The following is a 115,343-nucleotide window of genomic DNA, read 5'->3' on the forward strand; positions in this document are numbered from 1 at the left end:
ACAATAATTTAGATCCGACTACATGTCGATACGGAGTTGTATCGGGGAAAAGTGATTTCCACGTGGATATTTCGAAATTCCCACGTGGAGAATAAAAAATTCTTCGGAGGAATGAAATGAAACTTCGGAGGAATGAAATGAAACTTCGGAAGAAATGAATCACGCCCACGTGGAAAATAAAAAATATCCACGTGGAGATTTGAGATTCCCCACGTGGATGTTCGAGAAAGGAGGGTGTCGGACGAATTTCCCCGTAAAGATATGTAAATAGAGATTAGAGGTTAGAGGTTAGAAGTTAGAGGTTAGAGAGCGGAGCCTCGGGATTGACGGGAAGCTGGCTGGTGGGTCGGGACAGGTTTTTGGCGGGAACGTGCGATATCCATGTTGTGATTCCTCCGAAGTGACAAGAGACAAAAAAGCACCGCCTGCGTAGGAGTGACCTTCGCGGGCGGTGCTTTAGTTATGTAGCCTACAGATCGAGGTGGCTTACTGCTTCTTGTCGAGCAGGTTGCGGATCTCGGTCAGCAGTTTGACCTCGTCAGAGGGCTCGGGAGCGGGCTCGGGAGCTGCTGGCTCCTCATGCTTTTTCCTCAGACTATTGATCGCACGGATCATCATGAAGATGACAAGTGCGATGATGAGGAAGTCGACGACGTTCTGAATGAAGAGACCATAGTTGAGCGTCGTGGCTGCAACGATCTCCTCGCCAGCAGCATTGAACTCAGCAGGCTTGATGACCCACTTTAGGTCGGTGAAGTTGATCCCTCCCGTAAAGAGTCCGACGATAGGCATCAGGATATCATCAACGAGCGAGGAGACAATCTTGCCAAAGGCACCACCGATGATGATACCGACGGCCATGTCCATGACGTTGCCACGGAGGGCAAACTCCTTAAATTCTTGCTTAAAACTAGCCATAGGACTGCTTATTTACTCAGTTCATCGATGATCTCTGGTGTACAGGCACAAAAAGCTGGGATCAGGTTGCGGTCGCCAAAGCCGTTGTCTATGCGAGCCACATTGACCCAAAACTTATTGTCCTCAAGGTAGGGCAGAGCAAAAGCAGCCTGCTGACGTGTGTAAGCGTGATGCCACTCGTCGGCACAGACCTCGTACTGGGGGTGCGGAGCGTTCTTGATGACGTTGTCCTCTGCGTCAGCCTTGCCCGAGGCAATGTCCTGAGCCTCCTGGTAGATCTGATTCATCACAGCGACAAAGCGGTCTAGCTCAGCCTTGCTCTCGCTCTCGGTCGGCTCGATCATGAGCGTGCCGTGCACGGGGAAGGAAACCGTCGGAGCGTGATAGCCGAAGTCCATCAGACGCTTAGAGATGTCGCCCTCGTCGACGCCTGCCTGAGCCTTGACACCACGGCAGTCGAGGATCATCTCGTGTCCGACGAAGCCACGGTCGCCCGTGTAGACAACGCCGTAGTTGTCGTGGAAGAGTGCCTTCAGATAGTTAGCATTGAGGATCGCCATAGCAGTAGCCTGACGCAAGCCTTCGTAGCCTAGGAGGCGAATGTAAGCGTAGGTGATGACGAAGACACCAGCACTACCGAAGGGTGCTGCCGACACTTGGTTCGTAGCGTCAGACCAGCGCTCCACATGCTTGGGTAGATGGGGTACTAGGTGCTCAGCGACACAGATTGGGCCGACACCAGGACCGCCACCACCGTGCGGGATCGCAAAGGTCTTGTGCAGGTTCAGGTGGCAGACGTCAGCTCCCATATAGCCAGGGTTGGTCCAGCCTACCTGTGCATTGAGGTTGGCACCGTCCATATAGACCTGTCCGCCGATCTCGTGGATGCGGTCGATGATGGTGCGGATATTGCTCTCGAAGATACCGTGCGTACTGGGGTAGGTAATCATGATGGCTGCGATACGATCCTTGTACTGCTCGGTGAGCTCCATAAAGTGATCCATATCGATATCGCCGTTGTCTGCCGTGCGGACGGTGATGGTGTCAAAGCCTGCCTGTACAGCACTGGCGGGGTTGGTACCGTGTGCAGAGGCGGGTAGGATGATGAGGTCACGAGCACCCTGGCCAGTAGCCTGTAGATAGCTACGTATGACACGCAGACCAGTGTACTCACCAGCAGCACCTGAGTTGGGCTGGAGCGAAGCACCCTTCATACCAGTGATCTCACATAGGAGAGCGGACAGATTGCGTATCATCTCTAGGTAGCCCTCGACTTGGTCATCAGGAGCGTAGGGGTGGATATTGGCAAACTGTGGGTTGCTCAGCTGTGCTACCTCCGAAGCGGCATTGAGCTTCATGGTACAAGAGCCTAGCGAGATCATAGACTGAGCCAGTGAGATGTCCTTGCGGTCTAGTCGCTTGATGTAGCGCATCAGCTCGGTTTCGGAGTGATACTTCTGGAAAGTATCATACTGCAGGAAGTCACTCTGACGAGCGAACTTCTTGTCGAAATAAACTTTCGTCTCATTGACCTCAACGCCCTCGATGTCGCCCTCTTTGCCCTGGAGCTGTGCGAAGATGTAGAGGAGTACTGAGAGGTCGCTCTCGAGCGTAGTCTCATCGATGCTGATGCCGACGTGACGACCATCCTCGTAGTAGCGTAGGTTGACCTGGCAGTCGAGGGCGATCTCACGGAGCTTCTCAGTAGTGAGTCCCTCGGGGAGCTCGATGTATAGGGTGTCGAAGAAGTTGTCGTTGAGCTGCTTGTAGCCCATCGCCTCAAGCTGCTCTGCTAGATAGCCTGCATAAGCGTGGATGCGGTGAGCGATGTGGCGCAGACCCTCGGGGCCGTGGTAGACAGCGTAGAAGCCGCTCATCGTAGCGAGCAGAGCCTGTGCTGTACAGATATTGCTGGTGGCACGCTCACGCTTGATGTGCTGCTCGCGTGTCTGCAGCGCTAGACGGTAAGCGGGACGACCGTAGGTATCCTTGGAGATACCGATGATACGCCCAGGGATGGTGCGCTTATAGTCCATCGTAGAGGCTAGATAGCCTGCGCTAGGACCGCCGAAGTACATGGGGATACCGAAGCGCTGTGCCGAACCGAAGACGATGTCTGCACCCCACTCGCCTGGAGGTGTGAGGAGCACGAGACTCATCAGGTCGGCGGCTACGGCTACACGTACACCTGCAGCCTTAGCACGCTCCATAAAGTCATGGTAGCAGTGGATGCTGCCCTTTTCGTCTGGGTACTGAATGATAGCTCCAAAGACTTTGTCTGTAAAGTCAAAGGTCTCGTAGTCGCCTACGACGATCTCCATACCTTGCTGGGGAACGCGTGTCTGGATGACTGCCTGCGTAGAGGCGAAGACGCGCTTGTCGATGAAGAGCTGGTTGGCACCGGCCTTCTTCTGCTCTCTAGACCGCTCGTTGTAGAGCATGAGGGCAGCCTCAGCGCCTGCGGTAGCTTCGTCAAGTAGCGAGCAGTTGGTCAGAGGCAGTCCTGTCAGATCTGTAATGACGGTCTGGAAGTTAAAGAGAGCCTCGAGACGACCCTGTGATACCTCAGCCTGGTAAGGTGTGTAGCTGGTGTACCATACAGGATTCTCTAGGACATTGCGGATGATAGGCTGTGGGGTTACGGTATCGTACCAGCCCATACCGATGTATGAGGTGAAGATACGATTGCGAGATCCTAGCTCGAAGAGATGCTCGCTGAGCTCACGCTCAGTCATTGGCTCTGGTAGGTCGAGAGGCTTCTCGAGGAAGATGCCCTCGGGGTATACCTTGTGCATTAGCGCATCTACGCTGTCTACGCCGACGACCTGGAGCATCTCAGGCAGGTCAGCCTCGGAGATACCTATGTGACGATAGGCAAAGTTTCTTGTATCCATCTATTTTAGTTGATATAAGGGTTATTACTTTTTTCGTTGTATATGGTTGTGTGTGGTCCATGCCCTGGGTAGACGATGGTGTCGTCGGGCAGGGGACGCAGTTGGGTCTTGATACTGTGGAGGAGCGTCTGGTAGTCTCCGCCTGGTAGGTCACTACGGCCTATGTCGCCTCGGAAGAGGACGTCGCCCGTGAAGACAATCCGCTCGCTCGGTAGGTAGTAAGCGACATGGCCTGCTGTATGTCCTGGCACGAAGAGGTCGTAGATAGGTAGCTCGCCCAGTCGTAGCGGCTGATCGCTCGGCAGTGGATGGATCTGAGAAAGATCGAAGGCCCCTTCTGGTACCTCAAAGCCCCAAGCGCGCATCTGCGCCTCGGGAGAGACCGCTTGCGCTAGCTCGACAGGGTGTGCATACGCCTTTGCCTCGGGGAAGGCCTGGAGTGCCCAGGGCAAGCCCCAGAGATGGTCGAAGTGCAGGTGTGTGAAGAGGAGTAGGTCTACGCTTAGCCCCCACTGCTTGATGCGCTGTGCAAGACGCTCCTGCTCGCTTGCGGTGGCGCATCCGCAGTCGATGATGGCTGCGTGACCGTCGCTGGTCGAGAGGAGGTAAGTATTTTCCTGTATGACGTTACATACGAATGTAGATACTTCGCAGTTCATAGTTCTTTTCCGTTAGTTAGTTTGTCCTGCTTGGCGACATAGACGATCCATTTGTCCTGATAGTAGTCGGGGTAGTCGGCCAGTGTACTGATCGCGGTGAGCTGTGCGGGTACTCCTGCTTGCGCTATCTCCTCGCTGAGGTCGCCACCCTTGAGACAGTAGATGCCAGAGCGGGGAGCTTGTGAGCCTTGGAGTAGATGCTGCGTGTACTCATAGAGCCGTCCCAGAGGCATGGCCGCGCGTGATACGACGTAGTCGCAGTGGAGACCGCTGCTCTCGACACGGGTGTGGTGCGTAGAGACATTGGTTAGGCCTATCTCGTCAGCGATGGACCGGGCTACGTGGAGCTTCTTGGCAATGCTGTCGATCAGCAGGAACTGATATTGAGGATATAGGATAGCTAGCGGGATGCTGGGGAAGCCACCGCCACAGCCCACGTCAGCAATGGTGTAGCTGGTCGGCTCGTGGGGCAGAAGCCACGCGAGTGCCAGTGAGTGCATCACGTGGTGCAGGTAGAGATTGTCTATGTCTCGTCGGGAGATGACGTTGATGCGTGCGTTCCACTCTTTGTAGAGCGGATAGAGTGCGGTCAACTGCTGCTGGGCAGTTGGGGAGAGCGCAGGAAACTGCCTCAGGAGCCTATCCAATTGCTCCGTGGGGGTAGTGCTTGGTGTGGTGGGCATCTCTACAAACGCACAATTAATAGGGGGAGAAGCGTTATATCTCCCCACAAATGTACGAAAAAAGAGCACAACCCACGGTGTAGTGAGTTGTGCTCTTGATCTTTTCGTGCTGCTCTTCTACTAGAAGCCGCAGCAAAGTGTAGGGTACAGTCTAGTCCCTTTAGAGACTATTGCATAAAGGCGAATCGCTGTGTTGCTTTCGGGATTCGGCTTCGGTTACATACGGATGTATGCTCCCTTCAGACCTCACCCTCAGCGCCTTGCGCTTCATCCTTTCTGCAAAGTCTAGACAATCTTGCAAGCAAGATTGTGAGACTGTTGACTTTTGCAACAGTCTCCTTTAGTCTAGTTAGTCTACGAAGGTGAGCTGCTTGTCAGCCCCTACGTCTAGCGTGATAGGCTTCGTGCGCTCTACGGTGCCAGCCAGGAGTGCCTTCGAGAGCTCGTTGAGGACGAGGCGCTGTATGACACGCTTGACAGGACGTGCGCCAAACTCGGGATCGTAGCCCCGCTCGGCTAGCAGGTCGATGGCGGCATCGCTGTAGTGGAGCGTTACGCCGTTCTCCTTGAGTGTACGAGCTACCTTGTCGAGCTGTAGACGTACGATCTGAGCGATCTGAGGCTTGGTCAGTGGCGTGAAGACGATGGTCTCGTCGATACGGTTGACAAACTCAGGACGGATCGTCTGCTTGAGTAGCGTCTTGACCTCTTCCTCGGTGCGCTCGATGACCTCTTCGCGGTTCTGCTCGTCGATATGCTCGAAGTTGCGACGGATCAGGTCGGAGCCTAGGTTGCTGGTCATGATGATGATCGTGTTCTTGAAGTTGACCACGTGACCCTTGTTGTCCGTAAGCCTACCATCGTCCAGTACTTGGAGGAGTAGGTTGAAGACGTCGGGGTGTGCCTTCTCAATCTCATCAAAGAGTACGACCGAGTAGGGCTTACGCCTGATAGCCTCAGTGAGCTGACCGCCCTCGTCGTAACCTACGTAGCCAGGAGGCGCTCCGATGAGTCGAGTCGCGCTAAACTTCTCCTGATACTCGCTCATATCGATACGAGTCATCATGTGCTCATCATCAAAGAGACACTCAGCCAAAGCTCTGGCCACCTCTGTCTTACCGACACCTGTCGTGCCGAGGAAGATAAAGGAGCCGATTGGCCTATTGGGATCTTGCAAGCCTGCACGGCTACGACGCACCGCATCGGCAATAGCGGTGATCGCCTCCTCCTGACCGACGACACGCTTGTGTAGCTCGGCCTCTAGGTTGAGCAGCTTGTCGCGCTCGCTCATGAGCATACGGCTTACGGGGATGCCAGTCCAGCGAGCTACGATGTCAGCGATGTCTTCAGCCGTCACCTCCTCGGTGATCAGTGCGGTGCCAGAGGCACGCTGCTCGGCAAGCTTCTGATTGATCTGAGCGATCTGATCGTCTATCTCCTTGAGTCGTCCGTAGCGTAGCTCAGCCACACGACCGTAGTCGCCTAGTCGCTCCGCTTTGTCTGCCTCGATAGAGGTTTGTTCACGCTCTACCTTCAGCTGCTGCGCCTCATTGACCAGGTCTTTCTCGCCATGCCACTGAGCGGCCAGCGCATTGCGCTCCTCCTCTAGATCGGCTATCTGCTTGGAGAGAGCCGTCAGCTTAGGCTCGTCGTGCTCACGCTTGATCGCCTCACGCTCTATCTCTAGCTGCTTGATACGACGCTCCAGCTCGTCTAGCTCTTCGGGCATCGAGTCTATCTGGATGCGTAGTCGTGCAGCAGCCTCGTCCACAAGGTCGATAGCCTTGTCAGGAAGGAAGCGGTCGGTGATGTATCGCTCGCTCAGCTGTACAGCCGCTAGGATAGCATCGTCTTGGATACGTACCTTGTGGTGGTTCTCGTACCGCTCCTTCAGACCTCTCAGGATAGAGATACTGCTCATCTCGTCAGGCTCGTCGACCATCACCATCTGGAAGCGGCGCTCGAGTGCCTTGTCCTTCTCAAAGTATTTGCGGTACTCATCGAGGGTGGTGGCTCCGATAGCCCGTAGCTCACCACGAGCGAGAGCCGGCTTAAGGATGTTTGCCGCATCCATAGCACCTTGCGAAGCTCCCGCCCCGACGAGTGTGTGGATCTCATCGATGAAAAGGATAACCTGTCCGTCGGAAGCGGTCACCTCGTTGACTACAGACTTAAGACGTTCCTCAAACTCTCCCTGATACTTCGCTCCTGCTATGAGAGCACCCATATCGAGTGAATAGATGAGCTTGTCCTTGAGGTTCTCAGGCACGTCACCACGTATGACACGGTGCGCCAAGCCCTCGGCGATAGCTGTCTTACCGACACCAGGCTCACCGACGAGGATAGGATTATTCTTCGTACGGCGAGAGAGTATCTGTAGGACACGACGTATCTCCTCGTCACGACCTATGACCGGGTCTAGCTTGCCCTCACGAGCACGCTCGCAAAGGTTGATAGCATACTTGCCAAGGGCGTTGTACTGCTGATCACTCGTTGCGGAGTCTACCTTGCGTCCCTTGCGCAGCTCCCGAATAGCCGCCTCAGCGTCAGCGTAGGTCAAGCCCGCGTCGAGGAGTAGCTGACGCGCATCGTTGGTCACCTTGAGAAGGGCTAGGAAGATATGCTCCACAGCTATGTATTGGTCACCCATCTCACTAGCTATCTGCTCGGACTGGGTGAGTACTTGGTTCGTCTGGTCAGAGAGGTAAGGCTCTCCGCCAGATACGTGAGGCAGACGCTTCAGTTGCTCTGCTACCGACTGCTCTATCTGGTGCATGTAAGCCCCTGCCTTGGTAGCGACATACTCGACGACGTCACGTCCCTCACGTAGTAGCGCATCTAGGAGGCATATAGGCTCTAGAGCCTGATGCTCCTGCTGGCGCGCTTGGGCGATCATCGTTTGGATCACCCGCTGCGATTTGATGGTGTACTTATCTATGTTCATGTGTTTAAGGTTTGATTTTGACTACCTCAAGCAACTGATGTGCCAAAGGACAAAATGTCACACACTAGCATCTTTAGTTCATACAAAAGAAGAGAAGGCAAGCACACATTGCTCACCTTCTCTTACTATTATATAAGGGTGTCTTGATTGGCAGCTTACTTCTTTGGTACCGTAGACGTGGCAATCTGTAGTCTCAGACCGAAGCCAGCCCCATCGGTAGCAGGCACAGACTGGATGCAAAGCCATAAGTCCCCCTCGGGGTATCGGTCTCTGCAGTAAGCATAAAAGAGTGGCCCTTTTCTTTCATCCTTTGTCATCCTAAAGTCGTCGGTAAAGCCGTACCCCTGAGCGATACTCTTGAGTAGGTCGTAAGCCTCGCTGTCTTTTTGGTACGCTTTGATGAGGATGTCTTCATGGGATAGATAGGCGGTGAAGAGTAGCAGGAAAGATCGATCCGTACGTCCAGGAGTGTATCTGTAAGCGATGCGCTTGATGTAGCGCATGTCGGTATAATTGTCTCCTTGACTCGGGGCGATAAAGGAGAGTGCGTAGGAAGAGCCTCCAGGTACCTTACGATCACTTTCCAAGAGCCAATCTTTAGCTTCGTTTGCCATCTGTATCTCATCCTTGCGCTGCTCAATCTCCGCAAGGATTGGTATGTAGATTGGGACAAATCGTCTGTCGGGGTCATCAGCTCCTATATATCTCTTGGCATCAACCTGGACGGCGGGCAAGACTTGGACAGAAACGGAGACCTGAGCTTCGCCAGCAGCGATAGTTATGGTACAGTGCCCCTCCGCCACGGCGGTTACTAAGCCTTGGCTGCTGACGGTGGCGACAGCCTCATTTGTTGACTGGTAGGTGTATCGCAGTGTTGCATCAGCGGGTGTCGCTGAGACGCTCAGCTGTGCACGCTTCCCTACCCGTAGTGAGAGCCTCTCGGGTGAGACGGAGAGCGTCGTGTGAGTAGGCTCCGTGGGTGGCTTCGGCGTTGTGGGTGGCTCCTTGTGACAAGCTATGAGCGAGAGCGTCAGAGCTAGGAGTAAAACGTTTAATGGTAGTGTCTTGAAGAACATATGGTTAGATATTAGGGGGGGGAGAGTCTTTTTGTCTAAGTGGTACAAAGGTAGAAAAAACATGCCACTTGTCGCACTGTGTTCTTTGGTGGGCATGAGCTTAATACAAAAGGAGACCTACACACTCTATGGTATAGGTCTCCTTCGGTATGATTAGACTGCTATTGCTATTGACTAGCTATAGGCAGACTGGAGTTGTACTACTAGTAGATGACGTCCATGTCTACGCGGCGTGCATCGGTGCGCTTAGCTGGTGTCGTGTCGACACCATTGTCGTAACGCTTGATAGCAGCTGCGGGTACGCCTGCCTCTTGGAGTGCCTTGATGACACTAGCAGCACGCTTAGCTGCGAGCTTGTTGTTGAAGTCTACTGGACCATCGATACTAGCATAGCCGTATACGAGTACGAGGGCGCGTGGATCGTTGATGACAAAGTCAGCAACGTTGCGCACAGCCTCGCGACCCTCTGCATTGAGGACGTCCGAGTTGACCTTAAAGAATACGCTACGACTGAGCTGCACGTTGTTGCGTGAGCGGTCTTGGTGGATCACCCGACGGTTGTCGTAGTTGTAGACAGGAGCCTGTGCAGGAGCCTTCTCTAGCTCATCAATCTGACTACGTAGAGCGGCTAGCTGCTGAGCTATCTGATCATCGTCACGCTGAGGGTTCTGCTGAGCTGCCTTGAGGCGAGCTAGCTCCTCTTCGAGTGCTTTGATCTTGTCCGCATCGTTAGTAGCCTGAGCCCCCTGAGCTACGACAAGATTACTCCCAGCGGGGTAGTATAGCTGTCCTCCGACGTTGATAGGCTGTCCAGGCTGTGTATAGACTGGAGTGGCCTTCATAGCGTTGAGGTTGTGATACTGTAGGAGTAGATAGAGTAGATCTCTGTCCTTATTGTTTGTGATTGTTATGTCACGTTGCTGAGGACAAGCCTTATTCATCTCATCCTCTTCGGCTGCGGTGACTATAGCATTGATGAGCGTGGCTAGCTCTTGCTTTGTCATTACCACCTCTTTCTCACGTCTGTCACGCTCGCCCTTCTCGACGCGCTCCGTGCGGTCGCGCTTCTGGCGAGGTGCCTGACGTCCATCACGCTGTGCCTCCACAGGTGTGGAGACAGCAGCTGATAGAAGGATCACGCACAGCCCGACTATAAATGATTTCTTAGTCATACTGTTGTAGTGATAATTGATTAGAAGTAGAAGCGGTATCCGAGAGATACGCTATGATTGCGTAGTGAGTGACGTAGACCGTAATCTAGGAATACAGCACTGTTGAGCTGTGGAAGCTTGTAAGAAGTACCAACGAGGAAGTTGACACCAAGCTTTGTGTCTGTAAAGCCACCGACACCAGCACCTAGATAAGGTACGAAGTCACCTAGCTCCTTGAAGTTGAAGTTGTAAACGACGTTGCCTGAGATACCGAGGGTAGTCTTCTTGCCAAAGCCGACGAAGATCTCAGGGACGAAGTCTAGGTTCGTATTGCTGATAGGCATGTAAGCGCGAGCACCGATTGCAAAAGTACCGAAGAGGTTCTCCTCCTTAGGCTTTACGAGGTTGGTACCTACGAGTAGGCCTACAGAGTTTAGCTTGAGGAGACTATTAGAGTTCTTGTCTACGGGTGTTGCATCGCTATTCATAGCTGCTGCAGAAGGTGTAGCAGGAGTCTGATAAGCAGGGTGCGTAGGAGGTGTCGTTACAACAGTCGTCGTAGAGGCGGGCTGCTGTGCACGCATCTGATTGCTCTGCTCGACCTTTCTATCAAGTGCATCGAGACGATCGAGGATCTTCTCGTTTTGCTCTGTTAGCTCAGTCGTAGTTGTCGTAGTGCTCTGAGCCTTTACCTGCTCATTAGCGAGCATCTGCTGCTGAGCGATGTACTGGGGAGAATTGCCGATGAGGGCGTGTACTAGCTCGCGCTCTAGTGGAGTAAGAGCGTCATCGTTGGGCTGACGGTTGACGTTGCCCTTCTGGCAGGAGTGACCCTTCTTGTTGGTGCGGTTGCGATCGATGATGCGCTGTGCCATATCCTCGATCTCAGATGGAGTCATGCGTACATACTCATCATTGTCACGATCCTGACCATAGTAGCGGTACTCACGATACTCGCGATACTCCTTATCTCGCATCTCGTTGACCTTATCCTGGACCTCCTCGTCTACAGTTGTGTCAAACTGGTAGTGACGAGCAGCTTTACCTAGGTTAAAGCGTACACCGAACTGATAAGCCATGTTCTTAGCAACGATCTCAGAGCTCTTTGTGACCGTCGTTGTCTTGACTCCAGGAGCTGGGTGTGCGATGAAGTTTGCACTACCGAATACGCTGACATAGCGGAAGAGGGGTACCTCTAGACCGATACCAGCCATACCGAATACGACATCATGTAGGTTAGCCTTGTCTAGCTCGGTAGCCTTCTCAGAGAGCTTAGCATCGAGGTAACCAGCACCGAGGTTGATGTAAGGTGTCACACCACGAGGTAGGTTGAGACGGCCGGTGAAGTAACCACCGTACATAGCGCACTCCTTGTCGAAGTCGAAGTTGAGCTTCTTGCCAGGCTTACCAGCTTGGTAGTAGAATCCACGTACACCGAAGGTGTTGTTGAAGTCTAGACCTACCTGACCACCGTAGAACCATGAGTCACGTGTGTTCCAGTAAGAGTTCTGATTGAAGTCCATGTATAGGAGAGAGGGCTCGATCGTGAAGACCATACCACGGAAGCCGTTTGAGAAGAAGTCTCTGTAAGCGCGGCTTACCTCATTACCACCTCTGGGGTCGTAGCCACCGAGGTAGACAGAGAGACCAGCACGAGCTGAGAAGTTGTTCATCAGAGCTAGACCATGCTTGTCGACCTTCTGACTAGCCTTTGCTAGATTGACGTATGGGTTGAGTAGATCTGTGCGGAAGCCCAGGTAGTTACCTGATAGGTTGAGGGCGATACGAGGTGCTAGATTGATCTTAAAGCCTAGTGCTCCAGAGAAGTATAGGTGATCAGTCTTCATCATCTCGATCTTCTGATCAGCGATGGGTAGCTCGTACTTCATGTTTTGGATACCACCACCGACGAGTAGGTAAGGAGCTAGGATGTAGCCATCGAGGAGGTTGAACTTCAGCTCAGCACCATAGCGCTCGATGTCGATCTTGCGATTACTCATCTGATCCTTAAAGATCGGATCTACGTTCCACTCATTGCCGTTGAGCTTAGACTTGATGCCGAAAGAGCGATCATAGACACCGCGTAGCTCTACAATTGGGCCGAAGCCGAAGCCAGCGCGTACGCCCCATAGCATAGCGTTGTCGATGTTGAGAGCATCGTCAAGGAACTCATACTGAAAGCCGCCACCGACAGTGACGCTCGCATCCTTGACCTGTGCCTTGGCCCCGTTGAAGCTCAGAAGAGCTACAAGAGCCGTACATAGTAGTAGGATTTTTTTATTCATAGTCGAACTATTAAATTGGTTGATAATGCTTAGTAAAGTTGGTGTACAAATAGAAGACCGTCTCACCTCACTCCGTTATATTGGTAGATGCTCCAAAGAAAACATCTTCTAGAGGGGAGACGAGCAGACTATCTCGCTATATCTGCTGTCACAAAGGTATGAAAAAGTATTGATACAAAGCAACTCTAAGCCTCTCTAATCTGCGAAAACCTCTATATTAAAGTCTTTTTAAGTGTGCGGGAACGGCTTTTGGAGATAAAGCAGTCATCGCATTACGATCTGATAGAGAGGCTAATAGTGCGACTACTGGGACAGACCTCTTTGGCGAAAAGAGAAGTATCCACGTGGGGATTTTCTAGATCTCCTGTGGAGATGCTGCAAAGGTCGTTGTTGCCACAAATAGATGCATAGGGGTGTCATGAAGGACGGCAGGGCTGATACATTATATATAATGAGATCGTTTACCTCTCTATTCCTCGTCTATCTTTTTGTGTGTGGCTCTTGAAAATTCGATTATGATGCGTCACCCCTGACTGGGAAAAGTTGATGCTAGCTCGCTACGATAATTTAGAACTGACTACATATCGAAACGGCGCCGTGTCGGTGAAAAGTGATTTCCACGTGGATATTCGATAAAGGAGAGAATCGGACGAATTCCCCTGTAAAGATATGTAAATGGAGATTAGAGGGTAGAAGTTAGAGATTAGAGATCCGATCACTCTGATAGCTCCGATGGTTCCGATAGCTAACAGTCAATAGCTAACAGCCAACAGCCAATCCCTGGCTGACACATTATTATGTATAGTGCACTCATCCATTTCTCGCTGGTCACTCATGTGTAGCTCCTGACAGAGTGATTATGATGCCTCAGCCCTGTGAAGGACGGAGCCTATTGACGTGAAATGAGTACATTTGCAGAGCAAGAGAAGTAGACGGATGATTGACGAACAGACCAAACAACTGATCATAGATACGGCACGCATCGATGAGGTGGTGCAGGACTTCGTGCATCTACGACGCAAGGGGTCGGCCTTTGTGGGGCTGTGTCCATTTCACAAGGATCGTCACCCCTCCTTTATCGTCACTCCGTCCAAGAATATCTGCAAGTGCTTCGCTTGTGGTGCTGGTGGCACGCCTGTATCCTTCATCATGAAGATACAGAACTGCTCCTTCGTCGAGGCACTCCGCTACCTCGCTCAGAAGTATAATATCCCAGTGCCAGAGCGGGAGATGACCGAGGAGGAGCAACAGCGTCAGAGTGAGCGTGAGGCACTTTACCTCGCTAATGAGGTGGCAGCGAAGTTCTTTACCGAGCAGCTCCTCAGCAGTGAGGAGGGGCTAGATATAGCCCTGCCTTACTTCACGCAGCGTGGCGTCCGCTCGGAGGCGATACAGACCTTTGGGCTGGGCTACTCGCCTAGTGATCGTCGTGCTTTGGCTAAGTATGTCGAGGCGCATGGCTACGACATGGAGAGCTTTGTGGCGACGGGGCTGCTCTACGCTCCGAGCGAGGGGCGTCCGAGTGCTGACCGCTATCACGAGCGGGTTATCTTCCCTATATATAATGTAGGGGGGCGGGTCGTCGGCTTCGGTGGGCGTACGATGCGCAAGGCGGACAAGATCGCCAAGTATATCAATTCGCCCGAGAGCATCATCTACGACAAGAGCCGTGAGCTATATGGTCTGTATCAGGCGAAGCGTGCCATAGCACATCTGGATCAAAGCATCATCGTCGAGGGCTATCTCGATGTGATCGCCATGCACCAGGTAGGCATAGAGAATGTAGTGGCGACCTCTGGTACGGCACTTACGGAGAGCCAAATACAGCTCTTGCGACGCTTCTCGCACAATGTGTTGGTGCTCTTCGACGGTGACGAGGCGGGGGTCAAGGCGGCACTGCGCTCGATCGATATGCTCCTCGCTGAGGGGATGCAGATCAAGCTCTTGGTACTACCCGATGGAGAGGACCCCGATGAGTTTGTCTCCAATCGTAGTCGCACAGAGGTGGAGGAGTACTTTGCAGCCCATGCGCAGGACTTCCTGACCTTCAAGTCGCAACTCTACGCTCAGCAGATGGCTAGTGACCCGCAGCTCAAGACGCAGCTGATGCGAGACATCTTGCAGAGCATTGCCACGATCCCCGACAGCCTCGAGCGGATCGTCTACATACAGCAGATGTCTCAGATGTATGGCGTGGCCGAGGATCTACTCTTGCAGCAGATCAAGCGAGAGCGCTTTAGCCGTGGGCGGGTCTATCAGTATGCCCCTCCAGAGGCAGAGACACCCGAAGAGGACGCTCCCGAGGAGACCCCGCAGGAGATCTCGCCTCTAGATGCGCCAATGAGCAATGAGGAACTGGATCTGATCCGCCTAGTAGTGCGCTACGGAGAGCGAAAGCTAAAGATCTCTGTGCAGGACGAGGAGGCTGGTGAGGGGGCTGAGCCTATGGTGATACAGGTCGCTGTGGCTAACTTCGTCTATCAGGAGCTCAAGCAAGATGACATAGTCATCGACCATCCGCTTGTCAAGCGCATTCTCAACGATAGCAACAAGATGATGCTGGAGGAGCTGAGCGTCTCGGAAGATGGTGAGTCGAAGCATCGCTGTGGCTCCTTCCTTTGCAATTCGGAGGTTCCGCAGGTGGCTGCGCTGGCGGTGGATCTCTACGCAACCCCATACAGGCTCTCTCGCAAGGCTCGCGAGGAGCTACAGATGCCAAATAACGATGATGATGACGAGGAAGTACCCGATGAGTGGGTGCGTGAGATGACCTTTAAGGTGCTATACACCTACAAGCTAGCGTACGCTGATGAGCGTTGTCAGCAGATCTCGAAGCAGATACAGACGCTACAGGAGGAGCATCCAGAGGCAGACTACGAGAGCTACCAGCCACTCCTCCAGGAGCTATCCACATGGCAAGAGATACGCAGGATGCTGGGACAGTTTAGCGGTCAGCGTGTGGTCATTTCGTGAGCTGAGGCATGTGATGAAGTACTGTTCGTTAACCCTTTTACCAATCTAGAGAAGAAAGCACAGTCATGCAGTTTGCCGATATATATGGATACCGAGCCCTCAAGCAGCAGTTCGTCCACCTGACCCAGTCTGGCCAGATGCCCCACGCTGTGCTACTGGAGATACAGGAGGGCTACCCAGGGCTTCACCTAGCGTGGGCCTGGGCGCAGTACATACAGTGTCAGTCTCCTACGGGCGAGGACTCTTGTGGCGAGTGCGCTTCCTGCAAGAAGGTCGCAGCTAGTGCTCACCCTGACGTCATCTTCGTCTATCCCGTGGTCAAAGCGGCACAAGACGAGACCCCTACGGAGCGATACTTCGACGAGTGGCGCACGCTCCTCGAGCGGTCGCCCTACATCACCGATCAGGACTGGCTCGAAGTGCTGGAGGCGGGCAATAGTCAGCCAGTTATTTACGTAAATGAGATCAATAGTCTCCTGTCACGTCTCTCTGTCACGACCACCGAAGGGGGCTGGCGCACGATCATCATCTACCAGCCTGAGCGCATGAATGATGCAGCGGCCAACAAACTTCTCAAGTCGCTCGAAGAGCCTCCCGCCGAGACGCTCTTTATCCTGGTGTCGGCACATTCGGATCGCCTCCTAGACACGATCCTGAGCCGTGTGCAGCGCTTCGAATTGCCTCCGATGACGGAGGCAGAGATGAGAGAGGCCTTGACAGCACTGCACCCTGAGCTAGCTACTGATGCCCTTGAGGCGATGATCCCCCTAGTGGACGGCAATCTGAGCGATGCCCTACGGCTACTCGATAGCTCCGCCTCGCAAGACAAACTACAAGAACTGGCGCAACAGTGGTACGATGCGACGCTACGAGCCGACATCTTGCGTCTGAAGCTGCTCAGTGAGGAGGTGGACAAAGCTGGACGTGAGGGAGCGGTCGCTTTCCTCAAACTACTGATGCAACAGGTGGGGCAGCAGTGGCACCGTGCGCTCCGTGGTGAGGCACGTGTAGGGGAGCTACGGGTCAACAATAAGGCAATGGGTGCCTGCTATCGTCTCCTCGAGGAGGCAATGCGAGAGATTCGTGGCAATGTGCTGACGAAGATGGTGCTCTTCGACACATTCCTGCGTATGCTGCTCGCCTTGCGCAACTAAGATCACTAGCGATGTCAGAGCAGACGTTACGCCATCAGGGACTTGACCTCCTGCGGCTCCTCTCGGTCGTGATGGTAATCGGCATTCACACGGCGGGAGGGTACTTTATGGAAGAGGCTTCGCTGTCAGAGCGTTGGCAGGCTGCCCCGTGGTATGCACTCTCAGTGGGAGCGGTGTCACTCTTTGTGATGATGAGCGGAGCCTTCATGCTATCGCCTGAGCGGCAGATCGGGAGCTTGGTACACTTCTACAAGCGTAGTGTGGGGCGCAAGATACTCTTGCCACTGCTTGTCTGGTCTGTGGGCTACTACTTCTGGTACTGTGCGAAGGAGCAGGCGTGGCTCGCCTTCCAGTGGTATCACTTGTGGTATCTCGTGATGCTGGCGGGACTCTACGTGGTCACCCCTATGCTACGCTGGCTCTGCGAGCGGATCGAGCGTAGCGATAGTCCTACCTATGGAGGCAATCGGGGATTACTGATCTTGACGCTCGGGAGCTATCTCGTAGCGCTTGCTGTAGACATCTACTACCGCTCGTATGGCATCCAGCAGATCTGCCTGCTCTGGTGGGTGCAGTACCTCCCTTACTACCTTGCGGGCTATCTGATCTCTCGCACCATTAGTCAGTTGCCGGGCAAAGGCTGGCTCGTGGCACTCTTCATCGGGAGTATGCTGCTACACGGAGCACTGCTCATTTACGTGCCTTACCAATTGTTAGGACGGGTGGGTGTCAACTTCTTTCCGCTGGTCGTACTCAAGGTGGTCTCGCTCTTCGCCCTCTGCTACCGATGGCGACCCACAGCACGACTCTTAGTATCGGCAAGTACGCTTTACCCCTATGTGATGGGGATCTACTTGGTACACTTTGCGGTGCTGCAGGTAGTCTTCAAGCTTTTCGTCCTTTTCCTCCCCGCACTGACCGCCTGTCCAGCTGTAAGCCTCCCGCTACGCATCCTTCTCATTGCGCTCATCTCATTAGGTGTCACCGCTTTGCTCCGCAAGGTGCCACGACTACGACCGCTAGTTTAGAGGGAAAAGCCTTTACAAGACAGCAATGATTTCGTATCTTTGCGAAGTAACTAATCAATAGAGCAAACCGAATAGATATATGTTTAGTGGAATAGTAGAAGGTATGGCGCAGGTGCGCCGCCTAACCCGCGAAGGAAGCAACCTGCACATCACACTCGCCTGCAACTTTGCCGCAGAGCTACAGATAGATCAGAGCATCGCACACAATGGCGTTTGCCTCACCGTTGTCTCGCTTGAGGAGGGGGGCTACACGGTGACAGCCGTTCAGGAGACGCTGGATCGTAGTAATCTGGGACTCCTACAGGTGGGCGACTATGTCAATGTGGAGCGCAGTATGATGCTCGGTGGCCGTCTGGACGGTCATATCGTGCAGGGGCATGTGGATCAGACGGCTCGCTGTACGGCCATTCGAGAGATGGATGGAAGCCACTACTTTACCTTCGCCTATGAGGTGGATCGTGAGATGATGCGCCAGGGATATATGACGGTCGAGAAGGGCTCCGTGACGGTCAACGGCGTGAGCCTCACCGTCTGCAATTCGCAGGAAAACTCTTTCGAGGTGGCAATCATCCCTTATACACTGGAGCATACCAACTTCAAGTACTTTAAGGAGGGAAGTGTGGTCAACCTCGAGTTTGACATCTTGGGCAAGTACATCGCTCGCCTACGTTCGTTTGACTAAACCCTTGTAATTATGAACCCTGAAGATCTATACGCTCTCTATCGGGAGCGTCAGAGCGATCGTAGATTTGCTGACCGCCCTGTACCGCAGGAGGTGCTGGAGCGCATCCTAAACAACGCCCTGCTGGCGCCCTCTGCAACCAATCAGCAGCCCTGGAGTATCGTAGCAGTCTCCGAGCCAGAGACTGCGCAGCGTGTGGGGCAGGCGGTCATCAAAGGGGTGACAAATATGAATAAGTTTGCCCTGGAGGCACCCGTACATCTACTGATCGTAGCGGAGCGGGGACGCTGGGTGGCGCGTATGGGTAGCCGCATGATGAAGGTGGACTACCGACCCATAGACCTAGGCATCCTCGTGGCACACATCGTCCTCGCAGCTCAGGCAGAGGGCGTCGGAAGCTGCATACTAGGCTGGATCAACGATACCGCCGTGCGCAAAGAACTGGGCATACCAGACAAGCGTCAGGTGGTCCTAGACATCCTCATTGGCTACTCGGAGCAACCAACTCGAGAGAAGAAGCGCAAGAGTCCCGACGAGGTGATCCACTGGAACAAGTGGTGAGTCTTACGAGACTGGAGCATAAAGGCGAATCGCTGTGTTGCTTTCGGGATTCGGCTTCGGTCACATACGGATGTATGCTCCCTTCAGGCCTCACCCTCAGTGCCTTGCGCTTCATCCTTTTTGCAAAGTCTCCTTACGGGGGGGGGGGGGCTGCCGTGAGGCGGCGTGTTAGTGCGGAGAGGCGGTGGAGCTGAGGAGCTGCTGGAGGGCGCGACGGTCGAGCTTGCCGTTGTCGTTGTGCGGTAGCTGCGCTACGCAGCGGATCTCTTTGGGGCGGTGATAGGGAGGTAGGAGCTGTTCGCACGTTTCGTCTAGCCGCTTCGCCAAAGCTTCGGGGAGGCTGTCGCTTTCTAGTACGAGTACGAGCTTTTGTCCTAGCGCAGCATCGGCTACCCAGCTGATGGCGAGCGGTACGTCTAGTGTCGCAGAGAGCTTGCGCTCGATCGGCTCGGGGCTGATCTTGACACCGCCACTATTGATCATGTTATCGGCTCGACCCTCTATGGTAAAGCCGCCATCGGGGTGTAGCTCGACGAGGTCATGGGTCGTGAGGACGGGACCTTCGGGATAGAGCAGGCGATCCTCGATGATGAGTTCGCCTTCGGAGCCTTGGGAGAGATGTACCCCCTCGAGGGGATAGAAGAGGGGAGAGGCGTGGGGGCCGTTGAGCCGTCGCAGGGCGATGTGCGAGATGGTCTCGGTCATGCCGTAGGTGGCGTAAGCTGCTACGGGTAGCGTGCTGAGCTGCGCCTCCACAGTGGGATGAATGGCTCCGCCCCCGATGATCAGTTGCTCTGCTTGGCTGAGTAGCTCACGCTCCTCAGGCACCTCCAGTGTGTGGTGTAGTTGAAGGGGTACAAGCGAGACGAAGTGCGGTGCTACGCTGAGTGTCGCCAGCGGATGACTCGAGGGAGGCACGACGATTAGCTCGGCACCGGCGAGCAATGCGCGTACCACCATCATCTTAGCACCTATGTAGCGCAGATCCATCGCTAGGAGAAGCCGTGTGCTAGCTTCGATCTGAAAGTAGCGGTTGCTCCTGAGTCCGCTCCTTCGCATAGCGCACTTCGTCAGTCTGATCCGCTTAGGGGTGCCCGTTGAGCCAGAGGTCTGGACGGTCACATACTCCTCTTCGCTCCACCACTCCCCGAGAAAGGCGAGGAGTGGCTGTAGCACGGCTCTGCGCTCGGAGGTTAGCCCCTGAGCGAACGGCTCTAAGCTCTCCGCATCTACTCGTGCGCTATCTATATATAGGTGCTCGGACATGTTGGCTGTTGGCTGTTAGCTCTTGGCTGTTGGCTGTTGTTGGCTAAAAGCTAACGGCCAAAAGCCAATTTCTAATCTCTGAAAAACATCTGGTCGCCGACGAGTCGTAGCGTGGAGGGCTTGTTGTTGAGATAGAGTGCGCCTGTGCCGAGCCCTTGCGGGCGGGCGATCGGGTACTGGCTGACCCACTGAGCGATGGCACTGAGCCCTACGTTCGACTCCAGCGCTGAGGTCGCCCACCAGCCGATGCCACGCTCCTCGGCCAGCTCGATCCACTCATCGACCCCGCTATGGAGCGACGGCTTGAGGATGATATAGTGTGGCTTGCCCTCATCTAGTAGTTGCGCTTTGCGCTCTCGGGTGTGGATCCCTATCAGCTCCTCGTCGAGTGCTATGGGGAGAGGCGACGCTGCCGTGAGCTTCGCTAGGTCGTTCCACTGATTGCTCGCAGGTATCGGTTGCTCGATCGAGTGTAGGTGAAAGTCGCTCAGTTGCTTGAGTCGCTCTAGAGCTACCTCTGGGGCAAAAGCTCCGTTGGCATCCACCCGCAGCTCCATCTCCTCGGGTGAGAAGTGCTGCCGCACGTAGCGGAGTAGCTCTAGTTCTTCGGCAAAGTCTATTCCGCCGATCTTAAGCTTCAAGCAACGGAATCCCTGCGCTAGCTTAGCTTGGATCTGTTCGTACATATAGGCTTTGTCGCCCATCCAGATCAACCCATTGATCGGGATGCCCATCTCACCACGCGTGAATGGGGTGTTGCAAAAGGGAGGTGCCGTCTCCCCCTCGACACTACGACAAGCAGCGAGGAAGCTATTGATCGCCGTGGCTAAGCCAAAAGCTATGGAAGGGTAGGGGCATAGCGAGGCTATGTCAAACTGATCGGGAGCCTGCGCCAGCTGCCCCGCCAGCTTCTCTAGCACCACCTGGTAGTCGGGCAGATCATCGCAGCTGAGCTGAGGCATCGGGGCGCACTCGCCATAACCCACATGAGCTGCCTGCTCGAGGCTCTGGAGGCGTAGGTAGTAGACCCGCTTCGTCTCATACTCGCCACGGGAGGTCTTGGCGGGTCGACGGAAGCGCAGGGTGTATGGCTCCACGCTTATGGTCACTCGCTCAGCTATCTGTGGCAGTAGCGTGGGGAGGTGGAGGATGCTCTCTTGTGGTGACATCGACTATTAGGGGAACTTAGGGTACTGCTCGAAGTTGGGCTTGCGCTTTTCGAGAAAAGCGTTCTTGCCCTCCTGTGCTTCGTCCGTGAGGTAGTAGAGCAGCGTCGCATCGCCTGCCAGCTCTTGGATACCGGCCTGACCATCCAGCTCAGCATTGAGTCCTGCCTTAATCATACGGAGTGCCAGCGGGCTCAGTAGCATCATCTCCTCGGCCCACTGTACGTACTCATCTTCTAGTTGGTCTAGAGGCACCACTTTGTTGACCAGTCCCATGTCAAGAGCCTCCTGAGCGGAGTATTGGCGGCAGAGGAACCATATCTCACGCGCCTTCTTTTGCCCCACGACACGAGCGAGGTACGAGGACCCAAAGCCAGCATCGAAGCTGCCTACACGAGGACCCGTCTGCCCGAAGATAGCATTCTCCGAAGCGATCGAGAGGTCGCACACCACGTGGAGGACATGTCCGCCACCGATAGCGTAACCATTGACCGCAGCGATGACCGGCTTGGGGATGCTACGGATCTGCTTCTGCACATCGAGGACGCTCAGACGAGGCACGCCGTCCTTGCCAATGTAGCCACCCCGCCCCTTGACGTTTTGATCTCCACCAGAGCAAAACGCCTTGTCGCCAGCACCCGTCAGGACCACCACATTGATGCTCTGATCCTCACGGCAGATGCGCAGAGCGTCGCTCATCTCGGCCGTTGTGGTCGGCGTAAAAGCGTTGCGGTAGCGCTCCCGATTGATCGTGATGCGCGCTATGCCGTTGTAGTAGTCGAAGAGGATGTCTTCGTACTCTTTGAGGGGCTTCCATACCCGTTGGTTCTTTTCACTCATAACTCTTCTCTTGGTTGTAATTGCTTGAAATAGGTCTGTAGTTCGGCGATCTCATCCTCTGAAGAGACGAAAGCCTCGAGGAGACGTGGACGATCGGCAGGACCGACGAAGTAAGCCATCGTTTCTTCTAGTTCGCTCGCCTCTTGCACCGACAGGTACTCCCAGCCACAGCTCTCCGCCCAGCCCTGCGCTCGTAGCTGATGCTCGGCAGTGATGTACCGCTGCGAGAGGCGGTCCATCTCTAAGGTCGGCAGACTCTGGAAGATGCTCCCTCTCTGGTTGTTGAGCAGTAGCACCCGCACATTGCTCCCCACCTCGGGCAGCCCTAGTGCATTGAGATCGTAGAAGAAGCTCAGGTCGCCGATGACGATGAAGTGCCGCTCCTCGGCTCTCTGGCGGGCGAAGCCTAAGGCGGTCGAGAGCGAGCCTTCTATGCCACTGGTGCCTCGGTTGCAAAGCGTGAGGAGCCGACGAGGCTTGCGAAAAAGCTCCGCATAGCGCACCGACGAACTGTTAGCCAGGTGTAGCACGCAAGGCTCTTCGGGTAGAAGGCTTAGGAGGCTCCCCACTACTTCCAGAGAACTGTATCGTGGTGTCGGAGAGGGGAGTTGATCAATACGCTCCCGCCAGTGACGTGCATAGGGCGAGCTAGCACAGCCCGCCAAGCTCTGAGCCATTGTCTCAAGAAATGGTTCAACAGGTGCTATGATTTGCTCGGTGAGACTGCAGAAGAGGTCTACCACCGAGGGATCAGGTGACAGGTGCCACGTCTCCCGTGGCGGGTAGCTGCGCAGGTACTGCTTCATCTTGTTGGAGACGATATGTCCGCCGAGGGTGATTAGCAGGTCGGGCTGTAGTGCTCGTCGATCCACCTCGCTGAGTGACGCTAGGAACGCATCGAGCGAACAGATCGATACGGGGCTATTCGATAGCGACTCTCCGATACAGAGAAATTGCTCCCGCAAGTTTTGTGGAAAGTTATCCCCCGTACTCGTCGCAGCAGACCAACTTTCCTGTCCTACTAGTATCATCTTGCGCTCGAACGTAGCGAGCCGATGTAACAATGGCTCTACCGCCTGCGCATCGATACTATATGGATAAAGTTGCTGGATCCGACGCCCTGGCTGCATCCCAATGGGTTGTCTATCGCTGGACTCAGGGTCGTGCTTTGCTGAAGTTGGCGGGAGCAAGGAGACGCCCGGGTCGCTGATTGGGACATTGATCTGCACGGGTCCAGGGAGCGGAGCCAGTGCTGCGAGGAGTGCTTCGTTGATCAGACGATTGCAGTACCACCGCTCCTCCTCGGTGTGAGGCTCTGGCAGATGCACCGCTTTGCGCACCAGTGAGCCGAAGAGTCCTGGCTGAGGCAGCGTTTGTCCAGCCCACTGTCCGATCCAACGCTCAGGTCTATCGGCCGACAGGACAATCAGCGGCACCCCTTGATAGTAAGCCTCCGCGACAGCTGGGTGAAGGTTTGCCACCGCCGTGCCAGAGGTACAGCACACCACGACCGCTCTATGCGTAGCGAGAGCCAAGCCGAGCGCATAGAAGCCCGCGCTGCGCTCATCGATGATCGAGTGGCAGGTCGCCCCCGTGAGCTGGTGGCTGAGTGCATGAACGAGCGGCGCATTGCGACTACCCGGGCATAGCACCACATCACGCACACCATGTGCCTGAAGCAGAGCAACTAGTTCGCTGATCACAGGATCTTCCATCGGTATCATCACGCTCCTCCTTTACCTTATAAGACTATGTATTGCCGAGAGCTTGTGCAGCACCTCCTGCCACTCGCTCTCTAGACTGGACCCACGCACGATGCCGCCCCCCGCATAGAGTCGCAAAGCCTGCTCTGGGAGCAACTGCAGACAGCGTATCTGGACAAAAAGATCGACGCATCGCTCAGGCTCATACCATCCTAGGAAGCCTGAATAATAAGAACGTCCCGAGGACTCCTCCTCGAGGATCACATGCTGCGCCACTCGCTGAGGCGTGCCACAGATCGCTGGCGTGGGGTGAAGACGCTCCGCCAAGGTGATCGGTGCATAGCCGTCGGGAAGCTGCAATGCAAAGCGCGCCTGGAGATGTTGTAATGCGCCAGTCGTTGTTGTCTCTACCGCAAGCGCACGGTAGGGGATCCCCTCCTGCTCTAGTATCTCTCCGATGAAGCGCTGCACGTAGCGATGCTCCCGCTTATTCTTCTCACTCCAGAGGGGCGGCTCGCCATCTCGTTGCCGAGGCATCGTCCCAGCCAGTGCTACCGTCTGCCAGCGCGTGCCATCACCTCTGAGGAGCATCTCTGGTGTGGCACAGAGCCACAGTCCCGTCTGAGGCGTGTAGCAGAGCGACACGAAGGCATGCGGATAGTGCGTCAAGGCTTTGTCAAAGGCTGCAACCACTTGTGCCGTAGCGATGCTGGGCAGCTCGACACGATGCGCCAAGACCAGCTTCTCCGTCGTCCCCTCCTCTAGATGCTCCATAAAGCGATCGAAGGTCGTACGATAACTATCGGGCAACGCTTGCGGTATCGGAGCCACAGGGGGAAAGTCTTCGAGTGTCTTCTCGTCGCACTCCGTGAGCTGCAGTACCCTCGCCTCCTGCTCCTCTTCGATCCAGAGCATCGGTGTCTCAGCCGTCACGGCGAAGGGCGCTATCAAGAAGCCAGCCAAATGTTCCCGACCCCTCAGTGCCTCAGCAGTAGTCTCCGCGGCCCGAGCTGGGTGATGAAGCCCAATCTCACGCACCGTACGCCCCTCGTCAGGTAGACGAAAGCAGGCAAAAGGGGAGCAGCGATTCATGCGCTCCTCCACTAGTGTGGTCAGTTCGTCGCCATTACAGCTACGACCTCTTTGCGCCTTATGAGATGCTATGTCATGCACTGCTCTATTTCTTCGGGGTCTAACTGTCGGTGATCGCTGTGCTGGCTACTGTTCGAGGCGCACTTGCTGCACCCCTTTGATACTTTGTAGTTGCGCTTGTAGGGCAAAGAGCGCTTGTCGCTCCCCCTCTCTAAAGGTAAAGGTGCCGTGCCAAAGCCCCCCGTCGAGCTGCTGCTCTTCGTTGAGCAGCGTGCAGTCGTCCGCTTGATGCAGCGTAGAGATGACGCGTCCTATCGCGACAGCGTCATGGAGAGCCGTCACATAGAGCGTTGCCACCACCGTAGAACTCTCCATGCCACGCCAGCGTGCTGGTAGGACGCGGTCTCCGTGACGCCCTAAGATGTCGATGGCGTTGGGGCAGTTGCGGGTATGTATCTTCAGTCCCGACTTGGAGGGATAGGCAAAGATTTCGTCGCCCATCTTAGGGTTGCAGCAGCTAGCCAGTGTGTACTCCAGCCCCTTGAAGTCTGCCGTAGAGACCACAATCTCCCGTCCGTCGGGAGCCTCTGTCGACTTGATCGCCGTCGGTGTCGGAGCCACCCGTCTGCTCTCGGCAGCACGAGCCTCCGCCTCGGCACAAAGCTCCGCATACTGATCGAGGAAGTTCGGCACATTGATCCGCTCCTCAGAGAGGTCTATGAAGAAATCCATATTCCCCTTGTACCCCATCTTGCGTAGGAGGGTGGTGAAGATAGACTCTTGGTAGACGAGATGTCTATTCTTAAAGCGTCTCTCGAGTAGTTCCTTGCCCGCTTGCAGTCCGCTCTCCTGCTGGTCACGTATTGCTTGGCGTATCTTGTTCTTAGCCTTGCGTGTGGTGACCGACTGGAGCCAGTCTACGGAGGGTCGCTGGTTCTTTGCCGTGGTGATGCTGATGACATCGCCATTCTTCAGTTTGTCTCTCAGCTTAGCGCGCTTGCCATTGACCTGTGCGCTCTGCGCCATCAGCCCCACATTAGAGTGTATCGCAAAGGCAAAGTCTAGGACCGTAGCCCCCTTCGGCAGACGTATCATCTGCCCCGTGGGGGTAAAGACAAAAATATCTCTCGACTCGACCCGGAGGGAGAGCTGTGCATTGGCCTTCTCCTTATCCCCCGCCAAGTCTTCGATCACCTGCCGCATACTGGTGAGCTGCGAGTCGAGGCTAGCCTCTCCTGTGACGCCCTTGTAGCGCCAGTGCGCAGCCATACCGCTCTCAGCGACGCGATCCATGCGGGTGGTGCGGATCTGTATCTCTACGCTCTTGCCCTCAGGCCCCTGTACGGTGATCTGTAGCGACTCATAGCCGTTTGCCTTAGGCTGCGAGATCCAGTCGCGGAGGCGCTTCGTATTGGGTGTGTATAGATCCGTCACGATCGAGTAAACGAGCCAGCACGCCTCGTACTCCTCCTCGGGCGGGGCATCGATGATGATGCGCATGGCTGAGAGGTCGTGGATCTCCTCAAAGGAGACCCCTTTGTTGCGCATCTTGTTCATAATCGAGGTAAAAGTCTTGCTCCTCGACTTGATTGTGTAGGGCCAGCGAAGGGGGAGTTCTTCAAGTTTGGCCCGAATGGGAGCTACAAACCCCTCCATATACTCTTGGCGTGCCACGATCGTCTGCCCCATCAGCCCCTTGATCTCGTAGTAATGCTCGGGGTCGGTGTACTTAAAGGTCAAGTCCTCCATCTGGCTCTTGATCTTGTAAAGCCCTAGGCGGTGAGCTGTCGGCACGAAGAGCACCTGCGCCACCTGAGCAAGCATCACTCTACTGCTCTCGTCCATGCGCTCCTTGGCATAGACCAACTTATTGAGGCACTCCACAAGAAGTATCAAGACGACACGTATATCCTCGGCGATGGTCAGGAGAAACTCCTCTCCTTGATCTGCCTGACGTAGGTCGTAGCGATGGTACAACTCATGCGTCTGTGCCAGACGCTCTATGAGGGGGAGTGTGCCAGGCGGACAAAGCTCCTCGACCTCTTGCGCCGTGATAGTCCCGCGGATGTATGGAGGCTCTAGTAGGACTGCCGAGATCGATACGACACCCAGCCCTATCTCGTCGCAGAGCAGCTGAGCCATCTCAGCTTGCTCCATAAAGGTCTCCCGATCGTCCTCTCCTGCACTAGCTCCATACTGTCCCTCACGGATGAGTCGCTCGAGTAGCTCCCGATAAGGTGCCACATAGCTCGCCACCCCCAGCTGATCTGCTGTCCGGAGGAGGTAGCGCATGAGCTCCTGATCATCTCTGTGATGGGTCGGCATGGCGGTTAGAGGTTAGAAATTAGAGGTTAGAAGTTAGAGATTAGAGGTTAGAGGGGAGAGAAGCTAGGAAGGGTTGGAACCAAAGTCTAACCTCTAATTTCTAATCTCTAACTTCTAATCTCTAATTCTACAACTCATCTAGCTCTTCTAGTCCTGCGACGACATAGGGGCGGACCATATCTTGTGGCTTGTAGACCTCATCATTCCACTCGATGATGTCTAGATCCATCGGTATGATACCCTCTTCGTCGTCATCGTGGTCACGTCCGAGCTTAGTCTCGAGCTTCTTGAGCTTAGCCTCTAGCGTCTCTCTATCTAGTTCGGTCTCAAAGAGCGCGATCAGATTGAGAAAGGCCTTAGCATCCTCGGGCATATCCATAGGCTCCGTGAGCTGAGGCGTCGAAAAGCGTATCGTGGGGAAGTGCTTCGTGAGTATCTCCATCACCTCCTTAACGTTGGCCGTGCGATGCTCATTACTGCCTATGCTGATGATCGCTTTGTTTTTCATTGCTTATTATTGGTAGTCTAGCGTCTAAAAGTTATTGTCTTCTTCATGATCCACCGCTTCTTGTCCTCGTAGGGAGTAGTCGTGGATCAGGTTGTATAGCTGCGTCGCCCAGTGCGGATCTAGTCCATACTGAGTCGCTAGCTCTATATAGTGAGCCTCTACAGCTGCTCGTTGCTCAGCTTGATAGAAGCCTAGATGGTTGGCCGTCTTATAGCGTCCTATGGTTTGCGTGAGCTTGCAGCGCTCCGCTAGTAGCTCTACGAGTGCGGCGTCTAGATCTCGCAGTTGATAGCGCATCGGACGGAGCATCGCCTCGTGGTCGTCGCTGGGGTGCTGTAGCGACTCGAGCAACTGGTGTAGTTGCTCAGGCGTGATCTGCTGACGTGCATCTGTCCAAGCGTGCTCGGGATCGCAGTGACACTCGATCATAAAGCCATCGATAGGGTAGAGCAGGCCTGTGCGGCAGACTGCCTCTAGGAGATCAGCTCGTCCTGCTATGTGACTCGGATCAAGTAAGATGGGTAGGTGTTCCTCCGCACCATAACGCTTTTGGTAGAGCGTGCGCAGCTGGGCGATCATCTCCCAGTGAGGACTATTGCGTAGCTGCTTGGTGTAGACAGGTGTACAGCCTCTCAGGATAGCCATCACCTGGGCGACGCCTCGGCTCTTGATACGCTCTAGGGCACCCATCCATAGGGGTGCGTCGGGACTGATCGGATTCTTGACCAGGACGGTCTGCGTTGCTCCCTCTAGTTGCTCGGCAATCGCCTCTACCATAAAGGGATTGCTCACCGTGCGAGCACCGATCCATACGAAGTCAACGTCCGCAGCGCGCACCGCCTCGACCTGCTCGGGTAGGCATACCTCGGTGCCCACCTTGAGACCCGTCGAGGCCTGCACCTCTTGGAGCCAAGCAAGCCCCTCCACTCCGACACCCTCGAAGGATCCCGGACGGGTACGAGGCTTCCACAAGGCAGCCCGAAAATGTGTGACACCTTGCGCCTTTAGTCCTTGAGCGACCTCAAGCAGTTGCTCGCGACTCTCTGCACTGCAGGGACCCGCTACCAGCATCTGACTCGCTGGAGGCTCCTCAAGGGTACTATGGGCGGACGAATCATCCATATCTAAGGTCGTATACTCGTTTACTCGCTACAAAGGTATTAAAACTATTCCGACTAGCGACACTCGGATCGGATACATTATTAATATAGTGTCTGGCGGGAGGGGTGTCCGTTGTAGTACAGCGACACGACTTCTGTAGGGACGCACGATCTGTGCGTCCGTTGTGTTAAAGATTACAGCATTGTTGTTTTAACGAGGACGGACGCTCAGATCGAGCGTCCCTACAGGAGTCGTAGGTGCGTGCGTCCGTTGTGTCAAAGGTTACAGCATTGTGGTTTTAACGAGGACGGACGCTCAGATCGAGCGTCCCTACAGGAGTCGTAGGTGCGTGCGTCCGTTGTGTCAAAGGTTACAGCATTGTGGTTTTAACGAGGACGGACGCTCAGATCGAGCGTCCCTACAGGAGTCGTAGGTGCGTGCGTTCGTTGTGTCAAAGGTTACTGCGTCAGGCTAGTTCGACAACGGACGCCCTCCCGCTAGACACACCCGAGCGTCCCTACAGCGTGTGATATGTCTCGCTCTGATGCGACTGTTTGACTCAAGTTGTACACTGAAGCGTTTTTCCTATTGCAGATTCAAATATTTGTACTACCTTTGCAGTGTACTATCAAAGACAAACGCTAAGCAAACAAGCTTATGAATGCTAAACCTGTCATATCGCTACGCAATCTGCACAAGACCTATCAAGGCGCGCAGCCGCTACATGTCCTCAAGGGGATCAACCTCGACATCTTCCCAGGCGAGATGGTCGCTATCATGGGAGCTTCGGGCTCGGGCAAGAGTACGCTCCTCAATATCCTCGGGCTTCTCGACAGCTATGACGAGGGGAGTTACCATCTAGGCGAGGAGCTACTGAGCAACAGCCTCTCGGAGAACCGCGCTGCCGAGATCCGTTCTAGACAAATAGGATTCGTCTTCCAGTCGTTTAACCTTATCCCCTTTAAGAATGCGCTGGACAACATTGCCCTGCCACTCTTTTATCAGGGAGTCGGTCGCAAGGAGCGCACCAAGCGTGCTGCCGAGCTACTCTCCCGCATGGGACTAGCCGACTGGGCGGAGCATCTGCCGAGCGAGATGTCGGGAGGACAGAAGCAGCGCATAGCAATCGCACGAGCCCTCATCACCACACCCTCAGTCATCCTAGCCGATGAGCCGACGGGAGCTTTGGATAGCAAGACCACCATCGAGGTGATGGAGCTACTGCGAGAGATCAATCGCGAGTCGCACCTGACGATGATTATCGTGACGCACGAGCCTGGCGTAGCTGAGATGTGTGACCGCACGATACATATCAAGGATGGACTGATCGAGGGCGGCGGTCTGACAAGCAGTCTGCCCGAGGAGGTGTTTGAGTAAAGAGGATCACACATTATGCGTATAGGACACGAATACTTCTCCGAGATCATAGACAATCTCAAGCGCAACCGCCTGCGCACCTTCTTGACAGGCTTTGCCGTAGCGTGGGGAATCATCTTTCTAGTCATCCTCCTTAGCATCGGCGTGGGGCTTAATCGTGGTATCTCTAAGAGTGCCAATGCGGGCGACACGGAGCCAAACTACGGCATATACTTTGGCGTCTGGATGACCAACCTCCCTTACCAGGGTTACCCAGCCGGTCGGTGGCTGTTCCTCGCGGAGTCGCAGTTCGCACAGTTGCAGGAGATGGTGCCAGCTATTGAGGACATCACACCCAGCCTTAGATCTTGGAATAAGATTACCCACGCATCACAGGTGACCGAGGGGGTGGTAAAGGGGATCGGCGCCAACTACTTCGGGCACTTCGAGACCCGTGTCAAGATGCTGGCGGGACGTGGCATCAATGGCAACGACGTATATAATAAGGAGAAGACGCTCCTCATCAGCTCCTCCGATGCGCTGAAGCTCTTTGGCACTGATCGGTACGAGGAGGCGGTCGGCAAGAGCGTCTCCGTCGACAATGTCTCCTTTACCGTGGTGGGAGTCTACGAAGCTGCGCAAAACCAATCGGCATCCTATATGCCGAGTAGCACCTTTACCATGATCCATCCCAATGATCAGCGTATTGATGGTGGCTATATCTATGCGCCTACGATACGGAGCAAGAAGGATTTCGAGGCTTTCAACAAGGAACTCCTCAAAGCACTCAGCTCGATACTCTCCTTCTCGCCCGATGATGATCAGGCGATGTGGGGCCACTCAAACTATGTCAACAACGAGCAGTATAATAAGGTAGTCAACTACTTCTACCTCTTCCTCTGGATCGTCGGGCTGAGCACGCTCCTCATCGGCATCGTCGGCGTGAGCAACATCATGCTGGTCACAGTGCGGGAGCGATACAAAGAGATCGGCATACGCAAGGCTCTGGGCGCTAAGCCCCGTGACATCCTAGCGATGATCATGGTCGAGAGCCTCCTCATCACGGCGGTGGCGGGCGCTATCGGGCTGGTCATTGCCGTGGGGCTCGTCGCTCTAGGCGACTACCTCGTGACAGCTTACCACATTGGCGAGATGTCCATTATGGGCGAGACGATCCACCTCTTTGACACGCCAGTCCTCTCGCCACAGATGGCGCTGGGCATCCTCGTTGTGATGATCATTGCGGGGATCGTGGCGGGCTACACGCCAGCTCGCAGAGCGATACGTATATCTGCTATCGAAGCGATGAGAGATTAGTGACACACCCTAGCGTAAAGACTGTACTATGAGACTATTTGATCGAGACATCTGGGGTGAAGCTTTTCACTCCTTACGAACGAATCGCAAGCGTTCGATCGCAACCGCCTTTGGCATCTTTTGGGGCATCCTGATGCTGGTCATCTTGATGAGCTTGAGCCAAGGTTTCTCCAACGGCATGCGCAAGCAGCTAGATGGTATCTCAAGCAATACCACTATGCTCTACTGCTCCACAACCAGTAAACCGTACAAAGGTTACCCCACCGACCGCTGGTGGTCGCTCTCAGTGAGCGATATAGCCAACCTCCAGAAGCGCTTTCCCGAGATAGAGACGATAGCTTCTATCCAGCAAGGCTCGTGGAACACACCCGTCAGCTACGGCACCAAGAGTACGACAGCACCGCTCTACTCCGCCTGGACCTCTTATGACCAGATCGTCTACTCAACCCTCCTAGCTGGGCGACGGCTCAACGAGAGCGACGAGCAGCAGCACCGTCGTAACTGCACCATCGGTGAGGAGGTGAGCCAGAAGTTCTTCGCTTCGCACGAGGAGGCTCTAGGCAAGGTTATCAATATCGACGGCTCTTACTACACCATCGTGGGAGTCCTCAAAAGCAAGTCTAAAGGGATGAATATCAATGGCTCTGAAGAGCAAAAGGTACGTATCCCCTACACGATCCTTACCGCATCGCTCGGCCAGAGCAATGAGGTCTACCAAGTTATCTACTCGCTCCATGGCGATGGTAAGGATAGCAAAGCGATCAACGACCGCATCAAAGCCTACATCCGCTCTACCCACGACATAGCACCAGACGATGAGAGCGCCATAGGTGAGTTCAACATCTCAGAGATCTTCACCGCCCAGAACTCCATGCTGTGGGGTGTCAATGTCTTCGTCTGGTTCATCGGTATCGGCACGCTCCTCTCGGGCATCATCGGCATTAGCAATATCATGCTCGTCTCAGTCAAGGAGCGCACCCGTGAGATCGGCATACGTCGTGCGCTCGGTGCGCAGCGCAAAGACATCGTACGACTCATCCTCCTAGAGAGCGGCATGCTGAGCCTCCTCGCGGGGCTACTAGGCCTCCTCCTCGGTGTGGGGATCATGTCTGTCGTCGCACAGATCACCGCCTCAATGGAAAACGAGATGCTGGTCAATCCGCTGATCCCCTTTGGCACAGCGATTGGCGCACTCCTCTTCATCGTCATCGGAGGCGTGGTGGGCGGTCTTCTGCCACTCAAGAAAGCACTCGAGATTCGCTCCATCGAAGCGATTCGTGAGGAGTAAACCAACATTCAACTTTAGGTAAAAACAAACACAACATAAAGAACTATGAAAGCTAAGCGTATCTTCAAACTTTCCCTTTGGGTTATCTTCGGCCTGCTCGTTGTCATGACCTTCGTCTTCCTCTATAAGAAGGCACAGCCCCAAGCGACCATCTACTCGGTAGAGACGGTGACCCGCGTCCCCTCTATCCAGCGGTCTATCATCCTCACTGGCAAGATAGCTCCTCGCAACGAGGTGATGATCGTGCCACAGCTCAACGGCATCATCGCCGAGATCATGAAGAAGCCCGGCGACCTCGTCAAGGCGGGCGACATCATCGCTCGTATCAAGGTGGTGCCCGAGATGGGTTCGGTCAATCAGGCAGAGTCGCAGGTCGAGATAGCAAAGATTGCTCTCGACGAGGCGCAGCAGAAGTACAAGATAGCGACCGAGCTACACCAGCAAGGGATCGTAGCCGAGGAGGAGTATGCCACAACCAAGGCTAACTACCTACAAGCTAAGGAGCGCCTTGCGAGTGCCAAGGATGCTTACAACATCGTCCTCACTGGTATGAGCCAGCGCAACGCTCAGGGCTCTACGACACTGGTGCGCAGCACGGTAGATGGGACGATACTTGACATACCGGTCAAGGAGGGTAACTCGGTCATTCAGGCCAACTCTTTCAACGCAGGTACCACCATCGCCACCATCGCTGACATGACGGAGATGATCTTCATCGGTAAGGTGGACGAGGTCGACATCGCTCGTGTCGCTACGGGACTACCTGTCACGGTGCGCATCGGAGCGATCGAGGGTTCTGCCTTCTCGGGCGTTGTCGAGTACATCTCGCCCAAGACAATCCAGCAGCAACAAGGCACGCAGTACGAGCTCAAGGCCGCCATCACCATCGACGACTACAGCCGCATACGCTCCGACATGAGTGCCAATGCGGAGCTTATCACTGACCAGGTCTCTAACGTCTTAGCTGTCCCCGAGGGCGCACTACAGTTTGAGGGTGACAAGGTCTATGTCGAGGTGGTCACCTCCGACGCTGACCCGAAGCATCTAGAGACGGAGCGCCGTGAGATCAAGACTGGCATTAGCAACGGTAGCCTCATTGAGGTCAAGAGTGGTCTCAAGGAGGGCGAAAAGGTCAAAGGCACCCCAGTAGCAGCCTAACCGACCGAAGATTATTTATAGCCCTACTTCTGTCTGGCTCGTTCGGCTAAATTGCTGAGCCGATGATGTTTTCCAAAAACTTTCCACGCTTGGAAAAATAAATTTCCAAGGGAGGAAAATAAAATTTCCAAGGGAGGAAAATAAGTTTTCCAACGGAGGAAAAGTTTCTTTCCAACGGAGGAAAGCGAAAGCTCTCCCCAGCAACCCGCCAGAACTCGGCCAACTCCGATCATCAGACAGCCGTAGCGCACGCAAATCATTTAGACAAGACAATCCTATGCTTACACTTCGTCATATCTTTCCCTTAGCCCTACTGGTCGCGGGGAGCTTTACCCTAGCAGCGCAGCAGAGCTGGACGCTGCAGCAGTGCATCGATCACGCCGTCGCTCACAGCATCACGGTCGAGGAGGCGCGACTACGCTTAGCTGGGAGTGAGCAGCAGCTCGCCACCACGCAGCACAGTTACCTGCCCTCGCTCTCGGCTAGTGCTAGCCAGAGCGTCAGCCTCGGACGTAGTGCCGACAAGACGGGCGTCATCGGCGATCAATCCTCGAGCAGCACCTCCTTTGGGGCAAATCTCTCGTGGGACGTTTTTTCTGGTATGGCTCGTCCTAAGGCTACGGAGATAGCGCGTCTCAATCTAGACGCTGCGACCGCTGGACTCTCATACGCCAAGGAGCAGATCGGGCTACAGGTGGCTGAGGGGTACTACAACTTGCTCTTCCGCCAAGAGATAATCCACGTGGCCGATGAACAGCTGAAGCTAACCCGTGAGACGCTCACGAAGACGGCGGCACTGGTCCGTGCGGGCAAATGGTCTCGTGACAAACTCGCTGAGGTGGAGGCGCAGCTCGCTAAGGACAGCGTCAACTACCTCCGCGCCTGCAGCGATACGGAGCTGGCACGTCATCAGCTGGCACTCATCATCGAGTTGCCCGACTACACAGAGCTGCAGATCACCTTGCCCGATGTCAAGAGCCTCAGTGCTACGCCCGCTCCTGAGCTGGCTTTGGCTAACGATGCGCTCCTCGAGCAAGCGCGCACGATGCGCCCCGAGATGGAGCAGGCAAGGCTACAGCTACAAATGGCGGAGCAGCAGATCGGACTGGAGCAGACGGGCTACATACCAAAGGTCTCCTTTGGCGCGGGCTACAACACGGGCTATTACTACATCCTGAATAAGGAGTTACGGCAGTTTAACCAGCCATTTGGGGATCAGATGCGCAACAACGGACGCTACTTCGTTGGGCTTTCGCTCTCTGTACCCATCTTTGATGCGATGCGCACGGCAGACAATGTGGCGCAGGCTCGTCTCCGCTACTCCGATCAGCAGATCGCTCTGCGCAAGGTGGACAAAGAGCTCACGCAGCAGCTCTACACGGCTCAGATCAACGCCCGTGCTGCTTACAGTCAGATAGCAGCTGCCCAGCGGGCGACCGAGTCGGCCGAGACGGCACTGCACTATGCGCAGATCAGCTACGAGGCGGGACGTGCCTCTTCGTACGAACTGGCCGAGGCGCAGAATCGTCACTTCGTCGCTCAGAGCGAAGAGCTCCGCGCTCGCTACGACTACCTCTACCGTGTGCTCGTACTGCACAGCTATATCTCTCCCGCAGAGGAAACTAAGTAATGTCTCCACAACACTTACGAGTAACCCTTTGCTTTCTAAGTTCATATGCAAGTAAAAAGCGAAGTTTTTTCTCGTTTCGGAAGCTCGGTCGACTTCTCTTCGGGTGAACCGCTCGGCGGGGTGGAAGCTCCCTCCGTAGGGGCGGACCTGTGTGTCCGCCCGTCCTCACCTGAGCGCAGTCTATTCTGCGGGCGGACACGTAGGTCCGCCCCTACACAAGCTACGTCAGCACGACAATTCCACTCGTCAAACGCTGTAACCCCGATCTCCGTAGGGGCGGACCTGTGTGTCCGCCCGTCCTCACCTGAACGGAGTCTATTCTGCGGGCGGACACGTAGGTCCGCCCCTACACAAGCTACGTCAGCACGACAATTCCTCTCATCAAACGTTGTAACCCCGATCTCCGTAGGGGCGGACCTGTGTGTCCGCCCGTCCTCACCTGAGCGCAGTCTATTCTGCGGGCGGACACGCAGGTCCGCCCCTACACAAGCTACGTCAGCACGACAATTCCACTCATCAAACGCTGTAACCCCGATTTCCGTAGGGACGGACACCCTCCCGATAGACACGAGCCGTGCGTCCCTACAAAGGGTTACTCGTCTCCTCCATATCACTACACAACATATAGAATAAGATCCCTAAACTTCGCAACAGTTATGTATTCGCACTCAGATACCCACCTCATCGCAGAGCCTCTCGTGCAGGCTCAGGAGGTATGCTTCTCTTATGGCCGGCACCCGCTCTTTAGGGGTGTAAGCTTTACCCTGCCCACAGGCTCTATCACAGGGCTGCTAGGCAAAAATGGTGAGGGCAAGACGACCCTCCTCAAGCTTATCTCAGGACTGCTCCTAGCTAAGGGCGGTTCGCTCACCGTACTCGGGCACTCCAGCAGAAAGCGCTCGGTGCCACTCCTCCGAGAGCTCTACTACCTTCCCGAGGAGGTGCAGCTACCCGCCACCTCTGCCGTCCAGTACCTCGACGGCGCGGGGCAGTTTTACCCAAACTATGATGCCACACTGGCTCGTCAGCTGCTGAAAGACTTTGACGTGCCCCCCACCAACAACCTGCGCCGCCTCTCGATGGGACAGAAGAAGAAGGTAGCACTCGTGCTGGCACTCTCTCTGCGGGTGCCGTTGCTGCTCCTCGACGAACCGACCAATGGACTGGACATCCCGTCGAAGAGCAAGTTTCGCCAGCTCCTCGTGCAGCACATATCTGACGAACAGACCGTGCTGATCAGCACCCACCAGGTGCGTGACCTAGAGCAAATGATAGATCGTCTGGTAGTGCTACACCAAAATCAGATCATCTGCAACGAGACGATTGCTCGTCTTGAGAGCACCTTCTACTGCGGTACCGCCGCTGAGGCTCCTCACGTAGCTCCGCTCTATAGCGAGCCCTCCGTATGGGGAGAGGTCGTAATGACGCCCCGCACGGCAGATATGACCGAGACGGGAGGCTTCTCGATGGAGCTCTTCTTCAACGCTCTGATGTACAACACCCAAGCGGTGCTACAGCACTTATCCCAACCCGCAAACGATACACTCACCCCACAATCTCCTCTCTCACTATGAACCAATCTGCTAATCTTACGACCGCTGCGCCTAAGACGGGTGACAGCTCCTTTAGCTTCAAGCGTCTCGGCCAGCTCCTGCGACTGGACTTCGCCTTTCACCATAGACAGTGGCTACAGATCCTGATCGGCGGCTTCCTCGCAGCCTCTATACCTGTGGTCGTGTCGGTACTGAGCGACTTACTCTTTGATATGGCGTGGAGGGCGGATGACTTTCGAGCTGTTTACATAGCCTGCCTATACTGTAGCTTTCTGGCGGTCTCTCTCGGGGTGATGATCAGCTACAACCAGCGTGTCAATGCCCTGCTCTCACCGCTCTACCTACAGATACCTGCTTCGGCTACGGAGAAGTATATCTCGCTCCTCCTCCTGACGCTGGTACTGCACATCATCACACCGCTCCTAGGAGCGATCGCCTGGACTGTCTACATGCTTATACAGGCACTGCTGGATGAAGGTCAAGTACTCGAATTCTACTCACAGATCCTCACAGATCCGATAGGCTATGGCAACAAATGGCAACAATATGCCTGGGCTGTCAGTATGATGATCGCTGGGCAGCTAGCGAGCTATGCCACCTACCTCTATTGTATCATCTCGGCGCGCAAACCCCTACGTGCAGTCCTGCGCTTTATGGGCATCGGCTTTGTTATTTTCATCGTCTCGATGATTGGCGTTGGTACGCTGATGCATTTACTAGACATTGGTAATATAGATGCAGATGATACAGAGAATTATCTCGTCTTCTACTTGGGCAATGGCGATGAACTCAGCATCTCGCTCCTTGCCATGAGTATACCAGTCTACCTCTACGCCTTTGCGATGATCTGGCTCGGCCTGCGCTCGCTACGACGCAAGCAGGTCACGGCGTAACCTCTCTAACCTAATGATCATGATCACATCACGTTTTAATCCGCAAGTAGTCATCTACGCTCAGATAGAGCAGCGCATCAAGGAGAAGATCCTCTCGGGCGAGTACCCCGCGGGGACGCAGATCCCGAGCGTGCGCCAGCTAGCTGCCGAGCTGGAGACCAATGCCAATACGATCTTTAGAGCTTATGAGAACCTGCAAAACGAGGGGCTCATCTATCCGAAGAAAGGGCTCGGTCTCTATGTCTCCGAAACGGCCGAGATGCTCCTACGTGATGAGGCTTATCGCGTGCTAACCGAGGAGGAGCTCCCCGAGCTCTTCGCTCAGCTCAAAGTGCTTAACATGGACATCCTAGAGGTGGTCAGACGGCACGCCGACTGGGTCAAGCAGCAGGGAGACCCTGACGCTTAGCGCGCCTGCCTCCGCTTTAATCAGCAATCTTCACTTTTTCAAAAACAGCGTTAGTTAAAACAAGAGACTGCTACTCCTAGGAGTGGCAGTCTCTTCTTATTATTACTGGCGAAAGGCTGAGAGCCTTTGCCGCTGTATGGTTGCTAACTAGAGACTATTGACTTTTGCAATAATCTCAACTAGAGCGTGTCGATCAGATCGCTGAGCGTCTTCTTGGCATCGCCGATGAGTAGCGTCACGCCCTCGCCACGGCTGTAGAGCGGGTTCTCGACACCAGCGTAGCCAGGCTTGAGATCGTAGTTGCAGATGATCACCTGCTTGGCTTGATCTACGTTGAGGACCGGCATACCATAGATAGGCGTCCCCTCGGCATTGCGTGCAGCGGGGTTGAGCACATCGTTAGCACCGATGACGATGACTGCGTCGGTATTGGCAAACTGATCGTTGATCGCCTCCATCTCGTAGAGACTATCGTAGTCCACATTAGCCTCAGCAAGGAGTACGTTCATGTGTCCTGGCATACGACCAGCCACAGGGTGGATGGCGTACTTAACATCAGCACCGCCCTTGGCGAGTTTGTCGGCTAGTTGCTTGACCTCTTGCTGCGCTTGCGCTAGTGCCATACCGTAGCCCGGCACGATGATGACGCTCTTAGCGTTGTGCAGTACCTCCGTAGCGGACTGGAGTGGCGTTGCGCTGCTGGTAGCTGAAGAAGTGGACGAAGCGGCAGAAGCTGTGGGGGTACTCTCCGCATGATCCAATCGATCCATCAGGTTGGAGAGCGTTGCCTTAGCATCGCCTAGGCAGAGCGCTACGCCCTCGCCACGGCTGTAGAGCGGGTTCTCGACACCCGCGTAACCAGGTTTGAGATCGAAGTTGCAGATGATGACCTGCTTGGCTTGATCTACGTTGAGGACTGGCATACCATAGATAGGCGTTCCCTCGGCATTGCGAGCAGCGGGGTTGAGCACGTCGTTGGCTCCGATGACGATGACTGCATCGGTATTGGCAAACTGATCGTTGATCGCCTCCATCTCGTAGAGACTATCGTAGTCCACATTAGCCTCAGCAAGGAGTACGTTCATGTGTCCCGGCATACGACCAGCCACAGGGTGGATGGCGTACTTAACATCAGCGCCGCCCTTGGTGAGCTTATCGGCCAACTGCTTGACCTCCTGCTGTGCTTGCGCTAGAGCCATACCGTAGCCTGGCACGATGATGACGCGCTTAGCACCACGGAGCATACCTGCTGCCTGTGAGATAGGATCGCTAGCTGAACTGCTGCTGCTTGTGGGCTGTGCGGTCGCTGCTGAGCTATCTAGACCAGAGAGGATCTGATCAATCGTTGCCTTAGCATCGCCTAGGCAGAGCGCTACGCCTTCGCCACGGCTGTAGAGCGGGTTCTCGACACCCGCGTAGCCAGGCTTGAGATCGAAGTTGCAGATGATGACCTGCTTCGCCTGATCTACGTTGAGGACCGGCATACCATAGATAGGTGTCCCCTCGGCATTGCGTGCGGCAGGGTTGAGCACGTCGTTGGCACCGATGACGATGACTGCATCGGTATTGGCAAACTGGTCGTTGATCGCCTCCATCTCGTAGAGACTATCGTAGTCCACATTAGCCTCAGCGAGGAGTACGTTCATGTGTCCTGGCATACGACCAGCCACAGGGTGGATCGCATACTTAACATCAGCGCCGCTCTTGGTGAGCTTATCGGCTAGCTGCTTGACCTCCTGCTGCGCTTGTGCAAGAGCCATACCGTAGCCCGGCACGATGATGACACGCTTAGCACCACGGAGCATCGCAACAGCCTGATCGATAGGAGAGCTCTCCTGCTTAGGCTGAGGTGCTGCGGGAGCTTTGGGGGCTGGTGCGTCAGGCTTGGCGGGAGCTGTTGCCTTGGCGGGAGCTTTTGCCTTGCCGTGAGGGATGAGGATGTTGACGAGCGAGCGGTTCATCGCACGGCACATGATCTGCGTGAGGAGGAGTCCCGAAGCACCAACGACACCACCGACAGCGACGAGGAAGATGTCGCCAATGGCCATACCGGCGATAGCACCAGCCACACCGCTCAGAGAGTTGAGCAAGCTGATGGTGATAGGCATGTCAGCACCGCCCACACGTATGGAGAAGTAAAGCCCGAAGAGTGCACTGAAGAGCATCGTGCCGATCATGGCGTAGATGAGAGCCGAGGGAACAACGTAGTTGAGCGTGCCGATGAGTAGGAAGAAGACGGCGACAACGAGTGTGAGTGAGGTCGCTACATTGTGAAAAGGCCATACGACTGACTTCTGTGGCAGTACTCTGTGGAGCTTGCCCGCTGCGACGAGACTCCCGACGAGCGTGAGCATACCGATGATGATAGCGAGGAAAGCGGTGACCAGCGTGAAGTAGACATTGCTCTCTGTAAGCTGGAAGAGTGTCAAAGCACCGACGAGTGCCGAGGCACCACCGCCGATACCGTTGAGCAGAGCCACCATCTGCGGCATCTGGATCATCTTGACTCGTGTGTAGAGTAGGACGCCGATGACACCACCGATGAGGATGCCTGCGATGAGCCAGGGGAAGGTGACGACCTGTAGCTTGAGTAGCGTGACGATGACGCCTAGCCCCATGGCGGTAGCACTGAGTGCGTTGCCACGAGCAGCGGTTTTGACCTTGCTCATCATAGCGATGCCTACGAGCACGAGGATGCTGAGGATCGCGCAAATGACGTAGTATACGGGATTAGAGATCTCTATGAGTGTATTCATGCCTTGCCTCCTTTCTTGTTTTTGGTAAACATACGGAGCATGCGGTTGGTCACGCCAAAGCCCCCGACGACATTGATGGTGGCTAGGATGACGGCTATAACCCCAAATATTTGCTGGAAGAGGCTACCGTCTGGAGCTATGATAGCAGTGGCAGTAGCTGCGAGCGCTCCCGTGATGGTGACGCCACTCAGGGCGTTCATCCCCGACATGAGGGGGGTGTGCAACAAGCTAGGCACATTGCTGATGAGCTTGTAGCCGACGAAGGTCGCCACAAGGAAGATGGCGACGAGGATCAGTGGGTTCATTGAGAGATTAGAGATTAGAAGTTAGAGATTAGAGAGTAGAGGTTAGAGTTTTAGAAATTAGAGGTTAGAAGTCAGAGTATGACCCCTTAGGATCATATCCTCTGACGTCTAACCTCTAACGATAGGGGGGGAAGTCAAGCTCCTGTAGTCTAGGCTACTTCTTGAGTCCCATAGCCTCGAGGGTACCCTCGTGGATGATCTCCCCAGCCTCCGTCGTGACGACGATAGAAGAGGTGATCTGATCGCTCATATCGAGGTGCATCTTGCCATCCTTGACGAGGTACTTGACGAGGTTGTACATGTTTTGTGAGAACATCCAGGTAGCGCTCTGAGGCAACATACCAGGGATATTCTTGATACCCTCGATGACCACGTGGTGCTTGACGTCACGCTCGCCTGGAGTCGTGATAGCGCAGTTACCACCCTGATCGATAGCGATATCAACGATGACAGAGCCGGGCTTCATAGACTTGACCATCTCCTCGGTGATGACCACGGGAGCGATCTTGCCTGGTACGAGTGCGCTACAGAAGATGACGTCCATGTCCTTGACATGCTCAGCTAGCACCTGACGCTCATGCTCTAGTAGCTCGGGGCTCAGGTGTAGGGCGTAGCCACCAGGAGCAACAGCCTTGTCAGCGGGGATGCCCAGATCAATAGGCTTAGCACCTAGACTGGTAGCCTGCTCAGAAGCTGCGGGACGTATATCAGCTGCGTAAGTGATACAGCCTAGACGACGAGCCGTAGCGAGTGCCTGTAGACCAGCTACACCGACACCGATGACGAGCACCTTGGCGGGGTCGATCTTGCCGACAGCGGTAAACATCTGTGGCATGAAGAAGGAGAGGTCATTGGCAGCCATCAGAATACCCTTGTAGCCTGCGCAAGTACTCATAGAGGTGAGTGCATCGAGGTTCTGCGCACGAGAGATACGAGGTACACCATCTAGGGTGAGACCTACGACGCCCTGCGCAGCCATCTTGCGTACCATATCATGGTTCACAGGAGAGGCTGGGTGGATGAAGGTGATCAGGTACTGCCCCTTGTGCATCATGTCGATCTCATGCTTGCCAAGCTGCTCGTTGAAGAGTGGCTCCTTGACCTTGATGATGATCTCCGCACGGCGGTAGATCTCCTCGGGTCCTTGTATCAGCTCAGCGCCAGCTGCCTGATAGTCCTCGTCGTGGTATGCTGCGCCTTCGCCAGCTCCACGCTCAAATAGTACAGTGTGTCCATCAGCGACATACTGCTTCACTGCCTCGGGGCTCGCTGCGACGCGAGCCTCATCGTGCATGATTTCTTTAGGTACGCCTATTATCATAGTTCAAAAGTGTAGTGAATGAATAGTCTTCTGCCTAGAAAAGGTCGCATGCGAAAACATCCGTATCGCACCTGCACCCCTTCATTTCGCAAATATACATACTTAACGCCAAAGTTACAAGAGTGCGCCCCGCGACTAGGATAGAATTACATCTCTAGTACGGAAAAGCGAAGCATGGTTGTCTACTGCTTGCTATAAGTCGTCTAGAAAACCTTGTTCAGCATTCTCTCCATTTAGGTAGTCTTCATACTCGATTCGGACATATCCTTTGTTCTCTCCAGAAATACTCATAAGATCTAAATAGACAGACCCTAGGAAGGTGCCGTTTAGAGTCCCGGCTCCATATGTACTCCAATAGTTGCAATCGCCTAAAATGAGTTTTGTCATCTTACTACTATCTCTCTCTGGAGAATAACCTTGGAATTCCTCTTTGCTTTCAATCAGCAAGTATTTTTGAGAGAGCCAATCTTTGAACTTTTTATATCTGATCTCAATTTGAGACCAACTGTCTTGTCCTGGAAAGACAACACGGACTTTATAGACATTGGCTGAGGATGGAGACTTATATATGAGTACGTTGGAGTCTGAGATCCCCGCAAATGTTCCTGTCATCCAGATAATATCGGGAGTAGAAGAGCTGTTAAGTGTAAATTCTTTACTCTTTAGCTGATTTGCAAAGGCTTCAGGAGATCCATCAATGGGGATCCCCATAAACTTCAAATGCTCTGTGGTCTTTGGCTGACTTTGGCTCTTATCTTGCTGAGCTGTAAGACCTGTGAAGGCGATTAAAGCTACAAAAAGAGTAGCTAGGATCATTCTGTAGTGCTTCATAGTACTGTTTGCTTGTATGCCCCAAAGTTAACAAAAACTAGAGAGATGATGCAAGCAGCATTCGCCACGAAAAACAAAAGCAGAGGTCTCACTCACGGGAGAGTGGGACCTCTGCTGGTTAGGTATAGGTTAGCTCGACTAGAGTTTAGGACCAGCCTCCTGGAGCTTCTTGCCGTGCTCGTTGGTAGCAAACTTCTCGAAGTTCTTGACAAAGCGCTTTGCCAGATCCTGAGCCTTCGTCTCCCACTCAGCGGGATCGGCGTAAGTATCTCGTGGATCGAGGATAGCGGGGTCTACGCCTGGCAACTCCGTCGGGATGGCGAAGTTGAAGTGGGGTAGCGTCTTCGTCGGAGCCTTATCGATCGAGCCATCGAGGATTGCGTCGATGATGCCACGAGTATCCTTAATAGAGATACGCTTGCCCGTGCCGTTCCAGCCCGTATTGACGAGGTAAGCCTTAGCGCCGACAGCCTTCATACGCTTGACTAGCTCCTGACCGTACTTGGTCGGGTGGAGTGAGAGGAAAGCTGCACCAAAGCATGCCGAGAAGGTAGGCGTAGGCTCCGTGACGCCACGCTCTGTACCAGCTAGCTTGGCCGTGAAGCCTGAGAGGAAATAGTACTGCGTCTGCTCAGGATCAAGGATCGAGACAGGAGGTAGGACACCGAAAGCATCTGCCGAGAGGAAGATCACCTTGTTGGCATGACCCGCCTTAGAGACCGGCTTGACAATGTTGTCAATGTGGTAGATAGGGTAGGAGACACGTGTATTCTCCGTGACAGACTTGTCGGAGAAGTCGATCTTACCATTGGCATCTACCGTCACATTCTCTAGAAGCGCATCACGGCGGATAGCGTTGTAGATATCAGGCTCAGACTCTTTGCTCAGGTTGATCACCTTAGCGTAGCAGCCGCCCTCGTAGTTAAAGATACCATTGTCATCCCAGCCATGCTCGTCGTCGCCGATCAGCTTGCGCTTGGGGTCGGTGCTGAGGGTCGTCTTGCCGGTGCCAGAGAGACCGAAGAAGATAGCGGTCTCTGTCTCATCCTGGTTCGTATTGGCCGAGCAGTGCATCGAGGCATTGCCACGGAGCGGGTTGAGGTAGTTCATATAGGAGAACATACCCTTCTTCATCTCACCACCATACCAAGTGTTGAGGATGAGCTGCACCTTCTCTGTTAGGTTAAAGACGACAGCCGTCTCGGAGTTCAGCCCGAGCTCCTTGTAGTTGGTCACCTTAGCCTTCGAAGCGTTCATGACGACAAAGTCGGGCTTGCCAAAGTTTGCCAGCTCCTCCTTGGAGGGGCGGATAAACATATTGGTGACGAAGTGAGCCTGCCAAGCGACTTCCATGATAAAGCGGATCTTGAGGCGCGTGTCGGGGTTAGCCCCGCAGAAGGCATCGACGACGTAGAGCTTCTTGCCCGAGAGCTCCTCGGTGGCAATCCGCTTAAGCTCCCGCCAGGTCTCCTGGCTGGTAGGCTTGTTGTCGTTGGGGTACTCGGGGGTGGTCCACCAGATGGTGTCGCGGGTTGTGTCATCGAGGACGAAGAACTTGTCCTTTGGTGAGCGGCCTGTGTAGACGCCTGTCATCACGTTGACGGCACCCAGCTCGGTCAGCTGTCCGCGGTCATAGCCTGTTAGGTCTGGTTGTAGCTCAGCCTCGTAGAGTTGATCGTACGAGGGGTTGTAAATGATCTCAGCAGGCTCTTTGATGCCATACTGGGAGAGATCAATGTTGTGCTGTGTCATAGCTATAGAGTGTTTGTTTGTAGATGCTTTATCTATTAGATATCGTCCCCTGCCCTCTTAGGAGAGGACTTAGCAAAAGTAGTAAAAAATCAGAGATGTCGCAACTTAGTTGCAGAGGAGATCTCATAAGTCTTGAGATATTTGCGCAAAGAGTGCCCAGCAGAGTGCGATGCAGACCCCTATGCAGACTAAGATCAGGAGCGCGTTGATATACTTCGCCTGAGGCTTCGAGTCTTGATGCAGGTCTAGAGCGAAGTACTCTCGGAAGAAAATGTAGAGAGCCGGTATCGCCGTGAGTACTAGGATGAAGTCCTCGGGTATCCCGAAGAACCAAGTCTTTGTCACGCCCACCATAGCCCAGTTGAGGAGGAGTAGGACGATAAAGATATTGATCCGACTTGTGAAGAGTAGCAACAACCCGATCGTATAGATAGCCACCGTACAGGGCATCACAGGCGTTGTGATATAGGGGAAGGATAGTCCCCGCATAATCGAAGCAAGGGGGTACATCAGTGGCAGTATGAGGACGAAGACCCCAAAGGGCTTGAACTTATCTCGTAGGGCAAACTGTGTATCATCCTCCACGAGATCCTTAACCCATGCCAGAGCCAGTATGCCCCAGTATATACTGAGTAGGATAGAGTAGCTACGCTCAGCACAGTAGATAGCGTAGTATGCCACAGCGATCCATACATATAGGAGTATCAGATAGGACTTAGCAATGATCGTACTGCTACGTGATGGATGCTTTACTAAGAGGTACAGGACCACAACGGCAGAGACGACTAGGAGTATCTGTATCGGCCAGGTCGCCACATTGTACTGGGCGATTGTATTCCAAAAGGTATTCATAGAGCTTAGCGCCTATTATTTCTTACGTGTTAGAGAGAAGGTCCGCTTAGGGAAGAGTAGGATAGGCAGTGTAGCCCCTGCCGCTAGGACGAAGATGACCGTGATGGCTACGATGCTATTGAAGAAAAACATCTCCATATACTTCTGCTGTCCCGCTACATTATCTAGATTTTGGAGGAACATGATCTGCGCAAAAAACATATTGTACGCATACTTCCCTGGGATCATCGGTAGGAGTGCTGGGATCGAGAGGACGGTGATCGGCGTCTGTATCCGCTTCCCCAGCCAGAGTGCTCCAAAGCCTATCGTCAGCGAGGCACAGAGAGAGCCGATAGCGATATTGATCCCACACATCGTCATCAAGACGAAGCGTAGCGCATGCCCCACGGCAGCCAGGATAGCTATACTGCGGTAAGCCTTCAGCGGAGGGTCAGAGATCGCACCAAAGCCCATCGCTGCCATCGCTGCAAAGAGCCCATCTAAGAGTATGTCGACCAGTAGCATCATAGCAAGCTACTCCTAAAGATAAAGAGCGTGATCGAAAAGCCCCACCCGATACAACCTATCAGCAAGAAAGCCTCCACAAGCCTGGAGAAGCCCGTCTGTATGTACCCCTCCACGATGTCTATCACACCATTGATGAGTGGCACTCCAGGCACTAGATAGAGTACACTCGTCGTCAGAGCGATCTCACTGTCTGTATTGAAGATCAGAGAGATACTCGTGCAGAGCGACGCCACAAAGGCTGACACCATAAAGGCTATATAGTGGTTTACATGCTCCTGGATCAACTTCTGCTTGCAGATGAACCCCACGACCGTGGCCCAAAAGACGATCCCCATAGCTGGCAGATCGCCTCCGAAGAGCCGACAAAATGAAGCGTTCGCCAGCCCTACCAAGATCAATACAAACAGCGGATGGGTACGTGGCGCAGCCAGTATCTGCTCATACCGCTCACGTAGCTCGTCTAGCGTCAGATGCTCATCGACTACCTCCCAGCTCAAGGCACTCAAGCGTGCGTTGTGCTCGAAGCTGATCGGTAGCGGAGGTATCGCCTCCTCGATAGCAAAGTGCGTATTGCTCTTAGGGTCATACAGCTTGATCAGGACCCCTTTCTGTACCATCATCGTCACAACGGTATAGCCGTAGCTCTCGCCTATGCGCTGCGTACAGCGCACGACACGAGAGGTGTGTACGCCACAGCCCATCATGTGTGTCGCATAGGCTGAGAGAAAGGTCCCGACAGCCTTCAGACTATTACCGTGAAGATCGTTTTCCATAGTCGTTCTTCTCTGAGAGTCAGGTTGGGCACTATCACCAGCAGTGCACCGGACTCCGTAATGTATGTTTTCGTTCCCCTAGTGTCACGACCCATCCACAGAGCAGGTATGACCACCTGCTGCTGAGCCTGTGCACCAGACTGCAAAGGTACGAATTTAGAGGTTAGATACCTTATGAGCGTTTGTTCTGACAGTGTGGGCAGATGCCCTTGATGACGAAGGAGATGGCATGGGCACTGTACCCCTTAGGCAGGCGTAGCGGAGGCACCTCTAGCGTCTCCATGCAGTAGGAGTGTTGGCACCGCTCGCAGTAGAAGTGTATGTGCTCATCCTCGCCGAGGCAGACGCCGTCGCTGGCGCAGAGCTCATAGTTGCACACCCCTCGCCCGTCCTCAAAGGCGTGGACGATGTCATGAGCCAGAAAGAGCGTCAGCACCCGCGATATGCTCGACTTATCCATCGGGTAGAGCGTCGTCTCCAATTCGTTGAGACTCATCGGCTGCGTCGCTGCCATCAAGGCGCGCAGCACCAAGATGCGGTTTGCCGTGGTCCGTACTCCCTTTTGCTTGAAGTACTCTGCTAGGTCATCATGTCTTGTCATCGCTTAGAAGCTCTTTTGCTGTGAAGATCTGTCGCCCCAAAGGTACGAAATTAGAGATTAGAAGTTAGGGATTAGAGGTTAGAGATTAGAGATTAGAGATCCGATCACTCTGATAGCTCCGATGGTTCCGATAGCTAACAGCCAATAGCTAACAGCCAACAGCCAATCCATGGTTGACGCATTATATAGAATGAGCGCACGGACCTTTTGTCGCTAATGAGTAGCTCCTGACAGAGCGATTATGATGCGTCAGCCCTGTATGGGCAAATTAGACGCTGGCTCGTTACAATAATTTAGAGCCGACTACATATCGATACGGTGCTGTGCCAGGGAAAACTGATTTCCACGTGGATATTTCGAAATCTCCACGTGGGAAAGAAAAAATTCTTCGGAGGAATGAAATGAAACTTCGGAGGAATGAAATGAAACTTCGGAGGAAATGATTCGCCCCTACGTGGGGAATAAAAAATATCCACGTGGAGATTTGAGTATTTCCACGTGGATATTCGAGAAAGGAGGGAATCGGACGAATTCCCCTGTAAAGATATGTAATTAGAGGTTAGAGGTTAGAAGTTAGACTCTAGACTCTAGAAGCTCTAGACCTACTAGGTGTACTAGTGCCACTAGTACCACTAGCCTCCTTCCCCCCTCTAATCTCTAACCTCTAATCTCTAATAAAACAAACGGGTGAGTCAACCATCGTTGACCCACCCGCTTGTTTAGTAAGGGGATTGGAGATTACTTGATCTCCTCAAAGTCTGCGTCAGCTACATCGCCAGCGTCGTTGCCCTTCGCAGAGGAGTTGTCATTAGGCTGTGCGTTAGCACCTGGCTGAGGACCAGCCTGCTGCTGAGCGTTAGCCTGATTGTACATCTGCTCGGTAGCTGCGTGGAAGGCTGTGTTCAGCTCCTCCATAGCCTTGTCGATAGCGGGGATATCCTCCGCCTTGTGAGCCTTGCTCAGATTCTCCAGAGCAGCCTCGATCGGTGCCTTCTTGTCAGCAGGGATCTTGTCGCCTAGCTCCTTGAGCTGCTTCTCCGTAGAGAAGATCATGCTGTCTGCCTGGTTGAGCTTGTCGATACGAGCCTTAGCCTCCTCGTCAGCCTTAGCATTTGCCTCAGCCTCCTGCTTCATACGCTTGATCTCGTCATCGCTCAGACCGCTCGAAGCCTCGATGCGGATGTTCTGCTGCTTGCCAGTAGCCTTGTCGACCGCCGTGACGTTGAGGATACCATTTGCATCAATGTCAAAGGTGACCTCGATCTGCGGCGTCTGGCGAGGTGCCGGTGCGATACCATCTAGGTTAAAGCGACCGATACTCTTATTATCCTTAGCAAGCGAACGCTCACCCTGTAGGACGTGGATCTCTACTGAAGGCTGGTTGTCCACAGCTGTGGTAAAGATCTGACTCTTCTTCGTTGGGATCGTTGTATTTGCATCGATCAGACGAGTCATTACACCACCCATCGTCTCCAGACCGAGTGACAGAGGCGTCACATCGAGGAGTAGGACATCCTTTACCTCGCCCGTTAGGACAGCACCCTGGATAGCTGCACCGCAAGCGACCACCTCATCGGGATTCACACCCTTAGAGGGCTCCTGGTTAAAGGTCTTCTTGACGATCTCCTGGATAGCGGGGATACGTGTCGAGCCACCTACGAGGATCACCTCATTGATGTCGCTCGCCGTGAGACCTGCATCCTTGAGTGCCTGCTCACAAGGAGCTACACAAGCGTGGATCAGCTTGTCTGCTAGCTGCTCAAACTTAGCACGTGTCAGCGTACGAACGAGGTGCTTAGCGATACCATCTACAGGGATCAGGTAAGGTAGGTTGATCTCTGTCGAGGTCGAGCTTGAGAGCTCTATCTTAGCACGCTCAGCAGCATCCTTGAGGCGCTGCAGTGCCATATTGTCCTTGCGGGGATCGACACCCTCGTCCTTCATAAACTCCTCAGCGAGCCAGTCGATGATCACATGGTCAAAGTCATCACCACCTAGGTGCGTATCACCATTTGTGGACTTCACCTCAAAGACCCCATCACCTAGCTCTAGGATAGAGATATCAAACGTACCACCACCGAGGTCGAAGACTGCAATCTTCATATCGGAGCCCTTCTTGTCAAGGCCGTAAGCTAGCGAAGCAGCCGTAGGCTCGTTGACGATACGGCGTACCTTGAGTCCGGCGATCTCGCCAGCCTCCTTAGTAGCCTGACGCTGTGAGTCGTTGAAGTATGCGGGTACTGTGATGACCGCCTCTGTAACCTCTGTGCCGAGGTAGTCCTCAGCTGTCTTCTTCATCTTCTGAAGGATCATCGCCGAGATCTCCTGTGGCGTGTAGAGACGTCCGTCGATGTCTACACGTGGGGTGTCGTTATCACCCTTGACTACCTTAAAGGGAACGCGCTCAGCCTCCTTCTCTATCTGCTCATAGGTTTCACCCATGAAGCGCTTGATCGAGTAGATCGTATTCGTCGGGTTCGTGATAGCCTGACGCTTAGCGGGGTCACCCACCTTGCGCTCACCGCCCTCTACGAATGCTACTACTGAGGGAGTCGTCATACGTCCCTCGCTGTTGGGGATGACCTTGCTCTCGCCACCCTCCATGACTGCTACACATGAATTTGTAGTTCCTAAGTCTATACCAATTATCTTACCCATAGTATTGTGTTGTTTGTTGATTTCTTATTTGTTAATGTCTCTGTCGGCTGACCTGGTTCGTCCGTAGGTCAGACGCTTACATCACATAGGTATCAAACATTGTGCCACAAAACTATTCCTTGCGACATTATGTCAAAGTGCCACCAAATCCAAACGAAAAATATACGAGACGTGTAGCCCTGTGTAAGGACGCACGGTCGTGTTTAGCGAGAGGGCGTCCGTTGTGTCAAAGCGATAGGAGTAACTCGTTGTAGGGGCGGACCTGCGTGTCCGCCCGCAGGTCATACTGCGCTTCAACGATAACGGGCGGACACGCAGGTCCGCCCCTACAAAGGGTCACTCGGGAGATTGCTACCTCGTCCCGTTATTCCCCAGCGAATTAGAAGCGGACGATGAGCGAGGCGTCGTACTGGCGTCCCGTCAGGTAGTTGGGTACGGCGTACTGGTTGCGGTAAGCGTCCGAGAGCCAGTAGTAAGAGCCGATGTTGGTCATGTCAAAGAGGTTGAAGACATTCACCCCGATCGAAACCTTGCTAAGTGCTTGTAGCCAGCGCCACGCACCGGGCTTTGCCTCAGCACGATCCCACAGCGTGTACTGCATACCGATGTCGACACGCTTGTAAGGCTTGCCACGGAAGAGGGGACGACCAAAGCCCTCGGCAGCATTGAGCTGAGGAAGTCCTCCCGTTAGCACGCCGCGCAAGCTGAGCGTGATACGCTTGTAGCCGGGGAAGTAGTCCTGGAAGAAGAGCGACAAGTTGTAGTCTGGCACGTGTGGTAGTGGCATCTCGCCATAACCCTCGATGGTCTGCCGGCCACGCATCAGCGAGGCGGTAAGCCACGAGTCTACGTCTGGGACAAACTCTCCAAAGAGCTTGACATCTAGCCCCACGATGTAGCCGGTGCCCAGGTTTTGACCTAGGTAACGCTGCTTGACATTGTCCACATAGTAGGGATTGATGCGAAAGAGATGCTTGTAGTAGCCCTCGGCAGTGAGGCGAAACTTGCGATCCGCCACGAGGAAGTTGTAGTCCACACCGACCAAGGCTTGTGCCGATCCTTGCGAACGCACCTGATCATTGAGCAGTACCGACTGATTGCCCATAGCGTCAGCCTCGATGATACGTATCTCCTTGTAAAAGGGACTCTGGTAGTAAAGTCCTCCAGCTGCTCTCACCAAGAGGTCGGATAGCTCCTTCGGTCGCCACGAAGCGACTAGACGAGGCGAGAAGTCCGCCTTCTTATTGAACGACCAAAAGCTTCCCCGCACGCCAGCCGTCAGGTGATAGCTTCCCGAGGGCGTCTGCCACTGCATCTCATCTTGCAGGTAGAGCGAGGCACGTGCCGAGCGTAGCGAGACGTTGGAGTAGAGATTGCTCTGCATCTTGATCAGATCGGGGTCGCGCGGCAGGTTATAGCCAGCCGAGTCGAGCTTGACCCACTCAGAGATGTAGTCCGCTATCTGCTCGCCTCGTAGCTCCGCACCCCACATGAGGCGATGCGTCTCGCTGAGACGCTGATTGCCACTATAAGCGAGAGCCGCGACTGAGTAGCGGAGTAGGTTGCGGGCATGCTCATGGTTGACACCTGTGGCGAGGAGCTCCTGCTTATCCGATCCAGTCGTTGGGTCAGCCTCCTTCTGCAGATAGTAAGCACCCGTTATGTCGTAGCTCTCCCGCTCATTGCTGTTGTAGAGGCTCAGATCTAGCCTGTGCGCGCCTCGACTGCTGGGACGCCAGTGTAGCATCAAGGCTCCAAAAAGGGTGGAGAAGCGATCCCGCTCCTGTCCGTCGAAGTAGACGGTAAAGTGCTTAGCGTTTTGCAGGGAGCCGACAGTCGTCTCACGCTGCTGCGGGCGAAAGCGGTACTGCGTCCAGGAGTAGTAGCCGATGCCCTCGATGCGCCAGCGATCATTAAAGGTGTAGGTCAGATAGGTCTGCGCATCCGCATAGAAAGGGTTGTACTCCCCGCGGGTCTCCATCTTAGAGAGCAGCTGCTGCGTGGTACGCGTGCGGATGCCTGTGACATGGGTAAAGCGCCCATGCTTGCCCCCCACGTAGAGACTATTATTCATCAATCCGAGGGTGACAGCACCCTCGAGCTTAGTGGGGCGCTTGTACTGTATGTCTAGTACTGAGGAGAGCCGGTCGCCATAGTGCGCATCGAAAGCTCCCGCCGAAAAGTAAACCCGCTCCACCAGATCGGTATTGACAAAGCTCAAACCCTCTTGCTCCGCTGAGCGCACCAGCAATGGGCGGTACACCTCGATACCGTTGACGTAGACAAGGTTCTCATCGAAGCTACCCCCACGCACATTGTACTGCGTGCTCAGCTCGTTGTGCTGCGTGACCCCCGCATAGGTCGCCACCATCGACTCGATGCTACGTGTCGGCGAAGCCTCCATGGCGAGCGTCTGAGTCGTAATCCGCTCCATACTGGGCGGACGCGCCTCGCCCCGCACTGTCACGGTACCTAAGGCTATAGCACTCTCACCCAGCATCGGGTTAAAGTGCATGTCTCGTGAGATACCCTGTGGGTACACTTGGCGCACCGTCTGATAACCGATAGAGCTGTAGGCGACCACCACGCTGTCGGTCGTCGGGGTCAGCTCCAAGCGGTAAGCACCCGTCAGGTCGCTCCAGGTGCCGATGCTCGTCCCCTCGACACGTACCGAGGCAAACTCGATCGGCTCACGGTCACGATCTAAGACGTAACCCGTGAGCGCCACGCGGCGGGGCGTCGCGACGGCCGTCGTGTCGGTCGTTGCGCCGGTCGGCTGACCTGTCGTCTGGCCGTAAAGAGCCAGCACGCTACCCTGTAGTAGGAGGCAGAGCAGTAAGACGATGTGGTAAAGTGATCTCATCGCTTACAAAGGTAGACAAAAGTCGCAAGCTATGCGCCATGAATAGGGTGTGCAAACTGTCGGGACGAAGCAATCCCTGTGGAGGGACGAAAATCTCCCAAGCGGGGTGGGACGAAAACTTCCCATCAGTTTGAAACAGCACTTCCGGGGGAAATGCGGCTCCTAGGGAGGGCATCTCCTGACATGAGACTATTGCAAAAGTCAACAGTTTCACAATCTTGCCTGCAAGATTGTCCAGACTTTGCAGAAAGGATGAAGCGCAAGGCGCTGAGGGTGAGGTCTGAAGGGAGCATACATCCGTATGTGACCGAAGCCGAATCCCGAAAGCAACACAGCGATTCGCCTTTATGCAACGGTCTCGACATATAGCAGAGGCGGTGCCACCCCGCGCTGGGGAGACACCGCCTCACTGTATCTATTTCGTGTAGCCTCGCTCGGAGACTAACGATCTAGGCGACTACTTGTCACTGAAGAGACGTACAGGGAAGAATCTATTTATCTCCCTAGTATACTTACCTCGATTAGCATCTGCATAGCCGTTGGAGTGACACTCTGCTTCACCCAGAATGGCAGTATGCACATAGCGCTTATTCCCTGGCTTTAGGTTTTTGTCTCGTGTATCATCAAAGAAAACACGTCCAAAGAAGTAGCTCAGATTGTTTACGTCCCGATACTTGTCTTGGGGGGTCGTATCGAAGTACTCATCGATAGAGCCGACTGCATAGAAGTTGCGAGTGACATCTTGCTCTGTATTGGCGTTCCAAAAGTCCTCGTTTGCGATTTCTTTTATAGTTCCATTCCAGTTAGCACCTAGATAGCGGCTTGTGACCTTGTAGTAAGAGGAGACCTTACCATTGATATTTGGCTTGAAGTCGCCTATCCACTGATATCGATATGCCATAACAAGCAGTTGCTTATATCCCTTGTTGGAAGACTTAAAGCGTAGTCCATAGGATACGTTGTTTGCTTTGTCCGTTCGATAGTCTGACTTGACAGTAACAATTGCAGCATCAGCTCCTTGCAAGGCTACAGCCCAGCAGGGCAGTGACATATACTCTACGGCATTATCTACAGGCCCTGAGTTCTTACCAACACTATATGTCGTAAGACCTGGTTTGGTATTGCGGAATGGGAATAAGCTACAAAGCTCGTAGTAATGGTAAGGAATATGATACTTCTCTCCCGCTACTGTAAGGTCAGCGTTCTTCTGAGCAAATTCTAGGGTCTTAAAGTATCCCACATTTTTGATGTCGGTCTCATCCGTGGCGAACTTAAACTCCTCGCCTTCGGTATGAGGCGCTAGGTAATGCTCGGAGACATACTCTAGAGGCATCTTAAAGCGACCATGCTTGACGGTCAAGTTCTTGATGGTAGCCCCAGAGTAGTTCTTAGCGACGAGAGGAATCTCCTCAAAGCCAGGCAGAGCGAGCTTATTCCCTTTGAGTACGGGGACATAATCGTCCATAGCTGGTATTGAGAGCTTGTAGCTGTGTGATATCTTGCCCGTCTTAGGATCTGTCGTTGGATTACCTAGATCTGTAAGTGTAGCATTGATCGTGTTGTCAAAACCCTCTGCAAAAGCTAGTGTGCCTGGCTCAATGTATCCTCCTACAGTGATGGTTACCTCACTGGCTCCTTTAGTTGTCGTGTAGACATCTTCGGGAGAGTTGATTAGGTAGGGCGTCATGTAGGGAGCATTGGAGATCTGAGCTGAGAAGTCTACGTAGAAGGGTCTGAGGATGTTGTCTTCTGAGTAGTTGATACCCAGCTCGCTGTCATTCCAGTCGACCACCTTGACGGTGTACTGGAACTGGCCAAACTTCATCGTTGGATCTTCGGGCTCGTGCGAACCGCTAATATCATGTAGCAGGATGATGTTGTAGAGGTGGTTGCGCTTGATGACGAAGTTCTCTAGACGTACCGTCTCAGGCTTAAGTTCTATACCATTGTAAGTAGCCTCAATGGTAAAGAAGGTTTCATTGCGCACGTCAGTTTCATAGCCGTAGATGGTTGCTGCGAGAGTATTCTCCTTAAAGAGTGAACCATCGTATATCTTTTCATTCTCCGTAGCCTCAATGCCGTCCATCTTGCCAACCTGAGCGAAGAGGTGAGACTGGACACGGCGCTTGCCAAAGGTTACCTTCGTAATCTTCAAGCCTTCAATATTGTTGTAGATATCAAAGCGGGCAGCGACACGAACCAGCTTGATCGGACCTAGGTTGGTAGACTCCTTTGACTTGACGGTCACGTTCTGACGCTCTGATGTCATGAGGAAGTTTGTTGCTTGATTGTTCTCACCAGGAGTCTGAGTAGCAACGAGCATCCCTAGATCATCGGGGGTAGAGGGCCCCTCCATCAGTTTGGCTACAAGTGCATCGTTAGGGTTGGCAACGAGGAAGAAGTAAAACTCGCCACTCTTCTCATTGTCAAACTCAAACTGACCTCCGCCTTTGTCTGTACACTTGATGGTCTTGTAGTGCAGACCAGAGGAAGTCCTATAGACGACCGCATAGAGGCTCTCTATCTTGCGCTCACGATCTAGTGCTGGCGTGGGACGTGTCGCATTTTCGTTACCGACAGCACGGAGTGAAGACTCAATGCTGAATCGTACGGTATTGCCTGCGCCCTCGTCCATCTTAAGTCCAGCTTCTCTACTACAAGAGATTAGGGCGAGTGATAGTGCTAGGAGGGCTACTATATAGTTTATTGTGTGTTTCATTATATTACTTCTTATATGCCGTGTTTACATAGTCCTTGTCATATACGACAGTGAGTATACACTTGATCTCTGGTGCAGCATCACTGGTTATCTCATATACCGCAGTGCGCTTGTCAAAAGATGCGCTCTCAGCCGCTTTCTCAAAGTCAACCACAAATAGTCGCTCAATGTCGAGAATGTCTTTCTTTAGCTCGTGAGGCGTGTTCTCTGCATCTGCATTAAGAGGCTTAATGGTGTATTTCGTGTGATTCTTAAAGCGATTGCTGAGCTCGAAGTCAAAATGTCTTGGCTTGCTTGTGTAGAATGTATGATTGAGATAATCATACTTGAAAAATTCACACTCAATAGTTCTAACCATCACTACATCTAAGACGGGCATATAGTGATTGAGGTGAACTGCATTCCACGGTGTATCCTCAATGGAGAAGACTAACTTGCTATCTGGCTCGAGTGGCGTGTTGTCACCGAGGATGATTCGGTAGAGATAGTTTCTCTTGATATTGACAGGCGTGTAGGTGGCACTCGTGCGAGTGAAGGGAATGAGGTACTTGACCTCTTTGCCATTGACGAGCTTGCCCTCGACAACGATTGTCGTGGCATTTGCCTTGTCAGCCTCATTCTCGGGCTGGGGACCCTCGTAGAGGTAAAAGGCTTTCTTGAGTTCCTTACCCTCAGCACCTGCGATACCAGTGAAGGGGTTGGGAAGGTCGGCAAAGCCTGCGCTCATCTTTACCTTCTGCGCATCAGCGGGAGCCTGATAGGTTGGCTCACCAGCCGCATTCTTCGTGGGGAAGGTAGTGGTGCGGTCGTAGGTGTTCTCGACGTAGATCTTGGTGATGGTTAGGTTGGGCACGTGGTTCGACACATCGACACGGGCTACGGCACGAGTCAGGACGACTGTGGTTCCCTTGTTGGTACCCGTTAGGGCGATCAGCTCGGTATTGCCTTGCTTAGCTACGCCAGACATAGGGATGGTGTAGTCGGGGTCGGTGCCTGTGAGGATGTCCTTTGAGGTACCGTTCTCATTAAGCTGCTTGGTCATCAGGAGCTTCTCAAAGTCGGCACGGCTCATGCCCTCAGTGACGCCATCTATTTCATCGTTGGCGACAAAGAGGAAGCGGCTGGTGGTACCAACCTTGTCTGGGTCGAAGTCTTTCGTATAGCTATACTCGGCATCGCCCGTCTGCTGGAGCTTTAACATGTCAATCTGGTCAATGCTGAGGAGCTTGGAGCCGTCAGCGTTGAACTGATACATGGTTAGTGACTTGACGGTCCACTCAGGCTGATCATGGATAGCTGAGCGGTAGGTGACAGGCTCTCCTTGCGGCATCTGCAGCGTGAAGGTGAGCGAGTGCTTGCCCTCTGTGAGGGTTGGCTCTTCGGCACCCGTACTCCTATTACAGCCTACGAGCAGTGTGAGCATCGAGGCGAGTAAGAGTAGAGGCACGATTGCAATTGTCTTTTTCATACTCTAGTTTGTTATTGATTTCGTTATATACTAATTGATTGTGTGCAGTTACTGCGTGACTGTGCCACCAGGCACCCAGTCTGCGATGGTTCCCTTGAAATAGGGGAATAGGGTGACGCTACCATCATCATTGATGCGTAGCAAGATGCGGTAGATCTGCTCGGGTCTCTGGTCTGGTATCCAACCAAAGGAGCGGAAGGCGCGTGTCAAGTCTATCGGCTTGGTGATTGCCTCATCGCCGTGCCACACCTGAATGGTGGGGATGCGGTCGTTGAGATAGCGTAGCGAGATGAAGCTGCCCTCTAGTGTGTGGTTAAAGAGCTTGGGCTGCTCCTCGAGCTGTATGAGCTGTGGCGCGTGTAGCGGGAAGTCGTGCGTGACCTGCATCTCAGCGTTGATCGGCAGATGGAGGTTCGACTTCGCTGGGTCGAGGCTGTACTGCTCCGTCAACTCTGAGAGGCGTACGCTGTAACCATCGGCATAGGGCGGTACAGACTCCCAGATGACACTATAGTAAAGGTGCGTATGTATGTTGGCGAGATCACAGATGTAGTGATCGTTGGCACCTGGCTGTATGTCGATCGTCTTATAGTTCCAGAAGAGCTGGTCACCCTGCGGAGCGTAGTTGCCATCAGCGAGCTTGCGCAGCGTGAGTGTCATGTCAGACAGCTTGCTTCCTCTAGCTAGAGGATCGAGTAGCGTGTGCTCCTCAGTGGCATTACCCACGGTGAGGATCGTGTAGCGACCCACAGGCAGTCCCGAGAGGGAGAGCGTCTGAGGGGTAGCGGAGCTCTGTGACACCTCTTTGAGTAGGTTGCCGTGAGCGTCATAGAGGAAGTGCCTCATCTGCTGCACCTCAGTAGGGTACTCGTCCACACTCTGACGCACGTAGCGATACTCAAGGGTGACCTTGCTACAGCAGATGTCGCGCGGGTCTTGCGGTATACAGCTGGTCAGTAGCCCCATGCAGAGGAGTAGCAGACCTAGCACGGCACTCTGGTATAGCACTCTGGAGTGTCGCTTAGCTAAGCAGAGGAAGGGGGGCTTCCCTTGCGTTATACTCATTATACTAGTCATACGCTGCATTACAGAGCGAAGGCTTCTAGATTTTGACGAGCTACTGCAGCGTCTGTCGTGGTAAGAGCTTGGCGCAGGTATTGCTCCGCCAGCTGCTCATTGCCCGAGAGCATGTAGTAGACTCCTATATTATTGTATGCGGCAGGCTCCGCTTGGAGCGGCTGTAGTATCTGCCATGCCTCCGCGAGCTTACCCTCTAGGAGTAGCCGGCGGCTGTAGTTAAGCTGTGCACCGACGTTGGTCGGGTTGCAGGTCGCTGCTATGCGGTAGACCTCGTCAGCGTTGCGTCCCTGCTGCTCGTAAGCGGCAGCTATGCGGTTCAGCTCCGAGACGGATAGATCCTTCGGTCTGGTCTTCATAATCTCGATGGACTCCTCTAGGCTAAAGGCACGCATCTCATACTCTAGGCGTAGCGTAGAGCGACGCAGGGGTGGGTAGACGTTGCGTAGCAGGTCGCCATAAGTGGATAGCTTGGCCAGCTCCTCCTGACGACGCTCCGGTGTATAGTCAGCGCTCAGGATGGATAAGACATCCTCTTGGTCTGCACGACCTGTAGAGCGCCCGATCACCTCGCGTAGCCCTGTCCAGTCAGCACCCGCACCGATCACCTGGAGATTGCCAAAGAGCGTCTCGCCATACTGCTCTATGAGGTACTGCTTGATGCTCTGAGCACGACGCTCGGAGAGTCCCTTGTTGTGTAGCTCTGGTCCCTCGGGAGAGGCGTAGCCCGTGATGCTTCCGAGGACAACCTTGTAGCTCGTCGGATCTTTCAGGATAGGAGCCAAGGCGTTGCTCAGTGCTGTCAGCTGCTCGTTGTTTTGTCTGTAGTTAGGCAAAACCTCGGAGCGATCAAAGCGGTAGTTGATCCGCAGCTCGATCTCCTCTTGACGTCTCTTCGTTGGCTCGTCTTGAGCTGCTAGGAGCGGCGAGAGATTGTCCTCAGTGATGGTGATGCGGTCAGGCTTAGCCGGTGTCAAGGCGAGGAGCCCCAGCGGGTCAGTATCGCAGCAGTCCATACCGTAGTAGCGCATCTCTAGCGCTCCAGTAGCACCCTTAGGGAGTGCCTGCGTGACCTCATAGTTGATAGTGAGCGGCTCCGCATCGTGTTGCCCCGAGAGGGTAGCGACACCATAAGGACGGGTATTCATATACTCCTCGTGACTCTGGAGAGCCACCTCGCGCTCGTAGTAAGGAGCCTGCCACTTACCATTGAGGATCAAGTGTGGCAGGAGTATCTCTTCAGCCTGAGCCGTCTTGTAGACAGGCTGTATGAGGAGTGCTTTGCTCCGAGGGGTAGCATCTTGGGGAATGACTATTTGACAAGATACTGAGAGGACTCCAGCGTGGTTACGCACCTGCAGGCTCTCATACTGTATTGCATCGGTCCGGAAGCCACTCTGCGCTGTCAGCGTCACAGACGATAGGGTAGCGACGAGTAGCAGAGAGCTGAGACAACTTATTATATAGGTCGTAAATGTCTTCATAGGGCGTGTATTACTTCAGGTAGTAGATAATGTTGAGAGCAGCCTTGGTAGGAGCAAAGGACCCTTTGCTGCCCTGAGACTGTAGGGTGCCACAGGCACCGCACTCATACTGCTTGTAGCGTGTGTAGACGTAGCCAGCACCGAGAGATAGCTCTACGCCCCATCGCTTAGCAAACGCCCACTGGTAGCCCCACGAGAGACCCACCCCCACGAGGTCACCATCATAGCGACGATCCTTCAGCTGCTCGGGGAGAGGTAGCCCACCCACGTTGTAGGTAGCATAGATCCCATGCAGGCCGATGAAGTGCCGCTCGAAGGTTTTGCAGGGCCACCACTTGACCTCGGGCATGACCAGTAGGTGCATCGCCTTAGGGTTAGCATTGACCTGAGCCCCATTGGAGAGTGTTACTTGACGGTCACTGGGGAATTGCCATGGGTTGTACCCCACGAGGATCGAACCGCTCCACTGCGAAGCGATGCGAAAGTCCACACCCGCATTGAGTGTCGAGGTGGCTAGGTATAGCGTATTGACCTTGGCACCTACTTGCTGCGCTGACAGATGACCAGCGAGCGTGAGGAGCAGGCATACGAGCAAAGTCTTATAAAGGTTTCTCATAGACAAACTGTTTTTTTCTTAGGATGCTTCAAGCGACTCGCATAGTCTCTTGAAGCCTATCAAGCCAACGGAGGTGAGAGGGGCTATGTATCTAGCTCTGGGGCTGTATAGCATTTCTCGGAGAGGGCTCGTCTCAAGCACTCTGGGCGAGAAGTGGATTCGGCTGAGAGTCGAGGGTACACATTTCTAACAACCTACGGTCGTAACGGTTTTGCGTTTCGTAAACTCTCACGTTCGCTAAGGAGTGGGGAAGAACACTGTGTATGTATTTAAAAGAGGCTACGCACTCCTCTAGTGATCTCGCAACGAAGATACGACAAATAATCGAGTAAACCAAAAATCACTGATCTAAACCATGTGAGTTCTATAACGATCGGTCCTCTAGAAAGCACGAAGCCCGCTGCAGGAGCGCACTCGTCGTGCATCCTGGCAGCGGGCTATTCAGTCTTAGGAGTGAGACGAAGCTCGGCTTACTTGACTGGTCGTAAGGCGCGCATCGCGTTGAGCACGGCGAGGACGGTCACGCCTACATCGGCGAAGACGGCCATCCACATAGTGGCTACACCGAGCAGAGCCAGGAGCAGTACCAATACCTTGATACCTATGGCAAACCAAGCGTTCTGAAGGGCAATGTTGACCGTGTGTCGTGCGATGCGTATGGCAGTAGCGATCTTGAGCGTATTGTCGTCCATGATGACCACGTCGGCCGCCTCTATGGCAGCATCAGAGCCTAGTCCACCCATGGCGATACCCACATCGGCACGCGCTAGGACAGGCGCATCGTTGATACCATCGCCTACGAAGAGAACGGTGCCTCGGGCCGGCTGCTCGAGGATCGTCACGAGGCGTGCCAGCTTGTCCGCAGGCAGCAGATCCGCGTAGTACTCGGTGATGCCCACCTGCTGTGCTACCTCACGAGCTACCTCCACGTGGTCGCCTGTGAGCATAACCAGCTGGCGGATGCCTAGACGGCTCAACTCCTCGATCGTCTGGCTAGACTCCTCCTTGATCGTGTCCGAGACGACAATATGTCCCGCATAGTTGCCGTCGATAGCCGCATGCACGATAGTACCCGCATGGTCGCAGGGTTGCCACTGAGCACCGATAGACTCCATGAGCGCTACGTTGCCCACGTGAACTACGGAGCCGTTGACACGCGCCTTGACGCCTCGCCCGGCAAGCTCCTCGACCTCCTCGATAGAGCAGTCGTCCTGCTCGTTGGGGTAGGCGTTACGCAGCGAGGCAGCGATCGGGTGTGTGGAGTGACGCTCCACGTGAGCCACCATGTGTAGCAGGTGGTTCGCCTCGCAGGCTGTCGGATGCACCGCATTGGCGGTAAAAGTGCCTTTCGTCAGGGTGCCTGTTTTGTCAAAAAGGACGGCACGTGCCTTCGCCAAAGCATCCATATAGTTGGCTCCCTTGACCAAGATACCCGCCCGTGAAGCGCCTCCGATACCGGCAAAGAAGGAGAGCGGGATGGAGATGACTAGAGCGCAGGGACAGGAGATGACTAGGAAGGTCAGTGCCCTGTAAAGCCAGGTGGCGAAGTGCTCGGTGAAGCTTCCTGTCAGGAGGGGTGGAATGAAGGCGAGCAGGAGAGCGACAATCACTACGACGGGCGTGTAGACACGGGCGAAGCGACGTATGAACGTCTCGCTCCGTGACTTATGATCGGTGGCATGCTCGACCATCTCGATGATCTTAGAGGCGGTGGAGTCGCCCGCAGTCTTGGCAACGCGGACGGTGAGCAGACCCGATAGGTTGACACAGCCAGACATAACCTCGTCCTCGACGGTGACGCTGCGGGGTACGCTCTCGCCCGTGAGTGCGACCGTGTTAAGAGCTGAGGAGCCCTCGATAACGAATCCGTCCAGTGGAACCCGCTCACCAGGCTTGATGATGATCGTCTCGCCCACGGCTACTTCCTCAGGGGCAACCGTCTGCTCGACACCGTCGCGTAGCACGTTTGCCGTGTCGGGACGTATCTCGAGGAGGTGGGAAACGGCACGACGGCTCTTGCCCTCGGCATACCCCTCGAAGAGCTCGCCCAGCTGGAAGAAGAGCATCACAAAGACCGCCTCGGGGAACTGCGCCTCGGCTCCCGGCAGGAAGCCTATGCAGAGCGCGCCCACGGTGGCGATGCTCATGAGGAAGTGCTCGTCAAAGAGTTCGCCATGCGCCACGCCCTCGACCGCCTCGCCGAGCACGTCATACCCTATAATAAGGTATGGCACGAGGTAGACCAAGAGGAGCTGCCACATCGGGAGCGCGCAGGTGCGCTCCACGATATAGGCCCCGATGAGTAGCAGGGCTGTGAGTATGATACGTATTAGTTTCTTCTTCATAAGATATAGATGTACTGTTACGGAGGCAAAGGTAGAGCTATCTGGGTGCAACTCCGTTGCAAAAGTGCCGCCCCCCACAGTTTCCCAAAAACTTTCCACCTTTGGAAAAATAAATTTCCAACGCTGGAAAGTTTAGTTTCCTCCGTTGGAAAACTATTTTTCCTCCCTTGGAACTAAAAAGTTCCAAGAGGGGAACAACTTTTGGAACTCGTACATATCATGGAATCAGCGCAGTACGAAGAACTATTTTGTGGGGATGCTAGCCGTGACGATACCCTGTGGGGGCGCAGTAACACCAGTCAAGAGCTAACAGCCAAGAGCCAACAGCTAACGGACACAACGCTCGCCCTCCCACCAATACTCTCGTGCGTCCCTACAAATACTGCTGCTACAGCGTCTGATGTCTGAACTTTTCGTGTTGATGTGGTTTGTGTAGGGGCGGACCTGCGTGTCCGCCCACATAGCATACAACGCTCTGACGAGAACGGGCGGACACATAGGTCCGCCCCTACAAAGGGATACTCGTCTCGCTCTAACCTCTAACTTCTAATCTCTAACCTCTAATCTCTAACTTCTAATTTCTAAGTACCTTTGTGCAGACTCATTCCTCATCCTATCAACCGTCACTGCCAGATGAATCTCGCTACCTTACCACGTCTGCTACGTTGCGATCAGTGGATCAAGAACCTCTTTGTCCTAGCACCCGCCTTCTTCGGCGGAGTGCTCCTAGACTCGTCGCTCTGGGGTGGCTTGGTGGTGGCGTTTTTTGCCTTCTCGCTACTCTCCTCCTCGATCTACATCGTCAACGACATCGTGGATCAAGCGCGTGATCGCCTGCATCCTAAGAAACGGCTACGCCCGATAGCCTCTGGGGCGGTCTCGATACCGGTCGCGTGGACCATGGCCGCTCTCTTACTGATCCTTGCGGTGGCTCTGCCGCTGGCACTCCTACCTCGTGCACTCTGGTGTCAAACGCTCGGGATCATGGGTGGCTATTGGCTGCTCAACGTCTGCTACAGCTACTGGCTCAAGCGAATAGCGGTGGTCGACGTGGTCTCTATCTCGGTGGGCTTCGTGCTGCGGGTGCTACTCGGCGGTATCGTCGCTGGGGTGGTGGTCTCGGAGTGGCTCGTGGTGATGACGTTGCTCCTGTCGCTCTTCCTGGCCCTAGCCAAGCGACGCGATGACTACCTCCTCTACGAACGCAGTGGGGTAGCGATGCGACAAGCTATCAAGGGGTACAATCGCCCCTTCCTAGACCATACGCTGACAATGATCGTGGGCGTCCTACTCATCTGCTACCTCCTCTACACGCTCTCGGCCGAGGTGCATGCGGAGCCTGGCGGGGACTACCTCTACCTGACGGCACTCCCAGTGCTCGTGGGCTTGCTGCGTTACCTTCAGATCACACTCGTAGAGGAGCGAAGCGGGAGCCCTACGCAGGTGGTCTACCAGGATGCGATCATCGGCATCTGCGTCGTGGTGTGGGGTGTGCTCTTTGGGCTATTACGCTATGTGGTATAAAAGGGTAAGCGCGTGGATACGATAGCAATCTTTGACCTAGATGGTACGCTCACACGGCGAGACACGCTCTTGCCGTGGCTGGTGCAGATGCAGTCGCGCGGTTCGCTCGTGTGGCATCTGCCTTACTACCTCTATCAGTATGCTGCCTATCGGCTGAGCGGTGGAGCGGCTGATCGCTACAAAGAGCGCATCATTGGCACGGTGGTGCGTGGCTGGAGCTATGAGGAGGGCCTGCAGCGGGAAGTGGCTTTTGCAGATCAGATAGACCAGATGCTCCGCCCCGAGGCTATACGTCGGCTGGAGCAGCATCAGCGTGACGGACATCGGACGGTCTTGCTGACCGCTTCGACAGATCTGGCGGTCTCGTCGTGGGCTAGGCGTCGTGGCTTTGACCTGGTGCTGGCCACGGAGCTGGAGCTGGCAGAAGGCCTCTATACGGGACGTTTTGCCACGCCCAACTGTAAGGGCGCCGAAAAGGTGCGCCGGCTGGACTTAGCCCTCCCGGAGTGGCGAAAGGTCACAACATACGGCTATGGCGACAGCGCGAGTGATCGTGACTTCCTGGCACTATGTACGAAGCATTACTATGGGACTTTTGAATAGGCAGTTACTACGGCGGTGGCGGGTGGAGCTACTATGCCTGCTGGGTGTCTGGGCATTGCTCTCCGTTCTAGCACTCTATATTTATAGCACTGGGCTGCTGATGCCGCAGGATGACGCTATCGGTGCTTACCTCGGGTATGACAACTACTTCCGCTTCACGACGCGGGGCGGGGCGTGGGATGTGAGCCACCCGCTGATCACGCCGCTATACCTTATTAATAGGGCGCTAATGGTACCGCTCCTGGGCGAAGGGGGCGCACTCGTTGGCATACTCCTCGCCTCGGCACTCCTGATGGCTATTGCCGTGGCGGGATGCTGCGGTTATCTGCGGCATGTGGTGCAGCTCGATGCGAGACGCAGTCTGCTCCTCTCGGGGCTCCTCCTCTCCACCTTTACGGTGATGACGCTCTCCTTTACGGTCGAGAGCTATCCGCTCTCAATGGCGCTGCTCGTCTTATCCCTCCTCTGTCTGAGCGGTCAGCTGAAGCAAGAGAAACGCCTGTCGGGCTGGCATGCTACGCTCTGGAGCCTCCTGCTGGGTGGCGTGACGCTGACAAACTTTGCCAAGCCGCTCTCGCTGCTCCTCCTGAGCAAAGAAGAGTCGCTCTGGCAGCGGGCACGCAAAGTTTTTCTCCCGACACTCCTCCTGCTGGCACTCGTTGTGGCGGTGGGGTGGTTCTACCACCAGAGAGGGGGCGGACCAGAGGCCGAGGAATCGATGCTCACGGCTCAGGTCAACGATCTGCTACGCTTTCAGACAAGGTCGACCGATCTCGTGCCAGACTTCTTCGGTCATCCGCTCCTCATCAGCGATCTGGAGCTGCGTGAACTGCATGGCGAGACGGTGCTGAGACCTACGCCCTATGCTTGCTGGGCTATGGAGTTGCTTCCGTGGGGCGTGGTGCTACTGCTCCTCGCGATGATCTGGGTTGGACGACGCTACCCTTTGGCCTGGGCCATACCGCTCTACCTAGCGGTCGATGTGGCGGTGCATCTCGTCGGTGGCTACGGGCTAGACGAAGCGATTATCTTCGGGGGGCACTGGGTCTTCCTAGTGCCGATGGCGCTGGGCTGGCTCTACCGTGTGGTGCCTAGGCAGGCCTACCGATATATGGACCTCGTGCTGCTACTCCTATCTATATATATGTGTACCCACAACCTGTGGGTCATCTTACTACGCTTAGGCTGACAAGGCACGGATCGCGTGTAACGATGATACGTGTAACCCTTTGTAGGGAAGCTCGGTCGAGCGTCCGTTTGCTGTTGGCTTTTGGCCGTTAGCTCTTGGCTGGTGTTACTGAGCCCTGTAGGGACGCACGGTCGAGCGTCCGTTGTATCAAAACGATACGTGTAACCCGTTACGTCGCCCTGTAGGGACGCACGATCTGTGCGTCCGTTGTATCAAGGCGATACGTGTCCCCTTTACGTCACCATGTAGGGACGCACGAGAGTATCTAGTGGGAGGGCGTCCGTTGTGTCAAAACGATACGTCTAACCCGTTACGTCGACATGTAGGGACGCACGAGAGTATCTAGCGGGAGGGCGTCTGTTGTGTCAAAGGTTATGGTGTCGTTACACGTCACGGCTGGTTCGGGGACGGATGCACGATAGTGTCTAGTGGAATGGCGTCTGTTGTAGAACGAAAGTTACAGCATAGTCTCGCTGGTTCGGGGACGGACGCACTGATCGTGCGTCCCTACTTTAAGTTTGCAGAGTGAAAAGAAATCGACCCGAGAATAGGTCAGTTGAACGGGTTGTTTTTACCTTTGTTGTAGTAAGGTAAGGACAGCAACCAGAGGGTAATCTATCGTCCCTACGAGGCCTTGAGCCTAAGCTCTGTTAGAGACCCTCTGGAGTTCAGCTACTCGAGACTTATTAGAAAGAGAGGCCCAGAGCCTAATTAAAGTAATAGCCTAATGTAGCCTAGCTGCCTTATCAAATATTCAAGTACAAAGTTATGAAATACTTTTTCATCGGCATCGATGTATCCAAAGAGAAACTAGACGCCACAATGATTCACTACGAATCTGAATCAGACAGCGAGCAGCAGCTCGCCTACACTACAGTAGAAAACAACCCTAAGGGGTTCCGGAGCCTCGTCTCTTGGAGTAAGAAGAACGCTGGTCGAAGAGTCAAGACCGACACCATGCTCTTCTGCTGTGAGACTACAGGAGGATACGATCGCGCACTCTGCGACTGGCTCTACGGCAACGGCCTAAACATCTGGCGCGAAAGTGCTCTGCAGATCAAGCGCAGCATGGGTCTGCGCAAAGGCAAGGACGACAAAGCCGACTCAGAGATGATCGCTTACTACGCCCTACGCTTCCGCTCCCAAGCCACTCTCTATAAACCTCTGGACGGGAACATGCGTAGCCTACGTGACCTCTTTCTCTATAGGCAGTCTCTAGTTGCCGAGAGACAGGCTAAGATGGTTAGTTCCAAGGAAAAACAGCACATCTCTAGCAAGTCTAAAGTCGACAACTTCATCTACCGAGATGCTCAGAAGGGCATCGACATCCTGACCAAAAGCATCAAAAAGTGCGAGTGCCGAATGCTTGAAATCATCAAGGAAGACGAGGAGATGTACCGCAACTACCTGCACCTCATTTCCTGCAAAGGAGTGGGCCTCATCACCTCTGTCATGCTGATCATCTACACCGACAACTTCAAGAGCTGGAATGCCAAGAAGATGGCTAGCTACTGCGGTATAGCACCCTTCTACGAGAGCTCTGGGAGCTCAGTCTTTCACAAAGCCAACACAAGTGGCTACAGTAACCGACGGCTAAAAGGAATCTTGACCCAAGCAGCCCGAAGTGCCATAACTCATAACCCAACATTAAGACAATACTACCTACGCATGAAAGCCCAAGGCAAGCCCTACGGGGTCATCCTCAACAATGTCAACAATAAGCTCGTACACATTCTCTTCTCTTTAGTTCTGCACGACTGCGACTTCGAGCTGGACCACGAAGCGAAGAGAGCTCTTCGAGCCTAGTCCAAGGAAGGAAAGTCTCCGCTCGGGGAGCGCCCCCGCGGCAAGGGGTGGGAGCCCCCACCCCGCCGAGCGGTTCACCCGAAGAGAAGCGAGTCCTCCGAGTCAAGTTCAGAAAGGAAAGTCTCCGCTCCGGGAGCGCCCCGCGGCAAGGGGTGGGAGCCCCCACCCCGACGAGCGGTCCCCCGAAGAGAAGTAGACCGAGCTTGCGAAACGAGAAAAAACTTCGCTTTTTACTTGCACATGAACTTAGAAAGCAGGACGCAGTAAAATCAGTCAACAGCTATCAGCTAACGGCCAAAAGCTAACAGCCAACGGCCTTTTTTACGAGAAGAGGTCGGCGTCTTGTAGTACGCGGTAGAGGCGATGCACGGGGAGCCCCATGACGTTGTAGAAGGAGCCCTCGATGTGCGAGACTCCGATGTAGCCGATCCACTCCTGTATGCCATAAGCGCCCGCTTTGTCAAGCGGTTGGTAGCGCGCTACGTAGTGGTCTATCTCGCTGTCCGTAAGCTGTGCGAAGGTGACCAGCGTGTGGCTCGAGAAGGAGATTTGCCAATCGATCGTGGAGAGCGAAACGCCCGAGACGACCTCATGCTGGCGACCGCTCAGGCGGTGTAGCATACGACGAGCGTCGTCCAGGTCATGTGGCTTGCCGAGGATCTGCCCGTCGAGGAGGACAACCGTGTCGGCCGTGATGAGCAGTTCGTCAGCTTCTAGTGTGGGTAGTAGCTGCTCCGCTTTGAGCTGGGAGAGATAGAGCGGCACCTCTTCAAGAGGAAGCGTGTCAGGGTAGGCCTCGCTGTGTCCCTCGATGGTACGTATCTCAAAGGGATGGCCGAGTGTGGCGAGGAGCTCTTTGCGACGTGGCGATTGGGAGCCAAGGATCCAGCGGTAGGGTCTCATAGGGGATAGTCTTCTAGGATAGCTTCGGTGAATAGGTTGTAGATTTGCGATACCTCTTGCAAGTCGTCGGGTCGCTGCTCGAGGAGTGCCCGATGGCGAGCGATGGTCTCTAGATCGTGCCGGCGTGCGGGACCCGTCTGCGCGCTGTAAGGGTCGATGGTGGTTGCCTTGGAGGCGGTGCGCAGGATGAGTCCGTCGAGCAGGTCTGTGGGGAGGTCGGCCTGCGTCAGCAGACGGTGCGCGAGCGTGTAGAGGCGGTTGGTGCAGTTGGAGGCCAGCACGCCCGCGAGGTGTAGCCAGAGGCGTTGGTCGAGTGTCGAGGGGAGTGCCTCGACCTGCAGGAGAGCGTTCCACTGCTGGAGGGTGGTCAAGCCCTCGTCAGTGGCCAGTTGGTAAAGGATCTTTTGCCCCTCGAAGGGAACGATGACCTCCCGGGCAAAGCTGTTGAACGGGTACCAGACGCCATAAGCGCGTTGCCCGCTCAAGCACTCAATCGGGGTTACAGCGGAGGTGTGGACGACCAAGGCGCCGAGTGGCGGGAGTGCTGTGGCAACCTCACTGATGGCATGGTCGCTGACAGCGATGAGGTAAAGGTCCGCCGTGGGGAGCTGCTGCAGACTATCGGTGACGGGGCAGGCTAGTGCAAAGCGATCACGGAGTGCCTCGGCATGCGCCAGTTGACGACTGTAGATGCCACAGAGCGAAGCGGTAGCGTGGCTAGCCACTGCAGCCGCTAGGGAGGTGGCTACGCCTCCAGAGCCTATGAGAACGATCCGCATAAGCAATGACAAACTAAGAGATGTATCATGTCCCCAAAGGTACGAAATTAGCTGTTGGCCGTTAGCTTTTGGCTGTTGGCGGTTGGCTGTTAGCCGTTAGCCGTTGGCTTTTGGCTGTTAGCTTTTGGCTGTTAGCCGTTGGCTGTTGGCTGTTAGCTTTTGCCTGTTGGCTGTTAGCGGTTGGCGATTCTGCTTTGCCTCTTCCGATTGCGCAGAAATAGGTACATTTGCACTTGGATGTCAGAGAATCCTTTTTCAGCCCCCATCTTTTACACAAACATGAAACTACTAATCACTGGCGGAGCAGGCTTCATAGGCTCCAACCTCTGCGAGCACTTCCTCCGTGAAGGACACACCGTCCGCTGTCTTGACAACTGCAAATGATGTAGATAAATGACCTTACCGAAGTTCATATCCGAAAACATTCAGTTGGCAAAAAGACATGGGAAGATTGTAGAGAATACAATTGCCATGTCCCTTATCACGTTCTTGAATTCGAGTTTTCAGCTGATCATATATCCCTTTCTAATCCGAAAGGTGGGAGCTGAAGATTATGGGCAGTTTGCGTTTGCTCTTTCTATCGTCTCCTACTTTATGGTATTTGTCGGATTTGGCTTTGATATGATTGCTACGAAGTATATGGCGATAGCACACGAAGAGGGGGATAGCAAGGAAAAGAGTGCCATTGTTTCTAAGATATTCTCTGCAAAGATCTACTTGCTTATCCCGGCACTGGTCGTCTATACGCTACTTATTCTTGTGATACCTCGTCTGTACTCCTATAAAGAACTCTATTTAGCCCTTAGTCTCCTAGTAGTAAGCTATGTCTTTATCCCAGGGTGGTACTATCAAGCACTGCAAAACAACCGAATATACCTGTACATACAAATTGTATCTAAGGTTATACTGCTCTTCATAGTGCTGCTAGCTGTACGAGGAGAAAGAGGTATATATGTATACACATGGGTCTTTGCTATCACCTCCTTTCTAGGGTATCTTGTTTCCGCTCTTTACCTTGTGGTACATGACAAAGTGATCGTCTCCTTAGTCTCTTTGAGGAACACTCTGTCTTATTTTAAAGAGTCCTCGCATCTATTTCTCTCTAATTTCCTCTCCATCTTTAAGTCTTCTGGCATTTATATCGTCATTGGGACTCTCTTTGGCATGAAAGAGTTGACCGCTTTTGATTTCAGCTTTAGAATAACTCAAAACGTCCTCAATCTGACTAAGTCTCTAAACTTAGCTATATTCCCAAATATCGTGACCAACTACTCTGTAGATCGAGTAAAGCGAATCCTTAGAAAGGAAATCATTCTAGGGCTACTTATGACACTAGGGATTATTGCTATAGGCTGGCCCCTCATTATCATTATGGGTAATGGACCTATAATTGACATTGCCTATCCAGTCCTCGTGATTATGTCTGGTATGGTCTTTATTTGGTTCTTGTCTAGCTTTTTCATTGACTTGGTACTTATTCCCAGGGGTAAGAATCAAGCGGTCTTTTGGAATCAGCTTCTAAGTCTCACACTCATAGCCCTTTTTTCTGCAGTGTCATACTTTTTACGCTTACCTGTTTGGGCGTTTACTCTTGCGATACTTATTGCTGGGGGAGTTGAGCTTACCTTCCTTTGTTATGTCTCAAAGCTCTTTGCGAGTAGAAGGTGACTTTTAATACTTAAGAATAGCTTATATGAATAGCCTCTACACCTTCTACTCATGGACGGACATTATTGCTGTATTGTTCTACCTTATAGTCACGATTTTTTTATGCATGAAGCTGTCAAGTCATAGAAGTACATTCCTTCTACTCTCTATACTTCACTTCACGATGACTTGTTTTTACTACTACAATGGCACCGTTAGTATAGACGTTAGTGATTGTGCTATGTATTATAAGGTATCGTATCAGTATAGTGGCTCTTGGATTAGTATCCTTAGCATTAGGGAGAGTGTCTCCTTTATCTGCTTCCTTTGCTTACCCCTAATACATATTCTAAAGCTTAATTATCTCGGTTGCTTCATTACATTTTCTATCGTAGGTCTATTGGGCTGGTTTTTATTGTTCCGAGTGATCTTGGACGTTCTTGTTTCTAAAAAGAGATCGAAGTGGATCTACTTTATCTTTCTCCCACAGCTACACTACTGGACTTGTGCTATCGGAAAGGATTCTATTTTGTTCTTTTTGATATGCGTCGCTCTATACACTTGGCACTTTAGAAAACCGATGTGGACTTTTTTCTTCTCAATGCTTCTCATTGCACCCATACGAATACATATTGCGGTGGGCATTATGTTGGCATATGTGCTTTCTGTCTTTTATTCTAAGCGACATTATACTTGGCGTGTAAAAATACTCTTAGCACTTGTCTCTCTAGTAGGACTCTTTTTGTCTTTTAAGGTCGCTATGCAAGTAACAAACTCTTTAAATGCTCAAGAGCTCAGTGAGTATGTTACTAGAGATGATGCAAAATACAGTGACACAAATGCAGGTGTGGATCTAAGTGGTGCATCTTGGGGAGTGAAGGTCTTATCATTCCTTTTCCGGCCATTGTTTTTTGATGCCCGTAACTACTTAATGATGGAGGCTTCTGTAGAAAATGTCTTTTGGGTATTGTTATGCCTCACGATTGCATTACGTCTTTGCAATCGTCAAACGCGTCGAGAAGCAGATTGGCACTACTTGGGATTTGCGATTCTGTCAATTCTTATTCTCTCGTTAGGTCTTTCTTATGGAAACTCTAATCTAGGAATAGCTGTTCGACAAAAGACAATGATCTTTCCCTTCTTATTCTACAGTCTATTCTTGCTTCAGCCATTGAAGCTATCTCAGAAATATAAGACAATAAATACTCCAACATCAATTAACCCCTTATTAAAGTGATGAAGTTACTACGGCTATTTACATCGGCAGGGTCGATCGGACTTATTAAGGGTCAGTATCGCTATCTAAGAGAGCATGGCATTGACATTGTCGTAGCTACAGGGCCATCATCCCTTTCAGACAGGCATCTTGCACTCTTGGAAGGATCGCCACATAGACTGGTACCTCATTTGCTACGTCCCATCTCTATTTGGAATGATGTAAGAGCTCTCTTTGAGTTGATCAAGCTCATCAGAGGGGAAAAACCTGATGTAGTACATGCAAATACGCCTAAGGCATCTCTCCTTGGCATAACTGCTGCTTGGTGGTGTCGCGTGCCACATCGCATCTATACGGTTACTGGACTTCGCTTCCAAACGGCAAAGGGCTTCTTTCGCTGGTTACTTATCACTATGGAGCGTATCACCTGTCGCCTCAGCACCAAAGTAATCCCAGAGGGTGATGGGGTCGCAAAGACACTACGTGACGAGCATATTACAAGGAAGCTTCTTAAAAAGTTACACAACGGAAACATTAACGGAATTGACTTGGCATACTACGATAAGAGTGCCATACCTATAAGCTTGCTGAGCCAAGCTAAGTCTGAGATGAGCTTCTCTGAGGAAAGCTTCACCTTTATCTTTGTGGGACGGATCGTGAGGGATAAGGGTGTCAGTGAACTTGTGGAGGCGTTCACTCGTTTGCAGCAAGAGCATCCCGATGCTCGATTGCTACTCGTTGGCGACTTCGAGCAAGAGCTAGATCCACTACCTGAGGATGTCTATCATACGATACAGAGTCACCCAGCCATCTACTGTGCAGGGTGGCAAGATGATGTGCGCCCTTGGTTTGCCGCAGCTGATGCATTGGCCTTCCCCTCTTATCGGGAGGGCTTCCCCAACGTTGTGATGCAAGCGGGTGCTATGGAGCTACCCTGCGTTGTTTCCGACATCAATGGTTGCAACGAAATCATCATAGAGGGAGAGAATGGTCTGATCATTCCGTCTCACGATGCAGCAGCACTATATCAAGCTATGAAGCGTATGATTGAGGATAAAGCTCTTTACATGCACTGCCAGCAGAATGCTCGCCCTCTGATCGCCTCTCGCTATAAGCAGGAAGATGTATGGCAAGCAACGCTGGAGATGTACAAAGAGCTATAAGAACGAAATAGTATAACCCACGACAATAACAAGAGTATCTATGAACTTTAGGAAATTAGCATTCAACCTCGTTGACTCCATGAGAGGAGGATTGATTAATGCAGAACTCAAACGTCTCGAACGCTCCGAGATAGATAAAGACTTTTATAATGCTGAGAAGAGGGCTTCGATGAGCAACTTCTTGGCATCTCTACGAGATGTGCCAAGCTATAAAGACTTAGACTTATCGAAGGGCTTAGAGCAGTTTCCCGTAATCCAAAAGAAAACAATCCAAAGTGATCGGAGTAACTTCCTATCGAAAGCATATCAGAGAGAGGATCTTATCAAAGTGTCTACCTCTGGATCATACGGACTCCCTGCAGAGTACTACCTGACGAAGCAAAAGAAAGCACAGCAACTAGCCGAGGTTATTCACTATGGGCGAAAAGTAGGCTATGATGTCGGAGTCAAGCACATGTACATCCGCTCAGTGGTGCATAAGAGTGCCTTCAAGCAATACTTGCAAAACGAACATTATCTAGGATGCAAAGATCTTGATGCTTGTTTCTTGCAAAGGGCTAGAGAGGTCTTGAAAAAGAAACAAGTAAAGGTGATCATTGGATTTCCTACGGCTATCTCGATGATTGCAGATTACTGTCTTAAAGCGGGAGATGCGGGGGCTAGCTACTCTATAAAGGGAGTTATCACAAGCTCAGAGAATCTCTCTGAGCAGCAACGAGAGATTATGAAGAAAGCATGGGGTGATATAGGCATTTGCAGTAGATACTCGACAGAAGAGTTTGGTGTTTTGGCTTGTCAGTATGAAGCTACTGGAGACTTTCTCATCAACTCGCTAAACTACCATATTGAAATCCTCAAGATAGACTCAGACTTACCTTGTAGTGAAGGAGAGATAGGACGTATTGTCGTTACGGATCTTCATTCTTTTGCCAATCCTTTAGTACGCTACGACACTGGAGATCTAGGGCTAATAGGACGCAGAGAGACAGATGAGTTTGGTAGCTTGCTCGCTTTTAAGTCTCTGTCAGGAAGAGGTGTGCAAGTCATCGTCACTCCTTCGGGCGAATTGAAGTATCCCCTCTACTTAGATACTATAATGGAGCGTTTTGAGGATTCTATTCTTCAATATCAGCTCATTCAAGAGACAAAGAGCGACTTCCGTCTGTTGGTTATCCCTAAGGACCCCTCTGTTGGAGAAGTCTTAAATGAATTGAATGTTGCTATGCTAGGATGGCTCGGAGAGGGAGCCAACTTAAATATCGAGGTCGTCAAAAGTCTAGAGATGCTACCATCTGGCAAACGTCCTTATGTCATCAACAAGACCCTTTGACTATGTACCGAGCATATATCAAGCGTACTTTAGACTTTCTTCTAGCCCTCATCGGACTGATCGTCTTGTCGCCATTGCTACTGGTGGTGACGGTGTGGCTACACTTTGCTAATAAGGGGGCAGGAGCGTTCTTCACGCAGGAGCGCCCAGGCAAGGATGAGCGAATCTTTAAGCTCTACAAGTTTAAGAGTATGACCGATGAGCGAGATGCGGAGGGCAATCTGCTCCCTGATGGGAAGCGGCTTACGTCTGTCGGTCGCTTCATCCGCAAGACTTCGCTCGATGAGTTACCTCAGCTATGGAATGTTCTCAAGGGGGATATGAGCTTGGTCGGTCCACGTCCTCTATTTGTGGACTATCTTCCATATTATACGACAAGAGAGCGATTGCGCCACACTGTACGTCCTGGCATTACGGGTCTAGCTCAAGTCAGGGGCCGAAGTTACCTCCCTTGGGATCAGAAACTCGCAACAGACGTTGAGTATGTAGAGCATCTCAGCTTCTCGCTAGACTGTCGCATCTTATTTAAGACCGTGGCAAACGTCCTTGCCTCAAAAGATGTTGCCGTAGATCCGAGAAATGTTGGAACAAGACTAGATACTGAGCGGTCAGAAGCTTAGCTCATTTACAAAACGAGTCCTCAGTTATAGTCTTCCATATTAGTCTATCCTCAATAGCTATCAACTTCGTATGATTGTTCTAGACAACCTGAGTCTACCTGCCACCACAATCAAGGTGGTAAGGGATGATCTGTATCCTTTTGTAGGGGGAGGGAATAAAGCTCGTAAAGCTCTTTATTACGAGCGCTACATGATCGAGCATGGACTCAATGCTATCGTAACTACAGGTGGCGTGCAGTCCAATCATAATAGAGCAATGGCTGTTATAGCTAGTAGAAATAACTGGCCGTGTCATCTAGTAGTTCATGGATCTGAGGAGCGATTTGACCAAGAGAGTGGAAATCCTAAGCTAATTAGAGCCCTAAGAGGTATAACCACAGAGTTTGTCTCAGTAGATAAAATATCAAGCTCTATGGACGATGCTATCTCTAGGTATAAAGAGCAAGGATATAATCCTTTATACGTGACAGGTGGGGGACACGACTTAATAGCAGGCTACGCGTATGTTGATGCAGTTTCAGAATTACTGAAAGCAACCTCAGAGACTTCTCAACTTAAATATGTTTTTCTTGCTCTAGGTACTGGGTCTACTGTGGCGGGGATTTCTGCGGGGCTAGAGCTTGCAGGACTTGATACAACTGTCGTGGGCGTTTCCATCGCACGCAAGAAGGAGCGAGCAACAGATGTAACTATGACTTTTGCTCAGGCTCTTTACAAAGACCTGAATTTGTCAGCCCCTGTTGGTAATATCATTATTACAGACGAGTATCTATGTGGTGGCTATGAAGGGAGTACTCCTGAAATGACTCAATGGATAGACAATGTTATTGCTCGTACAGGAATTTTCTTTGACTATACATATTCAGGAAAAGCATTGTGGGGCGCTTACAACTACATGACAAAGCATAAGATTGACCCCTCTGAGGTGTTGTTTTGGCATACGGGAGGACTTATGAACTATTTAGCAAACCCATAGGTTAGATATTTAGAAGGTCAAAACGCGATATCTATTCGAAGAAGTATTGTTTTGAAGCGGCATTAAAAGCAATCATCTATATGATCACATTTAGACTACTTGAGGAAACAGATCTAATTGATAGGGTCTCTTGGATTAATACTCCATCAATCTTTAACAGCATGAGTTTCGATCAAAAAGTCACAATCGAAGGAACTAAAGCATGGTATGAAAGAGTGAAGTCAACCCCTTTTAGATATGACTTTGTTCTTGAAGAAGATGGATCTTTACTAGCTATGGGTGGGGTAACATCGTACATATCCTCAAGCAAGACAGCAGAAACATACACGTTTACCAATCCCTTACTACACTCCAAAGGATATGGCACTCTTATGCTTTACTTAGGGTGTCGCTTCACTCTTGCGTCCCCAAGTTTTGAGTGCCTAATAGCTTATATTAGACCAACAAACATTTCTTCATTGAAGATCCATCAAAGGATTGGATTTACAGAGGTCCAAGAATCAAGACATGGCTCGCTTTCTATGGCTAAAGAAGGACATTTGTGCTTTGAACTCACCTCTTCTTCTTTCAATAAAGAATTAGTCTCACAATCAATACTGGACTCAATAAATACATCGTTGATATTATGAATATCCTATTTACCTGCGTCGGACGACGTAACTACTTGTTGCGCTACTTTAGAGAGGCTATGCGTGATGGTGATCAGATCATCGCATGTGATATGCAGACCTCAGCACCTGGACTGACAGAGGCCGATAGAGCATTTCTAGTGCCAGCCATCTATGACGAGTCGTATATACCCACGCTACTAGAGAAGATCAGAGAGTATCAAGTAGATGCCCTGATATCGCTCAATGATCTAGAGCTACCTATCCTCTCAGCGCACCGCAAGGAGATAGAAGAGCTAGGTGCCAAGCTCTTAGTGTCGGACGAGCGGGTGATAGACATAACATTTGATAAGCTCAAGACGGCGGCCTTCCTTAGAGAGGAGTGTGGGCTACAGACGCCCTACACAGAGACAAGTCTAGAGGCATTCTGTGGTAGTAGACAAAGCTCATATCCTTGTGTTCTCAAGCCTAGATGGGGTAGTGCTTCGATAGGAATTGAATTTCCTCAGAGTGAGGAGGAGCTGCTCATCGCAGACAAGTTGCTTCGTATCAAGCTCAAGAACACAATCCTATACAACGCCTCCAAAGAGCACTTTGCCTCAGCCATCCTCTATCAAGAAAAGATAACTGGTCGGGAGTATGGGATGGACATCCTCAATGACTTAGAGGGGAACTACGTGGGGACCTTCGTCCGAGAGAAGCTCGCTATGAGAGCTGGGGAGACGGACAAGGCGAGGACAATCATTGATGATCGCTTCGAGCATATTGGTCGTACGATCTCTAAGCACCTAAGGCATATAGGCGTACTAGACTGTGATGTGCTGGAGCGGGGCGGTGAGCTATACGTCCTAGAGATGAATGCTCGCTTTGGTGGTGGATACCCCTTCTCGCACGAAGCTGGTGAGCATGCGACAGCCTGTATCTTGGAGTGGCTACAAGGGAGAAAAGATATTGCCCAACACCTACAGTATAAAGCTGGCATCACGCTATCTAAGTGTGACCGCCTGATACGAGTTCTAGATCATGTCTGACGCTGCTTTGCCTTGCTAAGTGAGCGTCGGATCCCTCTTGCCTTTCGTGAGGACGGTGTGTGGGGGTAGCTGTTGGCGATTGATGGGCTAAAAGCTAACGGCCAAAAGCCAAAAGCTAATCTCTAGAGATTTCCTCTCGAGGGGCTTGGGATCAGCCCCATTTTCACTACATTTGTAGGCAATTAAATCAGAGCTAACAGGTATGGGACAGAAGATTTGGCTCTCACTCGCTGAGATGGGAGGACGAGAGCAGGAGTTTATACAGGAGGCGTTTGACACCAACTGGGTGGTGCCTCTGGGACCCAATGTGAATGGCTTCGAGGAGGACTTGACGCGTTACCTGGGAGCGCCAGGCAAGCATGTCGTAGCACTCAGTGCCGGCACAGCTGCACTGCACTTAGGGCTGGTCATGCTGGGCGTGGGGCGTGATGACGAGGTGATCTGTCAGAGCTTTACCTTCTCAGCCTCGGCCAATCCAATTACTTATCAGGGGGCTAAGCCCATATTCGTCGATAGCGAGCCGGACACGTGGAATATGTCTCCCGACCTGTTACGTCAGGCTATCGAGGATCGCATAGCTCAGACAGGACGCAAGCCTAAGGCGATCATACCGGTTCATCTGTATGGCATGCCCGCCAAGATGACCGAGATACTAGCGATCGCTGAGGAGTACGACATACCTGTCCTCGAGGATGCTGCCGAGGCGCTCGGCTCTGAGTACAAGGGGCACAAGTGCGGTACGCTAGGTCGCTACGGAGCACTCTCTTTCAATGGCAATAAGATGATCACCACGTCGGGTGGTGGCGCTCTGATCTGTCCCAGTGAGGAGACGGCGCGACGTGTCCTCTTTTACGCTACGCAGGCTCGTGACAATGCGCCACACTACCAGCACACGCACATCGGTTACAACTACCGTCTGAGCAATATATCGGCGGGTATAGGTCGTGGGCAGATGCTCGTCCTCGATGAGCATGTGGCTAAGCGTCGGCACAACCATGCCCGCTACTGCGCTCTGCTGGCTGACTGTCCTGGGGTAGAGGTGAAGTGCGCCCCCACGGAGGAGTACGATAGCAACTACTGGCTCACCTGCGTCTTAGTTAATCCTGATAAAGCGGGCTTCACCCGTGAGGATCTGAGGCTCCAGCTGGAGGCTGAGTCTATCGAGAGCCGTCCGCTGTGGAAGCCGATGCACCTGCAGCCTGTCTTTGCAGAGGCACCGCGCTATGTGGATGGTACGAGTGAGGGGCTCTTCGACAGGGGGCTCTGTCTGCCTAGCGGTACGCTGGTGACGGAGGAGGATCTGCAGCTAATTGTGGCTGTGATCCGTAGCTTGGGCAGGTAAGCGGACGGTTATGATGCGTCGCAAGGCGTAGATCTGTGGAGACTGAGCTCCCCGTAGATCTACGCCTTCTTCGTTTGTGCATAGGTGCGCTCGTTATTTGAGCCTGTTGACTTTTGCAACAGCCTCCGTTTAGGGTTGGCCTGCTACAATAATTTAATGTTGGTTACGTATCGATACGGCGCGGTGTCGGGGAAAAGTGATTTCCACGTGGATATTTCGAAATCTCCACGTGGAGAATAAAAAATTCTTCGGAGGAATCAAATGAAACTTCGGAGGAATGAAATGAAACTTCGGAGGAATCAAAACGCCCCCACGTGGAAAAAGAAAAATATCCACGTGGAGATTTGAGAATATCCACATGGAGATTCGAGAAAGGCGGGAATCGGACGAATTTCCCTGTAAAGATATGTAATTAGGGATTAGAGGGGAGGCTAGAGGTTAGAGATTAGAAATTAGAGGTTAGAGGGGCTAGTAGCACTAGTGCTTCTAGTGTCTAATCTCTAATTTCTAATCTCTAGAAAAACTTGCGATCAGTCCCTTTTTCATTACATTTGTAGGCAACTAAATCAAGACAATCCATTAGAACAGGCAAAGATATGAGTGAGGAGAGAGTTCAGATCAGCATGTCGAATACGAAGAAGGAGATGCTGGAGGCTTACGAGGCACTGCTAGCAGAGGTGCAGGCTAAGAGCCTAGAGAATCCCAAAGAGGAGCAGAAGCGTGTCTCCGAACAGAAGGTCGTGGCACAGGCTGAGGCTCTATCAGCCGAGGAGCTAGACGCTTTTGCTCGTGAGGTGATGGGCGGCTTCGAGCGATCTGTCACGCAACTTCAGCGACAACTCAAGGAGGGCTTCGAAAAGCTCAGAACGCTTAATGAGACCATCCAGCTCAAGGAGGAGTGGATCAAGGAGCTCTATGCCATCGAGAGCAATGCGGACTCACTCTCTACGCTGATTCTAGCACAGAAGAAGCAGAAAGAAGAGGCGCAAGCCGAGCTAGAGGAGACGCGTGCTAAGCTGGAGCGTGAGATCGAAGAGACTCGTGAGGCGTGGCGTCATGAGCGTGAGCAATACAATGACTCTGTGAAGCAGGAGCAAGCCAACGTCGCACTCCTCCGTAAGCGCGAAGAGGAGGAGTATGACTATACGATGAGTCAGCAGCGTCGGAAAGAGGAGGATGCCTTCCAAGAGCGTCTAGAGGCTGAGGAGCGTGAGCTGACGGAGCGCAAGCAAGCTTTCGAGCGCACTACTGCCGAGCGAGAGCGTGTCCTGGCTGATGCTGAGGGTGAGCTACAGAGTCTACGTCAGTTGGCCGAGAGCCTAGAGAGTCGTATGCAAGAGGTGCAGATCAAGGCTGTCCAGGAGACCGAGGAGCGTCTCAACAGGGAGCATCGCTTTGCATTTGACCTAGCTCAGAAGGAGACGGAGGGTCAGCTACGACTCAAGGATCAGCAGATAGAGCTCTTGCAGCAAAAGATCAAGGAGATAGAGAGTCAGCTCAAGGAGGCTGGAGTCAAGGTTGCCACTTCGGAGGAGACGGTCAGAGACATCGCTCTCCGTGCTATCGACTCCTCCGCCATGACGAGTCGTACACTAGCTCGAGAGCCTCGCACGGTCACGTCCCGAGACACAGACGAGTAGGAGACGGGCTATTTGTCAGAGAATACATACCATCCTATGCAACGCTATATACAGTCCATACATATTAACAAGGTACGTCATCTACACGATCTAGATATTTGCATACCTGATGACGAGCATCCACATCTATTGATCACAGGTAAGAATGGAAGTGGTAAGACCTCTCTGCTGGAGGCAATCCGGGATCATATTGAGCTACTGCAAAAGGTGGACAGCTTAGACTTCTTAAAGTATGAGGAACGAATTCAATACTATACCGAGCAACTATCTAGCTGTATAGATCCTCTAAGGAAAGCAGAACTAGAGCAGCAGCTAGCTTTTTGGCAGGAAAGACTTAATGAGCTATATGGAGCAGTGCGTGTAGCGTTTGAAGATCCTACCCAAATCGTATTCCATAGTTCTGACAAGCCCTTTATCTGTGCCATGTATGCCGCTAGTAGAGAGGTCCGAATGTCAGAGCCTCTCAACCCAACGATGCCGTCGTTCAGCGACCAGTGGCTTATCAATCAGAGTGCTTCGGATCAATTTCTCATTTATCTCTCTCACCTGAAGATCCAAGAGGCACTTGCACGAAATGAACATCAGACGGAAGATGCAGATCGAATCAATGATTGGTTTGTTTCGTTCGAAGCGTTACTAGGAGAGATCTTTGGCGATAGGGGGCTGAAACTCTCTTTCAACTACAAGGACTACTCCTTTCATATAGAGACGGAGGGCAAGAGCTTTAAGTTCAACGAGCTGTCAGATGGATTTGCTGCGGTGATAGATATCTTATCTGACCTAATCCTAAAGATGAGTTCGACAAGTGACAGCATAATGCAGCTCTACGATATACCTGGGATTGTCTTGATAGATGAGGTGGAGACCCACTTGCATCTTTCTTTGCAGCGACAAGTGATGCCATTACTGACTAAGGTTTTCCCAAATATCCAATTCATAGTCACGACACATTCACCTTTTGTCCTCAACTCCATTGCATCTGCATCTGTTTATGACTTGGAGCATCAAAAGGTATTGACGAATCTGTCTGACTACTCTTACGAGGCTCTAGCCGAAGGTTATTTTGAGGTCAGTACTCGCTCGAGCTATCTAGAGCAACAGTTGAATCGTCTCAGAGAACTCTTGAAGCAAGCAGACCTAGATATTGCAGAGCGATTTGAAGTCAAAGAACTCGTCAAGGATCTTGACAAAGTATCCGAGAGTGTCTCCCCCAAGATAGCTGGCGAATACGAAGAGTTGAAAATTAAGTGGGCAGATAAACTTAGTGGAATCCGAGACTATGATTCAAATCTATAAGTCCTCCACTTCGCCTAAATCCCTTGAGACTGGGCATCAGTACAATGGACAGGATGTCCAAAAGCAACTTTTTGCAGATCAGTATAGTAAGTGCTACATATGCGAGGGGAAAGTGATAACGGACTATAATATAGATCACCTATGCAGTCAGGCTCGATACCCCGACAAAAAGACTGACTGGAGCAATCTATTGCTAACGTGTTCGTACTGCAATCAGAAGAAGTCCAATGCTTATGACCAAATAGTCAATCCATTGAGCTTTCCTATAGAGACACTTATCAAGCAGGAAGTGGACTTCCAGAGGAATATTGCGATCTTTGAGGGGCCCGATGATAAAGATATCGTGGGTGTAGATGAGACCATCAAGTTGCTCTCCTCTATCTTTAATGGGAAGACTCCTGCTCGGCAAGTGCGGGAGGAGAAGTTCTATAACGAATTTCTCTCTCATATCAACCTATTCCAAAAGGCTTGTAATCAATTTCTAGAGAAAGACTCAGCGCAACATAAACGTATAGTTTGTGAGCTGTTAAAGGCAGACCAAGAGTTCCTAGGATTCAAATATTGGATTATTCAATCGAATCAGACGTTGCAAAATACATTTCTCCCTTTTTGTCAGTGGAATAGGGATGAAATCTGAAATAGACCTTGATCTGAAAAACAAAAGACAGAGATATGGAGCAGAAGAAGATTTGGCTCTCACTCGCTATTAGCTGTTAGCGAGTTCGCTCTAGTATGACTTGCTTCTTGCTGTAAGGGTAGGGCTTCTGTTTGAGCTTTCAATCGTTATCACAGCGAGGGGAAAAGTTGTATCTTTGCAAGGAGCTATAGGCTCATCAAAGTACTCCGTGATAAAGATATAGAACACTATGCAACAGGTTACCTTTGACATCAAGCGACTAGGAGCAATCAGAGATTCTTCTATGACCCTATCCCCAATGATGATTTTTTCAGGGGAGTCAGGTTTAGGCAAGAGCTATGCCTCCTTTTTAGTTCATTACCTGTATTACGTCCTCTTAGACTCAGATCGTTTCTTAAACTTCTTCCTTGAGCAGGGTTATGACTTTAACGAAATCTACAAGAAAAGGGAATCTGGAAAAGTCATCCTAAGTGTCCCTGTTCAAGACGTTTTAGACTGGTTGAATAAAGACGCAGTTGCCTATATAGGCTATCTCGTAGGGTATCAGAATCTTGATGGAGACGTCAATATTAAATTGCCCATACAGGAGAAGACTTTTGACTTTATCTTTACTCAAACCCTTGAAGGCTTAGAGGGGCAGGAGGAGCTGTACGATAAGCTTGTCTTTAAGAATTACGTCTATCGTGTTGTATCAACTCTAAACATCCCAACTCCTATACCTTATGTAACACTGATTAAAGCGTATTTCCAGGATCTCGTCTTTGGTGATATGAATAATATCACTAAGACCTTTCTATTGCCTCCCTCTCGAGGCTCTTTGATGGAGGTGAGTGAACGTCCAACCTTTCAGTCAGGTATGTACGAAGAGTTCTTCGATATGAAGGCTCTACTCAATAAGCCTCAAGAAAGTGTTTCACCGTTAAACCAAGCTCTTATAGAGTGCAATGCTAGAGTCAACAACGGAGAGCTAAAGCGTGAAGGAGAAAAATATCTTTATCACATGCGCAATGGAGCAACAATTCCTTTAACCGCTGCCGCTTCGTCCATAAAAGAACTATCTCCTCTCTCTTTACTAATCAATAAGTTTCCAGTCAAGGGCGTTTCTATCTTGTTTGAAGAGCCCGAAGCTCATTTACATCCCAGCCGTCAAGTGAAGTTGGCAGACCTCTTAGCCTGCATCATAAGTGCAGGTGGGCATCTTCAAGTAACGACTCATAGTGACTACTTAATCAAGCGTCTCAACAATCTGATGAAGCTATCATTGCTTAAGGACAAAATCTCTCCAAGTGATTTTGAGAAATTGCTAAACGACTTTCAAATCAAGGAGGAATATCTTTTAGCTGTCTCTAACGTTCGCGCTTACTTACTTGAAGAGCAGTCTGATGGATCTTCTCGAATCATAGCTCAAGAAGTTGGTAAGGATAACTCAATCCCGTTTGAATCCTTTTATTCAGTAATTGAAGACGATCTCGAGTTGACAAGTAGGATTGAAGAAATTATGGACAGTTTAGAGAGCTAGAGTTATGACTTGCGATGACTTCAAGAGAATTTTCCCCAAATACCAAGGGACGAGGTACGTCTCAGATAAAGCAGAAGTTGAGGAAACTAGAGAAAATGCGAAAGTCAGAAAAGTCGTTTTGGAAAACAGTTGCTGTCAAGTCATAGATCCATTGATGGTTAAAGAGCTTAGTTCTTTTTTTGAAAAAGCGGGCTCTGACAACTTGTTTCTTAAGGATTGCGATGGCATTTTTCTGTATGACGGTTCACAAGGAAAGAAACATCTCATTTTTTGCGAGCTGAAGTCTGAGTTTAGCACTCCAAAGATTTATGAAGGGTATAAGCAAATTCTCTCTTCGTGTATCAAGCTTAAGATGCTGATGAATCTACTCCCTAACTATCGAAAGGATGATTACGAGGTACTTGGGTTTATCTTTTCTAGACCGAAAAAGGATTTAAGAGACTGGTATAAACAAAGTCTATTGTCCTCTAAAAATCGAGAGGCAAGTTTTGTTCGGAGGCTGTGCTATACTAAGGAGTCTGCTTACAAGCTGACTACCAAAGAATGCTTCGAGATAAAAGATTTGAAGCTAGGAGAAAACGTTCTTTTTGATACTCTAGAACTACATCATATAGCGGTTGATGCACCCAACAACACCTATCGACTGGACGTAGAACAATACGTTTCGTAACGAAGAAGAGATGTTACAGCAATTACAACTCCTCTTTTTGAATGATGAAAAGCACTATGCCGTAGTTTAGGCTTGCTCACGGGTTATTCGCTCCTTCTCTACAATGACAATAGAGGACTTCCTTCTTGAGAAATTGCATTAGTGGAAGGAATGTACGGGCGGTGAGTGCCGCGCTTGTTATTTGTGTAGTAGCTGAGGATTTATTACTTTTGCACCGATAAGTAACTTCACAGAATAGACAAATAGTATATGGCTACAACAGCTGACTTTCGCAATGGCATGTGCCTAGACATTGATGGGCAGTACTACTTCATCGTAGAGTTTCTCCATGTTAAGCCTGGCAAGGGTCCTGCATTCGTTCGCACGAAGCTGCGCAATGTTGCTACGGGTCGCATCATCGACAAGACGTGGAATAGTGGTGTCAAGGTAGAGGAGGTGCGCATCGAGCGTCGTCCCTATCAGTATCTCTACAATGATGATATGGGCTACCACTTTATGCACCCCGAGACATTTGACCAGATCGCTATCAATGGCGAGCTGATCGAGGGTGTTCGCTTCCTCAAGGAGGGCGATATGGTCGAGGCAATGGTACATGCTGAGAGCGAGACCGTGCTGACCTGCGAGCTACCAGCACACGTTGATCTGCGCATCAGCCATACGGAGCCTGGTATCAAGGGCGATACGGCGACGAATAGTCTCAAGCCCGCAACCGTCGAGACGGGCGCTGAGATCCGCGTACCGCTCTTTATCAATCAGGACGATGTGGTCACGGTAGATACGCGTGACGGCTCTTACGTGGGGCGTGTCAAGGAGTAAGCGACACTAGCACATATTAATTCCTCAAGCAGTCGCCCCCAGAGGCGATGCTGCAGAAGCCGTGTAGTTCTACCGATCAGAGCTGCATGGCTTCTCCGAATATACCGCAGGAGACTATTGCATAAAGGCAAATCGCTGTGTTGCTTTCGGGATTCGGCTTCGGTCACATACGGATGTATGCTCCCTTCAGACCTCACCCTCAGCGCCTTGCGCTTCATCCTTTCTGCAAAGTCTAGACAATCTTGCTTGCAAGATTGTGAGACTGTTGACTTTTGCAACAGTCTCCGTAGAGGTGACACTATAATATAATATGAGTCAGATGCCCCGTCAGGCTGGGATAGCCGTTCCCCTCTTTAGTCTGCGTCGCCACGGCGATGCGGGCTGTGGTGACTTTGCCGCCCTGGAGGCACTTGCGCCGGTGGCTGAGCGGATGGGGATGCGCATCATACAGTTGCTCCCGCTGGAAGACACCACCCTCTATGGCGATAGTCGCGACTCTTATCCCTATCGCCCGATAGCCTCTACGGTGCTCAATCCGATCTACATAGCTGTGGATCAGCTCCCCCCGCTGGCGGATCAACAGCTGGAGCAGGAGCTGCGTGCGGAGGCTGAGCGACTGAGTGCGCAAAAGACCTTCGACTATACGGCGGTGTGGCAACTCAAGCGACGCTGGCTGTGGGCCTCCTTTACGGAGCAGGTGGACGCTTCGCCATACTTCACCGATATGCTCAACCGCTATGCTGGGTTGACGCTCAAGTATGCTACTTTTAGTCGTTCCCCCATCTGGCACTACTGGGTCTGCATGCGAATGGCTCTAGACCTATTGCCCGATCTCAATCGTGAGGAGTGGGACTTCTGGGATGCAATGAAGCGGGTCAAGGAGCTGGAACAGGAAAACAAGCCTTTGGTCGTCCGTACGGGCAATTTCTACGCTTACTGCTATATGGTAGCGCAGCGACAGATGCGCCGTGCCGTAGCTACGATTCGTCAGCATGGGCTGGCGCTCATGGGCGATCTGCCCGTAGGGGTCGATCCGCATGCAGCGGACACGCTTGCTTACCCGGCCCAATTTAACAAGCGACTCTCGTGCGGAGCTCCTCCCGACTACTTCTCTCCAGATGGGCAGAACTGGGGTATCGTAACCTGTCGCAGGAATTGGAAAACGCTATGGCGTGAGCGCTTTGACTATCTAGAGCGCTTCTATGACTACCTGCGTGTGGATCACGTGCTGGGCTTCTTCCGCATCTGGTCCATACCACGGGACGGGCGCTCTGGGATGCTGGGCTACTTTCTTCCCTCACGACGCTACTTGAAGCGGGAGATCACCAAGCTAGGACTGGCCGAGACGCTACGACCGGAGTGGATAGCGCCGACCAAAAATCCAGCAACGACGCAGGTCCTTTGGATCGAACGTCTCGATGCGGGCTACGTGCCGCGCTACGATGTGGCGAGTGCTGCGCCCTTTGCAAAGCTGTCGCCCGATCTGCAGGAGCGTATGCGGGCTGTCTGCGAGGAGTATTATTACGGTGGCAATGAAGAGTTGTGGCGCGAGCGTGGACTGGAGCGTCTAACCTTCCTGAAGTCCTTGACTTCGATCCATCTTTGTGCCGAGGACTTGGGGATGGTCCCTCAGTGTGTCTACCCCGTCCTAGAGGAGCTAGGCATCCTCAAGCTATATGTGGAGCGCATGCCTAAGAGTGCCGGCATCGAGTTTGAGGCAGCACCCTACTTCTCTGAGGATAGTGTCGGCACCACCTCGACGCACGACTGTGCGCCACTACGCCTCTGGTGGGCGGAAGATGCTGCGCGGTCTCGTCGCTACTACGACTACTTCCTCACTGATTACGGCGTCCCCTACGACACCACGCTCACGCCCGAGCTGGCCGAGATCATCGTGCGCCGACACCTAGAGAGTCCCTCACGACTCTGCATATTGCCGCTGCAAGACTGGCTAGCCCTGAACCCCGAGCACTGCGCCACGGTCGATCCTCATAGCGAGCAGATCAACGACCCGAGCAACCCCCATCATGTCTGGTGCTATCGTATGCCTAGCCATGTCGAGGAGCTCCCCGACGACTGGATACGGCAGCTTCGCCAGATGATCGCAGAGACGCATCGGCTGTAAGCGTGTCGTCTCACTTTTCTCCCCAAACTACTAACAATAATTCCCCCTACAGATACTCTATGCGAAAGCTTAATACAAAAGAGATCAAACAGCTCACGGAGCAAGGGTGCCAAGCGCAAGACTGGTCCCTAGTGCGCGTTCATAAATACTTCGATGCTAGTCGCTGTCAGCAGGTTCACTTCATCGGACAGTGCGAGATAGGCGACAATCGTGGTGGTCGCCCCTCCGAGGAGGAGCCGAGCTACGACGAGCCCTACCGCCTGGCGCACGCTAAGCTAGTCAACTGTACCATCGGCGACCGAGTCATCATCGACGGTGTGCGGGACTGCATCTCGCATTACGACATCGGTGACGATGTGGTGATCCACGACATAGCAGCTCTCAAGGTAACGGGCGAGACCGCTTTTGGCAATGGCACCCTCGTTGAGGTGCTCAACGAGACGGGTGGTCGTGAGGTGCCTATCTGCGACATCTTGACCGCTCAGACCGCTTACATGCTGGCGATGTATCGCCACGACAAGGAGTTGCAGGCAGCACTCTCTAAGCTCGTCGAGGAGTATACAGCCTCCGTGCGGTCGGATCGTGGTACCATCGGTGAGTCTTCTCAGATCAGGCATTGCGGTCTGATGACCAATATCAAGGTGGGTCCCCACAGCTCTATCATCGGTGCCTCGGTGCTAGAGAATGGCTCGGTCAATAGTACGGCCCTGAGCCCCACAAAGGTTGGCTACGGAGTGATCTGTCGGGACTTTATCTTTTCTGCTGGCAGCGTGGTTGCTGACGGCTCCAACGTCTCCCGCTGCTTCGTCGGTCAGGGTTGTTCGGTCACCCACCTCTTCAGTGCGCATGACTCGCTCTTCTTTGCCAATTGTCAGTGCGAAAATGGGGAGGCTTGTGCCGTCTTTGCGGGACCCTTTACCGTCACGATGCACAAGAGTAGTCTGCTGATCGCTGGTTACTACTCCTTCCTCAATGCGGGCAGTGGCTCTAACCAGAGCAACCACCTGTACAAGCTTGGTCCCATTCACCAGGGCGTTGTAGAGCGTGGTAGCAAGACCACCTCCGACTCCTATATCTTGTGGCCTTCGCGCATCGGTGCTTTTAGCCTGATCATGGGGCGTCATGTGGATCATATTGACTCGTCAGACTTCCCCTTCTCCTATATTATAGAGAATGACAACCAGACCTACCTCGTGCCAGGCACCAACCTGCGTAGCGTCGGTACCATCCGTGATACCAAGAAGTGGCCTAAGCGAGATAAGCGTCACCCGGACGAAAAGCTCGACTGCATCAACTACAACCTCCTCTCGCCCTATACGGTCGGTAAAATGTACAAGGGGTGGCACAAGCTCAAAGCACTGGAGACGCACCTCGGCAGCTCCAATGCGACCTATATCTATCACGATATGCACATCCGTCACAGCTCCCTCGTCAAGGGGTGTCGCTACTACGAGATGGGTATCGTCAAGTTCCTCGGCAACTCCCTCATCCAGCGCATTCAGGACCAAGCACCCAAGAGCAAGAGCGAGCTAATCACCTGCCTGCCACCTACCAGCAATGAGGGGCTCTCGGACTGGCTCGACCTAGCGGGTATGATCGCTCCACGTCGCCTCGTACGCAACCTGATCAAGCAGATCAAAGAGGGGCAGATCAAGACGCTCGACGAGGTCAACGTCGCCATCCGCTCGATACATAGTCGCTACTACGAGATCGAGTGGCACTGGGCATACGATCTGCTCTTGCGTTGGTACGACATCGCCGCCAAGGATCTGACCGTAGAGCGAGCCATACAGATCATCCAGGAGTGGCAAGAGACCGTCATCGAGCTAGACGAGTATCTGCTTAAGGATGCTCACAAAGAGTTTGAGATGCTCACGCAGGTCGGCTTCGGCATAGACCTCGACGGCGATCACAACCGTCGCATCGACTTCGAGCAGGTACGTGGCAACTATGAGGACAATGCCTTCGTCGCAGAGGTGCACGACCACATACGTCGCAAGAAGCTCCTCGGCGAGACAATCCTCGCGCAGATCGACGCGCTGCCCGAGTGAGATTTAGAGATTAGAGGTTAGAGATTAGAGATTAGAAGTTAGAGATTAGAAATTAGAGGGAGAGGGGACTAGTGGCTCTAGTGCTCCTAGTGGCACTAGTGATTCTAGAGTCTAGTGTCTAATCTCTAACTTCTAATCTCTAATCTTTAGCTGCGGAGTAAAACGTGGAGCCGTGTGTTTCTATTTTGTACCTTTGCGAGTAGATTATCTCAACCAATCTGGTATAGACATGAAGAAACTCTTACTGATATCCAACTCCGCATCTCAGGGGCAGCCCTATCTGGGCTACGCTGCCGAGGAGATCGGTCGCTTCCTAGGTCCGGTGGCTCAGGATGTACTCTTTGTCCCTTATGCCGCTATCACCTATAGCTGGGATGAGTATGTAGCTAAGGTTAATAATGCTCTTGGTGGCGTTGGCGTCAATGTCACGGGTCTGCATACCTACGATAAGCCGCTACAAGCTATTGCCTCTGCACAGGCTATCATGGTGGGTGGTGGCAATACATGGGCACTCCTCAAGCAACTACAAGATATGGGTGCTATGAAGCTCATCCGCGAGCGTGTCCTCGAAGACGGCATCCCCTACGTGGGCTGGAGTGCTGGCTCTAACCTCGCCTGTCCGACGATCATGACGACAAACGATATGCCTATCTGCAATCCTGATACGACGCAGGCGCTGGGGCTTATCTCCTTCCAGATCAATCCGCACTACCTCGATGCACATCCTGAGGGACATGGCGGTGAGACGCGCGAGCAGCGTATTCGTGAGTTTGTCAAGTACAATCCCAACTGCGACGTCCTTGGTCTGCGAGAGGGGAGTATGCTCCATATCACGGGTGACAAGATCACGCTGTGGGGAGAGCGTACGGCTCGGCTCTTTAACTATCCCACCTTCTACGACAATCCGCTAGAGATAGAGCCTGGAGTACTCGCCTATAGCGAGAAAAAGTAGCTTACGAAATCTGAAGTGATGAAGGATATCCCAAGCTTTACCATAGATCACGAGCGTCTCAAGCGTGGTGTCTATGTCTCTCGTCGTGACCTCGTGGGTGATCAGGTTGTGACCACCTTCGACATACGCATGAAGGCTCCTAATCGTGAGCCTGTCCTCGACCTGAGTGCGCTGCATACGATAGAGCATCTCGTAGCGACCTATCTGCGCAATGATCCCGAGTGGGGAAGTCGTATCATCTACTGGGGACCGATGGGTTGCTTGACGGGCAACTACCTGATTATAGTCGGAGATCTTAACCCGCTAGATATAGCAGACCTGCTCCGTCGTGCCTTTGACTTTGTAGCGCACTATGAGGGTGCCGTGCCTGGCGTGGCACCTCGTGACTGTGGCAACTACAAGCTGCACAACCTAGAGCTGGCACGTGAGGAGTCACGACGCTATCTAGAGGAGGTGCTAGAGCATCTAGATGACTCAAATACACACTATCCTCAATAACAGAAGAGGGGGTACGCTCGTCTCATAGAGTGGCACCCCCCCTACAAACACTTAACAAGTAACGATCGAATGAAACCTACACTAGTCATTATGGCTGCTGGCATGGGCAGTCGCTATGGCGGACTCAAGCAGCTAGACAAGTTGGGACCAGCGGGTGAGAGTATCATGGACTACTCCGTCTTTGATGCGATCCGAGCAGGCTTTGGCAAGGTAGTCTTTGTCATACGTCACGCCTTTGCCGAGCAATTCAAAGAGCAGGTGCTACAGAAGTATCAGAAGGCTGTCGACACGGCTGTCGTCTATCAGAAGATAGACTCTCTGCCCGAGGGCTTTACCGCTCCTGCTGAGCGCACTAAGCCGTGGGGTACGAATCACGCCCTGATGATGGCAGCACCTGAGATCGATGGCCCTTTTGCGGTGATCAATGCTGACGACTTCTACGGTCGTGAGGCTTTTCAGACGATGAGTGACTACCTCTCTCAGCTGCCCGCTGATAGTCGTGGTGCTTACTGTATGGTCGCCTACGACATCGAGAGTACGCTCACGGCTGAGGGTAGTGTGAGCCGTGGCGTATGTAAGGCTTCGCCCGAGGGCTACCTCATGCACATCACCGAGCATAAGAACATTCACGAGAATGAGAATCACGAGATAGTCAGTATGCACGACGGCAAGAAGCTCTCCATAGCTCGTGGTACACTCGTATCGATGAACCTCTGGGGCTTTACGCCTGACTACTTGGAGCACTCTGAGAGACTCTTTGCGGATTTCCTCAGAGAGCATGGTAATGAGCCTACGTCTGAGTTTTTTATCCCGACAGTCGTCGACACGTTGATCCGTCAGGGACTGGCGCAGGTACAGGTCTTGAGCACCGATGCCCGCTGGTTTGGTGCGACCTACGCCTCTGACCGTGATATGGTCATAGAGCATCTGGCGAAGCTGACCGACGCGGGAGAGTATCCCTCACCTCTACTCTAGGGCAGGCTCTCCCTCTACTTATGAATCATTTTGAAATCGAACAATCGAATATGAACAATTGCAAACTACTAGTCGCTGCTCTGTGCGCAGCTTCTATTACGTTCTCTGCTTGTAACAAGAAGCAGGAGAATCAGACCAACGAGGAGATCGTCCCAGCTATCAATCTAGCTGATATGGACACCCTCGTGCGTCCACAGGATGACTTCTACCACTATGTCAATGGTGGCTGGATTAAGGCTAACCCACTGAAGCCGGCTTACAGTCGCTTCGGTACCTTTGACGTGCTACGTGACCGCTCACTCGAGCAGATCCACGGCATCGTTGATGAGCTAGCTCAGGGTAACTACAAGGCTGGTACCAATGAGTATCGCGTCTCTGTACTATACAAGCAGGCTATAGACAGTGTCAAGCGCAACGAGCTAGGCGCTCAGCCGATCCTAGACGAACTAAAAGCTATCGAGGCGATCGACTCTAAGGAGGCGCTCGTAGACTTCGCAGCTCAGCAGGACAACAAGGGTGATGCTACCTTCTTCGGCACCTACGTCATGGCCGATGCTGAGAATAGCGATATGAACATCTTCAACCTCAATCAGACCGGTCTGGCTCTGGGCAACAAGGAGTACTACACAGACCCAAAGAATGCGGAGATCATCAAGGCATACAACCAGTACATCGAGCGCATCGCTCAGCTCGCTGGCTACTCTGCCGAGGATGCGCAGCGCATTGCGAAAAACAATATCGCTATCAGCAACATACTCGCTGACATGTGCTACTCGCAGACACAGCTTCGTGATGTAGCTCGCAACTTCAACAAGGTTGAGGTTAAGAAGTTTGTCGCTGACAACCCTGGCTTCGACTGGGCACGCTACATCGAGGGGCGCAAGCTTCAGACTCTAGAGTCTTGGAATGCTGGTCAGCTAGACTTCTTCAAGAAGTTTAGCAAGTGGTTCCCCACGGCAGACCTACAGGCACTCAAGGACTATGTCCTAGCACAGACCATCGACGGCTATGCGAGCTATCTCTCGGATGACTTTGTACAGGCTAGCTTCGACTTCTACTCCACGACACTCTCAGGTGTCAAGGAGATGCACCCACGCTGGCGTCGTGCCGTCAACCTCCTCAATGGCACGCTCGGTGAGGCACTCGGCGAGGTCTATGTCAAGAAGTACTTCCCCGCAGAGGCTAAGGAGCGTATGGAGACGATGATCAGCAACCTACAGGCTGCGCTCAAGGATCGTATCTCTCAGCTCGAGTGGATGTCTGACGAAACGAAGCAGAAGGCTATCGAGAAGCTCTCTAAATTCACCGTCAAGATCGGCTATCCTGACAAGTGGAAGGACTACTCTAAGCTCAACATCTCAGAGGACAAGAGCTTTGTGGAGAACCTTCGCAGTGCTATCCAGTTCGAGCACGACTTCAACATGTCTGAGCTAGGTCAGCCAGTCGATCGCTCTCGTTGGCTCATGAATCCTCAGGATGTCAACGCTTACTACATGCCTTCGACGAATGAGATCTGCTTCCCCGCTGGTATCCTACAGCCTCCATTCTTCAACATCAACGCTGATGACGCTGTCAACTATGGTGCTATCGGTGTGGTCATCGGTCATGAGATGACGCACGGATTTGACGATCAGGGTAGCGAGTTTGACGCTGTCGGCAATATGAACAACTGGTGGACTGTCGCTGACAAGAAGAACTTCAAGACCTCTACGGAGCGTCTCGCGCAGCAGTTCAGCCAGATCAAGATCAATGACAAACTCAACGCTGATGGCCATCTGACGCTCGGTGAGAATATCGCTGATCAGGGCGGTCTCCTAGTCTCTTACCTAGCACTCCAGAAGCAGCTCGAGGGCAAGAAGGTCGAGAAGATCGACGGCTTCACACCAGCACAGCGCTTCTTCATCGGTTACGCTCGTGTATGGGGACAAAACATCACTCCCGAGGAGGAGGTACGTCTGACCAAGATTGACCCACACAGCTTGGGCATCAACCGTGTCAATCAGGCTCTGAAGAACATTGATGCCTTCTATGAGGCATTCAACGTCCAGCCTGGCGACCCCATGTACATTGCTCCTGAGGAGCGTGTCGTGGTCTGGTAATCTAGACACCATATCAACGTAAAGCGACGCTCTCGTAGAGACAGTAGACTCTATGGGAGCGTCGCTTCCTTTTCTATTTGAGATGACCAGCTCCATCTTCCTAGACTTTCGTGGTTTCGTGCTGCTCTTATTCCTCTTAGGCAGTGGTTGTTGCTTGGTAGCGCAGCAGAGGTTTACCATTGTCTCATACAATGTGGAGAACCTCTTTGACACCATCCCCAGCACCCGCTGGGATGATCGCGAGTACCTCCCCACGGCCCGCAAAGGGTGGACGGCAGAGCGTATGAAGCGCAAGTGCCATCAGCTAGCCGAGGTGATCTCCTATGCGACCGCCTGGGATATACCCGCTCTCATAGCACTACAAGAGGTCGAGAGCGTAGAGGCACTCGAGCAGCTGGCGCACTACACGCTCTTACGAGGGGGCAACTACAAGACCATCTGCGCCACAGGCTCCGACCGCCGTGGTTCTCACGTGGCTCTGCTCTATGACGCAGACCGCTTTGCCGTAGAGCAGACCGAGGAGTGGCCACTGTGCATCACGCCCGACAGCATCTACCCGACACGCAACCTGCTCTTCGTCTCCGGTCGCCTCCCCTCCGCAGCGCCGCTCTCGCTCATCGTCTGCCACCTCCCCTCACGCCGAGGAGGTGCTACCGCCGAGACTGCTCGTGCTGCGCTCATCGAGATGCTCCGCACGCGTACCGATAGCCTGCTGAGGGCTAATCCTGAGCAAAGCATCGTCGTCGTGGGTGACTTCAACGCCACCCCAGAAGATGGCTTGACCGACAGCTGGGCTGCCTCCTACCACACCTACCTATCTCAAAACGATTCGTTAGCTATGGTAGACCTCACGCCCCCATTCACCGACGAGCAACTCAAGACGATGCCCCCAGGGAGCTACTATTACCGAGGCTACTGGGAGCGCATCGACCGACTCTTCGTCTCCCGCACGCTGCTCACCGAGACGCGCTATCCGCGTCTAGAGCTAGAGACGGTACGCATAGCCCTGCCCCCGCAGAAGTACATGCACGAGAGCCCAGCCCCGTGGGGCCGTCCGCGACGAACGTACGGCGGCGACAGCTACCTCGCCGGCCCCAGTGACCACCTTCCGCTCGTCGCCACCCTCCTCTACTGAGACTTTTGCAACAGTCTCACGATGCGTCACCCCTAGCGGATACCTCTTCTCAGGGCTGACGCATTATAATCGCCTTTTCAGACGAAACTCATTAGCGACAAGCGAGAGGATAGATGAGGTTACCATATATAATGTGTCCGCCATGGATTAGCTATTGGCTGTTAGCTATCGGAGCCATCGGAGCTATCAGAGTGATCGGATCTCTAATCTCTAACTTCTAACCTCTAATTTCTATTTACATATCTTTACGGGGAAATTCGTCCGATTCTCTCCTTTCTCGAATATCCACGTGGTGAATCTCAAATATCCACGTGGATGTTTTTTATTTTCCACGTGGGCGTGATTCATTTCTTCCGAAGTTTCATTTGATTCTTCCGAAGTTTCATTTCATTCCTCCGAAGAATTTTTTATTCTCCACGTGGGGATTTCGAAATATCCACGTGGAAATCACTTTTCCCCGACACAGCGCCGTTTCGATATGTAGTCAGCTCTAAATTATTGTAACGACTTAGCGTTGGATTTGCCCAGCCCGTGTCGACGCCTCATAATCGCTCCGTCAGGAGCTACACATGAGCGATAAGCGAGGAATAGAGCGGTAGATGAACTCATCGTATATAATGCGTCACCCCTGACGGATTCCTCTTCTAACTATCAGACTGTTATATTATTGAATAGTGTTACCTTTGTGAGGCAAGGGCGGGGAGGAACGACTGCTATTGCGTTTCAGCAGGATGTACCCCCCCTTCCTCTTTGCTTTGCGCAACGATTGAAAGTGTCATAGAGAGATAATCTAAAGAGATGCAGTACCCATTATTGTCGGAGTATGTCAGTGCGATCACGCATGCGAATGAAAATCTAGACCAGTTGAAGCATCTAGAGGTGGTGCAGGACGAGCATGGTGAGCCGTACCGCAGTAGCGGAGCCTTTGCCGTGGTCTTTAAGATGCGCGATCCTCACACGGGGCAGCTCTATGCGCTCAAATGCTTTACCGAGGAGCAGGAGGGACGTGCAGAGGCTTATCGTAAGATCGAGGAGGAGCTGGAGGTGGCTGGCACGACCTACTTCACCTCAATGCGTTACTACGAGCGTGAGCTCTTTGTCGATAGCAGCGTGAGTAGCGAGTCGGAGTTCCCTGTGCTGCTGATGGATTGGGTCGAGGGGAGTACGATGGAGCTGTACATCCGTGAGCATTATCATGACTCGTACGCTATGGAGATGCTCTGCTACCGCTTCTGCCGACTAGCAGCTTACCTACGCAGTCAGCCCTTCGCCCATGGCGATGTGAAGCCGGACAACATTATGGTCTCCGACACGGGTACGCTCACGCTGATTGACTATGATGGGATGTTTGTGCCCAGCATGCAGGGCGAGAGTTCGCCAACGCTAGGCACGGAGGAGTTTCGTCATCCGCTTCGCACTCCTGAGCTCTTTGACGCTACGATCGATGACTTTGCGCTAGCCTCCATTGCGCTCTCGCTACGAGCCATCGCCTTAGACTCGCAGTTGCTCGACCAGTACGGAGCTCCCGACCGTCTCCTCTTCAGTGCCAGCGACTACCGCGACTTAGCACAGAGCCAGGTGATGCAGGCGATCTGGCGACTCGTTGGAGACAAGGATCTCTGCAAACTTGTGGGGCTCTTCGTCTTAGCGCACGCAGAGCAAAGCCTCGCCAGCACCTCCTTCCAGCTCCTCTCCACGACCCGCCCCGAGAAGCCCGTTGTCGTACCACTCTCCACCAAAGTCACAGACGAAGATCGAGCCGAAGCCTACACCGATGAGTATGGCGTCAAATTCAGCCCCGACCGCAAGCGCCTACTATGGGCCCCTAGAGATCTAGTCTCCTATACGATACCAAGTACTGTCACGGCAATCTGTGATGGAGCGTTCTATTCTTGCGAGAGTCTTACCTCGCTGACGATACCCAACTCTGTCACGGCCATTGGAAATGATGTATTCTATCATTGCGAGAGCCTCACCTCGTTAACGATTCCCGAGTCCGTCACAACAATTGGATCTAATCCATTTATAGAGTCAACTCTTCAGTTAGATAATCGTTCTCCACACTTTTACGTGGAGAATAATACCCTCTTTACAGCTGATAAGAGCCAACTCATAGCCTATTGCTCCACCCAAGCTTTTTATAGTATCCCCAACTCTGTCACATCCATTGAAAATGAGGCATTCAGGGGATGTTCGAGTCTTATCTCGTTGACGGTTCCTGACTCTGTCACTTCCATTGGCGATAGGGCATTCTGTGGGTGTTCTCTTCTTACCTCGGTAACGATTCCCAACTCTGTTACCTCCATTGGGCACTGGGCATTTGAAGGTTGCTCTAGTCTTACCTCGTTGACGATTCCAAAGTCTGTTACAATGATTGGAGTCAATGCTTTTAGGAACCGAACCCTTCAGTTAGAAAATCAGTCTCCACACTTTTATGTGGAAAACAATGTTCTCTTTACAGCAGATAAGAATCAACTTATAGCCTACTACTCTCCTCAAACTTCTTACCGCATTCCCGACTCTGTCACCTCCATTGCTTACGGAGCATTCTCTTGGTGTTCTCGTCTTACCTCGTTGACAATTCCTGACTCAGTCACCTCCATTGAAGATGGTGCTTTCTATTGGAGCTCTATTACCTCGTTGACGATTCCTAACTCTGTCGCCTCCATTGGCGATAGTGCATTTGCGTGTTGCAGTAGTCTTACCTCGTTAACGATTCCTAACTCTGTTACCTCCATTGGCGATAGTGCATTTGAAGGTTGCCTTAGACTCACCTCGTTGACAATCCCCGACTCTGTTACCTCCATTGGTAATTCGGCATTCTCTTGGTGCGATAGTCTTACCTCGTTAACAATCCCCAGTTCTGTTACCTCCATTGGCGACAGGGCATTTGAGAGTTGCTCTAGTCTTACTTCGTTGACGATTCCTGACTCTGTTACCTCCATTGGTGATAGGGCATTCTGTGGTTGCTCTCGTCTTACCTCGTTAACAATCCCCAGTTCTGTTACCTCCATTGGCGACAGGGCATTTGAGAGTTGCTCTGGTCTTACCTCGTTAACGATTCCAAGCTCTGTCACCTCCATTGGCGACAGAGCATTTGAAGGTTGCCTTAGACTTACCTCGTTAACAATCCCCAATTCTGTCACCTCCATTGAAGACAGAGCTTTTAAGAATTACTCTGGTCTTACCACGCTGACTATTCCTGACACTGTTACAACGATTGGAGACTGCGCATTTGAAGGTTGCTCTAGTCTCATCTCGTTGTCGATTCCGAAGTTCGTTACGACGATTGGAGCTAATCCATTTAGAGGACTAAAACTACAGTTAGATAATCACTCTCCACACTTTTATGTGGAGGACAATGTCCTCTTTACAGCTGATAAGAGCACCCTTATAGCATATTGCTCTACCCAAACTTTTTATATGATCCCCAATTCTGTTGCATCTATTGGTGAGGGGGCATTTTTTGATTGCAAGAGTCTTACCTCGTTGACGATTCCTAACTCTGTCACCTCCATTGGAGATGGTGCATTCTATAGGTGCAGTAGTCTTACCTCGTTGACGATTTCTAACTCTGTCACCGCCATCGGAGACAATGCATTTCGGGAATGCTCGAGTCTTACCTCATTGACAATTCCCGACTCTGTCACCTCCATTGGAAACTGGGCATTTAAGTATTGCTCTAGTCTCACCTCTTTGACGATTTCCGATTCAGTCTCATCCATTGGTGATAGTGCATTCGAAAGTTGCTCTAGTCTTACCTCGTTGATAATTCCCGACTCTGTCACCTCCATTGGAAATGGTGCGTTCAAATATTGCGAGAGACTTTTCTCGTTGACGATTCCTAACTCTGTCACTTCCATAGGAGATGGTGCATTCTATAAGTGCAGTAGTCTTACCTCGTTGACGATTCCTAACTCAGTCACCTCCATTGGCAACAGCGCGTTCTTCGGTTGTTGGCGTCTTACCTTGTTTACGATTCCCGACTCTGTCACCTCCATTGGCGACAGTGCATTTAAAGACTGCCCTAGTCTTACCTCGTTGACAATTCCGAACTCTGTTACAACCATTGGAGATGGGGCATTCTCAAGTTGTAGAAATCTTACCTCATTGACGATTTCTAACTCTGTCACTTCCATTGGAGATAGAGCATTTTTTAATTGCGAAAATCTTACCTCGTTGACGATTCCCGACTCTGTTACCTCCATTGGTAATTCGGCATTCTCTTGGTGCGATAGTCTTACCTCGTTGACGATTCCCAACTCTGTCACTTCTATTGGAGAATGGGCGTTCTCTAGGTGCTTGAGTCTTACCTCGTTGACGATTCCCAACTCTGTCACCTCCATTAGCAACAGTGCATTTGAGTATTGCAAGAGTCTTACCTCGTTGACGATTCCAAACTCTGTCACCTCCATTGGAGACTGGGCATTTGGGTATTGCGAGAGTCTTACCTCGTTGACGATTCCCGAATCTATCACCTCCATTAACAATAGTGCATTCTCAGGTTGCTCTAGTCTTACCACGTTGACAATTCCCAACTCTGTCACTTCCATTGGAGACAGTGCATTTGGGGATTGCTCTAGTCTTACCTCGTTGACGATTCCCAACTCTGTCACTTCCATTGGAAATTATGCATTTGAGTATTGCTCTAGTCTTACCTCGTTGACGATTCCAGACTCTGTTACCTCCATTGGAGACATGGCATTTTATGGTTGCTCGAATCTTACTTCGTTGACGATTCCCGACTCTGTCACCTCCATGGGACAAGGAGCTTTGTATGGATGCAAAAATCTTAATCAGTCCACTAGAGAAGAGCTAAGAAATAGATTTGGTGAGCGAATCTTTTGGTACGTGTGTTGACAGAAAGATTACAGCGACATGATTATTGTAGCGAATAGGCGCAGGAAGCAAGAGAAGCTACTGCAGGAGTACCCAGGGGCGATTGTTGAGGGCATAAAACGCAAGACGGAAAGGCATTTATTGTATACCCCCCTTATAGGCCAAATGTGTTACCTTTGTGAGGCGAGGGCGAGGAGGGACGACTGCTATTGCGCCTCAGTAGGATGTACCCCCTTCCTCTTCGCTTTGCGCAACGATTGAAAGTGTCATAGAGAGATAATCTAAAGAGATGCAGTACCCATTATTGTCGGAGTATGTCAGTGCGATCACGCATGCGAGTGAAAACCTAGACCAATTGAAGCATCTAGAGGTGGTGCAGGACGAGCATGGGGAGCCGTACCGCAGTAGCGGAGCCTTTGCCGTGGTCTTTAAGATGCGCGATCCTCACACGGGGCAGCTCTATGCGCTCAAATGCTTTACCGAGGAGCAAGAGGGACGGGCAGAGGCTTATCGCAAGATCGAGGAGGAGCTGGAGGTGGCTGGCACGACCTACTTCACCTCGATGCGCTACTACGAGCGGGAGCTCTTTGTCGATAGCAGCGTGAGTAGTGAGTCGGAGTTCCCTGTGCTGCTGATGGATTGGGTCGAGGGGTGTACGATGGAGCTGTACATCCGTGAGCATTATCGTGACTCATACGCTATGGAGATGCTTTGCTACCGCTTCTGCCGACTAGCAGCTTACCTGCGCAGTCAGCCCTTCGCCCATGGCGATGTGAAGCCGGACAATATTATGGTCTCCGACACGGGTACGCTCACGCTGATTGACTACGATGGGATGTTTGTGCCCAGCATGCAGGGCGAGAGCTCGCCAACGCTAGGCACGGAGGAGTTTCGTCATCCGCTTCGCATCCCTGAGCTGTTTGACGCTACGATCGATGACTTTGCGCTAGCCTCCATTGCGCTCTCGCTACGAGCCATCGCCTTGGACTCGCAGTTGCTCGACCAGTACGGAGCTCCCGACCGTCTTCTCTTCAGTGCCAGTGACTACCGTGACTTAGCACAGAGCAAAGTGATGCAAGCGATCTGGAAGCTCGTCGGGGACAAGGATCTCTGCAAACTTGTGGGGCTCTTCGTCTTAGCGCATGCAGAGCAAAGCCTCGCCTCCACCTCCTTCCAGCTCTTCTCCACAACCCGCCCCGAGAAGCCCGTCGTCGTGCCACTCTCCACCAAAGTCACAGACGAAGACCGAGCTGAAGCCTACACCGACGAGTATGGCGTCAAGTTCAGCCCCGACCGCAAGCGCCTACTAAAAGCCCCTAGAGATCTAGTCTCCTATACGATACCAAGTACTGTCACGGCAATCTGTGATGGAGCGTTCTATTGGTGCCACCGTCTCTCCTCGTTAACGATTCCCAACTCAGTCACAACAATTGGAGACAGAGCGTTTTCAAGGAGCTATCATCTTACTTCGTTGACGATTCCCAACTCAGTCACCTCCATTGGAGATAGTGCATTTGAGAGTTGCTCCAGCCTTACTTCGTTGACGATTCCTAACTCTGTCACCTCCATTGGAAACGCAGCGTTCTGGGGTTGTTCTAGTCTCACCTTGTTAACGATTTCCGACTCTGTTACCACCATTGGCAACAGTGCATTTGAGAGTTGCTCTAGTCTCACCACACTGACGATTCCCGCATCTGTTACAACGATTGGGGCTAATCCATTCTCAAAGCTAAATCTTCAGCTAGACAATCGATCTCCACATTTTCATGTGAAAGATAATGTCCTCTTCACAGCAGATAAGAAGAAACTCATAGCTTATTGCTCTACCCAAACTTCTTATAGCATTTCCGACTCTGTCACCTCCATTGGAGACAAAGCATTTTGTGGTTGCGATAGTCTTACCTCGTTGACGATTCCCGACTCTGTCACCTCTATTGGCTACAGTGCATTCTGGGGTTGCTCTAGTCTTACCTCGTTAACGATTCCCTCCTCTGTCACCGCCATTGGCAGCGGTGCATTCGCAAGCTGCTTGAGTCTTACCTCGCTGACGATTCCCAACTCTGTCACTTCTATTGGAGAATGGGCGTTCTCTAGGTGCTTGAGTCTTACCTCGTTGACGATTCCCAACTCTGTCACCTCCATTAGCAACAGTGCATTTGAGTATTGCAAGAGTCTTACCTCGTTGACGATTCCAAACTCTGTCACCTCCATTGGAGACTGGGCATTTGGGTATTGCGAGAGTCTTACCTCGTTGACGATTCCCGAATCTATCACCTCCATTAACAATAGTGCATTCTCAGGTTGCTCTAGTCTTACCACGTTGACAATTCCCAACTCTGTCACTTCCATTGGAGACAGTGCATTTGGGGATTGCTCTAGTCTTACCTCGTTGACGATTCCCAACTCTGTTACCGCCATTGGCGATTCAGCATTCGTAAGTTGCTCGAGTCTTACCTCGTTGACGATTCCTGACTCTGTCACCTCCATTGGAGACTGGGCATTTGGGCATTGCGAGAGTCTTACCTCGTTGACGATTCCCGGCTCTGTCACTTCCATTGGAGACTTCGCATTTGGGCATTGCAAGTGTCTTACTTCTTTGACGATTCCCAACTCTGTCACCTCCATTGGAAATAGTGCATTTGAGTATTGCAAGAGTCTTACCTCGTTGACGATTCCAAACTCTGTCACCTCCATTGGAAATAGTGCATTTGAGTATTGCAAGAGTCTTACCTCGTTGACGATTCCCGAGTCCGTCACAACAATTGGATCTAATCCATTTAGAGGGCTAACTCTTCAGCTTGATAATCAATCTCCACACTTTTATGTGGAAGACAATGTTCTCTTTACAGCTGATAAAAGTCAACTTATAGCCTACTGTTCCAGCCAAACTCCTTATATCATTCCCAACTCAGTTACCTCCATTAGAGATGGTGTATTCTATAATTGCTTTAGTCTTACCTCGTTGACAATTCCTGACTCTGTCACCTCCATGGGACAAGGAGCTTTATATGGGTGCGATAATCTTAATCAGTCCACTAGAGAGGAACTGGAACATAGATTTGGTGAGCGAATCTTTTGGTACGTGTGTTGACAGAAAGATTGCAGCGACATGACTATTGCCGAGAACAGGTGCAGCAAGAGAAATTATTACAAGTCTAGAAGCATATGGGTGTTGATTTAAGCTTAATACTACCGAACGAGTGCTACAACATAGATGACAATAAGCTAGCTCTCGAGGTGTTTAACCAAACTATAGATAGAGTCATCAGTTACTTCGGAGGTCGGAAGCAGTTTGTCTCTGAGATTACTATCCGTAACTCGGACTCGGACGATTGGGCTGAGCATTTAGATCCAGAGGATGAGTATCCCGACTATAGTTTTGAAATACCACTGCTTAATGCTACTTGTCTTATGGAGCAAGGCTTCTGGGATATTTGGATCAACGCTAGATACAGCCATTACTTCTGGCCTATGGAATTTGACAAGCATGGCTATCCCTACTTATGGGCTCGCAACGACTCCTTTGATGCAGCTAGGATATTTGGCTTTACTGAGGGATGGGTCTGCGATGAGTATCACTCGTGGAATAGTCGCCTCGTAGAACTCAAGGACAGAAGCTTCGCTTCTTGGCTAGCATTCGGAAAGAATGAAGAGGACGCTAAGGTTCATGAGTTTGACATCAGCATGTTCGGAGGAAAGGCTGATTTAGCAGATTATGAGACTAAGTATCACGACTCGTTCAAAGAGTGCTTTGCACTGGTTGAGGAGTTTGAGCAGCGGTTCCCTCAGTACAAGCTCCTCACGCTAGGATGTCCTAGTACCCCTTGGAGTCTAGTCGCAAAGGGCGAAGAGCTATTTGTAATTAATCGAGCGACAGGTCAAAGCCTTACAGACTTCCCGATAGACAATTGTGAGGCTTGCTATAATGGTGCTGGCTTTACCATATTCAAGGGAGAGGCTAGTGCCTTCTTTAGTCCATCAGGAGAGCAGCTGACAGACTACCGAGTAGGACCTTTCAAGTGGAGTTGGAGCAAAGGAGAGATCTTCAGACAGGTTATTACGGATGTGGCATCAGGCGCACAGTTTTACAATGATGGCACTGAGGCTGACGAAGAGCTACAATCTTGATAAGAAATAGAAGAATTGGAGTAGTATGAGTAAGCAAACGAAGAGTCAGCGGCTCGGGGTCATCGCCGACCTGCTGAGGACCCACGAAGTAACAGACCAAGCGATGCTCCTCGAGCTATTGCGAGGACGTAACATCTCCATCACGCAGGGGACGCTCTCGACCTACCTCTCTGAGCTGGGTGCCACCAAGGGGGTGCGCCCGGGCTCCTTCAAGTCGTGCTATCAGCTCCCCCTGATGCCGCAGGCTGACGCTGTCACGACGCAGCCCACGGGACTAATCTCTCCGACGGTCGGCTTCCGCTCGTATGCCCTCTCGGGGCAGATGCTGGTGATCCGCACGGAGCCCGGCTTTGCGCAGTCTATAGCGACCATCCTCGACAGCTCCTTGTCGTCGCTCACGCTCGGTAGCGTGGCCGGGTACGACACCATCATCGTAGCGCTTGCCGAGGAGGCGACCGATGGCGAGGTGATCGACTGGCTACACCAGATCATCCCCGAGTCTATCCTCGCAATAGGGAGGGGAAGGCGTGGTTGACTTGACAAAATCGTTCTTTCTTATGACATATTCCACCAGCAGACCTCTTCTTTAGTGTAGAAACACTACATTTGTCACGAATTTCAGATAGTATCAATGAGTATGGATACAGAATCTACTGGTACAGCGCGCAAGTCCCGTGGGGTGCTTCGCTGGTTTTACGACCTTTATCGTGACGGACTGCGGAGTCAAAGCCGCACGAGCCGTCTGCTGTGGATTATTGTAGCCATTAAGCTCTTTATCATGTTTGCCATCTTGCGTCCTATCTTCTTCCCGCGGGTTATTGCGGAGCAGGGAGACCGGGAGGCGCAGATAGAGTTCGTGCAGCATCAGCTTACGGCACCTGTCATTGACACGCTCCATCACGACAATCACTAACTTAACTATATAGCATAATGAATGTAGATGCTTTACTCCTCTGGTCTAGATTGCAATTTGCTCTGACCGCATGCTATCACTGGCTCTTTGTGCCGCTCACACTCGGACTGGGTGTGATCATGTCGATAGCCGAGACTAAGTACTATCGCACCAATCGCCCCGAGTGGAAGCGTTGGGCTATGTTTTGGCAGAAGCTCTTTGGTATCAACTTTGCCATCGGCGTCGCCACGGGACTCATCCTCGAGTTTGAGTTCGGTACCAACTGGTCTAACTACAGCTGGCTCGTGGGTGATATCTTCGGAGCTCCGCTAGCTATCGAGGGTATCCTAGCTTTCTTTATGGAGGCGACCTTCATCGCAGTCATGTTCTTCGGGTGGAATAAGGTGAGCCGTGGCTTTCACCTAGCCTCTACCTGGCTAACCGTCATCGGTGCGACCATCTCGGCTGTCTGGATTCTTGTTGCCAATGCCTGGATGCAAGACCCTGTCGGTATGACCTTCAACCCCGCTACCGTACGTAGCGAGATGGCCGACTTCTGGGCTGTGGCATTCTCTAGCTCAGCGGTCAATAAGTTCTGGCATACGACCATCTCCTCTTGGGTGCTCGGCTCTGTCTTTGCGCTGGGTATCTGTGCCATTTACATCCTTCGTGGCAAGCACAAGGAGTTTGCACTGGCCAATAGTCGTATCATCGCTCCCTTCGGACTCGTCGCTGCCTTGCTCACGGTCTTCACGGGAGATACCTCTGGCTACAACGTGGCTCAGCGTCAGCCTATGAAGCTCGCTGCTATGGAGGCTCTCTACGATGCTGGCGAAAGCACCCCCGAAGGTAAGACTGCTGACGGCAAGGGCCTAGGGCTCAGTGCTATCGGTCTGCTCGACTGTGACAAGCTCACGCCACTCGCTGAGGAGCACCAAGATCCATTTGTCTTCAACATGAAGATGCCTTCTATGCTCTCATGGCTTGGCACCCGCTCTACCGATGGCTACGTGCCTGGCATCAACAACATCCTAGAGGGTGGTTACTATGATCAAAATGGCAACCAAGCACTCTCTGCTGATGAGCGTATGCGTCGTGGCAAGGTAGCTATCGAGGCCCTAGCTGCTTATGGTGAAGCGCAGAAGGCTGGTGATGCTGCCGAGATGGAGCGTCAGAATGCGATCATACAGGAGAACTTTGACCACTTTGGCTATGGTTATGTCCAGGACAAGGCAGACCTCGTGCCTAACGTACCGCTCATGTACTACGCCTTCCGTATCATGGTCGGCTGCGGCTTCCTCTTTATTCTTGTCCTCCTCCTCATCTCGATCTTGCAGCGTAAGAAGAGTGCTGAGGAGTTTGCACGTTATCGCTGGCTACACATCATCACGGTCATCTGCATCCCGCTAGCGTGGATCGCCAGTCAAGCCGGATGGGTCGTCGCCGAGATGGGTCGTCAGCCATGGGCTATCCAGGATATGCTCCCGCTGAATGCCGCTGTCTCTAAGCTCGCACCCGCCAATGTGATGACCACGTTCATCATCTTTGCCGTACTCTTTACGATCCTCCTCATCGCAGAGGTGAGCATCATGGTCAAAGCGATCAAGCATGGCCCTGAGTCTCATCTAAATGATGTGGAGCAGCTCTTTAGCAAGCGTGAGAGTAAGTAATCACTAATCCCATAGACACACTATCATAATGGACTACGCATTTCTACAGCAATACTGGTGGTTTCTAGTCTCACTGCTGGGAGCCCTGCTTGTCTTCCTGCTCTTTGTGCAGGGCGGACAGACCTTTATCTTTGCAGCGCGTCGTGACGAGCCGCTGCAGCGCATGCTCGTCAATTCGACGGGTCGTAAGTGGGAGTTTACCCTCACGACGCTAGTCACCTTCGGAGGTGCCTTCTTTGCCTCCTTCCCGCTCTTTTACTCGACTAGCTTCGGTGGAGCTTACTGGGTATGGATCTTGATCTGCTTGACCTTCGTCATACAGGCTGTATCGTACGAGTATCAGTCTAAGCATGGCAACGTATGGGGCAAGAAGACCTTCCAGACCTTCCTCTTTATCAATGGTGTCTTGGCTCCGGTACTCCTAGGTGCTGCAGTCTCGACGCTCTTCACGGGCGGTAACTTCATCGTGGACAAGAGTGCTATCTACGACCTCGGAGCCTCGATGCAGACCATCTCCGTCTGGCAGCCAGACCCACTCACAGGGCTACAGCTACACGGACTGGAGGCGATCTTCAACCCCTGGAATGTGGTACTCGGTGTGACGCTCCTCTTCCTGGCACGCACCACGGCGCTCCTATACTTCATCAACAATATCGAGGATGAGGTTGCCTATGAGCGTGCTCGCAAGAGCTTGCTACCCAATGCGGCTATCTTCGTTGTCCTCTTCGTCGCTTATGTGGTCTTCCTCTTGGTAACCAAGGGATACGATGTAGACCCCAGCACGGGAGCTGTCAGCCTCGTGCAGTACAAGTACCTGCACAACTTCCTCGCTATGCCCGTAATCCTCGTCCTCTTCCTCGTGGGCGTGGTACTGGTTCTAGCTGGCGTAATCCTCACGCTGGTCAAGAAAGGCTTTCGCAAGGGTATCTGGCTCGAAGGTGTCGGTGTCGTCCTCGCTGTCCTGAGCTTGCTCCTCATCCTCGGGTACAACAATACCGCTTACTACCCCTCGATAGCAGATATCAATAGTTCGCTGACGATCCAAAACAGTAGCTCCAGCCCCTACACGCTGAAGGCTATGAGCATCGTATCGCTACTGATCCCGTTTGTCCTCGCCTACATCTTCTACGCTTGGCGCGCCATAGACCGCAAGAAGATCACCCGTCACGAGATGGGTCAAGACGAGGAGATCAAGTACTAGTCACGGTGACTGATCCCGCCTAGTAGGGTCAGCAAACGAACCTTAATAAAGGGGGCGGCACTTAGACCAAGGAGTCTAGGTGTCGCCCCCTTTGCTTTGCGAGCAAATCTCACGTTGTGTGACTGTTGACTTTTGCAACAGTCTCGTTGTACTACAGCGATACGTGTAGTCCCTACGGAGAACGGGGTTACAGCGTTTGATGAGTGGAATTGTTGTGCTGACGTAGCTTGTGTAGGGGCGGACCTGCGTGTCCGCCCGCAGAATAGACTGCGCTCAGGTGAGGACGGGCGGACACACAGGTCCGCCCCTACGGTGGGAGACCCCACCCCGCCGAGCGGTTCACCAGAAGAGAGGTCGACCGAGCTTCCGAAACGAGAAAAACTTCGCATTTTACTTGCATATGAACTTAGAAAGCATATCGTTACTCGTGAGACTTCTGAATTTTGCGCTTTGGACTAACTGTCAGTGCATGAGGCTGAAACTTTAGTTTTACCTAGGTGAAACTCTAGTTTCATAGGTATGAAACTCCAGTTCCATAAGTATGAAACTCCAGTTCCATACGGAAGAAACTCTAGTGTCATAGGTAGGAAACCGTATTTTCCACTCCAAAATGCAATTTGGAGTGGAGCTCGCCCTGCTCCGGACGCCCCCTCCTCTCCTAGGAGGGCGGGAGGAGCAGGTAGCGAGCTGCCGAGACGAAAAAAGGGACGATGCGCTCACCGTCCCTTTAAGGTTAATGCAGTATATTTGCTGTGGAAACAAAAACTTAGCTATATACAAGTATGCATCTAACCCAAGCGCAAAGATACGAAATTGCTGCTCTTCTGAAGACTAACACGCCTCAAAAAAAGATCGCAGAGGTCATAGGAGTACACCCTAGCACCATCTGTAGAGAGATTAAGAGGAACTTGACACCCGCTGGCAACTATAGCCCTACTCAGGCTCAGATGTTTGCCAAAGAGCGACAAGACTGGAAGAACAAGGCAAGAGCTAAATTGACGAATGCTATGAAAGCTGATATTGTCCAGTGCATTGTAGAGCATAAATGGTCTCCAGAGCAAATTGCTGGAAGGCGAAAGCTGGAGGGCAAGCCGATGGTCGGTAAGACCTCCATTTACAAGTTCCTGCATCAAGACAAGAAAGCTGGAGGCAAGCTTTACAAACACACAAGGCATGGGCTAGCTTATCGCAAGCGACGCCTGGCCGTACCAATAAAAACAGACTGGCCTAAGCGAAAGTCCATAGAGACTCGTCCTGAGTGCATTGACCAGAAGGCACGAGTAGGAGATTTTGAGATGGATACCATTATAGGCAAAGAGCAGAAAGGAGCAATTTTAACGCTTGTAGAGCGTGTTACAGGCTTTACTATCATACGACTTCTGGAGCATGGCAAGGATGCCAAAGCTCTCGCCAGAGAGGTGAATAAAGCTCTGAGGTACTACAAGAAGATGGGACTGCTACACTCGATCACAACCGACAATGGAAGTGAGTTTGCCAAGTTTAAGACCATAGAGAGGTCTCTCAAAACGCCCGTCTACTTTGCCCACCCCTATCAATCCTGGGATAAGCCTCATATTGAGTACCTAAACAAACTGCTACGCCAGTTTATTCCTAAGGCCTCTACTTTCGAAGACTTAACTGACGCTGACCTTAGACGCTTTCAGAACCTACTAAACAATAGACCCCGTAAAAACCTAAACTATAAGACACCCAATGAAGTCATCAAAAACATCATTCTTGAGAAATTGCATTAGCGGGTGGAATGTACGAACTGCGAGCGGCTCCGCGCGAAGTGAGCTTAGCTGGTATATTTGTGGTAAATTTGTAGGCAAGAACGAACTTTCGCACACATCTCCGTGAACTATATCCTCTGTCCTCACTGTACGACTAAGATCTCTGAAGAGACGATCCTCGCCAATGCTGACTGCCGTGGTAAGGTTGCTATGCTCTGCCCGACCTGCTCCGAGAGCTTACGCTTTCGCCTTAGGGGTGCGACGCTAGAGCATCTCAACGCGCGCTATGATGACCTCTCTCCCGAGGGGGAGCCAGTGCGGGCTTACCTCCAGTTGATCGCCAACGACTTTGCCTACGCAGCTTTGCTGCCACTCTACGAGGGGTGCAACACGATAGGTAGCTACAACGGACGTGGCACCTCGGTCACTACACCGATACATAGTAGCGACCCCAGCTTGGGGCGCAACCATTGCCAGATCACGATAGAGCCTGATGGGCAGGCGATCATACAGGACTTGGATAGTATGACGGGTACTTTCGTCGCTGGTGTCGAGTACCTGCCAGACACCTTCCGTGAGCTGCAGTCGGGCGATGTGATCACGCTCGGCGCTACCTCGCTGATCTATGTGACACGGAGCGATTACGAAGCGACAAATCCTTAACTAGCATATTCCTCCTTACATTATGAAGACGACCAATAATTTGACTCCAGCTTTACGCCAGGAGATCATTTCGCTCATCCACCAAGAGGTGGTCCCCGCTACAGGCTGTACGGAGCCAGTAGCTGTATCGCTCTGCACCGCCTACGCTAGTGCTACGCTGGGCAACTTTACACCAGATAGCGTATCGGTATTGCTGAGCCCCAACGTACTCAAGAATGCGCTCGGTGTGGGTATACCAGGCACGGGCATGATAGGACTACCCATAGCAATCGCTCTCGGCATCGTCATCGCACAGCCGGACAAGGGACTCACACTCCTAGACAGCTTTACGCCTGAGCAACTAGCTGAGGCTAAGCGGCTGGTAGAGGCTAAGATAATCACCATCGGCACGAAGCCGGAGCCTGTCGACAAGCTCTATGCTGAGGTGACGATCCAGACGACTAGTGGCGAGCGTGCCACAGCGATCATCAGTGGCAAGCATGACCATCTGACTTACCTTGCCAAGGGTGATCAGGTCCTAGAGGATCATCCGATAGGGCAGCAGGAGGAGCAAGATAGCGACGATGAGGAGCTCGCGCTCAACTTCTCTCTCGTCTACGACTTCGCTACGACGGCTCCGCTGGAGGAGATAGAGTTTATCCTAGCTGATGCGGAGGTTAATGCGGAGGCTAGTCGCCTCTCGATGAAGTCTAACTACGGGCACGCCGTGGGGCGTATGGTGCAGAGTGACTTGGGTCGTAAGTATCTAGGTAATTCGGCCCTGACGCAGATCATCTCGGCGACGAGTGCTGCCTGCGATGCCCGCATGGACGGAGCACCTGTGACCGTGATGAGTAATTCGGGCAGTGGTAACCAAGGTATCACGGCGACGATGCCAGTGCTGACCTTTGCCAAGGAGCAAAAGAAAGGGCACGAAGAGACTGTCCGTGCCCTGATGCTGAGTAATCTGATGGTGATCTATATCAAGCAGAAGCTGGGACGCCTCTCGGCACTCTGCGGCTGTGTCGTCGCCTCGACGGGCGCTGCTTGTGGCTTGACCTATCTGCTCGGTGGTAATAAGCAGCAGGTGAGCTATGCGGTGAAGAACATGGTGGGCAATATCACGGGTCTCCTCTGCGACGGTGCTAAGCCGAGCTGTAGTCTGAAGGTGTCGAGCGGTGTGAGCACGGCTATGTTCTCTGCCTTGCTGGCGATGGAGCAGAAGGTGGTCACGGGTAGCGAGGGCATCGTGGACGATGATGTGGATCAGACGATAGACAACCTAACCAGCATAGGTCGTGTGGGTATGAATGAGACAGACCGTCTCGTGCTCAACATCATGACCTCCAAAAAGCACTAGTTTCGGAAGGATTGTAACGAGTAACCCTTTGCTTTCTAAGTTTATATGCAAATAAAAAGCGAAGTTTTTTCTCGTTTCGGAAGTTCGGTCGACTGCTCTTCGGGTGAACCGCTCGTCGGGGTGGGGGCTTCCATCGTAGGGGCGGACCTGTGTGTCCGCCTGTCCTCACCTGAGCGTAGTCTATTCTGCGGGCGGACACGCAGGTCCGCCCCTACACGAATCACATCAACACGACAAATCCAGCCATCAAATGCTGTAATATCAGCAGCATAATAGACAGACACACACAGAAGGACCTCGCAAGAGGTCCGACGAATCATAGCCGTGGGTCGGAGGGGCAAAGCCCCGAACGACCCACGGACGCTAGACGTCACCTGATTTATCGACCCCTTGTGGGTCGGACTAGACGAATCTACAGCTCCAGTCCGACCTCCCGCCAGGGGAGGTCGTCCCCCCTTTATACGCCCTGTGTCCCCCAGTCGTTCGGAGCTTTGCTCCTTCGACTGGGGGCTATGATTCGTCCGACCGCAAGCGGTCGCTTCCTCCGTCACCTGCACTCGTCTTATTGGAACGCACGTCTAGTGCCTAGTCGGATGGCGTCCGTCCCCGTTAAGGGTTACACGCGTCTCTTTCGTCTGAAGTAGGAGACCATCAGCTCACGGCACTCCTCCTCGCAGACGCCCCCCACGACGACACTCTTGGGGTGGGGGAGCGCGTCACTATAACGCATATAGCCGCCCTTGGGGTCGGTCGTGCCATAGACGATGCGTCCTATCTGTGTCCAGCGTAAGGCACCCATGCACATCGGGCACGGCTCGACGGTCACGTAGAGTGTGCACTGCGGTAAGTACTTGCCGCCGATGGCTGCTGTCGCCTGCGTGATGGCAAGCATCTCGGCATGAGCCGTGGGATCATTGAGCAGCTCGACTTGATTATGACTTTTTGCTAAGATGCGTGTGCCTACCGCTATGACCGCCCCGATAGGCACTTCGTCGGCTTCGTAGGCGATGAGAGCCTGCTGGAGTGCTAGCTGCATCATTCGCTCGTCTAGGCGTGGGTCTATGGGCGGCTGCGAGATCATACTTAGCCAAAGATCGAGTCTAGCGTGTCGAAGAGCTCGGCTCCTCTCAGCGAGCGTGCTGCTATCGTTCCGTCGGGTGCTATCAGCATGATCTCGGGAATGCTATAGATGCCGTAAGTGATAGAAGTTTGGGCGGTTGGGTCGTAGAGTTGCGTCCATGGCAGCTGATAGTCACACAGCAACATTTCTAGATTGTACGCTTCGTCCCAGAGGAAGATACCGACCATGTTCAATCCTCGCTCATGGTATGTGTTGTAAGCTTTGATCAGGTTGGGCATCTCGTTGAGACAAGGCCTGCACCAACCAGACCAGCAATGTACGAGGGTGTAGCAGCCTGGTACCAGGTGCTCCGAGAGCTTGGTCGTATCCCCTTGGAGCGTCTCTAGAGTCAGGTCTACCATAGGCGATCCAGGAGCGGTTTCGTAGAAGTTGTCTACGGTGCGTAGGTACAGCGCTACCTCGCGATTGTTCAGTACGACAGGTCCCATAGAGCTGCGCACGAAAGGCACCATCTCGAGGAGGCTCTCATAGTTGATCGTCAGGAGCATCACAGTGGCGATGATCCCCACTGGGTCGTTGGGGTGGCGCAGGCAGTAGTCCTTAGCGAGGACGATGTAGTCATCGATAGAGGTCTTGAAGTCCTCATCGAAGGCATCATAGAGTGCACTATCAGGGGGTATGACTGCGAGCTTTAGCTTGAAGACATTGCCTAGGCTGTCGAGAGAGTCATAGAGACGGTTTAGCTCTTTGTTGAGATAGTCGCCCTCGAGTAGTTTACGCTGGGTGAAATCAATGGTGAGCGGTTCCGTCGTGAGGATGACTGGGATAGGCTCTTCGCCAGGCAGATCAAGGTAGGCTAAGTTTTGGCTCATGCTGTCCACATAGTTGCCCTTGAGGGTAACCCTCCCTTTGTGCACATAGCTACTATCGATAGCTTTGCCATCGAGCAGTAGCTTGATCATTGGCGGGTCGGCACCCCCCTGTACATTGGTGTATACTGATATATGGTACCGCTCCTGCTGCTGGCAGCTACAGAAGAGATTCATGGCAACGAAAGAGAAGAGCAACAGCAACCTCGTGAGATGCTGCCTAGAGAGCTGTGGTGA

At 52.5% G+C, this 115,343-nt stretch carries 86 protein-coding genes and 1 pseudogene (1 of these 87 cut by a window edge); 50 read left to right on the plus strand and 37 right to left on the minus strand.

Annotated elements, in window-relative coordinates:
* Positions 1-486: 486 nt before the first annotated feature.
* The 8 genes from mscL to Q2J34_RS05090 form a co-directional block, all read right to left on the minus strand.
* Positions 487-918 (minus strand): large-conductance mechanosensitive channel protein MscL, encoded by a 432-nt coding sequence (mscL, locus tag Q2J34_RS05055; protein WP_300969447.1) that lies wholly within the window; start codon positions 916-918, stop codon positions 487-489.
* A gap of 8 nt (positions 919-926) precedes the next feature.
* The gene (gcvP, locus tag Q2J34_RS05060; protein ID WP_300969448.1) at positions 927-3,812 is read right to left on the minus strand and encodes an aminomethyl-transferring glycine dehydrogenase; all 2,886 of its coding nucleotides are present in this window, start codon (positions 3,810-3,812) and stop codon (positions 927-929) included.
* Positions 3,813-3,817: 5 nt separating this feature from the next.
* Entirely contained in the window at positions 3,818-4,471 is a 654-nt protein-coding gene (locus tag Q2J34_RS05065) for an MBL fold metallo-hydrolase (protein ID WP_298889787.1), read from the minus strand.
* A complete protein-coding gene (gene rsmG, locus Q2J34_RS05070; protein WP_298889789.1) occupies positions 4,468-5,154 on the minus strand; it encodes a 16S rRNA (guanine(527)-N(7))-methyltransferase RsmG in 687 nt (228 codons plus the stop codon). The genes Q2J34_RS05065 and rsmG overlap by 4 nt, the downstream gene beginning before the upstream one ends.
* A gap of 349 nt (positions 5,155-5,503) precedes the next feature.
* The gene (gene clpB / locus Q2J34_RS05075; protein ID WP_300969449.1) at positions 5,504-8,098 is read right to left on the minus strand and encodes an ATP-dependent chaperone ClpB; all 2,595 of its coding nucleotides are present in this window, start codon (positions 8,096-8,098) and stop codon (positions 5,504-5,506) included.
* A 155-nt stretch (positions 8,099-8,253) separates the two neighbouring features.
* Positions 8,254-9,174, minus strand: coding sequence for an Ig-like domain-containing protein (locus tag Q2J34_RS05080; protein WP_300969450.1), 921 nt, complete (start codon positions 9,172-9,174; stop codon positions 8,254-8,256).
* 203 nt (positions 9,175-9,377) lie between these two features.
* The gene (locus Q2J34_RS05085) at positions 9,378-10,346 is read right to left on the minus strand and encodes an OmpA family protein (RefSeq protein ID WP_298889795.1); all 969 of its coding nucleotides are present in this window, start codon (positions 10,344-10,346) and stop codon (positions 9,378-9,380) included.
* A gap of 20 nt (positions 10,347-10,366) precedes the next feature.
* Entirely contained in the window at positions 10,367-12,610 is a 2,244-nt protein-coding gene (locus Q2J34_RS05090; protein WP_300969451.1) for an outer membrane beta-barrel protein, read from the minus strand.
* Positions 12,611-13,546: 936 nt separating this feature from the next.
* On the opposite strand from Q2J34_RS05090, the gene dnaG reads away from it, so the two are divergent.
* The 5 genes from dnaG (at position 13,547) to Q2J34_RS05115 (ending at position 19,008) form a co-directional block, all read left to right on the plus strand.
* Positions 13,547-15,583 (plus strand): DNA primase, encoded by a 2,037-nt coding sequence (gene dnaG / locus Q2J34_RS05095; RefSeq protein WP_300969452.1) that lies wholly within the window; start codon positions 13,547-13,549, stop codon positions 15,581-15,583.
* 65 nt (positions 15,584-15,648) lie between these two features.
* Complete coding sequence (locus Q2J34_RS05100) at positions 15,649-16,737, plus strand: DNA polymerase III subunit (RefSeq protein WP_300969453.1); 1,089 nt, start codon at positions 15,649-15,651, stop codon at positions 16,735-16,737.
* A gap of 11 nt (positions 16,738-16,748) precedes the next feature.
* A complete protein-coding gene (locus Q2J34_RS05105) occupies positions 16,749-17,765 on the plus strand; it encodes an acyltransferase (RefSeq protein ID WP_300969454.1) in 1,017 nt (338 codons plus the stop codon).
* Positions 17,766-17,844: 79 nt separating this feature from the next.
* Positions 17,845-18,447 carry a riboflavin synthase gene (locus Q2J34_RS05110; RefSeq protein WP_298886193.1) on the plus strand — a complete coding sequence of 201 codons (603 nt, stop codon included), beginning with the start codon at positions 17,845-17,847 and terminating at the stop codon, positions 18,445-18,447.
* Between the two features lie 12 nt (positions 18,448-18,459).
* Positions 18,460-19,008, plus strand: coding sequence for a nitroreductase family protein (locus tag Q2J34_RS05115; protein ID WP_300969455.1), 549 nt, complete (start codon positions 18,460-18,462; stop codon positions 19,006-19,008).
* Between the two features lie 168 nt (positions 19,009-19,176).
* Here Q2J34_RS05115 and Q2J34_RS05120 read toward each other — a convergent pair whose 3' ends face one another.
* The 8 genes from Q2J34_RS05120 to Q2J34_RS05155 form a co-directional block, all read right to left on the minus strand.
* Positions 19,177-20,274, minus strand: a complete 1,098-nt coding sequence (locus Q2J34_RS05120; protein ID WP_300969456.1) for an AMP-binding protein — start codon at positions 20,272-20,274, stop codon at positions 19,177-19,179.
* A 71-nt stretch (positions 20,275-20,345) separates the two neighbouring features.
* Positions 20,346-21,443 (minus strand): o-succinylbenzoate synthase, encoded by a 1,098-nt coding sequence (locus tag Q2J34_RS05125; RefSeq protein ID WP_300969457.1) that lies wholly within the window; start codon positions 21,441-21,443, stop codon positions 20,346-20,348.
* A gap of 6 nt (positions 21,444-21,449) precedes the next feature.
* Positions 21,450-22,280: a 1,4-dihydroxy-2-naphthoyl-CoA synthase gene (gene menB / locus Q2J34_RS05130; RefSeq protein ID WP_298886204.1), complete on the minus strand. Its 831-nt coding sequence runs from the start codon at positions 22,278-22,280 to the stop codon at positions 21,450-21,452.
* Positions 22,277-23,995: a 2-succinyl-5-enolpyruvyl-6-hydroxy-3-cyclohexene-1-carboxylic-acid synthase gene (menD, locus tag Q2J34_RS05135; RefSeq protein WP_300969458.1), complete on the minus strand. Its 1,719-nt coding sequence runs from the start codon at positions 23,993-23,995 to the stop codon at positions 22,277-22,279. Before menD ends, menB begins: the two co-directional genes overlap by 4 nt.
* Positions 23,996-24,016: 21 nt before the next feature.
* Positions 24,017-25,156 (minus strand): chorismate-binding protein, encoded by a 1,140-nt coding sequence (locus tag Q2J34_RS05140; protein WP_298886208.1) that lies wholly within the window; start codon positions 25,154-25,156, stop codon positions 24,017-24,019.
* A 45-nt stretch (positions 25,157-25,201) separates the two neighbouring features.
* Positions 25,202-27,400 carry a RelA/SpoT family protein gene (locus Q2J34_RS05145; protein ID WP_298886210.1) on the minus strand — a complete coding sequence of 733 codons (2,199 nt, stop codon included), beginning with the start codon at positions 27,398-27,400 and terminating at the stop codon, positions 25,202-25,204.
* A gap of 127 nt (positions 27,401-27,527) precedes the next feature.
* The gene (locus tag Q2J34_RS05150) at positions 27,528-27,908 is read right to left on the minus strand and encodes a 2-amino-4-hydroxy-6-hydroxymethyldihydropteridine diphosphokinase (RefSeq protein ID WP_004330425.1); all 381 of its coding nucleotides are present in this window, start codon (positions 27,906-27,908) and stop codon (positions 27,528-27,530) included.
* A 24-nt stretch (positions 27,909-27,932) separates the two neighbouring features.
* Positions 27,933-29,030: a chorismate mutase gene (locus Q2J34_RS05155; protein ID WP_300969459.1), complete on the minus strand. Its 1,098-nt coding sequence runs from the start codon at positions 29,028-29,030 to the stop codon at positions 27,933-27,935.
* Positions 29,031-29,666: 636 nt separating this feature from the next.
* On the opposite strand from Q2J34_RS05155, the gene Q2J34_RS05160 reads away from it, so the two are divergent.
* The 8 genes from Q2J34_RS05160 to Q2J34_RS05195 all read left to right on the plus strand — a co-directional run bounded on the left by Q2J34_RS05160 (position 29,667) and on the right by Q2J34_RS05195 (position 38,613).
* The gene (locus Q2J34_RS05160) at positions 29,667-30,386 is read left to right on the plus strand and encodes an ABC transporter ATP-binding protein (protein WP_298887513.1); all 720 of its coding nucleotides are present in this window, start codon (positions 29,667-29,669) and stop codon (positions 30,384-30,386) included.
* A 15-nt stretch (positions 30,387-30,401) separates the two neighbouring features.
* The gene (locus Q2J34_RS05165) at positions 30,402-31,682 is read left to right on the plus strand and encodes an ABC transporter permease (RefSeq protein WP_298887515.1); all 1,281 of its coding nucleotides are present in this window, start codon (positions 30,402-30,404) and stop codon (positions 31,680-31,682) included.
* Between the two features lie 28 nt (positions 31,683-31,710).
* A complete protein-coding gene (locus Q2J34_RS05170; RefSeq protein WP_298887516.1) occupies positions 31,711-32,970 on the plus strand; it encodes an ABC transporter permease in 1,260 nt (419 codons plus the stop codon).
* A gap of 45 nt (positions 32,971-33,015) precedes the next feature.
* Positions 33,016-34,128: an efflux RND transporter periplasmic adaptor subunit gene (locus Q2J34_RS05175; RefSeq protein WP_298887517.1), complete on the plus strand. Its 1,113-nt coding sequence runs from the start codon at positions 33,016-33,018 to the stop codon at positions 34,126-34,128.
* A 277-nt stretch (positions 34,129-34,405) separates the two neighbouring features.
* The gene (locus Q2J34_RS05180; protein WP_300969460.1) at positions 34,406-35,758 is read left to right on the plus strand and encodes a TolC family protein; all 1,353 of its coding nucleotides are present in this window, start codon (positions 34,406-34,408) and stop codon (positions 35,756-35,758) included.
* A gap of 656 nt (positions 35,759-36,414) precedes the next feature.
* Complete coding sequence (locus Q2J34_RS05185; protein WP_300969461.1) at positions 36,415-37,332, plus strand: ATP-binding cassette domain-containing protein; 918 nt, start codon at positions 36,415-36,417, stop codon at positions 37,330-37,332.
* Entirely contained in the window at positions 37,329-38,204 is an 876-nt protein-coding gene (locus Q2J34_RS05190; RefSeq protein ID WP_300969462.1) for a hypothetical protein, read from the plus strand. Before Q2J34_RS05185 ends, Q2J34_RS05190 begins: the two co-directional genes overlap by 4 nt.
* A gap of 19 nt (positions 38,205-38,223) precedes the next feature.
* Positions 38,224-38,613, plus strand: a complete 390-nt coding sequence (locus Q2J34_RS05195; RefSeq protein WP_300969463.1) for a GntR family transcriptional regulator — start codon at positions 38,224-38,226, stop codon at positions 38,611-38,613.
* A 179-nt stretch (positions 38,614-38,792) separates the two neighbouring features.
* Here the strand turns inward: Q2J34_RS05195 and Q2J34_RS05200 are convergent, their stop codons facing one another.
* From Q2J34_RS05200 to Q2J34_RS05280, 17 genes are all read right to left on the minus strand, one after another.
* Positions 38,793-41,369 carry an NAD(P)(+) transhydrogenase (Re/Si-specific) subunit beta gene (locus tag Q2J34_RS05200; RefSeq protein WP_300969464.1) on the minus strand — a complete coding sequence of 859 codons (2,577 nt, stop codon included), beginning with the start codon at positions 41,367-41,369 and terminating at the stop codon, positions 38,793-38,795.
* Positions 41,366-41,674: an NAD(P) transhydrogenase subunit alpha part 2 gene (locus Q2J34_RS05205; protein ID WP_004331037.1), complete on the minus strand. Its 309-nt coding sequence runs from the start codon at positions 41,672-41,674 to the stop codon at positions 41,366-41,368. Before Q2J34_RS05205 ends, Q2J34_RS05200 begins: the two co-directional genes overlap by 4 nt.
* 154 nt (positions 41,675-41,828) lie before the next feature.
* Positions 41,829-42,995: an NAD(P) transhydrogenase subunit alpha gene (locus Q2J34_RS05210; RefSeq protein WP_296952304.1), complete on the minus strand. Its 1,167-nt coding sequence runs from the start codon at positions 42,993-42,995 to the stop codon at positions 41,829-41,831.
* Between the two features lie 192 nt (positions 42,996-43,187).
* Positions 43,188-43,826, minus strand: coding sequence for a hypothetical protein (locus tag Q2J34_RS05215; protein ID WP_300969465.1), 639 nt, complete (start codon positions 43,824-43,826; stop codon positions 43,188-43,190).
* Between the two features lie 138 nt (positions 43,827-43,964).
* Positions 43,965-45,578 carry a phosphoenolpyruvate carboxykinase (ATP) gene (pckA, locus tag Q2J34_RS05220; protein ID WP_300969466.1) on the minus strand — a complete coding sequence of 538 codons (1,614 nt, stop codon included), beginning with the start codon at positions 45,576-45,578 and terminating at the stop codon, positions 43,965-43,967.
* A gap of 123 nt (positions 45,579-45,701) precedes the next feature.
* Positions 45,702-46,430, minus strand: coding sequence for a DUF6064 family protein (locus Q2J34_RS05225; protein ID WP_300969467.1), 729 nt, complete (start codon positions 46,428-46,430; stop codon positions 45,702-45,704).
* Positions 46,431-46,445: 15 nt separating this feature from the next.
* Complete coding sequence (locus Q2J34_RS05230) at positions 46,446-46,934, minus strand: threonine/serine exporter family protein (RefSeq protein ID WP_300970151.1); 489 nt, start codon at positions 46,932-46,934, stop codon at positions 46,446-46,448.
* Positions 46,934-47,710 carry a threonine/serine exporter family protein gene (locus Q2J34_RS05235; protein WP_298887547.1) on the minus strand — a complete coding sequence of 259 codons (777 nt, stop codon included), beginning with the start codon at positions 47,708-47,710 and terminating at the stop codon, positions 46,934-46,936. The genes Q2J34_RS05230 and Q2J34_RS05235 overlap by 1 nt, the downstream gene beginning before the upstream one ends.
* A 172-nt stretch (positions 47,711-47,882) precedes the next feature.
* Complete coding sequence (locus Q2J34_RS05240; protein ID WP_298887550.1) at positions 47,883-48,311, minus strand: Fur family transcriptional regulator; 429 nt, start codon at positions 48,309-48,311, stop codon at positions 47,883-47,885.
* Positions 48,312-49,049: 738 nt separating this feature from the next.
* Entirely contained in the window at positions 49,050-50,969 is a 1,920-nt protein-coding gene (gene dnaK, locus Q2J34_RS05245) for a molecular chaperone DnaK (protein WP_300969468.1), read from the minus strand.
* Between the two features lie 379 nt (positions 50,970-51,348).
* Positions 51,349-53,832, minus strand: coding sequence for a TonB-dependent receptor (locus tag Q2J34_RS05250; protein ID WP_300969469.1), 2,484 nt, complete (start codon positions 53,830-53,832; stop codon positions 51,349-51,351).
* Positions 53,833-54,289: 457 nt separating this feature from the next.
* The gene (locus tag Q2J34_RS05255; RefSeq protein WP_300969470.1) at positions 54,290-56,551 is read right to left on the minus strand and encodes a fimbrial protein; all 2,262 of its coding nucleotides are present in this window, start codon (positions 56,549-56,551) and stop codon (positions 54,290-54,292) included.
* 4 nt (positions 56,552-56,555) lie between these two features.
* Complete coding sequence (locus tag Q2J34_RS05260) at positions 56,556-58,019, minus strand: hypothetical protein (RefSeq protein WP_300969471.1); 1,464 nt, start codon at positions 58,017-58,019, stop codon at positions 56,556-56,558.
* Positions 58,020-58,067: 48 nt separating this feature from the next.
* Entirely contained in the window at positions 58,068-59,096 is a 1,029-nt protein-coding gene (locus Q2J34_RS05265; protein ID WP_300969472.1) for a FimB/Mfa2 family fimbrial subunit, read from the minus strand.
* A gap of 8 nt (positions 59,097-59,104) precedes the next feature.
* Complete coding sequence (locus Q2J34_RS05270) at positions 59,105-60,580, minus strand: hypothetical protein (protein WP_300969473.1); 1,476 nt, start codon at positions 60,578-60,580, stop codon at positions 59,105-59,107.
* Positions 60,581-60,590: 10 nt separating this feature from the next.
* Positions 60,591-61,196 (minus strand): DUF3575 domain-containing protein, encoded by a 606-nt coding sequence (locus tag Q2J34_RS05275; RefSeq protein WP_300969474.1) that lies wholly within the window; start codon positions 61,194-61,196, stop codon positions 60,591-60,593.
* A gap of 470 nt (positions 61,197-61,666) precedes the next feature.
* Positions 61,667-63,541, minus strand: coding sequence for a heavy metal translocating P-type ATPase (locus tag Q2J34_RS05280; protein WP_300969475.1), 1,875 nt, complete (start codon positions 63,539-63,541; stop codon positions 61,667-61,669).
* 591 nt (positions 63,542-64,132) lie between these two features.
* Here Q2J34_RS05280 and Q2J34_RS05285 point away from each other — a divergent pair.
* The 4 genes from Q2J34_RS05285 (at position 64,133) to Q2J34_RS05300 (ending at position 68,663) form a co-directional block, all read left to right on the plus strand.
* Complete coding sequence (locus tag Q2J34_RS05285; RefSeq protein WP_300969476.1) at positions 64,133-65,065, plus strand: decaprenyl-phosphate phosphoribosyltransferase; 933 nt, start codon at positions 64,133-64,135, stop codon at positions 65,063-65,065.
* Between the two features lie 12 nt (positions 65,066-65,077).
* Positions 65,078-65,668, plus strand: coding sequence for an HAD-IB family hydrolase (locus Q2J34_RS05290; protein ID WP_298889573.1), 591 nt, complete (start codon positions 65,078-65,080; stop codon positions 65,666-65,668).
* Positions 65,652-66,857, plus strand: coding sequence for a DUF6080 domain-containing protein (locus Q2J34_RS05295; protein WP_298889575.1), 1,206 nt, complete (start codon positions 65,652-65,654; stop codon positions 66,855-66,857). The genes Q2J34_RS05290 and Q2J34_RS05295 overlap by 17 nt, the downstream gene beginning before the upstream one ends.
* A 768-nt stretch (positions 66,858-67,625) precedes the next feature.
* Positions 67,626-68,663, plus strand: coding sequence for an IS110 family RNA-guided transposase (locus Q2J34_RS05300; protein WP_300969477.1), 1,038 nt, complete (start codon positions 67,626-67,628; stop codon positions 68,661-68,663).
* A gap of 321 nt (positions 68,664-68,984) precedes the next feature.
* On the opposite strand, the gene Q2J34_RS05305 is transcribed toward Q2J34_RS05300, so the two are convergent.
* Together Q2J34_RS05305 and Q2J34_RS05310 are read right to left on the minus strand one after the other, a co-directional pair.
* Positions 68,985-69,566: a Maf family nucleotide pyrophosphatase gene (locus tag Q2J34_RS05305; protein WP_298887649.1), complete on the minus strand. Its 582-nt coding sequence runs from the start codon at positions 69,564-69,566 to the stop codon at positions 68,985-68,987.
* Positions 69,563-70,345, minus strand: coding sequence for a Rossmann-like and DUF2520 domain-containing protein (locus Q2J34_RS05310; RefSeq protein ID WP_298887651.1), 783 nt, complete (start codon positions 70,343-70,345; stop codon positions 69,563-69,565). The genes Q2J34_RS05305 and Q2J34_RS05310 overlap by 4 nt, the downstream gene beginning before the upstream one ends.
* Before the next feature lie 279 nt (positions 70,346-70,624).
* On the opposite strand from Q2J34_RS05310, the pseudogene Q2J34_RS05315 reads away from it, so the two are divergent.
* The 33 genes and pseudogenes from Q2J34_RS05315 to Q2J34_RS05475 all read left to right on the plus strand — a co-directional run.
* A pseudogene (locus Q2J34_RS05315) lies at positions 70,625-70,720 on the plus strand (NAD-dependent epimerase/dehydratase family protein); the annotation flags it as partial.
* Positions 70,721-70,738: 18 nt separating this feature from the next.
* A complete protein-coding gene (locus Q2J34_RS05320) occupies positions 70,739-72,013 on the plus strand; it encodes an oligosaccharide flippase family protein (RefSeq protein WP_300969478.1) in 1,275 nt (424 codons plus the stop codon).
* A gap of 739 nt (positions 72,014-72,752) precedes the next feature.
* The gene (locus tag Q2J34_RS05325) at positions 72,753-73,229 is read left to right on the plus strand and encodes a hypothetical protein (protein ID WP_298887656.1); all 477 of its coding nucleotides are present in this window, start codon (positions 72,753-72,755) and stop codon (positions 73,227-73,229) included.
* Positions 73,229-74,371 (plus strand): glycosyltransferase family 4 protein, encoded by a 1,143-nt coding sequence (locus tag Q2J34_RS05330; RefSeq protein ID WP_298888364.1) that lies wholly within the window; start codon positions 73,229-73,231, stop codon positions 74,369-74,371. Before Q2J34_RS05325 ends, Q2J34_RS05330 begins: the two co-directional genes overlap by 1 nt.
* Positions 74,372-74,825: 454 nt before the next feature.
* The gene (locus Q2J34_RS05335; RefSeq protein ID WP_300969479.1) at positions 74,826-75,701 is read left to right on the plus strand and encodes a phenylacetate--CoA ligase family protein; all 876 of its coding nucleotides are present in this window, start codon (positions 74,826-74,828) and stop codon (positions 75,699-75,701) included.
* A gap of 2 nt (positions 75,702-75,703) precedes the next feature.
* Positions 75,704-76,321 (plus strand): sugar transferase, encoded by a 618-nt coding sequence (locus Q2J34_RS05340; RefSeq protein ID WP_298888360.1) that lies wholly within the window; start codon positions 75,704-75,706, stop codon positions 76,319-76,321.
* Between the two features lie 70 nt (positions 76,322-76,391).
* Positions 76,392-77,297: a 1-aminocyclopropane-1-carboxylate deaminase/D-cysteine desulfhydrase gene (locus tag Q2J34_RS05345; protein ID WP_298888358.1), complete on the plus strand. Its 906-nt coding sequence runs from the start codon at positions 76,392-76,394 to the stop codon at positions 77,295-77,297.
* Positions 77,298-77,377: 80 nt separating this feature from the next.
* The gene (locus Q2J34_RS05350; protein WP_298888356.1) at positions 77,378-77,926 is read left to right on the plus strand and encodes a GNAT family N-acetyltransferase; all 549 of its coding nucleotides are present in this window, start codon (positions 77,378-77,380) and stop codon (positions 77,924-77,926) included.
* Positions 77,923-78,936, plus strand: coding sequence for an ATP-grasp domain-containing protein (locus tag Q2J34_RS05355; RefSeq protein ID WP_298888354.1), 1,014 nt, complete (start codon positions 77,923-77,925; stop codon positions 78,934-78,936). The genes Q2J34_RS05350 and Q2J34_RS05355 overlap by 4 nt, the downstream gene beginning before the upstream one ends.
* 202 nt (positions 78,937-79,138) lie before the next feature.
* A complete protein-coding gene (locus Q2J34_RS05360; protein WP_298888352.1) occupies positions 79,139-80,278 on the plus strand; it encodes a DegT/DnrJ/EryC1/StrS family aminotransferase in 1,140 nt (379 codons plus the stop codon).
* A 596-nt stretch (positions 80,279-80,874) separates the two neighbouring features.
* Positions 80,875-81,918, plus strand: coding sequence for a coiled-coil domain-containing protein (locus tag Q2J34_RS05365; RefSeq protein WP_298888350.1), 1,044 nt, complete (start codon positions 80,875-80,877; stop codon positions 81,916-81,918).
* 36 nt (positions 81,919-81,954) lie between these two features.
* Positions 81,955-83,214 (plus strand): AAA family ATPase, encoded by a 1,260-nt coding sequence (locus Q2J34_RS05370; RefSeq protein WP_298888348.1) that lies wholly within the window; start codon positions 81,955-81,957, stop codon positions 83,212-83,214.
* Entirely contained in the window at positions 83,198-83,851 is a 654-nt protein-coding gene (locus Q2J34_RS05375) for an HNH endonuclease (RefSeq protein WP_298888346.1), read from the plus strand. Before Q2J34_RS05370 ends, Q2J34_RS05375 begins: the two co-directional genes overlap by 17 nt.
* A gap of 229 nt (positions 83,852-84,080) precedes the next feature.
* Complete coding sequence (locus tag Q2J34_RS05380) at positions 84,081-85,370, plus strand: AAA family ATPase (RefSeq protein WP_298888344.1); 1,290 nt, start codon at positions 84,081-84,083, stop codon at positions 85,368-85,370.
* A 4-nt stretch (positions 85,371-85,374) separates the two neighbouring features.
* Entirely contained in the window at positions 85,375-86,040 is a 666-nt protein-coding gene (locus Q2J34_RS05385; RefSeq protein WP_298888342.1) for a hypothetical protein, read from the plus strand.
* A gap of 249 nt (positions 86,041-86,289) precedes the next feature.
* Positions 86,290-86,856 (plus strand): elongation factor P, encoded by a 567-nt coding sequence (gene efp / locus Q2J34_RS05390; protein WP_293964568.1) that lies wholly within the window; start codon positions 86,290-86,292, stop codon positions 86,854-86,856.
* A 310-nt stretch (positions 86,857-87,166) separates the two neighbouring features.
* Entirely contained in the window at positions 87,167-88,981 is a 1,815-nt protein-coding gene (locus Q2J34_RS05395; protein WP_300969480.1) for a 4-alpha-glucanotransferase, read from the plus strand.
* 59 nt (positions 88,982-89,040) lie between these two features.
* On the plus strand, positions 89,041-91,032 hold the full coding sequence (locus Q2J34_RS05400; RefSeq protein WP_300969481.1) for a DUF4954 family protein: 1,992 nt from the start codon (positions 89,041-89,043) through the stop codon (positions 91,030-91,032).
* Between the two features lie 229 nt (positions 91,033-91,261).
* Positions 91,262-91,984 carry a dipeptidase PepE gene (pepE, locus tag Q2J34_RS05405; RefSeq protein ID WP_025884355.1) on the plus strand — a complete coding sequence of 241 codons (723 nt, stop codon included), beginning with the start codon at positions 91,262-91,264 and terminating at the stop codon, positions 91,982-91,984.
* Positions 91,985-92,002: 18 nt separating this feature from the next.
* On the plus strand, positions 92,003-92,482 hold the full coding sequence (locus Q2J34_RS05410) for an S-ribosylhomocysteine lyase (RefSeq protein WP_004331765.1): 480 nt from the start codon (positions 92,003-92,005) through the stop codon (positions 92,480-92,482).
* 69 nt (positions 92,483-92,551) lie between these two features.
* The gene (locus Q2J34_RS05415) at positions 92,552-93,457 is read left to right on the plus strand and encodes a sugar phosphate nucleotidyltransferase (protein WP_300969482.1); all 906 of its coding nucleotides are present in this window, start codon (positions 92,552-92,554) and stop codon (positions 93,455-93,457) included.
* Between the two features lie 50 nt (positions 93,458-93,507).
* Positions 93,508-95,556 carry a M13 family metallopeptidase gene (locus Q2J34_RS05420; protein WP_300969483.1) on the plus strand — a complete coding sequence of 683 codons (2,049 nt, stop codon included), beginning with the start codon at positions 93,508-93,510 and terminating at the stop codon, positions 95,554-95,556.
* Positions 95,557-95,638: 82 nt separating this feature from the next.
* Complete coding sequence (locus tag Q2J34_RS05425) at positions 95,639-96,691, plus strand: endonuclease/exonuclease/phosphatase family protein (protein WP_300969484.1); 1,053 nt, start codon at positions 95,639-95,641, stop codon at positions 96,689-96,691.
* A gap of 798 nt (positions 96,692-97,489) precedes the next feature.
* Positions 97,490-101,551, plus strand: coding sequence for a leucine-rich repeat protein (locus Q2J34_RS05430; RefSeq protein WP_300969485.1), 4,062 nt, complete (start codon positions 97,490-97,492; stop codon positions 101,549-101,551).
* A gap of 268 nt (positions 101,552-101,819) precedes the next feature.
* Complete coding sequence (locus Q2J34_RS05435; protein ID WP_300969486.1) at positions 101,820-104,621, plus strand: leucine-rich repeat protein; 2,802 nt, start codon at positions 101,820-101,822, stop codon at positions 104,619-104,621.
* A gap of 74 nt (positions 104,622-104,695) precedes the next feature.
* The gene (locus Q2J34_RS05440; protein ID WP_300969487.1) at positions 104,696-105,658 is read left to right on the plus strand and encodes a hypothetical protein; all 963 of its coding nucleotides are present in this window, start codon (positions 104,696-104,698) and stop codon (positions 105,656-105,658) included.
* Between the two features lie 25 nt (positions 105,659-105,683).
* Positions 105,684-106,193 (plus strand): arginine repressor, encoded by a 510-nt coding sequence (locus Q2J34_RS05445; protein ID WP_296930964.1) that lies wholly within the window; start codon positions 105,684-105,686, stop codon positions 106,191-106,193.
* Positions 106,194-106,295: 102 nt separating this feature from the next.
* The gene (locus Q2J34_RS05450; protein WP_299369261.1) at positions 106,296-106,571 is read left to right on the plus strand and encodes a DUF4492 domain-containing protein; all 276 of its coding nucleotides are present in this window, start codon (positions 106,296-106,298) and stop codon (positions 106,569-106,571) included.
* Between the two features lie 17 nt (positions 106,572-106,588).
* Positions 106,589-108,220, plus strand: coding sequence for a cytochrome ubiquinol oxidase subunit I (locus tag Q2J34_RS05455; RefSeq protein WP_300969488.1), 1,632 nt, complete (start codon positions 106,589-106,591; stop codon positions 108,218-108,220).
* A gap of 28 nt (positions 108,221-108,248) precedes the next feature.
* Positions 108,249-109,421 (plus strand): cytochrome d ubiquinol oxidase subunit II, encoded by a 1,173-nt coding sequence (locus Q2J34_RS05460; protein ID WP_300969489.1) that lies wholly within the window; start codon positions 108,249-108,251, stop codon positions 109,419-109,421.
* A 782-nt stretch (positions 109,422-110,203) separates the two neighbouring features.
* Positions 110,204-111,175 carry an IS30 family transposase gene (locus tag Q2J34_RS05465; protein WP_300969182.1) on the plus strand — a complete coding sequence of 324 codons (972 nt, stop codon included), beginning with the start codon at positions 110,204-110,206 and terminating at the stop codon, positions 111,173-111,175.
* A gap of 102 nt (positions 111,176-111,277) precedes the next feature.
* On the plus strand, positions 111,278-111,817 hold the full coding sequence (locus tag Q2J34_RS05470; RefSeq protein WP_298887884.1) for an FHA domain-containing protein: 540 nt from the start codon (positions 111,278-111,280) through the stop codon (positions 111,815-111,817).
* A 40-nt stretch (positions 111,818-111,857) separates the two neighbouring features.
* On the plus strand, positions 111,858-113,156 hold the full coding sequence (locus Q2J34_RS05475; RefSeq protein ID WP_298887893.1) for an L-cysteine desulfidase family protein: 1,299 nt from the start codon (positions 111,858-111,860) through the stop codon (positions 113,154-113,156).
* Positions 113,157-113,772: 616 nt separating this feature from the next.
* Here the strand turns inward: Q2J34_RS05475 and Q2J34_RS05480 are convergent.
* Together Q2J34_RS05480 and Q2J34_RS05485 are read right to left on the minus strand one after the other, a co-directional pair.
* Complete coding sequence (locus tag Q2J34_RS05480) at positions 113,773-114,237, minus strand: nucleoside deaminase (protein WP_298887882.1); 465 nt, start codon at positions 114,235-114,237, stop codon at positions 113,773-113,775.
* A 2-nt stretch (positions 114,238-114,239) separates the two neighbouring features.
* Positions 114,240-115,343, minus strand: the 3' portion of a protein-coding gene (locus tag Q2J34_RS05485; protein ID WP_298887880.1) for a TlpA family protein disulfide reductase. It continues 3 nt past the right edge of the window; only the last 1,104 of its 1,107 coding nucleotides appear in the window; its start codon lies off the right edge, out of view — the gene reads right to left on this strand; it ends in the stop codon at positions 114,240-114,242.

The organism is Porphyromonas vaginalis, from assembly GCF_958301595.1.
Classification (GTDB): domain Bacteria; phylum Bacteroidota; class Bacteroidia; order Bacteroidales; family Porphyromonadaceae; genus Porphyromonas; species Porphyromonas vaginalis.

What these genes read in the sequence shown, in the direction of transcription:
- gcvP (WP_300969448.1), bottom strand. Translation starts at nt 3,812, where the DNA reads ATGGATACAAGAAACTTTGCCTATCGTCACATAGGTATCTCCGAGGCT.
- Q2J34_RS05105 (WP_300969454.1), top strand. Translation starts at nt 16,749, where the DNA reads ATGTCAGAGCAGACGTTACGCCATCAGGGACTTGACCTCCTGCGGCTC.
- Q2J34_RS05410 (WP_004331765.1), top strand. Translation starts at nt 92,003, where the DNA reads ATGAAGGATATCCCAAGCTTTACCATAGATCACGAGCGTCTCAAGCGT.
- Q2J34_RS05125 (WP_300969457.1), bottom strand. Translation starts at nt 21,443, where the DNA reads ATGTCACCACAAGAGAGCATCCTCCACCTCCCCACGCTACTGCCACAG.
- Q2J34_RS05150 (WP_004330425.1), bottom strand. Translation starts at nt 27,908, where the DNA reads ATGAAAAACAAAGCGATCATCAGCATAGGCAGTAATGAGCATCGCACG.
- Q2J34_RS05465 (WP_300969182.1), top strand. Translation starts at nt 110,204, where the DNA reads ATGCATCTAACCCAAGCGCAAAGATACGAAATTGCTGCTCTTCTGAAG.
- Q2J34_RS05385 (WP_298888342.1), top strand. Translation starts at nt 85,375, where the DNA reads ATGACTTGCGATGACTTCAAGAGAATTTTCCCCAAATACCAAGGGACG.
- Q2J34_RS05145 (WP_298886210.1), bottom strand. Translation starts at nt 27,400, where the DNA reads ATGCCGACCCATCACAGAGATGATCAGGAGCTCATGCGCTACCTCCTC.
- Q2J34_RS05230 (WP_300970151.1), bottom strand. Translation starts at nt 46,934, where the DNA reads ATGCTACTGGTCGACATACTCTTAGATGGGCTCTTTGCAGCGATGGCA.
- Q2J34_RS05250 (WP_300969469.1), bottom strand. Translation starts at nt 53,832, where the DNA reads ATGAGATCACTTTACCACATCGTCTTACTGCTCTGCCTCCTACTACAG.
- Q2J34_RS05185 (WP_300969461.1), top strand. Translation starts at nt 36,415, where the DNA reads ATGTATTCGCACTCAGATACCCACCTCATCGCAGAGCCTCTCGTGCAG.
- Q2J34_RS05335 (WP_300969479.1), top strand. Translation starts at nt 74,826, where the DNA reads ATGTACATCCGCTCAGTGGTGCATAAGAGTGCCTTCAAGCAATACTTG.
- Q2J34_RS05165 (WP_298887515.1), top strand. Translation starts at nt 30,402, where the DNA reads ATGCGTATAGGACACGAATACTTCTCCGAGATCATAGACAATCTCAAG.
- Q2J34_RS05235 (WP_298887547.1), bottom strand. Translation starts at nt 47,710, where the DNA reads ATGGAAAACGATCTTCACGGTAATAGTCTGAAGGCTGTCGGGACCTTT.
- Q2J34_RS05430 (WP_300969485.1), top strand. Translation starts at nt 97,490, where the DNA reads ATGCAGTACCCATTATTGTCGGAGTATGTCAGTGCGATCACGCATGCG.
- Q2J34_RS05120 (WP_300969456.1), bottom strand. Translation starts at nt 20,274, where the DNA reads ATGTCCGAGCACCTATATATAGATAGCGCACGAGTAGATGCGGAGAGC.
- Q2J34_RS05065 (WP_298889787.1), bottom strand. Translation starts at nt 4,471, where the DNA reads ATGAACTGCGAAGTATCTACATTCGTATGTAACGTCATACAGGAAAAT.
- Q2J34_RS05080 (WP_300969450.1), bottom strand. Translation starts at nt 9,174, where the DNA reads ATGTTCTTCAAGACACTACCATTAAACGTTTTACTCCTAGCTCTGACG.
- menD (WP_300969458.1), bottom strand. Translation starts at nt 23,995, where the DNA reads ATGGAAGATCCTGTGATCAGCGAACTAGTTGCTCTGCTTCAGGCACAT.
- Q2J34_RS05455 (WP_300969488.1), top strand. Translation starts at nt 106,589, where the DNA reads ATGAATGTAGATGCTTTACTCCTCTGGTCTAGATTGCAATTTGCTCTG.
- Q2J34_RS05450 (WP_299369261.1), top strand. Translation starts at nt 106,296, where the DNA reads ATGGATACAGAATCTACTGGTACAGCGCGCAAGTCCCGTGGGGTGCTT.
- Q2J34_RS05195 (WP_300969463.1), top strand. Translation starts at nt 38,224, where the DNA reads ATGATCACATCACGTTTTAATCCGCAAGTAGTCATCTACGCTCAGATA.
- Q2J34_RS05445 (WP_296930964.1), top strand. Translation starts at nt 105,684, where the DNA reads ATGAGTAAGCAAACGAAGAGTCAGCGGCTCGGGGTCATCGCCGACCTG.
- Q2J34_RS05160 (WP_298887513.1), top strand. Translation starts at nt 29,667, where the DNA reads ATGAATGCTAAACCTGTCATATCGCTACGCAATCTGCACAAGACCTAT.
- Q2J34_RS05330 (WP_298888364.1), top strand. Translation starts at nt 73,229, where the DNA reads ATGAAGTTACTACGGCTATTTACATCGGCAGGGTCGATCGGACTTATT.
- Q2J34_RS05275 (WP_300969474.1), bottom strand. Translation starts at nt 61,196, where the DNA reads ATGAGAAACCTTTATAAGACTTTGCTCGTATGCCTGCTCCTCACGCTC.
- Q2J34_RS05115 (WP_300969455.1), top strand. Translation starts at nt 18,460, where the DNA reads ATGAACCCTGAAGATCTATACGCTCTCTATCGGGAGCGTCAGAGCGAT.
- Q2J34_RS05180 (WP_300969460.1), top strand. Translation starts at nt 34,406, where the DNA reads ATGCTTACACTTCGTCATATCTTTCCCTTAGCCCTACTGGTCGCGGGG.
- Q2J34_RS05370 (WP_298888348.1), top strand. Translation starts at nt 81,955, where the DNA reads ATGCAACGCTATATACAGTCCATACATATTAACAAGGTACGTCATCTA.
- Q2J34_RS05205 (WP_004331037.1), bottom strand. Translation starts at nt 41,674, where the DNA reads ATGAACCCACTGATCCTCGTCGCCATCTTCCTTGTGGCGACCTTCGTC.
- Q2J34_RS05360 (WP_298888352.1), top strand. Translation starts at nt 79,139, where the DNA reads ATGGGACAGAAGATTTGGCTCTCACTCGCTGAGATGGGAGGACGAGAG.
- efp (WP_293964568.1), top strand. Translation starts at nt 86,290, where the DNA reads ATGGCTACAACAGCTGACTTTCGCAATGGCATGTGCCTAGACATTGAT.
- Q2J34_RS05225 (WP_300969467.1), bottom strand. Translation starts at nt 46,430, where the DNA reads ATGAATACCTTTTGGAATACAATCGCCCAGTACAATGTGGCGACCTGG.
- Q2J34_RS05085 (WP_298889795.1), bottom strand. Translation starts at nt 10,346, where the DNA reads ATGACTAAGAAATCATTTATAGTCGGGCTGTGCGTGATCCTTCTATCA.
- Q2J34_RS05310 (WP_298887651.1), bottom strand. Translation starts at nt 70,345, where the DNA reads ATGCGGATCGTTCTCATAGGCTCTGGAGGCGTAGCCACCTCCCTAGCG.
- Q2J34_RS05240 (WP_298887550.1), bottom strand. Translation starts at nt 48,311, where the DNA reads ATGACAAGACATGATGACCTAGCAGAGTACTTCAAGCAAAAGGGAGTA.
- Q2J34_RS05365 (WP_298888350.1), top strand. Translation starts at nt 80,875, where the DNA reads ATGAGTGAGGAGAGAGTTCAGATCAGCATGTCGAATACGAAGAAGGAG.
- Q2J34_RS05355 (WP_298888354.1), top strand. Translation starts at nt 77,923, where the DNA reads ATGAATATCCTATTTACCTGCGTCGGACGACGTAACTACTTGTTGCGC.
- Q2J34_RS05460 (WP_300969489.1), top strand. Translation starts at nt 108,249, where the DNA reads ATGGACTACGCATTTCTACAGCAATACTGGTGGTTTCTAGTCTCACTG.
- Q2J34_RS05350 (WP_298888356.1), top strand. Translation starts at nt 77,378, where the DNA reads ATGATCACATTTAGACTACTTGAGGAAACAGATCTAATTGATAGGGTC.
- menB (WP_298886204.1), bottom strand. Translation starts at nt 22,280, where the DNA reads ATGAGTGAAAAGAACCAACGGGTATGGAAGCCCCTCAAAGAGTACGAA.
- dnaG (WP_300969452.1), top strand. Translation starts at nt 13,547, where the DNA reads ATGATTGACGAACAGACCAAACAACTGATCATAGATACGGCACGCATC.
- Q2J34_RS05100 (WP_300969453.1), top strand. Translation starts at nt 15,649, where the DNA reads ATGCAGTTTGCCGATATATATGGATACCGAGCCCTCAAGCAGCAGTTC.
- Q2J34_RS05375 (WP_298888346.1), top strand. Translation starts at nt 83,198, where the DNA reads ATGATTCAAATCTATAAGTCCTCCACTTCGCCTAAATCCCTTGAGACT.
- pckA (WP_300969466.1), bottom strand. Translation starts at nt 45,578, where the DNA reads ATGACACAGCACAACATTGATCTCTCCCAGTATGGCATCAAAGAGCCT.
- Q2J34_RS05420 (WP_300969483.1), top strand. Translation starts at nt 93,508, where the DNA reads ATGAACAATTGCAAACTACTAGTCGCTGCTCTGTGCGCAGCTTCTATT.
- Q2J34_RS05300 (WP_300969477.1), top strand. Translation starts at nt 67,626, where the DNA reads ATGAAATACTTTTTCATCGGCATCGATGTATCCAAAGAGAAACTAGAC.
- Q2J34_RS05260 (WP_300969471.1), bottom strand. Translation starts at nt 58,019, where the DNA reads ATGAAAAAGACAATTGCAATCGTGCCTCTACTCTTACTCGCCTCGATG.
- Q2J34_RS05190 (WP_300969462.1), top strand. Translation starts at nt 37,329, where the DNA reads ATGAACCAATCTGCTAATCTTACGACCGCTGCGCCTAAGACGGGTGAC.
- Q2J34_RS05435 (WP_300969486.1), top strand. Translation starts at nt 101,820, where the DNA reads ATGCAGTACCCATTATTGTCGGAGTATGTCAGTGCGATCACGCATGCG.
- Q2J34_RS05395 (WP_300969480.1), top strand. Translation starts at nt 87,167, where the DNA reads ATGAGTCAGATGCCCCGTCAGGCTGGGATAGCCGTTCCCCTCTTTAGT.
- Q2J34_RS05110 (WP_298886193.1), top strand. Translation starts at nt 17,845, where the DNA reads ATGTTTAGTGGAATAGTAGAAGGTATGGCGCAGGTGCGCCGCCTAACC.
- Q2J34_RS05265 (WP_300969472.1), bottom strand. Translation starts at nt 59,096, where the DNA reads ATGACTAGTATAATGAGTATAACGCAAGGGAAGCCCCCCTTCCTCTGC.
- rsmG (WP_298889789.1), bottom strand. Translation starts at nt 5,154, where the DNA reads ATGCCCACCACACCAAGCACTACCCCCACGGAGCAATTGGATAGGCTC.
- Q2J34_RS05295 (WP_298889575.1), top strand. Translation starts at nt 65,652, where the DNA reads ATGGGACTTTTGAATAGGCAGTTACTACGGCGGTGGCGGGTGGAGCTA.
- Q2J34_RS05090 (WP_300969451.1), bottom strand. Translation starts at nt 12,610, where the DNA reads ATGAATAAAAAAATCCTACTACTATGTACGGCTCTTGTAGCTCTTCTG.
- mscL (WP_300969447.1), bottom strand. Translation starts at nt 918, where the DNA reads ATGGCTAGTTTTAAGCAAGAATTTAAGGAGTTTGCCCTCCGTGGCAAC.
- clpB (WP_300969449.1), bottom strand. Translation starts at nt 8,098, where the DNA reads ATGAACATAGATAAGTACACCATCAAATCGCAGCGGGTGATCCAAACG.
- Q2J34_RS05170 (WP_298887516.1), top strand. Translation starts at nt 31,711, where the DNA reads ATGAGACTATTTGATCGAGACATCTGGGGTGAAGCTTTTCACTCCTTA.
- Q2J34_RS05345 (WP_298888358.1), top strand. Translation starts at nt 76,392, where the DNA reads ATGATTGTTCTAGACAACCTGAGTCTACCTGCCACCACAATCAAGGTG.
- Q2J34_RS05210 (WP_296952304.1), bottom strand. Translation starts at nt 42,995, where the DNA reads ATGATAATAGGCGTACCTAAAGAAATCATGCACGATGAGGCTCGCGTC.
- Q2J34_RS05320 (WP_300969478.1), top strand. Translation starts at nt 70,739, where the DNA reads ATGACCTTACCGAAGTTCATATCCGAAAACATTCAGTTGGCAAAAAGA.
- Q2J34_RS05280 (WP_300969475.1), bottom strand. Translation starts at nt 63,541, where the DNA reads ATGAAGAAGAAACTAATACGTATCATACTCACAGCCCTGCTACTCATC.
- pepE (WP_025884355.1), top strand. Translation starts at nt 91,262, where the DNA reads ATGAAGAAACTCTTACTGATATCCAACTCCGCATCTCAGGGGCAGCCC.
- Q2J34_RS05480 (WP_298887882.1), bottom strand. Translation starts at nt 114,237, where the DNA reads ATGATCTCGCAGCCGCCCATAGACCCACGCCTAGACGAGCGAATGATG.
- Q2J34_RS05325 (WP_298887656.1), top strand. Translation starts at nt 72,753, where the DNA reads ATGCAAGTAACAAACTCTTTAAATGCTCAAGAGCTCAGTGAGTATGTT.
- Q2J34_RS05415 (WP_300969482.1), top strand. Translation starts at nt 92,552, where the DNA reads ATGAAACCTACACTAGTCATTATGGCTGCTGGCATGGGCAGTCGCTAT.
- Q2J34_RS05340 (WP_298888360.1), top strand. Translation starts at nt 75,704, where the DNA reads ATGTACCGAGCATATATCAAGCGTACTTTAGACTTTCTTCTAGCCCTC.
- dnaK (WP_300969468.1), bottom strand. Translation starts at nt 50,969, where the DNA reads ATGGGTAAGATAATTGGTATAGACTTAGGAACTACAAATTCATGTGTA.
- Q2J34_RS05255 (WP_300969470.1), bottom strand. Translation starts at nt 56,551, where the DNA reads ATGAAACACACAATAAACTATATAGTAGCCCTCCTAGCACTATCACTC.
- Q2J34_RS05270 (WP_300969473.1), bottom strand. Translation starts at nt 60,580, where the DNA reads ATGAAGACATTTACGACCTATATAATAAGTTGTCTCAGCTCTCTGCTA.
- Q2J34_RS05200 (WP_300969464.1), bottom strand. Translation starts at nt 41,369, where the DNA reads ATGAATACACTCATAGAGATCTCTAATCCCGTATACTACGTCATTTGC.
- Q2J34_RS05380 (WP_298888344.1), top strand. Translation starts at nt 84,081, where the DNA reads ATGCAACAGGTTACCTTTGACATCAAGCGACTAGGAGCAATCAGAGAT.
- Q2J34_RS05400 (WP_300969481.1), top strand. Translation starts at nt 89,041, where the DNA reads ATGCGAAAGCTTAATACAAAAGAGATCAAACAGCTCACGGAGCAAGGG.
- Q2J34_RS05425 (WP_300969484.1), top strand. Translation starts at nt 95,639, where the DNA reads ATGACCAGCTCCATCTTCCTAGACTTTCGTGGTTTCGTGCTGCTCTTA.
- Q2J34_RS05440 (WP_300969487.1), top strand. Translation starts at nt 104,696, where the DNA reads ATGGGTGTTGATTTAAGCTTAATACTACCGAACGAGTGCTACAACATA.
- Q2J34_RS05175 (WP_298887517.1), top strand. Translation starts at nt 33,016, where the DNA reads ATGAAAGCTAAGCGTATCTTCAAACTTTCCCTTTGGGTTATCTTCGGC.
- Q2J34_RS05305 (WP_298887649.1), bottom strand. Translation starts at nt 69,566, where the DNA reads ATGAGACCCTACCGCTGGATCCTTGGCTCCCAATCGCCACGTCGCAAA.
- Q2J34_RS05155 (WP_300969459.1), bottom strand. Translation starts at nt 29,030, where the DNA reads ATGGATGATTCGTCCGCCCATAGTACCCTTGAGGAGCCTCCAGCGAGT.
- Q2J34_RS05215 (WP_300969465.1), bottom strand. Translation starts at nt 43,826, where the DNA reads ATGAAGCACTACAGAATGATCCTAGCTACTCTTTTTGTAGCTTTAATC.